Source organism: Niabella aurantiaca DSM 17617, assembly GCF_000374125.1.
GTDB classification, from domain to species: Bacteria; Bacteroidota; Bacteroidia; order Chitinophagales; family Chitinophagaceae; genus Niabella; species Niabella aurantiaca.
Window position 1 is genome coordinate 57,672 of sequence record NZ_KB893637.1, and the last position, 115,343, is coordinate 173,014.

Here is a 115,343-nt window from a genome sequence, read left to right on the forward strand (position 1 = left end):
ATCTGCAAAAAAGCTGGATACCACACAGCGGAACCCGTAGTCATAAATGGCCCAGGCCGCGTGCTCGCGGCTGCTGCCGCTTCCGAAATTTTTACCGCCTACCAGGATCTTCCCGGAGTAGATGGGGTTGTTTAAAACAAAATCCTGTTTGGGCGTGTCGTCATTATTGTAGCGCCAGTCGCGGAACAGGTTGTCTCCAAAGCCCTTGCGCTCTGTTGCTTTCAGGAAGCGCGCGGGAATGATCTGATCGGTATCCACGTTCTCGATGGGTAAAGGAACCGCTGTGGATGTTAATACTGTGAATTTATCGTATGCCATTTTTTTTGTTTAAAGATTGAAGTTTAAGTTTCAGGCTCCTGTTTTGAGGTATGGTTGTTATCTGATGTCGGGCAAATTCCCGGATTTGTGTTGTAGAGACCTGTGAGGTCTTCAAAACCTCACAGGTCTTTTTGCTGATACAAGCACTGCAGTACAAGTGTGCGACGCAACGCGGATGCCATGGATACTGCTGTCCGGGGCAAAAAATTATGCCGGTACTTCTTCCATCAGCTCCCGGGGATCGGTTACCACACCCGTTACGGCTACCGCAGCAGCTACATACGGACTTGCCAGCAAAGTGCGGGCGCCGGGTCCCTGACGGCCTTCGAAGTTGCGGTTGCTGGTGCTGACGGCATATTTGCCGGCTGGGATTTTATCTTCATTCATCGCCAGGCAGGCAGAGCAACCGGGTTGCCGCAGTTCAAAACCAGCTTCATTTAAAATATCCAGGATGCCTTCTGCTTTGATCTGGTCTTCGACGATATGGGAGCCGGGAACCAGCCAGGCAGTGATATTGTCGGCTTTCTTTTTGCCCTTTACAATAGAAGCAAAGGCGCGAAAGTCTTCGATACGGCCATTGGTACAGCTTCCTAAGAATACATAATCGATCTTTTTGCCCAGCAGGGCTTCACCTTCTGCAAAATCCATATAGGCCAGGGATTTCTTATAAGAGGCTTCGCCATCTTTAACTTCGGAGGCTTTGGGGATCTGGCGAGTAATGCCCGTGCCCAAACCGGGGTTGGTACCGTAAGTGATCTGGGGCTCGATGTCGGCTGCATCAAAATGCAATTCTTTATCAAACACCGCGCCGTCATCGGTCTTCAGCGTTTTCCAGTAGGCCAGGGCAGTATCCCAGTCGGTCCCTTTGGGCGCTTTGTCCTTCCCGTATATATAGTCAAACGTGGTTTGGTCCGGAGCGATCATACCACCGCGCGCGCCCATTTCAATACTCATATTACAAACGGTCATCCGGCCTTCCATACTCATGTTCTCAAAAACATCACCGGCATATTCCGCAAAGTAACCGGTGGCGCCGCTGGCAGTGATCTGCGAGATCATATACAGGGCTACATCTTTTGGCAGCACGCCTTTGCCCAGCTTCCCATTAATGGTGATGCGCATTTTTTTGGGTTTGGGCTGCATAATGCACTGGGAGGATAATACCATTTCCACTTCAGAGGTTCCGATTCCGAATGCAATACAGCCAAAGGCTCCATGGGTGGAAGTATGCGAATCGCCGCAAACGATGGTCATGCCCGGCTGGGTAATGCCGTTTTCCGGTCCTACAACGTGCACGATCCCGTTCTTGGGACTTCCCAGTGCCCAAAGGGAGATGCCCCATTTAGTGGCATTGCTGGAGAGCGCCGCCAGCTGGTTGGCTGATAAGGGATCTTTAACGGGCTGATCCTGGTTCATGGTGGGGGTATTGTGATCTGCCGTGGCGAATGTACGCTGGGGATAGATCACGGGAATCCCTCTTTGTTCCAGACCGAGGAAGGCAACCGGGCTGGTTACCTCATGAATAAAATGCCGATCGATAAACAATACATCCGGGCCATCTTCAATATGGCGTACCACGTGGGCGTCCCACACCTTATCAAACAAAGTAGTCGCGTTGCTCATTATAAAACTTGAATGGTTATTAAAATATGTCTCATTGAGTGCCTGTAAAATTAGACAAATTTTTAATGGAATGGCGCGTGCAACGGGGCTATTTAAGAACCGGCATTCCCTTGTTTGAATTTTTGGAAAATGTAAAACGGTGCACGGGTTTTAGTGCAGGATGCTGCGTTCCGGCCGCCTTTTAATGAATTGTAAATTATTGCACATTATTCTAAATCAATCATTTGTGTAATATTTTATCGATCGCCGTGTTTTTTCGGATGGAAGAATGCGGTTGCTGCCTGCGATGTTTGGGGGGCGTATTCCGGAAAAAAATAATCAGCTCCACGGGCGCGAAGGGCGGGTTTGAGGAGCGAAAAGAATTGTATTCAGAACAATTGAAGCCGGGCCCTTATAAGGATTTTCGCATCTGGTAATCGTTCATGAAGAATCCTCCGCCGATGTCAATATCCTCTGTTTTTATAACCTCATATCCCTGGCGTTTGTAGAAATCAACGGCTTTATTCTGCCGGTTTACGTTCAAAAGAAGGTACTGGGCGCCCCGATTTTTTGCGATCGCCTCCATGTGCTGTAACTGGAATTTGCCCAACCCTTTTCCGTGCATTTTCTGCGACAGGTAAATTTTATGCAGCTTCCACGAGTCCTGCTCTTTCTGCTCAATTGCGGTATAGCCCATATCGGCTCCGGCATGATTGAGGATATAATATTCCACACCCCGCTGCATTTCCATTTCCAGGACAGCAGGGGCATACATCAGCTGCAGCATATAGCCGGTTTGTTCCGGGGTCAGGATCTGCTCAAAGGCTTTTGGCCAGATGTCCAGCGCCAGCTGATGGATGATGGCGATTTCCTCTGTTGTGGCTTTTCTTATGGAGGTTTTTTCCGGCAGTATCATGGAGCAAAGATAGGGTGGAAGGCGTATTGATGAATGCCTGCCGGGAAGCTTATGGGGCCCATTACAAATCAAAGGCGCTTTTTAAGCATGAAGGCGTGAAGGGGCATTGAGGCGCTGTTTTCTTGTTTGAAGTTCCTTAATGATTTGTTGCAAAGTAATGGTGCTCCCATCAGAAGCGATAGCCTGCAGAAAGGGTAAGCACCCGGTTCCTGAATTCTTCCTTGGTCATTTTTTTGTTTTCGGCAGGGGCAATGTTTTTTAGCCCTGCCTGCCCGGTGAGTTTCAGGAATACCGACTTGGAAATGATCAGGCCCGCCAGCAGGTTGATGCCCAGATCGGTTCTCCTGCCATAATTGAATTTCTGATCATCGGGGTCTTGCCGGCTTATATCGGTATATTCTATGGTACCGGTATCCCAACCCCATGCGCTGCGGTAGGTCATTGTCCACCTGCCGCCCAGGCCATAGGCAAAGTAGGCCCCGGCTCCTAAAAAAAAGCGTTCGGTATTGCCCGGGATCCGGTACAGGATATTCAGGGGTATTTCACCATACCAGGGATTGACAACCAGTACGCCCTGGCCCTGATCATCTTCATAGTCCTGGCGGAAGCCCTTGGTCGAGAACAGAAGGCCGGTCTGCAGGTGCAGGGATTTCCGGTGCAGCATGACGGGTACCGAGGTAAGCAGGCCCAGCTGATAGCCGGGGTTGAATGCGTTGTCAATAGAGGTTCCGTTCCTTGATTCTTTCCAGGAGACCCTGGATAAATTGAACCCTGCGGTTACGCTAACCCTTGTTTGCGCCTGTGTGGCCGGTACCGAAAGAAAAAGCGTGCAGCAGATCAGGATGCGGAGGGGTGTGTCCTTCTTCATAAGCGGAACAGTTTTTATGAAATAGTTGCATTTTACCCTGTTAAGATAGGCCGTTTCAGGGGTTCCCCGTCCGTAGCGGATGAAAAGTTTGGTTAAAATTAAAAAACCGCCCCCGGAGGGGCGGCCCATGTTTCATAAGTTCGGAACTAATTGTTTTTTAGAATTTATATCCAACGGAAATTCCAAATCCTGAGTTTTTAATTTTTTCATCCGGTTTCTCGCCATCATTTTTGGGTGCGATGTTCAGGAGACCCAGTTGGCCGTTCAGCTGGAACGATAATTTGTTGGCAAATTCATAACCAAAGAGCAGGTTAGCACCGGCATCGAAAGGTTTACCATAGATGGCTTTGTCATTGGAACCATCCGTGCGGTCATTTTTGAACTCAAGGTCGCCTTCTGTGCTTCCTGTGTAGGAACCGGCGCTTCCGTCTATTTTCCATTTACCGCCTAAGCCGTAAGCTACATAGGGGCCTGCACCCAGCAACAATTTTCCTGTTCCCAGTTCCGGCTTATAAAGGAAGTTAATGGGAACCTCCACATAATAAGGGGTTGTTTTGCTGGAAACATTAGCGACGCCGTAATAGTCATCATCGGTTTTAAAGCCTTTGGTGCTGAACAATGCACCCGGCTGCACATAGAACTCATCGGCTACAGGAATATCAAAAGTTACCCCGGCGTGCCAGCCCGGATTCAGCTTTGTGTCTGTTTTGTCACCGTTTGCATCTTCAATGGTGGCGTTCGAAAAGTTGGCGCCTGCCCGGATGCCGATCTCTACCTGGGACATTGCTGCGCCCGATATGCTGACCGCTGCCGCAACCATAAATGCTTTTAATAACTGATTTTTCTTTTTCATAAAATTATAGGTTTGATGATCGATTTTATTAAGGCCTGACTATCCTTTGTTGGCTTCCTGCGCTGCATCTGCCTTCATTTTTTCATTGGCAGAGATCACAAATTCCACGCGGCGGTTCTGTGCCCGGCCGTCAGGAGTATCGTTTGAATATTTGGGAACACTGAATCCATATCCCTTTGTGCTCATCCGTTCCAGCGCTATATTATGCGAACCAAGATAGTTGGCTACGCTGGAAGCTCTTCTTTCTGATAAGGCCTGGTTGTATTTGGCCGTGCCGGTATTGTCGGTATGCCCCTGTATTTCCAGGTCGGTATCCGGGTATTTGTTCAGGATCGTGATCAGGTCGTTCAGGGTGTTCTGGGCTGCTCCGGAGAGGGATGACTGGTCGAAACCAAACAGGACAGCGCTGTTGAACTCTACGGTAATCCCTTCACCCACGCGCTCTACCTTGGCACCGGGTACCTGTTGCTTGATCTCCTCTGCCTGCTTATCCATTTTTTTACCGATGATGGCACCGGTTACCCCGCCTACGGTTGCGCCAATAATGGCACCCAGCCCGGCATTACCCGCGGCCTTTCCGATTACAGCCCCCATAGCAGCACCGCCTCCGGTTCCAATGATGGCCCCTTTTTGAGTCCGGTTCATGGAATCGCAACCTGCAAGGGTTAAACCGGTTAATGCGATTCCCAGTGATAGATTTCTCAGTTGTTTCATGTTTTTTCTTTTGATATTCTTTGCTTTGCCAAATAATATGCCAAATTGTAATTTGAAAATTTGGCAGTCGGAAATAAGACCCGTTTATATCAGAAAGGGTTGCCTTAAAGTTGGCAACCCCTTGATTTTAACATTTTTATTGATCCCGATTAATTCTCAGATGGGGCTGCTTCCGGGCTGGCTTCAACAGCGGCTGCCGGTACATCCGTCTTGGTGCCGGTATAAGTGCTGCCCTTGATCACCGGTTTTTTTGTCGTTGTCTTTTTCGGTTTTGAAGCCGTATCGTCGACCATTCCGGCATCTGTCAGGGCAGTGGAATCTGCTGCAACATTCATTTCGGGGAATGCTGCTGTAGGCTCTTCTTCATTGTACTTATTGCCGATATTTACATAAATGGCATTGGCCTCTTTATCAAAGATCAGGGTGCCTTCTTTAATGGAACGGCCGCTGATCACTTTGCTTTTGCTTTTTGTTGCGGCGTCGTCTGTGGTTACTTCCGCAGCTGCATCCATCGCATCATCATTGGCCAGGGTTTTTTGTGCGGGGATCTTGTAAGTAGCGGGCGCATCTTTGATCAGCGCTTTAAACTTACCTTGCGGTAAACCGCTTACCCAAACGATGCCTTTATTTTCTTCGTCCCTGGTGATGGTCAGATGAGACGCTGTGCCCTCTTTATCAGTTACATCGAAGGAACCGAGCACCGGGAAAATTTCGTTCTCCGTCAGTGAATCCGGCATCGGTAGCAATTCCTTGGGTTGGGGTTTATAATTCCTGGGAACCTCCGGAGTGCTTGTTTGAGCGAAGGTTACTATTGTAATGGCAGTTGCCAGTATGAATGTAAGAAACGACCTTTTTTTCATAAATACATTTTATTTAAGAATTGATTCAAATTACCCTACGTACTGAAATTATTATGCCAAACCGGTTGTTTGCCTGGAAAAATGTATATTTTAATTTTTGGTTATGAGTTTCCGGGTAACCCCTGATAGCTGACCCGGAGCGGCAGCTTGTTACGGCCTGGTCCCGGAGTGCCTGAAATTCAGCATTTCAGGTTGTGCAGTACCGTATTGTGGGGGAGCAGGAAGCGCTCATCTTCCGGAAACAGGCGCTTTTTTTATACCGACGCCCGTTTTCTACATTGCCCCGAGGTAACCGGTACATATGGTCCGGCGAAGGGTGGAAAACAGGATTTATGGCTGGCCTGGTGATTTGGCGCATTCAGAAGAAAAATTTATGTAGGTTTGTGCCTGTTTTTTTCGATCATCCCAAAATTTATGATACAAGTTGAAAGCTGAAAGCGAAGTGATTGAGGTGTCCGGTGCCCGGGTGCACAATCTGAAGAACATCGATATTTCCATTCCGAAGAACGAACTGGTGGTGATTACCGGGATCAGTGGCAGCGGAAAATCATCCCTGGCGTTTGATACCATTTATTCAGAAGGTCAGCGCCGTTACATGGAAACCTTCGGGGCCTATGCCCGCCAGTTTATCGGCGATATGGAGCGCCCGGATGTGGATAAGATCACAGGACTTTCTCCTGTGATCTCTATTGAACAGAAGACCACCAATAAAAATCCCCGCTCAACGGTTGGAACGATCACCGAAGTGTATGATTTTTTCCGGTTGCTGTTTGCACGGGTGGGCGAAGCCTATTCTTATAACACCGGCAAAAAAATGGTGAAGTGGAGCGAGGAGGAGATCGTGGAAAATATTTTTGACCGGTTCCGGAATCAGAAGATCCACCTCCTGGCCCCTGTAGTGCGGGGACGTAAAGGTCATTACCGGGAACTGTTTGAAGACGTGCGAAAGAAAGGATTTTTAAAAGTGCGGGTGGATGGCGAGATCAGGGACCTTGTTCCCAAGATGCAGGTAGACCGTTATAAGATCCATGATATAGAGATTGTAGTGGACCGGTTAGAGGTAAATCCTGCTTCAAAGGCCCGGCTGAGCCAGAGTGTGCAGGCAACACTCAAATTGGGAAAGGAGCTGATATTTCTGCTTGTGGAGGAATCGGACCAACCGGTACAATACAGCAAACAGCTGATGTGCGAAGACACCGGTATCAGTTATGAGGAGCCTTCGCCCAATTCGTTTTCGTTCAACTCGCCCTATGGTGCCTGCCCTTATTGCAAAGGGATCGGAACCGCCTATGCGATCGATATGGAGTCCGTAGTGCCGGATCGTAATCGGAGCATCAGCGAAGGAGGCATTGCACCCCTGGGTGAAGAGCGCAATGCCAGCGTATTTCAGCAGGTGGTTTCTTTTGCCAAAAAACATAAGATCAGTCTGAGCAAACCGGTTGGCGAGCTGCCGGAAGGACAGTTGGAGTTGTTGTTGTACGGAGATGGGGCAGCTAACCGGGAACTGGACCTGGATGGTGCAGACGACTCGGTCCCCGATATTTATACCGGCAGCTACGAAGGCATCATTCCCATGCTGAAGCGCTGGTTCTTTTCTACCCAGACTTCCGAATGGCTGCGTGAATGGGTGGAACAATTCATGATGCTGAAGTCCTGTCCTTCCTGTAACGGCGCCCGCCTGAAAAAGGAGAGCCTGTGGTTTCGGGTGGATGAGCGGAATATAGCGGAGCTGAGTAATTTAAACCTTGACAAACTGGGCAACTGGCTGAAGGGGATCGAATCCCGTTTGTCGAAGAAACAAAATGCCATTGCCAAAGATATTTTAAAGGAGATCCGGGAGCGGCTGCAGTTCCTGCTAGATGTAGGTCTGACCTACCTGACGCTTTACCGTCCGTCCCGGACGCTGAGCGGCGGTGAATCACAGCGGATCCGGCTGGCTACACAGATCGGCTCACAATTGCAGGGGATCACGTATATCCTGGATGAACCTTCTATCGGGCTGCACCAGCGCGACAATCACCGGCTGATCACTTCCCTGCAGCACCTGCGTGATATCGGCAACAGCGTGCTGGTGGTGGAGCATGATAAAGACATTATGCTGGCTGCGGATTACCTGATCGATATCGGGCCCAAGGCCGGGTATCACGGAGGGCGCGTAGTGGCCAAGGGTTCACCTGAAGAGATCCTGAAGCTGGACACGATTACTGCCGGTTATCTGAACGGACATCTGAAGATAGAGACGCCTGCAGAGCGCCGGTCCGGTAACGGAAAAACACTGGAGCTGAAAGGCGCCACCGGTAATAACCTGAAGAATGTGAGCGTAAAATTTCCGTTGGGCAAACTGATTGTGGTAACGGGAGTCAGCGGCAGCGGGAAATCGACCCTCATCAATGAGACCCTGTATCCCATTTTATCACAGCACGCGTATCATTCCAAGAAGGCGCCGATGGCGTATAAATCGGTAAAGGGATTGGAGCATGTTGATAAGGTAGTGGAGATCGACCAGTCGCCCATTGGCCGTACGCCACGGAGCAACCCGGCTACTTACTGCGGATTTTTTACAGATATCCGCACGCTCTTTGCAGCGGTTCCGGAGGCAAAGATCCGGGGGTATAATGCCGGGCGTTTTTCCTTTAATGTAAAAACAGGCCGTTGTGATGTGTGTGAAGGCGGCGGCATGCGGGTCATTGAGATGAACTTTCTGCCGGATGTATATGTGCCTTGTGAAAAATGTAATGGCAAGCGCTATAACCGGGAAACACTGGAGATCCGGTACAAAGGAAAATCGATCTCCGATGTACTGGATATGACGGTAGACGATGCCGTGGAGTTTTTTCAGGCCGTACCTTCTATATACCGGAAGATAAAGACCCTGCAGGATGTAGGGCTGGGTTATATTACGCTTGGACAAAGTGCGGTAACGCTGAGCGGGGGTGAAGCCCAACGGGTAAAACTGAGTACGGAGCTTTCCAAAAAAGATACCGGCAAAACCTTTTATATCCTGGATGAACCAACCACCGGTTTGCATTTTGAAGACATCAAGCACCTGTTGCAGGTATTGAACAAGCTGGTGGAGAAAGGAAATACCGTATTGGTGATTGAGCACAATATGGATGTGATCAAAGTGGCCGATCATGTCATTGACCTGGGCCCTGAAGGAGGTGATGGGGGCGGGCGTATCCTTTTTGAAGGAACGCCGGAGGCGTTGGTGAAGTGTAAGGAAAGTTATACGGGCTTTTATCTGAAGGGGGAATTGTGAGGCTATTGGCTACAAAGTGAGGTTGCAAAAAACATTAGTGCCCTTCCGGAGACAGGGTGACCGGAAGCGACTTTTAGCACTGCTAAATGGTCTTCATCGTCGCCCTGTCTCCTTGAGGCTGTGTTGTAGGAGACATTCTAATTCAATTCCACTGCTACGTTCCAGTTGGCTTGTTTTGAAAGATACACGATCAGTTCATTGTTCATTTCAAAACCTTTTCCGCGGGTTAACAGGTCCACTGTGATGTCTTCCGTTGCATCTTTTATAGACAACTTAAGTGTGCTGGGCCCCTTATGTGCTTTGAGGTTGGAATGAATGAACTCAACGGTTTCTTTGGTGACTTCCTCTACCGGTAATTCTATCTTCAGATTTTTGGTCTGGTTCTTCATCACGCTTTCCGCAAGGCAAATAGAAGTGATCTTGAAATCAAAATCGCCGTTGAACCGCTGCTTGAAGTAACCGGTCAGATATACGGTGGCTCCCAGCTGCAGCATGGGCGAATATTTCATATAATCTTCCGAGAACAAAACCATGTCCAGCTTGCCGCTGTAATCCTCAATGATAAAGCTTCCGAATTTGTTCCCCGTTCTGGAGATCCGGTGTTGCGCATCGGATACCAGCCCCATGATCTTGAAACTGGCTGCCGAGCTTATCTTTTCTTTATCCTGTGTCTTATATTCGTTTAGGTAGGAGATCTTTGTGATGCCATAGTGTTCCATTTCAAACCGGTAATCATCCAACGGGTGCCCGCTGATGAAGATCCCCGTTACCTGTTTTTCATGATCGAGTTGCACCACCAGCGGCCATGGGGCACATTCAGGGATCTTTGGTACCTGTACCTCCATTACTTCTGCAAGGTCACCAAACAGGGTATTGGTGCTGGTTTGAGCCTGAGCCTGACAGACCTGTCCATATTTTATGATTTTTTCAAGGCCATTGGTAAGATCACCCGGCGGTATATGAAAATACTGCGCGCGATACAGGTCTGCAAAACAATCGAATGCGCCTGCATACGCCAGGCTTTCCAGCGTTTTTTTGTTCACCGTCCGTTGGTTTACCCGTTTGATCATATCGAAGATCGAGGCATAAGCGCCATTTTCATCCCGTTCCTGGATCAGGCTTTCCACGGCCGCTTCCCCTACGCCTTTCAATCCACCCAGCCCAAAGCGGATCTCTCCTTTTTTATTTACGGCAAATCCCTTTTGCGATTCATTGATATCCGGTCCCAGTACAGGCAGGCCCATGCGTTTACATTCTTCCATGAAGAACGTGATCTTTTCAAGGGAACCGGCGTTGTTCAATACCCCGGCCATATACTCGCTGGGGTAGTGGGCCTTCAGGTAGGCCGTCTGGTAGGCCACAAAAGCGTAACAGGTCGCATGCGATTTGTTAAACGCGTACTGCGCAAATGCTTCCCAGTCGGTCCAGATCTTGTCGAGTTTGTCCGCAGGATGCCCTTTTTGCGTGGCACCTTCGACAAACTGCTTTTTCATTTTATCCAGTACCGCTTTTTGTTTTTTACCCATGGCCTTCCGCAGTACGTCGGCATCCCCCTTGCTAAAGCCGGCCAGCTTCTGGCTCAGCAGCATCACCTGCTCCTGGTATACGGTGATCCCGTAGGTGTCTTTAAGGTCGTCTTCCATTTCCGGAAGATCAAACACTACCTCCTGGCGGCCATGCTTCCGTTCGATATAATCAGGGATATAAGCCAGCGGGCCCGGGCGGTACAGAGCGTTCATCGCAATAAGGTCGTCGAAACGGTCGGGCTTCAGCTCCCGCAGGTATTTTTGCATGCCCGCACTTTCAAACTGGAACGTGGCATTGGTTTCGCCTTTCTGATAAAGTTCATAGGTCTTTTCATCATCGAGCGGAATATCGTCTATTACAATATCAAGATTGTGGTTTTGTTTGATCAGTTTCAGCGCGTCTTTAATAATGGTGAGGGTCTTTAAACCCAGGAAGTCCATTTTAATAACCCCTGCTTCTTCAATCACGCTGCCCTCGATCTGGGTAACCCACAGGTCGGAGTCCTTAGCGGTACTTACAGGCAGCAGTTCCGTCAGGTCTTTGGGTGCAATGATGATGCCTGCAGCGTGGATGCCAGTATTGCGCACAGAGCCTTCAAGGATTTCGGCCTCGTGGAGTACCTTGCTTTGAAGATCGTCGCCATTGTAAACATCACGGATCCTTTTTACGTTTTCAATGTCATCGGCACCCAGTCCTTCTTTTTCGATCAGTGATTTTTCCCCGGCTTTTGGCTGTAGTGGTGCATGCAATACCCGTTTCAGTGAGATGCCTGGTTTTTCCGGCACCAGCTTGGCCAGGGCATTGGAGTCGGGAAGGGGAAGGTCCATTACCCGCGCCACGTCTTTAATGCTCATTTTGGCGGCCATGGTACCGTACGTAATGATCTGCGCCACCTGGTTTTTGCCGTATTTCTGTACCACGTAGTCGATCACCCGCTGACGGCCTTCATCGTCAAAATCGGTATCGATATCCGGCATTGATTTGCGGTCGGGGTTCAGGAAACGCTCAAACAGAAGGTTGTACTTAATGGGGTCAATATTGGTGATACCGATGCAATAGGCCACTACAGAGCCCGCTGCGGATCCCCGCCCCGGGCCTATGAATACGCCACTGTCGCGCCCGGCTTTGATAAAATCGCTCACGATCAGGAAGTACCCGGCAAAGCCCATGGTCTTGATGGTGAACAATTCAAAATCAATGCGTTCTTTGGTGCTGTCCGGCATCACGCCATAGCGTATTTGTGCGCCCTCGTAGGTCAGGTGCCGGAGATATTCCCACTGGTTCAGCGAGTCGGCCGAAACCAGCCCCTTGTCTGTTTTTTCATCCTCGGTATGCCGCTTAAAATCTTCGGGGATGGGAAAGTTGGGCAGGAGGATGCTGCGTTTCAGATCCAGTAATTCAATTTTATCAACTATGGCGTTGGTATTGTCAATGGCTTCGGGAAGATCAGCGAACAGTTTGCTCATTTCTTCCGTATTCTTAAAATAGAACTGGTCATTGGCAAAGGCAAAACGCATGTTCTTCATGTTTACATCATCGTCGGCAAAATCACCCCGGAAAGCAGGGGTGGATTGCTTTTCGCCGGTATTGATGCAAAGCAGGATATCATGGGCGTTGAAATCGTCCTGTTCCACATAATGCGAATCGTTGCTGGCAATGATGGGCACCTTGTATTTAACGGCAAAGCGGATCAATACTTCGTTCACCTTATCCTGGTCGCCGATGCCGTGGCGTTGCAGCTCTACATAAAAGTCTTCTCCAAAAAGATCCAGCCACCACTTGAATTCCTGCTCGGCCTCTGCTTCCCCTTTGCGCAGGATGGCCTGTGGTACTGATGCTCCCAGGCAGCAGGTGGTGGCGATCAATCCCTCATGATACTGCAGGACCAGTTCTTTATCAATACGGGGGTATTTGCCATACAGCCCTTCTATGAACCCCAGGGAAGTGAGCTTGGTAAGATTGCGGTAACCCTGTTCATTTTTAGCCAGCAGGATCTGGTGGTAGCGTTTATCCTTCTTTTCTTTGGTAAAGGTTTTTTCGTGACGGTTCTCCACGAGGTAAAATTCGCAGCCTACTACCGGCTTTACCTTCGGTTTCCCGTTTTCGTCCAGATGCTTATAAGCTTCTGCCACAAACTGGAAAGCACCATACATATTTCCGTGATCGCTGATGGCCAGGGCCGGCATTCCGTCGGCGATGGCTTTTTTGTACAGGGAGCCGATGGGAGCGGCCCCATCCAGCAATGAATATTGTGTATGGACGTGTAAATGCGAGAATTTCATGTGTACTTCTTTAATATGGGGCCTGTATCTTACAGCAGGGATTGCTGAAAAAACAGCTTTTAGTGCTGTTTGACACGAGGCCTGTTCGAACTGCTAAAATGGGACAAAAACGGTAAAGAACGGGTATATTTTTATGCACATTCTCTAAAAGGCAACAATCAACTGCCTGTTACTGTTTTGTGCACACGAACGATTGTGATTGCTTCTTGATTACTATAAGGCTCGATTTTATTTGTATTGATATTCAATATAATATGTATTTTATTCAAAAAAAAGTCTCCCCCGGGCAATAAATGCTCTTGATCTGCGTTATGATAAATTGGAAATGGAAATTCCAGCATGGTCATTTTTTAGGCGTTGCTATTGGTAAATAAATTTAAAAGAAATCGTTTTGAGATATATATTGACGGGATTTAGCTTGATGGTGCTGATGGCCAGTTGCTCAACCGCTTCTAAATTTTTTACCTCGTCCAATAAGAAAACTACAAATACAAAGCTGCAACCCACTCAAGAGCCCACCCTCGCCAATGCTTATATGGAGCAGGTGACCATTTCCCCTGGCAATTCCAAATCGGATACGAGGATGCGGCGTATAGAAAAGAATATAGCTTCCAGCGGGGTAAAGGATGTAAAAGCCCTGCATGCTGCGATCATTGTTCCCCGGTCGGCTCCGGCAACAGAACTTCAAAGAAAATACGCGGTCATATTAAATGTGCTGCCCAATTCGATCAGTAATAATGACCTGCTGGAAACGATGGATGATTGGTACGGTACCCGCTATCAATATGGCGGAACCACCAAATACGGCATCGACTGCAGCGCTTTTACCCGTGAAATGTATCGCGGGGCTTACGGGATAGAGCTTCCCCGGACCGCCCGCGAACAATATAGCCGTGTGCGTAAGATCTCCAGTACCGAACTGAGGGAGGGTGATCTGGTTTTCTTTAATACAACGGGCGGTGTTTCGCATGTTGGGATGTACCTGGGTAATAACAAATTTGTGCACGCTTCTACCAGTAAGGGCGTTACCATCAGCGATCTGTATGAGAGCTATTATATTTCACGTTTTATAGGCGCAGGGCGTATAGAAGCTACGTCTGAAGAGTACCTGGCGCATAATAACGAAGGATCTTCCGGGGTGAGTAATTAATGATTTTTTTATTAGTAAGGAAAGCGCTTCTTTATGGAGCGCTTTTTTTGCGTTACAACCTGTGGAAGATCTGCCGGCAGGCTGTTTGAGGTTTGAGGTTTTGGGTTTGAAGGTTAACGTTTGTTGTTTGTGGGTTGGGTCCCGGTTTTATGCCTGGTGCTGGATTTTCTTTCGAAAGTCCACAATCCTTATTAGATGCCGTTTATCTAAGGGCATTTAATAAACCTTGCGGCTGCTTTTCTGTTTTTCCACTTTTCCAGTCAATGAAAAGTGGAGCAAAAATCTTTTCCGCCGAAAGGCGAATCCTGCAGGACCAGAAAAATCTGCACTTCAGGCTTTGTTCCGCTTGAGGCGGAACGCCATTCCGTTTGATTTTTCTTTTCGCTGTCCGGCGGAAGCCTTCTAAGCAGGGCCTCTTTTAGCATGTGAACCGCCTTTTTATAAACAGGTCCTGCCCCCGATCATTTTGTTTGAAAGCGGGTGGTTTATGATTAGGAATACTTTGGGGTTTGGGTTCCGGTCTTATGTCTGGTGTTGGATTCCCTTTCGAAAGTCCGGACCCTCATTTTCAAATTTTCAAATCAGACATTTGACACGCATTCCCGAATCTAAAAGCAGACATTTTTTTCGACTACTGCTTTCCGCTCTTCCGGTCTCTCTTCAATCGCTTTACAAGTGATGCAAGTACCGGTTTCAGGTCGGGGGTCAGGTTCAGGAAATACACACTGCCTGTGAACAACGCTACAATAAAGATACTGCGGGCAAATAAGCCTGAAAAGCCATGCAGGTTGTGAAAAAGCAGCCAGCTGATCCCATACGTTCCGGCGGCCAGGATCAGCGTATAGATGGAGTTTCTTGTAAAGGGGAATAAACGGAATTTTTTCCACAGGAACAGGATCCGCACAGCATTGTAAATAACAACGGAGATCAGGTTGGCCAGAGCCGGTCCGTTGATGTCCATTTTTTTGGCCAGGTAGTAATTAAGCGGCAGCATGAGCAGCAACAGCACAATACCGCTGGTAAGTTCAAATTTCCAGTACTTGGATGTACCAATGATGGGCGCATTTACGCCGGTTCCAAGATCAACTATTTTTGTAGCTCCCAGTAAAAGGAATACATCGAGCCCGTCTAAAAGCTCGCCCATCAGACCCAGGGTCCGGATCGCTTCGCTGAAATTGGCCAGTACCAATATGAATAGCAGGCAGGCGAAAATGAGCATGTTTATGGATGACCGCTGGTAGATATTTTGGATCTGCCCGATATTTTTGTCTTTCCATGCTTGTGAAATATAGGGGGTAGCGGAGGCCTGAACACCGCGTTGGGGGGCCTGTATAAGGCTGGTGAGGTATTGGGCAAAGGTGTAGATGGCCAGACCGGTTAGCCCTTTTTTGGAAACGGAGGAGATCACAAAGGAATCAAATACCATCGAAAGGTTTAAGATCAGTGACCCGGGATATACAAATAGCAGGAACCGGAGGATATTTTTGGAGAACTTCTTTGAAACACTACTGAGCCGGAAGGTGATAAAGATCTTTTTCTTTATCATTAAATAGATCAGCAGTGTGCATGCTATGATGAGATAACTGAAGGAATAGATCTTTATAAAAAGGTCAAAGTTGGAAATGATCCTGAAGATAAACAAACAGATCAATACCGTGGTGATCAGCCGGAACTGGACCTCTTTCATAAAATTTGTGACCACGGATTTTTTAAGGTTCCAGGCATAGGCTTCGAGCACGGTGTAGATCGTTAATCCGAATCCAAAGGGAAACATCCAATAATAGTACTGAACGGCCAACGGTGATTCTGCAGAGTATTTTCTTTCAAACAGCCATTTGAAAGCGATCCCGATAATGAGAACAACCACAGATCCGATCATGGAGGTTACCAGGGATATGGTCAGCATATCATTTTTCCGCACCGGCAAACGATCATTGTAATAAGGATAGAACTTGTAAATATAAGAGGGCATTCCCATGCAGGCGATGGACATCATGAATGTGGCCACGGGCACGAAGAAGCCACTCGTGAGCCCATATTCGGTAGTTGTGAAATAGCCCTCCTTTGTAAAAAAGAAATTGTTCAGGGCACCAACAAGAAATCCGAAATAAATAACGACTGATGAAACAAGACTATGCTTCCTGATTTGTGCGCTCATTGAAATGGATTAAGAAGCTTTTTCTACTTTGATATAGAAATTGGGGCTTACATCAAGTGCATTGTTTTTTAAAATACCCAGCGGGGCCTCCTGATACCTTTCTTTAGGTGCCAGCCACTGTCCGTTTGCCAGCTGAACGGGCATATTGAATCCCGGTACACAGTTGGTCCATTTATAACGTACTTTATTTCCGCTGACGGTGTAGGTCAGCACCGGAACCATGGTCGTGCGCAGGTATTGGTCAAATACTTTTTGAAGCGGCTTTCCGGTCTGGCGGATGATGTATGCTTCTATTTGCCGGCCGGTTACGGTCTGGTGGTAGAAGTCCCTGTTAAGTCCCCGGAGCAGGTTCCGGAATTTGTTGTCGTCGTTGATGATCTGGCGGATGGTATGGATCATGCTGGCTCCTTTATCGTACATGTCACTGCTTCCTTCCTTGTTCACCCCATAGATGCCGATAATGGGCTGGTCGTTCCGGATGATCCTTCGCTGACCGATCACATATTCGTTGGCTGCCTTTAAGCCGTGCCGGCATTGCACGAACAGGGTTTCGGAATAGGTAGTAAAGGCTTCATGCACCCACATATCGGCAATATCTTTGGTGGTAATGTTATTGGCAAACCATTCGTGACCGCTTTCGTGTACAATGATAAAATCCCAGTCGTCGCCCCAGCCGGTTCCGGACCGGTCCTTGCCCAGGTAGCCGTTCAGGTATTGATTGCCGTACGCTACGCCGCTCTGATGCTCCATGCCCAGGTGGGGCGCATCTACCAGTTTATAGCTGTCTTCATAAAAAGGATAGGGTCCCATCCAGTGCTCAAAGCAATGGATCATGGGCTTTACGATGGTAAAATGTTCTTTTGCCTTTTCCAGGTTATAGTCCAGCACCCAGTAGCCGATATCCAGTTTTCCTTTTTCTCCCTGCAGGGTATCGCTGAAATTTACGTAATGGCCAATATAGGGTGTTATCAGGTAGGTATTGATAGGCTGTGTTACGGTCCACTTCCAACCGGTAGTGCCATTCCGGTTTTTGGTTTTGGCCGTCAGCCGCCCGTTGCTGACTGCCGTCAGGCTGTCCGGTACAATGATGGTAATGGTCATGCCGTTGTCCGGCTCATCGGCCTGGTGGTCTTTACAGGGCAGCCAGGAGCTGGCGCCGATTCCCTGTGTTGCCGTGCTGACCCAGTTCCGGCCCTGTGCATCTTTTGTAAAGATCCATCCGCCGTCCCAAGGTGGTGTTTTGGCAACGATGGGATTTCCCCTGAAATAGATACGGAGCGTTTTCGGTTTTTTATTGATCGCAAAGCCGGTAGTATTAAGCCAGAAAACATTTCCTTCCCGCTGGAAGGAGATCGATTTATGGGTATCCAGGTCTTCCACGCGCTCTATTTGCATCGGTTCCTGCAGGTCTATTTGCAGGGGATCTTTTGAGTCCTTTAGGATTGCATAGGTAATGTCATTGTAGCCGCTGATGGCTTTGTTTGCAATGTCTACCTGCAGCCGGATATCATATCTGAGCACGTTCCACCAGCTTCTTCCTGCGCCATAGCTGCCCCGGAGGCTGTCCTGGCGGGTAAGCTTTTCCTGGTGATTCAGCAGCTGTGCCTGCAAACAACCCGTTGTGAGCAGCATCAGGCAGCTTGTTTTCATAATATTTCTCAAAAAAATCATTACCGAAGGGGTTTGAATTGTAAATTTAAACGTTCAAGATGAAAACGACACGACTATATCACTACAGGGGCCTTCTGATACTTTTTTTTTGTGTTTCTTTTGCAGGCTGTGCAAACAATAAAGGGAGGAGCCTGAAGATATTCCGGTATAATGAATATGCAGGCATCGCTTCGCTGGATCCGGCATTTGCCAAAAACCAATCAACCATGTGGCCGGCGCACCAGCTTTTCAATACCCTGGTAGAGATCGATGACAGCCTTAACATCAAACCATCGCTGGCAACGCACTGGGAAATTTCCGATGATAAGCAGACCTACACTTTTTACCTGCGGAACGATGTCTTTTTTCATGATGATCCGGTTTTTCCCAACGCCCGCGGGCGGAAGATGACGGCTGCGGATGTGGTCTTTAGCCTGAACCGGATCATTGATCCCCGGGTAGCCAGCCCCGGCGCCTGGATCTTTAATGAGAAAGTTGATTCCCGGGAACCGTTTACCGCGCTCAGCGATACAGTTTTCCGGTTGAAGCTACAGCGACCTTATCAACCCATCCTGGGGATCCTCTCCATGCAGTACTGCTCTGTGGTGGCCCGGGAAGCCGTACAGAAATTTGGCGTGGATTTCCGGAGTCATCCGGTTGGCACCGGACCTTTTCAGTTCGTGGCCTGGGAAGAAGGGCAGGGGCTGGTGTTTAAAAAGAACCCCCATTACTTTGAGCGCGACAGCGCCGGGAACCGGCTGCCTTATATCGATGGCATTAAAGTAAGCTTTAAAGACAGCCGCGCTACCGAGTTCTTATTACTGCGACAGGGGAATTTAGATTTTATCAACGAACTGGATCCCAGCTTTAAGGACGAGGTGCTTACCAAAAGAGGTACGCTCAAAAAGGAATGGGAAGGAAAACTCCTGCTGAAAACGGAGCCTTACCTGAATATTGAGTACCTGGGGATCCTGATGGACACCGCAAATGAGATCGTGCGTCATTCGCCTCTGCGGCTGAAAAAAGTACGGCAGGCGATTAATTACGGGTTTGACCGGAGAAAGATGATCCTCTATCTGCGTAATTCGCTTGGTACTCCGGCAGAATCCGGTTTTGTGCCGAAGGGATTGCCTTCTTTTAATGATTCGCTTGTAAAAGGATATCACTATGATCCGGCAAAAGCGCTTGCCCTGTTGGGCGAAGCCGGTTTCCCCAATGGGAAGGGACTGCCCGTGATCAAATTGCTTACGATCTCCATTTATGCAGATTTTGCCAACTTTATCGCAAAGCAACTGGAGGAGACGGGAATGAAAATACAGGTGGAAGTAGTGCAGAAAGCATTGCTGTTTGAAATGACCGCCAATTCAAGGGCCGCCTTTTTCCGGGGTGGCTGGATCGCCGATTACCCCGATGCTGAAAATTACCTGTCTGTTTTTTATTCAAAAAACCCGGCTCCCCCCAATTATACACGTTACCGGAACAAGGAGTTTGATGCCATTTTCGAAGCGGCGATCAGGGAAACCAATGATTCGTTGCGCTATGTTTTATACCGGAAGGCAGACCAGGTAGCTATCAATGACGCCCCGGTGGTACCGCTTTGGTATGACAAAGTGATCCAGCTGGTGCAGCCCAATATTAAAGGGTATCAGCCCAATGCTTTGAACCTGCTCGAATTGAGAAGGGTACGGATCGAATAGGATCACAGACCTCGATGCTCATCACGGGCGATCATATATGCGTCAGGATGATTTTACGATTAAAAAGCTGCGGCGTTGATCCTTTTGGAAAAGACTCCGAACAGACCATAAAAGTGCCCGCCCGCCTGCCCGAATGAATGCATTCAGGCGGGGATGATCTTTCGGACGGGCAACGCCCGGTCGTCGGAGCTTCGTTCTTCTTGCTGCCTGCGTGATAGCTATCGGCTCAAATCCTGATTTCCGCATAAAAAAAGCGGCTACTTATAAAAGTAACCGCCCTCATTAAATGTAAATAAAATAAAGCTAGGCTACGGCTTTCTTCACCAGGTCTGCTGCTTCACTTAACAAGATAGCTGATTGTACTTTCAGTCCGCTCTCGTCAATAAGTTTTTTTGCTTCCTCCGCGTTGGTGCCCTGCAGGCGCACAATGATGGGGATATTGATATTGCCCATATTCTTATATGCATCAATAACGCCGGCGGCTACACGGTCGCAGCGAACGATGCCACCAAAGATATTGATCAGGATGGCTTTTACCGCCGGATCTTTCATGATGATCTTAAAGCCGGCTTCAACGGTTTGTGCATTGGCCGTACCTCCCACGTCGAGGAAGTTGGCGGGTTCGCCACCACTTAATTTGATCATGTCCATGGTTGCCATGGCCAATCCGGCACCATTGACCATACAGCCCACGTTGCCATCTAATTTTACAAAGTTCAGGTTGTATTTACCGGCCTCCACTTCTGTAGGATCCTCTTCGGTAACATCTCTCAGTGATGCCAGATCTGCATGGCGCATCATGGCGTTATCATCGAGGTTCATTTTACAGTCGACGGCAATGATCTTGTCGTCAGCAGCCTTGAACAGGGGGTTGATCTCCAGCATGCTGCAATCCAGTCCCACATAAGCGTCGTACAGGCTGGTGACAAACTTTACACAGTTCTTGAAAGCCGTACCCGTCAATCCCAGGTTAAAAGCGATCTTGCGGGCCTGGAACCCCAGTAGACGGCCGGAAGGGTGCACCCATTCCTTAAAGATCTTTTCAGGTGTTTCATGGGCTACGTCTTCAATGCTCATTCCCCCCTCCGTGCTGTACATGATCACGTTCTGGCCGTTGCTCCGGTCCAGCAGGATGGAAAGATAAAACTCCTGTCTTTCGGAAGGGCCATCATAGTACATATCCTGGGCGACAAAAATTTTGTTCACTACTTTTCCCGCAGGGCCTGTCTGAATGGTTACCAGTGTTCCGCCGAGGATGCCCTTGGCGTATTCTTCCACTTCTTCAAGCGATTTTGCTACTTTGACCCCGTTGATTCCGGTTTCTTTAATGGCGCCCTTTCCGCGCCCGCCGGCATGGATCTGTGCTTTAATAACTGCAAACTTACTGCCGGTGTCGGTTTTGATCTTCCGGTAAGCTTCTTCGGCTTCCTGCACGGAACTGCAGGCATAACCCTCCTGTACCGGAACATTGTATTTTTTTAATAATTCCTTGGCCTGGTATTCATGAAGATTCATCTGTAATGATTTTAGAACTTTGGCACGAAGATAAGGATTCAGAGGAAACTTTCGGATGGAGTTTCTTTTTCTGTGCCCGTGCATCTCACGGTATATTTTCTGCAGGAAGTCCCTGTATATATCATTTGTGAACTCCGGTTAACGGTTGTGAAACAAAAGGCAAACACCACCGGTTGCAACCTCCCGTAAGATATCGTTGTCTTTCGTAAAATCGTATCTTTAAAAAAACATCTTGAGAAAAATGAAAAATAACACACCCGGGCTGCTGCTGATGCTGGCCCTGCTGCTGGCAACTGCTACCGTTACGCAGGCGCAATCCGTTTCCGCAGATTCCATTAAGATCCTGAAACTGCACAAAGAGATCCTGAAACAAACAACAGAACTGAACAAGCAAAAGCTGAACCTTGCCGAGTACCAGAACAAGCTGGTGAAGCTTCAGAATGACCTGGAAAAGGCCAACAGGGATGCTGCAAAATCGGCTGCTGAAAGCAAAGATTATTCCCAAAAGATGGCAAAGAACCCGGGCGATCAAAAACTGGCGCGGAGGGCGAAGAAAGCAGCAAAAAGTGCTGCTTCCAGTAATAATAAGTCTGAAAAGCTCACCACAAGCCTGGCCGGCATGCAACGGAACATTTCAAAGACAGGCGATAAAATTGCGGGACTTGAGAAAAAGATCGCCGCTTTGCGGAGCAAGGGCTGAGACCGGTGAAGGGCTGTCTGGTCCGGAGCTGCAAACCAGCTAAGGTTTTGAATGTTAAGAGTTTTAAAAGAAACAGCGGATTCTTTTACCGGAAGCGTGTATAGCTGTTAGTTTCATTATATTTGCTCCCACTTAATTCAGAGATCTATGTCAGAATCCATCGTGGAGCAGGTCCGGGAAACCGTTGCTTTTTTACAGGCGCAATATCCGGTGGCCCCGGAGGTTGGTATTGTACTGGGCAGCGGGCTGGGCAATTTTGCTGCGGCGATTACTGTTGAAAAAGAAGTGTCTTATACGGCGATTCCCAATTTCCCGGTATCCACTGTAAAGGGGCATTCCGGTAAATTGATCTTTGGAGAGCTGGCGGGCAAAAAGGTGGTGGCGATGGCCGGCCGGTTTCATTTTTACGAAGGGTACACGCCGCAGGATGTTGTTTTTCCCATACGGGTACTGAAACTGCTCGGAATACGGCAGCTGCTGCTGAGCAATGCCGCCGGCGGAGTGAACCCCGATTTCTCCGTAGGTGATATCATGATCATCAATGACCACATCAGTTTTGGTACGCCCAACCCGCTTGTTGGAAAGAATATAGACGCGTGGGGCACCCGTTTTCCGGATATGAGCGAGCCTTATAAAAAGGGCCTCATTGCAAGGGCTAAGGATATTTGCCGGGAGGCCGGTATTCAGGTGCAGGAAGGTGTTTATTATGCGGTAACCGGCCCTACCTTTGAAACACGGGCCGAGTATAAGATGATCCATATACTGGGGGCAGATGCGGTAGGAATGAGCACTGTGCAGGAAACCATCGTGGCCAACCACATGGGGCTGGATGTTTTTGCGGTGAGCATTATTACGGACCTGGGCATTCGCGAAGAGGAGAATGTGATCACCCATGAGGAGGTGCTCGAAGCAGCCAGGGCGGCAGAACCGAAACTGGCGCATTTATTTACGGAAATGGTAGCCCGCGCATAAATTCAATAGATGAAGTTTTATTTTGTTTTATTTCTTGTTATGACGGGGATCTGCGCACAGGCACAGGATCCATTGGGAGGGGTTGGTAACCGGTTCCGGGGTATTAAAAATGCCGGCTCCGGTAACGACAGCCTGGCCAGGAGAAATAAATTTGAAGATTCCATCACCATTTCTTACCGGTACCTGGATACATTGCGGAATTATAAGATGGATTCTTCGATCAATGATTTTACGCGGTATTATCCCATGCCGGCAGAATACAATTACCTGGGTAATTTTGGAAATGCGGCCCAATCCTATGTTTTTGCACCGAACATGAAGGCCGGTTGGGATCCGGGGTTTCATGCATTTGATATTTATAAATACACGGTCGAAAAAGCACGGTTCTTTACGGCGACCCGCCCCTACTCCGAGCTGAACTACATGCTGGGTACCCGCTCCGAACAGTTTATTGAACTGATGCATACGCAAAACTTCCGGCCCAACTGGAACACGCATTTTGCTTACCGGTTGCTGAATTCGCCCGGACTGTTCCAGAACCAGAAATCGGCCCATAACAGTTATTATCTTACCAATTGGGTGCAATCCAAAGACAAACGGTATAACAACTACATCATTATTGCTGCCAATAAATTACAGAATACAGAGAACGGAGGGGTCACCAACAGCTCTTATATCGATAGTGTGGACTATGCCAGGAGGGACTATATCCCCGTGCGCCTGGGAGGTGGCACCCGTTATTCTGCCGACTTCTTTAATACCAATATCGCTACCGGGAACAGATATGCCGACTTCAACGCGCTCATGCGTCAGCAATTTGATCTTGGACGTAAAGATTCACTGGTAACAGACAGTACGGTGATACCGCTGTTTTTTCCCAGGATCCGCCTGGAGCATACCATCCGGTACAGCAAATACACGTTTATGTTTACGGATGCGGCTCCGGACGCGCCCTATTACCAGGATCACTATGATTACCCGCTGACGGAAAGCAGCTCTTCAACATTTTCGAAACGGGATGACTGGAAGGAGATGGTCAATGATTTCTCTATTTATACCTTTCCGGATGCTAAGAACACCCAGCAGTTTATCAAGTTGGGCGCAGGTATCCAGAACCTGTCGGGTGTGTTTGACACCCTGCAGCGGGAAAGTGTGCTGGAGCTGATCGGCGGGCGCCAGAAGGAAAGCTTTTACAACATCTTTGGCCATGGAGAATACCGCAACCGCACAAAGAACCAGAAATGGGACATGATGGCCAACGGAAAGATATATTTTGCGGGAATGAATGCGGGGGATTATGAACTGGGTGCCAGCGTGCAGAGCCTGCTTGGAAAAAAGATCGGGAGCCTGTTGCTGGGCGCGCAAAATGTAAACCGGACGCCTTCATTTGTAATGCAAAATCCCATCAGCAGTTTTCATTTGATGCAGGGGAGTCCGGATCTTAAAAAAGAAAATATCAGCCACCTGTATGCAACGATCTACCAGCCGCTGCTGAAGCTGGGTCTTTCCGGTCATTACTACCTGATGACCAATTATTCGTATTACACCGATTTTTATAAGATCAACCAGTACAATTCCTTGTTTAACGTGTTGCAGATCGGGGTGAACAAAGTGTTTGAGGCCGGAAAAACCAAACAGTGGAAATGGCGCACCGAGGTTTATTTTCAGCAGGTGGTAGGCGGTGCCCCTCTGCATATTCCCACCATTTATACACGGAACCGCCTGGGCTATGAAGGAAAACTGGGTTTTCCGAAGCTCAACATCGCCATGGGCCTGGAGGCAAAATACCGTACAAATTACAAAGGCGACGGATATTCACCGATCCTGGGCCAGTTCTTTTACCAGGATGACCAGACCGTACAGTACAAACTGCCTACGATTGCAGCCTACCTCAATTTCCGGATCAATTCCTTTAAAGCCTTTGTACGGGCGGAGAACCTCAACACATTCCGTAATCTTGACGGCAGCTGGGGCTTTACCAACAATAATTTTGCCGCAACGGATTATCCATACCCGGGATTGCTGATCCGCCTGGGCGTTTTCTGGGGTTTTGTAAATTAACAGGGGAGGGGTGAACAATCTTCCATACAACCTGTTCTTCAAAAACGGAGTCTTTCCGATACTATTGATCAGGTCAAATACATTATGAATATGAAAATACTTGGAGCAATCCTTTTAGGAACGGTGATGGTGTTTGCCGCTTCCGGCGCAAATGCCCAGACAAAAAATGAAAAAATTCCTGTTTCGGGCAATTGCGGAATGTGTAAAAAGAACATCGAAAAAGCCGCAAAAACAGCGGGAGCCAAAGAAGCGGTCTGGGATATCCCCACAAAAATGCTTGCGGTGACCTACAATGCAAAAAAGACCAACAGCCATAAAATCCAGCAGGCCGTAGCCGGTGCGGGCTATGATACCCGGGAGATCCGGGGAAGCGACAAAGCCTATGAAAAATTGCATGCCTGTTGTCAGTATGAGCGTACAAAAGCCGATACGGCTGTAAAACAGCTATAAAGGAAGAAGCAATTCCCGCAATGAAATGGATGATCACAGGGATGCTGCTTTTGTTATCAATGGCCGGCACCATTGCGCAAGCCATTGTGACGCCCATTCCTGCCGTTCCGTTCACCCTGCCGGACAAGAACGGGATCCCTGTTTCGTTGGCCGGTTACAAAGGAAAGACCGTACTGGTACATTTTTGGGCTTCCTGGTGTGTACCCTGCAGGGTCGAGAACCGGCGGCTGGCCAAGCGGTACCACCGGTTCCGGGAGCTGCCTTTCGAGGTCCTGGGCATTTCTGTAGATACCGATGAAGAAAGATGGAGAAATGCCATTTCAAACGACAAAATGACCTGGCCTCAGTTGATCGACGATGCCAATCTCAAAAAAAGTGTGGCCTACCGGTGGAATGCAAGCGCCCTGCCGGCTTCCTTCCTTGTTGATCCGCGGGGCGCCATCATTGCGATACATGCGGCGGCACTTCCCATAAATGACCCTGAGGGATTCAGGATCCTGTTAAAGAAGCTGGCTGCAGCCAAGTAAACGGCCCGGTTTAAATTTTTTCCCGATTTCGTAAATGCAGCAACTTCCGGTCCGATAAATTTGCGGCCTATGCAGCGGGGAAAATTCAGGAAATTCTTTAACGACATCCACCTCTGGCTTGGACTGGCCAGCGGGATCGTGCTTTTTTTGGTATGTCTTTCAGGAACCATTTACACCTTCCGTACCGAGATCGAGGAACGGGTAAATAAAGAAGTGTATTTTGTTGATTACCAGGACGGCCTGCTGGCACAGCCGCTGGGTTCGCTGGTGGCAATGGTGGAGAAAGCGCAGAAAAGCCCGGTTATGGGGGTTACCATTCCTGTAGCTCCGCAAAAGGCCTGGTCATTTTCCGTAAAGACAAAAGGAAAGGGAAAAGGACGTGGCAAGACCGTGCTCGTAAACCCGTATAAAGGGACCATCACCGGCGATACAGAAACCGGGAGCAGCCGTTTTTTTATGACCATGATGAAACTGCATCGCTGGCTGTTAATGGAACAATCGACCGGAAGGGTGGTCGTTGGCATAGCCACCATCATCTTTACCCTGCTTTTACTTTCGGGGATCATTCTTTGGTTGCCCCGCAGGCTCCGGTACTGGAAGCAGGGATTTGTGATCCTGTTTTCGGGAAAATGGAAACGCATCAATCATGACCTGCACAATGTGCTGGGTTTTTATTCCTTTATCTTTTTGCTGATCATGGCGCTCACCGGTTTGTGCTGGTCGTTCGACTGGTATAAAAAAGGTGCTTCAAAAGTGCTGGGAGCGGAAGTCTTTGGCGCAAAAAGAGAAAAACCTGTGAAGTCTGTATCCGCCGGAACGGTGATGCTGCGGGCAGACGAAGTGCTGGAGATCGGTAACAATCAGCTGCCTTATACCGGAACGACGCGTTTGAGTTTTCCGGCGGACAGCACCGGTGCTTTCAGCTTTTCCAAGAATGATGCAGCTGCCTGGAACAGTGCTGCCACCGACCGGATCATGATTGACGCTTATGATGGTGCCGTTTTGAAAAAGGAGCTCTATGCTTCGAAAACTGCGGGACAAAAAATAGCAGCCAGCATCCGCCCCATTCATACAGGAGAGATCTACGGTTTGTTCTCAAAGATCCTTTATTTTATTTGCTGTCTCATTGCTACCAGCCTGCCTGTTACAGGTACCCTTATCTGGCTGAACAAGCTGAAAAAGAAAAAGCCGAAAAACAAAAGTATAAAGCTGCCAGTAAAAGTACAACCCGTTGCTGCTACCGTTTGAGTTAGCTGTCGGAATTTGATAATTTGAAAATGTGGGAATGTGAAAGTGTGGGAATAATGGTCCCAAATGTGGAACTTTAAACCTGAAACCAAAGAAAGGGCATCGAACAGGAACTGCCGTTAAACCCTTCTCCCGGCAACGTTTCCGTAATTAATGGCCCCCATCGTTCCGGATGGGTTGTTTGCCATCATTAATTTCTTATCTTCATCCCTGAAAAGGATTTATAAAAAAGGGGTAGGGATGAACATGGAACCGATCAATTTAAAAAAACTGGCGTCTCTTTTACATCTTTCTATAAGCACTGTTTCAAAAGCATTACGCGACAGCCACGAGATCAGTGCCGATACAAAGAAGCGGGTAATGGATCTGGCGCGGGAACTGAATTATGAGCCCAATCCCTATGCCGGCAGCCTGCGGAAGTTCAAGAGCAAGACCATTGCAGTGGTGGTTCCGGATATCATCAATAACTTTTTCATTTTTGCCATCAAAGGAATACAGGAAACCGCACATGCAAAGGGGTATCATGTACTGATCTATATTACCAACGAAAACCCCGAATACGAAAAAGATGTGGTGCGGCACATGACCAATGGCCGTGTAGATGGCGTGGTGATCTCCCTTACAAGCCCGATTGATGATACGGAACACCTGATGCACCTACAGGAAAAAGGAGTGCCCGTGGTATTTTTTGACCGTGTAGCGGAAGGGTTCGACAGCACGATCATTACTACGAATAATTATGAAAGCGCTTATAATGGCACCCGCTATCTGATCGAGCAGGGGTGCAGGCGGATCGCCCATTGCCAGGTATCGGATAAGATATCCATAGGCATCGACCGGCTCAACGGGTATAAAAAGGCATTGGAAGATGCAGGGATCGAAGTGCGCCCGGAGTGGATCCTGACCAGCAAAAAAGATTCCGCTCATGATGCCACACTGATCGAAAACGCTCTTTTACAAAAAAACGCACCCGACGGCCTGTTTACATCCGTAGAAACGCACGCGCTGATCACCTATGATATTTGCAGAAAGCATAAGATCGACATGCCGGGGAAACTGAAGCTGCTGAGCTTTAGCAATATGCCCACTGCCCATCTATTGAAACCGTCATTGTCTACCATTACCCAACCGGCTTTTGAAATAGGCCAGGCAGCTGTGCAGCAACTGATCCTGGCGCTGGAAAAACCGGCCCGTTACATCCCCGAAAAGGTCAATATGGACTCCGTACTTATTGAGCGGGAATCCACCGGAAAATGATCAATCGGTAAAAAGTACCATAAATACCTGTTTTTGGTCTGTATTGTGGGCCGATGGTTTTGTACCTTTGCGGCACTCAATATTCATGATGCAGAAAGAAAAAATACCTGTTTATTCGATCCGGAGCCTGGTTCAGGAGCCGCAGCAGCAGATCGACTTTCAGGTAGAGCATCTTTCTGCTTATCTGGAGAAACATTATGAGCATTTGCACCGGCCACACCGGCATTCATTTTATCATATGGTACTTTTTACTTCGGGTAAAGGCAGCCATACCATCGATTTTCACCGGTTTGAGGTAAAATCCTTCCAGGTGTATTGCATGATCCCGGGCCAGGTGCACAGCTGGCATTTTCAATCTGCTGTGGATGGCTATGTGGTCAATTTTCCCGATCATTTCTTCAGGGATTTCCTGTTCGATCCGTATTTCCTGGAGCGGTTCTCTTTTTTCAGCGGGGTGAGCACCGAAAGCGTTTTTCAACTGCCGCCCCCGCTGCGCGGGAAAATACCGGCGCTTTTTGAAGAGCTCATCAGCTGCACATCGGCACCGGCCGCATCGCCGGATCTGGGCCGGATATTATTACTGCAGATCTTTTTACTGATCGGCGGCGAAATAACAGACCAGCCGGCCAAAAGCTTTCCGGAGCAAAAAAAGGTTGTTTTACACAACTTGCGCCGGTTAATTGATATGCATTACAGGTCTGTGCGGCTGCCCAAAGAGTATGCGGATCTGTTGTACATTACTCCCAATCATCTGAACGCGCTTTGTAAGGATCTGCTGGGACAAACGGCAGGGGAACTGATCCGGAACCGGGTGCTGCTGGAGGCAAAGCGTTTGTTGATCAATGCAGACCGGACCGTTGCGGAAATTGCTTATGAGCTTAATTTCCAGGACAATTCTTATTTTAACCGCTTTTTTAAGAAATATGAAGGGATCACACCCGATGAATTCAGGAAACAATTTTTAAAGTAATTCTAAATATGGAATCTGTAGATACTATTGAAGCCGCAACCGGCAAGGAAAAAGACAGCGTACCCAGTTATTTAAATGTAGTGGCTTGCAAATGCCCCAGGTGCAGGAGGCACAATATGTTTGAAGTAAAGAATCCCTACCATCTAAAGACCACGATGCGTATGTACCGGGAGTGCCCGGTTTGCAAGCAGCCGTTTGAACTGGAGACCGGTTTTTATTTTGGTGCCGGTTATGTGAGTTATGGATTGGCGGTAGCCCTGAGCGTTGTTACCCTGGTGATCTGGTGGGCAATTATCGGGCTGAGCATTTATGATGACCGGTGGATTTACTGGCTGATCTTTAATGCGGTCTTTCTTATTGCCCTGCAGCCGGTGCTGATGCGCATGGCGAGAAGCCTGTGGCTATCCTGTTTTGTACGCTATGACCGTAAATGGTATGCCAATGCGCCATCAAGGTTAAAGAAGCAAGGCACCTGACCCCACCCCTGATCGTCCTTTCCAGGTCTCCTGAAAGCTTGAAATATTTTTGTAATTAAAATGGCACGTGCGTACACGCGCCATGGCGAAGGCGGTTATTTTTTTGGCTTTAGATATTTTTCCAAAAATTTCTCCATAGCGCCATAAAAATCATATTGATTGTTCTGGTTATGGAAACCGTGGCCCTCGTCGTTCTTTACCATATATTCCACGTCTATACCACGTTTTTTTAATGCGGCTACCATCTGGTCGCTTTCTGCTTTATTGACCCTTGGATCGTTGGCCCCCTGTGCAATGAACAACGGGGTTTTAATTTTGTCTGCGTGCAGGGCAGGCGACGCCTCTGCAAGCAGCAAGCTGTCTTTTTTAGGATCACCAACCATTTCGTGAAGCTGGTCCAGATAGGGTTTCCAATAGGGCGGAATGGTGTTCATGAATGTAAACAGATTACTTACGCCCACATAATCGACGGCCGCTGCATATAAATCGGGTGTAAATGTAATGCCGGCAAGTGTTGCATAGCCGCCATAACTGCCGCCATAGATCGCGATGCGTTTTTCATCAGCGATGCCTTGTTTTTTCAACCATTCCACGCCATCGGTTATGTCGTCCTGCATTTGTTTTCCCCATTGTTTAAAGCTAGCTTCCCAGAATTTCTTTCCGTAACCGGTGCTTCCCCGGTAATTCATTTGTAAAATGGCGTAGCCCCGGTTAGCTAAAAATTGTGTTTCCGGATTGTAATACCAACCGTCCCTTGCCCAGGGACCGCCGTGCGGATTTACCACAACGGGCAGGTTTTTGGGCGCTAAACCAAGTGGAAGCGTTAAATAACCATGAATTTCTAAACCGTCTCTTGATTTGTAGGTAATGGGTTTTACATGGCTCATTTGTTTTTCTTCGATCCAGGGAAACGGATTGGCGACTTCATTGGTCTCTTTTGTCTGAAAATCGTAGATATAGTATTTAACCGGCGCCCGGTCGTTGCTTGTTGCAACAATGGCCTTGGTCCGGGCATCATTGTAGCTTACAATCTCGGTTTCGTAACCTTCAAATTTTTGATCCAAACCGTTTTGGATCGCTTCCCATTCTTTGTCGAAGAAATGTTCTTCCTGTTTTTCTGCCTCCCAATGAACCGAAGTTAAGGCTTGCTTTTTCCGGTCGTATTTGATGGAGCTTAAATCATAATTATTGTCGGCATACAATTCTTTTACGTCTTTTTTGGTGGCCGGGTCGTATTCGACCAGGGCCACTTTGTCCCGGCCGATATTGCTGAGGGCGTAAATATTTTTATTGTCTTTATCAAAAGACGCCGGTGAAAAAAAATCTTTAAATGAGGTCCTAAGCAGTGGTGTAAAAGGGTCTTTATCCGTATTGCGATAGTTCCAGGTAATATTTACACCGTCTGTTTTTGAGGCAAGGCGAATGACTCCATTGTTATCGGTAACCCAACTATCGTAGTTCTCTTTGTTGTCGTAAAGCAAGGTCAGTGCTCCGGTTTCTATATTCAAAAGGTAGGGGTCGAAGTATTCTTTTACTCTTTTGTTGATTTGTACGATCAGTTCTTTTCCTTTTCCGTTAATGTTGAGCAAGGCATCGATGATGTCGCTTCTCACACCAGGGAAAGGCGTCAATGCTTTTAAATCTGTTCCATCGGCATTTACGGAAAAGAGCTGAAAATTCTCATCACCGCCAATATCCTGCGCATACACGATCTTATCGCCTTTCCAGAAATAATTGAAAATGCTCCGCAAGGTGTCATTGGTAACACGAACGGCGGTGCTGTCGCTTACTTTTTGTACAAAAATGTTGGTCTTTCCCTTGTAATCCGCACGATAGCTGAAATAGTTTCCGTCGGGTGAGATCCGGAATGTGCTTTTTTCTCCGTTTTTGAAAAATGTTTTCACATCAATCAGGGGAGCAGCCGTCTCCTTTGTTTCCTGTTTGCAGGAATGTAACAGTACTGCCAAAGCAACTAGAACTGATAAAATTGAAAATCTGATCATATTTCTGTTTTTAAAGTTGTCTTAAATCGCGTACAACGGCCCGGGGCCCCGGCATTTGTACGGGGTAATGATGTCGTCATCCCGTTTTGTTTCGGCCGGAGTAACGATCTTTAATCGGGTTTATTTTAGCTCTGTCCAGTGATTTTTTGCATCATTAAATGTTGTTGAAATGGTAACCCAATTGTTGTTAATTTCAGTTGTCCGGCAAAGCCTTTTTCTATGTTCCGGAGTCGTCATATGCTGTTTGCAGTCTTGTTTTAAAATTGGGCAGCAGGTATAAATATACGCATAATTTATTGGTGCCATATACAATTATGTATCTGTCTGGCGATAATGTTGTGTGTCAGATAAAGGAATACCGGTGAAACGGTTATCATTTCCAATAGCATAAAGTTTGCCGGTCAATGCGCGCCTTAAGATCAGCAACAGTTGTGAAGAACGCAGTCATGCACAATTACAAATGTCATCTGATAGCAAATTAAGAATGGTGGGTATTGTGTAATGGTTTTTTCCGGAAGCCGCCCGCCCTGTTATGGACAGCCCCGCTTTATTTTTTATGCTCAATTTCGTCAAAGTAATGCATTACTTTCACTTCCGTTTCGCTTTGAAGCTGGACCTTGTTATTGTAAAGGTCTGTTCGCAATTGTCTGTATAATAGGGCCGCGTTCCTTAAACTACTTAATAAGGATCGTTTGTCGTAATCGGGAATGGTGAGTTTGAGCTGGTTAAAGTCGCTGGTGCATAATTCGGTTTCTACCTTTCTTACACCACGGGGCAGTGTCTTGTTTTTAATATGCAGTAAGGGGCCGAGCACCGTCATTCTTAAAAAAGCGGAAAAATCATAGGCCTCCAGATATTCGCCCCGGCCTATTTTCAGCAAGGCATAATGTATCCAGATCCAGAAGCGGTCTTCAATCCATTGATAGTCCGGGTAGGGAAACTTTGCCTGGGAGTTGTTAATGGCACTTTCAAGTTGTCCGTTTTTGTCGAGCAATATCGTTGGTGTTTCAATACGATCATGAAACTCGTCAAGTGTTACAAATTTCAGGTCAACATGCAGGAGCGGGTTGTCGTAGAGGCAAATGAAGACCCTGGGTTCGCCAACATGCTCTCCGGTAAACCCGGACAAAAGATTGCCCAGCTTTTTTGCATAGTGAAGCATGCGGCTTTTGGTGTCGGTGATTTTTTGCCTCGTTACAAGGATCAGATCAAGGTCGGAATATGCATCCAGTTCATTTGTAAGCCAGGACCCGGCAACTGCCAGTCCGATAATATTGTCGTCGGGTTTTAATATTTCTTTTGCGCGGTTTGCAAAAGCGTGCTGTTTCATTTTCCTGTTTGTTGTTTGTCTTTTAAGATGGTGTATATGGATAGGGGCTTGTTGCTGCTTATTTTATTTTAACTGCCCGTGCCATTTTTTTGAACTCCTCCAGGTTGGCCGCCATATTATTTTTTGATGAACCCTGTATTGTAATAACTTTGTCTCCTTTTATTAAAACACAATAATACAAGAGGCTGTAGTTGCCCTGCATGTGTCCATACAGCTCTGTTTGATAGGCGTCGTATCCGTTTATTTTTCCGATAAATGTGTTTTTTCGCCCATGGATGGTTATCCCTTTTTGTTGTATCTTGTTAACCAACATGTCTGTCAAACTTTTTCCAGTCATGGTTTCTTCTTTTGGGTACTGTGAAATCAAAACAACGGGCGCGTCTTTGTCTTCTTCAGTGTTAACGCCACCGGTTGTGTAGACGTAAACATTTGCGGCGTATTGAGAAAATTTGAATTTTGAGGCTTTGTCATCTATGGAGAAGTTTGCTGCTTCAAAGGGGTCGATCTTTTTGTTTTTGTCATAATAAATGGTATTTAACGACTGAATGATGTCGTTGCCCGTTTTTTCATCATTAGCCGGATACGATGTCATGATCATTGTTGTAAAAGTTGTATCACCAAAAACAAGTGATTGTCCTTTAGTCACCGGATCTCCTTGCATTTGAATATATTTTGCAGGGAAATCATTTACGCTGATCGCCTTAAATTCAATGACCTTTGCTCCTTGTCTTTCAAATTCGGCCTGGCTAAACGTGGCCGCATTGGTGTTTATATTTCCACCCACTAAGTCGTAGATATTTATAATTGCGCTTTCTCCTTTCTGAAGCCCTATGAATGTTGAACTCACATTGAAACCGGGTGGGGGTATCATGTAAAGCCTGGTACCCGGAATATTTATGTGCTTATTCGTTTTTGTATTTTTGATATCGGGATCAATTTTGATCGCTGCTGTTTGTCCACAGGCTGTTAGCAAAAGGAGTGCAAGGAAGTAGCGTATTTTATACATAAGGGTTTTGTTTTCGCATCGCTAAAATGTCCGACCCGGACCACTGCCAAATTTACGAAAGAAGTGCATTCGGTATTCAATCTCGGCGAGCCCTCGCGGCGCGCGATGACTTAGGCGATGCCGGGGACCGGTCTTTCAAGTCGCCTAAGTCCCCGGATGCCGGCACAAAACTGTCGACCTTATTTCACAGCCCAAGGGTGCGACGCAAGGATGCCGATAGCAGTACTGCCGATGACTAAGTGAAAATCAATAAGTTAGATCTGTAACGCCGATTAGGCTATTCCTTCGGGATTTCGTACCTTTGCAGTCCGAATTAAAAAACCTTCGGATTTTATTATGTTTCAATTATTTTTTAAACAATTAAACGCTGATGCACAGGAGAATGCGGGCGCTGCCGAACAACCGGTAGAAGAAGCATCTACAGCGACAACCACTGCACCTGTAGCCGAAGCTGAACCTGCCGAGGCACCCGTTGCTGCAGAAGCCCTGCCTGCTGAACAGGAAGGCGCGCACGATGATTTTGACTGGAGCGTAGACAAGCGCAATGTTTCTTCTTACTCCAAGGAGGAAAAAGAAAAGTATGATAAAGTGTATGAAAACACTTTCATACAGCTGAACGATGGTGAGCTGATCAACGGTACCGTTGTTGGGATCACTAACACAGATGTGGTGCTGAACATCGGTTTTAAAAGCGATGGTCTGATCTCCCTGAATGAATTCCGCGATCTGCCCAGCCTGAACGTGGGTGATGAAGTGGAAGTAATGATCGTTGAAAAAGAAGACCGCGATGGTCACCTGAACCTGAGCCGGAAACAAGCCCGCACTACCCGTGCATGGGAGCGCATTGTTGAGGTGGCCAAAACAGGAGAAGTGGTTACCGGACAGGTTACTTCAAAGACCAAAGGTGGTTTGATCGTGGATGTATTTGGTATGGAAACCTTCCTGCCGGGCTCCCAGATCGATGTGAAGCCGGTTACCGACTACGATCAGTTTGTGGGTAAGACCATGGAGTTTAAAGTGGTGAAGATCAACGAAACCATCAAGAACGCCGTAGTCTCGCACAAAGCGCTGATCGAAAGCGATATCGAAGCACAACGTGCAGAGATCATCGGTAAGCTGGAAAAAGGCCAGGTACTGGAAGGTACTGTTAAGAACATCACCGACTTTGGTGCGTTCATGGACCTGGGCGGACTGGATGGTTTACTGTACATCACTGATATTTCATGGGGCCGTATCTCGCATCCGAATGAAGTACTGAAGATCGATCAGAAAGTGAACGTGGTGGTACTGGATTTTGATGATGAGAAAAAACGCATCAGCCTGGGTCTGAAGCAACTGACCCCGCATCCGTGGGATGTATTACCGGAAGGCATTGTGGAAGGCAATACCGTGAAAGGTAAAGTAGTAAATATTGAAGATTACGGTGCATTCCTGGAGATCACTCCGGGCGTGGAAGGTCTGGTACACGTAAGTGAAATTACATGGGCAAACACTCCTGTAAATGCCAAAGACTTCTTCAAGCTGGGCGATGAGCACGAAGCGAAGATCGTAACCCTGGATAAAGATACCCGCAAAATGAGCCTTTCTATCAAACAACTGACAGAAGACCCATGGAGCGATATCGAGATCCGCTTTGCAGAAGGTACCAAACATACCGGTGAAGTGAAGAACATTACGAACTATGGTGTGTTTGTGGAACTGGCACAGGGTATTGGTGGTATGATCCACATCAGCGATCTGAGCTGGCTGAAACGCTTCAACCATCCGGGTGAATATACGAAAGTGGGCGAAAACATCGACGTGGTGATCCTGGGTATTGATAAAGACAACCGCAAGCTGCAGCTGGGACACAAACAGCTGGAGGAAGATCCCTGGAATACCCTTCAGGACACTTTTGCCATCGGCAGTGTGCATGAAGGAACCATTGTACGCAGGGACGATAAAGGTGCTACTGTTCAGCTGCCTTATGGCCTGGAAGGTTTTGCTCCTAACCGTCACCTGAATACACAGGATGGTAAGTCTGTGAACCTGGATGAAACCGCTCCGTTCATGGTGATCGAATTCGATCGGAATGAAAAGCGCATTGTATTGTCTCATACCCGCGTTTGGGAGCAATCTGCATACGAAGAAAGAGAATCTGTGAAGAAAGATGCACGCGCTGAAGCGGAAAAGACCAAAAAAGCAGTGAAGAACATCCAGAGCAAGGTTGAAAAAGCTACCCTGGGTGACCTGAGCGCTTTGGCGGATATCCGGAAGAAACTGGATCAGGAAAATTCTGGTAAATCAGAATAACCGGGTCCGTTCAGATACTGAAAAGCTGTCGCGCGAAAGCCGGCAGCTTTTTTTAATGCCCTTTTATTAACATTGCCTGATAAATCTGTAAGATTTTAACCAAATAAGCAACTTATATAGTCAAAGACAGGATTTTTTAAGGGCATCATAAATAACTGAATGACTACAAATCAGGATCGCATGGGCGCAGAAATTTTAACGGCCATCCATGAGCATCAGAAGATCATCTATAAAATTTGCAACCTGTACAGGGATCGCCGGGAGGATCAGGAAGATTTATTCCAGGAGATCGTTTACCAGCTCTGGAAATCTTATCCTGCATTCAAAGGAGCCTCTAAAATAAGCACATGGATCTACCGGGTTGCCCTTAATACAGCCCTTACCATCTACCGGAAGCCATCGATCGCGATTGATTATTACCGGGAACTGCCCGAAGGGATTCATCCATCCGAAGAAAAGAAGGTCCCGGAGCATACGGAACGGCTGTTTTCGGCCTTACGCACTCTAAACGATTCGGAAAAAGCCATTATCGCGCTCTATCTCGAAGATTTTAATTATAAAGAGATTGCAGCAATAACGGGTTTGAGTGTAACGAATGTGGGCGTGCGTTTAAACAGGATAAAAAATAAATTGAAAGAACTATTAAAATAAGTATCATGGACCTAAATGAATTGAAATCGGGATGGCAAAGAACCGGGGGCTCATATAAAAGCGAAGCAGACCTGCAGCGAATGACCAGGATGATCAATCACCCCTCCGTAAAAAAAATAAGAACCAAGCTGGTTGTTGAAATCATTGTCCTGCTATTTATCTTAGTGATCTACTATGATTGGTTTGATGGAGACAAAAAGCCCTTTTACGCAAACCTGGCGTTGATCGCAGGCTTATTGTTATATATTGCCAATGATGTGATCAGTTTTATTTTCCTATTAAAGCCTGTAAGGAAAGCGAATTTGAAAGACGGTGTTCAGGAGTACCTGATACGCGTAAAACGCCTGTCGGTTTTTTCTGTAATCATCGCCTTCCTGTACAGCATTTCTATCATTACCTTTTTTACATCAACTATAAATTTTACAAAAGAGAAAGGACTCATACTGGCATTTAGCTCGGTGGTCATGTTTCAGCTGATCCTTTTATCCTTTAATGTGTGGAAGAAACGGATCAGGAATTTGAAACGGCAGGTAGCCGACTTTGATATTGATGAAACCGCATCGTTTTGATGACCCGGGAAACCCGGGGAGCCGCTTTGGGAATCGCTGTACAGGCAAAGGGACTGAATGCATATGCGCCCGGCTAATTTTGGCCGTCGGATAGCAGCAGGGCAACGCAGATCTTATTCGTAAACTGTGAAGGTTGTACAGGCCGGTATATGGGCGCGCATGCGAAGGCCCGGATAGCATGACGATACGCTATAGATTGATTTTTGAGCTTCTTTTTATTGCAGGACAGAACCCGGAAATAGTTTAATTTAGTTGCTTTTATAATCAGGAGTGATGCAGCTTACACAGATATTGGACCAGGTACTGCCATTGCCGGAATCGTCGAGGGATAAGATCGTGCAGCGGGTTTATGAAACCAATTTTGCCAAAAATCTTCTGCTGATGAAGGCAGGAAGGGTTGAGCATTGCCTGTATTTTATCAAAAGCGGTATAGTAAGGGCCTATGCCGATAAAGACGACCATGAAATTACATTCTGGTTCGGCAGCGAGGGAGCGACCATCGTGTCGATGAACAGTTATGTAGCCGGCAAACCCGGTTATGAGCACATTGAATTGCTGGAACCCTGTGTGCTGTATGTACTGCGGGCGGAGGAGCTGCAACAGCTATACCGTGAAGACCTGCAGATCGCCAACTGGGGCCGGAAGTTTGCTGAAAAGGAGCTGATCAAAACGGAGGAGCGGCTGATCTCCCGGCAATTTAAAACCGCGGCACAGCGATATAGGGAGTTGATGGCCGATAGCCCCGCGCTGCTACAGCGGGTACCCCTGAGCCATATTGCCTCCTATCTGGGCATTACACAGGTAAGCCTGAGCAGGATCCGGTCGGAGATCCGCTGAACCGGGAGATTATTTATCATTTGTAAAATTATATTTTCGTATTTCAATAGAATTTTGCCGGAAATTAAAAATTATGAACTGGATTATTCTGATCATTGCGGGGTTGTTTGAAGTGGCCTTTACTTCCTGTTTGGGAAAGGCCAAAACGGCCACAGGTGCGGAAGTTTACTGGTGGTACGCAGGCTTCCTGGTTTCGATTACCGTTAGTATGCTGCTGCTGATGAAAGCCATCCAGGGACTGCCCATCGGAACGGCTTATGCCGTGTGGACAGGAATTGGCGCGGTGGGCGCGGCGCTGATGGGGATCCTGATATTTAAAGAGCCGGCCACCTTCTGGCGATTGTTTTTCATTACGACCCTGATCGCTTCTATTGTCGGGTTGAAAGTGGTTTCACCACATTGACGAATAACCGGAGCTGATCCGCCGGGCAGTGGGGGAGCAGGAGAACCGGCTTCTCTGCCATCTGCGTTCAGGTTAAATTATCTATATTCAATATGGAAAAAGAGCAGGCACTGATCAATGTTTACAAAAGGAAAGGGCGCCATTTTCAGCGGCCATTTTCATCACCCTTTTACCAGCTGGTAGTGTTTGAAGGGCAGGGCCGTTTTGAGGTAGACCTGACGGAATATATGTGTTCGGGAAAAACAGTGTTGTGCTTGGCACCCTATCAGCATTTCAAATGGAAGGGCGCCCCTTTAACAACGATGCAGCAGCTGGAGTTCCATGGTGATTTTTACTGTATCGAGTATCATAAAGAAGAAGTGGCCTGCAATGGATTGTTGTTTAATAATATCTACCTGGTGCCGCATGTGCGGCTGGCGCCGGCTGTATTTGACGAAGTAGGCACCGTGTTTTCAAAAATCGAGAAAGAGCAGCGGGTGGGTGCGGTATTTTCGGCGGCGGTGCTTAAGGCATACCTGCAACTGGTTTTGGCTTTGTGCAGTAAGGAGAAAAGGGCATTCCTGGATAAAAGAACTATGCAGATGCCGGTACCTGCGGGCGATCGTGATTTTCAGCAGTTGCTGGAGCAGCATTACCTTACAGAGCGGACACCTGCTTTTTATGCAGCACAGCTTTCCCTGTCGGTTGATGCTTTTAGTAAAAAGATCCGCCGCCGGTTTGGGAAAACACCGTCGCAACTGATCCAGGACCGGGTGATCCTTGAGGCAAAAAAACTGCTGCACCTCACCCGCAGATCTGTTAAGGAAATAGCCGCTCAACTGGAATTTGACGATGTATTTTACTTCAGCCGGTATTTTAAAAAATATACGGGGTGTGCACCCACCTACTTCAGGGAACAAACGGGTATTTCCATTGTGGCAAAATAATCTATAGGAAAGCCGGGTTTGTCCATGTTCCGGGCTGCGCGGATGTTCTATTTTTGAATGGTATAAAAACCATAGGAATATGAACCGGTTCCTTCTTTTTTTGGTCCGAAGCCGTACCTGGTTGGTACATGGGATGCGGATCGCTATATTTATTGTGATGGCCTGGATCGGGGGGCTTAAAGCGCTTTCCTATGAAGCGGATGGCATTGTTCCGTTTGTGGCCAACAGCCCGCTTATGCGCTTTTTTTATAATAAGCCCGCGGAATATAAGGAGCACAAGAATCCCGAAGGTAAAGTGGTGCACAAAAATATTGAATGGCACCGGGCAAATGGGACCTATACTTTCTCCTACGGGCTGGGTGCGGTTATTGTACTCATCGGATTTTTGACCCTCGCCGGGATCTGGTTGCCCCGGACCGGTGTTGCAGGCGGATTGCTCACTTTTGGGATGTCGCTGGTAACGCTCTCATTTCTGATAACGACTCCCGAGGTCTATGTGCCGGCGTTGGGCGGAGACGGGCCAACGCCGCAGCATGGTTTCCCTTATTTGTCCGGAGCCGGGCGGCTGGTGCTCAAAGACATCATCATGATGGCAGGGGGGCTTATTGTTGCGGCGGAGGCGGCAGAACGGGTATTAAAGCGGAAGGGGTCCTGAATGCGGCGGGACTCCTTTTGCCGGAACCTGGGCCAACCCGGGAAACGAAAAATAGGAACTGGATTATCTGATCCATGCGGGATCCTGGTGTTTAAAGAGCCCGCTACCTCCTGGAGATGATCTATGGTATAAAAATAATACCTCAAAATATTCCTGTAAAGCCTACCGCCACGCATTATCGTAGGCCTTGCCCGCTATTGCCATTGGATCCCCGATATCGGTTTGGATAGAATTGGTATGCCATGCTATCTGCACATTGTTGGGGAAGTGCATGATTACGGTAAAAATACCACGCTTTTGGTCATCATACCAGTAGCCGTTTTTCCAGTAATAATCACCCCTTTCGCCGGAAACAAAGCCATCGTACCCCATGAGCAGATCCTTCATCTTTTCCAGCATCAGGCCCGATACATATTTTCCGGCCTCGGCCGTCAGCAGCACCTGCGCCATCTCGGGAGCGTTGATGAACCAGCCTCCTGCACCGGCATCCTTGTAGGTAGTATAAGCCATGATGCCCGGGAGCGAGGGTTTGGAATAATTATAATACATCGTCATCTGGCGGTCGGGAGCGGCTTCGCTGATGGTGCCGTTGGCGTTCCAGGGGCCAATATTGATCTTCTGCCAGTCCGGCAGCCCGGCTACTTTAAAGATCTTTTCGCGTACATAATCACGATGGGCCTGCGATACCGCCTCATCGGCCTGCTCATCGGTCATGTTCGCATAATTTTCCCGGCCGTTTACCACGCATGGAATCAAAACACGGCATAGAAGATAATTGACGTTGTCATATTTCTTCTTGGTAAGATAACCGAAGCCCGTAGTGGGTGTTTTCAGCGTTTTGCGCAGCGAAGCATAGTCGTTGCCGAAGTAGGTAAGACCCGCTTTATGCGTAAGCATGTCCATCACCGTTATCTTCCGGTTTTCTGCGGCAATATCCCATGATGAAGGCAGAAGGTCTGCAAGGTAAGCGTACTCATCAAGATCTTTTGCTTCCAGTGCGCCCAGGAGCGCCAGCGCCGAGATGGTCTTGCTGCAGCTGCCTATGGCCTGGCGGGTGGTGTAGGTGTACTTTATTTTGGTGTTATTCGTACTGAGGCGTGCATAACCGCCCGCGTCATATTGAACAATCTTCCCGTTCTGGGAAATGGCGAAGGACCAGCCGACCGTTTTTTCATTGAGGCTTTCCCGCATATTCTTCGCAAAAAGCGCGGCATCAAACCCTTTGTTCACAATACTACCGGGCTTTTTGCATGCTGTGAAGATCATTGTGACAAGTCCCAGGGCGACCCAGGAGTTTTTTAGGACATTTTTCATTTTTTCTGATTTTTAAAGTTTAGTCCTGTAAAGATGTATTGCCGGAAGAAGATTCAGCCGGTGGAATTAACAAAGAGCGCTTCCGGATTAACGAAACAGAATGTTGATGCCCTATTGCTTCAAATCAGCGTTCGATTGAGACCACATAGGAGCACAGGTATAAACCGTAGCATAAAAGGAGCGTATTGAATATATAGCACCGAGGCATGGCTTCAGGCTGTGTGGAATTTATTTGGAGATCCATATTCTTCACATAAAAGCTGCGTGACAATGACAAGCCACCCCGCTTAACCAGCTTGTCTGTTTTATTAACCCAAACAGCCGTTCCGTTAAAGCCCGTCAGTAACAGCGGTACACCGCTATAATTTGCATCCATTCTTTAACAGGGGATCATCGAAAAACGGTGTTCCCGGATAAATAAAACTATAAAATCCTCAAATGATGATCTTTAAAAAACGACTATTCATAACACTGAGTTTTGTGTTGATTGCTGCAGCCATATCTTGCAAAAAGGATCATGTTACTTCCCATGATGCTCTTGCCAACAGTACCTGGTCCGGAACATTTATTGTTAAGAACAACGGGCCCGATCCGCTTGCCATTAAGTTTAGCGAAAACAAAAATGTAACGTTGTTCTTTGGCGATTTGACTGCACCTGCTGAGCACCAGTGTAAAGGCAGTTATACCCTTGCTAACAATAAGTTGGTATTCAGCGTAACAGATTATTATAATGAAAAGATGTCGTTCACGGGCACCCAGACCAATAATACGATTACCGGCACATGGGGACACGGAGATGCAGATAATGGTGGCGGTTCTTTTAATCTTGCCAAACAATAGAACGGAAGCAACCCCGGATCTTCATATTTCTTATTGGAAGGTTGCCGGAATAGAAAAGAGGCTGCCTTGCTTTAAGACGGCCTCTTTTGGGTATTGGAGTAGTGGGGAGTTGTTAGTGAGATGTTATTAGTGAAAAGTTGCTGGTGAGGAGTTATTAGTGAGGTGTGAGGGTTCACTGTCGATGATGCCGGCAGGAGCAGTCCGATTGTAGCCTGTCTGTTGGCAACATTTCGCCATTCATTAAAAACTCTTCACTAAAAACGGTTCATGATCTATTTCTTCGCGGCTTTCAGGTTAAACCCGATTTCCACATCCTTGCTGATCATCCAGTTCTCCGGGCTGCCATCCGTTTTGTAGCTGATCCCCCACGCGCTCCGGTCGATAGTGAATTTTGCATTTGCATTTACCTCACTGTCTGTAATGATGACCTGCGCCGGGAATGTGATGTTCAGAGTGCTGTCCTTTAAGGTCAGGTTACCACTGATCAGGTTCGTTGCGCCGGGTAACAGGCTTTTTTGCTGTGTGCTGTCGTAAGGAGCCACTTTCGTGATCTCAAATTTTGCAGTCGGGTATTGGGCCACATTAAAAAAGTCAGCGCTTTTCAGGTGTGCTTCCAGATCAGCCGCTTTTTTGTCGGGCTCTGTAACCGATGCAGTGTCTACTTTTAAACCACCCACGTTTATGATAAAGCTGCCGGCCGTAATGGCGCCGTTCTCAACGGAAAGAGAACCGTCGTTTACGCTGATGATGCCAAAGCGCGGGGCAAAGCCACCTTTGTGCGTAGCACGCCAGTCAACTGTGGTGGTAACGGTATCAATGGCATAGGTGTTGCCGGTAGCCGCAGCGGCTTCTTGTTTTCCTTCGGTTTTGGCCTGGTCGCTCGAGGCGCCTCCGCAGGCAGCCAATGCTACAGCCAGGACGAAGATCGGGATTGTTTGTTTCATATTTAGTTATTGTTTTAAGAATTGCGCGCAAAATTAAAAGGATCGGCCGAAAAACGATGTTTAAACAATAAATATGGCAATTCCATAACAATTCATCGTTTGCCGGATAATGATCCGCAAAAAATTATTGATCCTGCGCAAGTTTTTTGTATGTCTCCGCGCTTTCAAAATAAGAAACCTCACCATTGTTGCCCGTGATCACGATGTATGCTGAAGCTTTATTCACCGGCTTCCCCGTGGCGGGATCTGTTGCCTTTCGTACGGAAGCATCTTTCGGGATCCGGTCTTTACACATTTCGCAGCAACCATAATATGTACTGCCGTTAAAAGGGACGGCGATCTGTTGTTTGCCCATATAGGCATCATTGACCATACATACGAGGTTGGCGGGAATGGCATCTCCTTTTTTATAGGGAGCTGTTTCCGGTTGCAATGCTGCTGTTACTGCTGTCCGGGCGGGTGCTGCCGTTGTTTCCTGTTTGGGGGCCGGGCTGCTACAGGCGGTCAAAAAAACAGCGCCGCAAATGATGAAGCTGGCTCTTATAAATTGATTCATTTTTTATTGATTTTTGATTATTTGAATGATGTGGATGGTTGTACCTGATGCTTATTGCAACGACTGCAAGGCGCATAACGGCGATCGTTGTGCTCACAGATTACTCAGACTGTTACAGAAATTGAATGATGTTGATCACTGTATTATCTGTGAGAATCAGAGGAATCTGTGAACAACTATTCTGTATCTGTGTTATCTGATATTAATAAGTAAGCACCAATCCACCCCCGAAGCCGTATCCGGTATTGTAGTTGGCAGATACACTCAGGTTCCTGTTGACGATGTAGCGCAGTCCGCCCATGTATTCCCTGCGGGTGTCCAGGGAGAATGCGCCTCTTAACCGTTTTGAGAGCGGAATGTCTTCCCGGCCCAGCTCCACGCGTACCTGTCCTCTTGTGTCGAGCTGCGTTTGCAGGATCACCAGCCAGGGCAGGGTATAGGCAAACCCGATGTTGTAGCGCAATTTTCCATCGTGTTCGAACTGCTGTCCAAACAGGTCCCGTTCTTCATGGCTGTCTTTCCGGTAGGTCCACTCGACTCCTACAAACGGGCGGAACCACTGCATTTGTCCCAGGAAGCGGCCAAAACTGGCTTCAACTTCATGCCCTCGTTTTGCGGTATAGCCCAGCTTCCATTCTGCATTGAATGCCCAACGGGTGTTGTGATACAGGGCAGCACCAAAGTTACCGTTGGAGGCCACTTCGTTCCCGGCCATCAGGAAGAACATGCGGTCATCGCGGTACAACTTTTTGATCGCTTTCTGCGGATTGATGATATAAGGGTTGGGCGCCTGGTTTTGATACGTGAAGATCCGGCCCATACCTGCCATCATATGATACAGGATGTGACAATGGAAGAACCAGTCGCCTTCTGCATTGGCTTCAAACTCGATCACATCGGTTTCCATCGGCATGATGTCGATCACATTTTTCAGCGGGGCATATTCCCCTTTATCATTCAGCACCCGGAAATCATGACCATGCAGGTGCATGGGATGCCGCATCATAGAAGCGTTGTATAATTTAATGCGAACGATCTCTCCTTTTTTGACCAGGATCTTATCCGTTTCGGAAACCACTTTGTTGTCCAGGCTCCATACATAACGGTTCATATTGCCGGTCAGCGTAAACGTGAGCTCCTTCACCGGAGCATTTTCCGGTAATACCGTTTTATGCGGGGCTTTGAGCATATTATAGTTCAGTGTAACAATGGCCGGCGGCATTGCCGGATCGGCTTGCATGGAATGGTGTCCATGTCCTGTTCTGGCGGCTACAGTACGATCCTTCTTTTGTTCCATAGAGGTATGCCCCTGCATGTTTGAATGCTCTTTTTCTGTGCTGGTCTGCTGCTTTCTTTTTTCCTTCCCCCGGACGGCCGGTCCGCTGATCTCCGGGTACATTACGGTATTCATGTCCATTTGCTGCAGGCTCATATCCATGCCCATATCGTTCATGCTTCCGTTCATGCGCATCATACCGTTCATCATCTTCATGCCTTCAAAGTATTTCAGCCTGTCCAGTGGTTGTGCCAGCTGCTTTTTTCCTTCCCCAATAAAAAGAGATGTGGTGCCGGTACGGTCTTCCGAAGTGGCCAGCAATTCATGGGAGGTGCCCTGCTCCGGAACCGTTAACACGATGTCGATGGTTTCCGATGGCGGCAGGATGAAGCGGTCCACTTCAACGGGTTCCACATCGTTCCCATCATTGGCCACAACCGTTATTTTTCCTCCCGCATAGTGTACCCAGAAGTAGGTAGAGGCGCCGCCGTTGGAGAGCTGCAGGCGCACTTTATCGCCTGCTTTGAACTGGGAAAGCTGGCTTTCATTTTTACCATTGATCAGCATCTTGTTATAATACACATCGCTGACATCCATAGCCAGCATGCGCTTCCATTCGTTGACCAGCTTGGTTTTGAAATGGCCGGCTTTGATGGCTTCTGCATAGCTCTGTACGGCATTTTTTTTGATGGCTGACCAGTCGTTGGCATTGCGCAGCATCCGGTGGATGTTATGCGGCATAATGTCCGTCCACTCGCTTAGGATCACCGGAACAGAGGGCAGGTCATCGATCCCTCTTCGGAACGTGGGATCACCGGCTTTTTTATGAAAGATTATGGAGCCATACATACCGGTCTGCTCCTGGAAGCCATAATGACTGTGGTACCAATGCGTACCGTTCTGAATGATGGGGAACCGGTAAGTATATGTAGTGCCTGGCTCAATAGGCATTTGTGTGAGGTAAGGGACGCCGTCTTCTTTATTGGGCAGGAATACGCCGTGCCAGTGCAGTGCGGTAGGCTCTTTCAGCCGGTTGTGCACGACGATCTCTGCAGTGTCGCCTTCGGTGAATTCCAATGTGGGCATCGGGATCTGCCCGTTCACGGCGATGGCCATTTTGTGTTTGCCGGAGTAGTTCACCATGGTATCCGTTACATACAGATCATAGCGTTTTATGCGTTGCGCATAGCTTTGCCGGATCGCGGTGATGAAGAGAAGAAGAAGGAGTATGGTTTTAAATTGTTTCATTTCTGTTCTGCTTTTTATCAGGTTGCGTTAACCTGTTTTTTATACTTGATCGCTTACCGGCCCTCCGGCCAGGGATGTCTTTTAGCCCGGTGAAATACCGGATCAGCGTGGTCTTTTCGGCTGCTGTCAGATCACGATGCAGGAGGGAGTAGAACCATAAGGGCATCGTTCCGTCTTGCAGCGCATGAATGATGCCCCCGAATTTACTGCGCTGCTTACGTGCTCCATATCGGGCTATTTCATCAAAGTTCAGTTTTTCTTTTCCTTTTTTTATATGTGCTGCCATAATCCTGTTTATGGGCTGTACCCGGGAATACCAGGGGTACCGGGTAGTATTGCTGTGGCAGTCAAAGCACGCAGCGGTCAATAGCTGCCGGAGGGTATCGGGAACAGCGAAGCTGCCGGCAAAACTGCTCCCGGCGGCTACGGCTTTGTTTTCCGGAGCACGGGGGATGAACTGGATCCCCGCAAGGATCAGTAGAACGACCCCTGCTCCTGTACGAAACGGTTTCATTATTTTAATGTTTCGTCGATGGTGCCGCAGTCATTTCCGCCTGTTCCGGTATATGGATTTTTTAGTTCCTGCTGATTACTGAGCCAGGATCCTCCTTTATGGTCATTCAATGCAGGACAAACAAATTTATAGACCGTTGCTCCTGTACCGGCGGTTTTGACCAGGTCATACAGGTCGTTGCTCAATAGCTGGAAATGCTCTCGCTGATGCTTCAGGTTGTCTGCGTTGACGGCAATGTGTTCAGCATTTTCGATTGAAGCTTCTACGATCTCCCGTACAATTTCCTGCTGTGCAGCGGGAAATGCCGACTCCCGGACCGCCTGCAGTTCTTTTTGCAGAGCGGTGGCGGCCTCTGCGATTATTGGGGCGTTTTCAGCAAAAAGAGCGGCTCCCAGTTTAAAATAGGCATTCAATACCGGTGCGGCCGGAAAGGCTTTATTGGAGGCAGTGACCTGCTTATGGGCGCCGGCTGGCCGGGCGGTGACCGCTTCTGCTTTGAGCTGGTCCTTTGTGGCAGGATTACAGGATAGGCATACCATTGTCACCACTCCCCATAAAAGAAAATATTTCATGAGCTTGTTTTTTTCTGAATGAAAGAATGGATGATTATTGCAATGTTTCCTTTGTGGATCCGCAGGTGAGCATTTTTGAACCGTAGTAGGGGTTTTTGATCCCTTGTTCTTTGCTCAGCCAATAGGCACCTCCATGGTACATCGGGCAATGGTTGTAATAAACCTTGTAAGGGGATCCGGATGCTTTTATTAACGGGTACAGCGTTTCCGTAAGGGATGCAAATGCGGCCCGCTGTTTTTCAATACCGGAGGCTCCTTTTAAGGCTGCTGCCTGCTGGTCCAGCTTTTTCATTACGCTCATCCAAACGTTGTGCTCGCGTGCAGAAAGTTCACCCATTTTTACTGACCTGACCAGCCCGGCGAGTTCACCGGCCTTTTGGGCCACGGTCTTTGCATCCGACCGGACCAGTGCCTGCTGAATGGAAAAATAGGATTGATATAAAGACTCCAGTTTTGATACCGTGGCATTGGCAGCCGCATGGTCCCTGTGCTGCTCCATCGGGGCATCACAGGTATCCTTTTGCGGATGCATGGCGGTTATATTTCCTTTGTACCGGCATCCTTCCGGCAAGGCCTGGTAGGCTGTTACCGGGGCATTATAGCTTTCATTGTCAAATCCGGCCAGTGCCACCCGCCGCAGCACAGCGTCTTTTGTTGTGGTATGACTATTGTAAACGAGCGCTGCTTTTTGAGTGGAAGGATCCCAGGTTAATTGTGCCTGTTTCTTTTGTGTGCCTGCTTTTTCAATTTGTGTTTTGCAGGCACGGGAATTGCCCCGGATGGTTACAGTGGCGGTTTTTGCATTGCTGATTTGTGCGCCGGCATAGATGGAACTGGTTATCAGGGTCATAAAGAGGCCCAGAGATATATTTTTTATCGATTGCATGGTTCGTATTGTTAATCAGTGAAAGAATAGTACGCGGAATGATCGCATACGGCAATAAAGGTGCGCCTGAGGCGTCACCGGCGGGACATAAAATGCCCCTGGTAAAACTGATTAACCAACTCGGGGAGGTTGCCAGATCGAATAGGCGTAGGAGGGAAGCTGTGTTCTGTGATGTCCGATGCGATGACCGGCTGCGATTGCCGGAGGGGAAGTGATCCCAAGATGATGGACAGCATGCAGGCTGTATATGGAAACGGGGTGACAACTGTTGTTGGTACAATTGTCATGTGTACAGTGTCCCTTTTGCTGATGTGCATGGTCGCAACAATCAACACGGGTATTTCCCTTATTAAAATGAGCGGTATTGGCTGCCGGTTGCTCCGTTTTTTGATGCATGTCGCAGGCATTGGCTTTTAGCGCAGGTGCCGATGACAAAGCGGCCAGGAATACTATGAGGAGCATGAAACGCATAGATACTACAACACAAAATTAATCTTTATTGTTTCCCGGGCAAAAAAATCCATATCGAAAACAGATTCTAACAGATTAATAACAATTGATACTCCTCTACTTGCCTTTTCTGTAAATGATGCAAAAAAACGGGGAAATTCTGCAACGGCCCTTTGCCGCGACTCCCTTACAAACAGTGCCTTTGTTGCAGTATGGTGGCTGTTTTCACGGGCCGGGAGCGAAGGATATGACGGCCGTTTGGTAATCAGCTCCAAACCTTGTGCAGCGTATTGTGGTTGGGTGAGCAGTAAAGGAAAGATCGATCTCGCTCAATAGCATAGCGAAGAGCAAAGCCGCTGCGTTTGTTCTCCCTTAGCGTCGTTGCGTGAAATAAAACCGCAATGCCGGCCGGCGTAGCGGCACTTCAGTTTGTTAGCGGTGGCTAACCCGGAATGATGTATTTTAGATGGATGGATGAATGGCTCTCAAAAAAGGAACACTATTTTTATAAGGAAATGCGATCGCCTACAGGGCCGTTGCGCCTGATAGCAACGAATACGCACCTGGTAGGGGTGCAGTGGCGGCTGACGGAACATTCTATACAAGGGGAAAATTTTTTGGAGGCGGGGCAGCATGCATTGCTGCTGGAAACAGAGCGGCAACTGGAAGATTATTTCTCTGGAAAGCGCAGGGCCTTTGATGTGCCGGTGGCGCTGGACGGGTCGGAATTTCAAAAAAAGGTTTGGGAACGGCTTCCGGAGATCCCTTTTGGCACCACCATCACTTATGGTGAGATGGCCCGCAGACTGGGCGACATCAAAATGGTGCGTGCGGTAGGAGGCGCCTTGAACAAGAACCCCGTGCCCATCATTGTTCCCTGTCACCGGGTGATCGGGTCGGGCGGCAAGATGGTAGGCTTCGGCGGCGGTATGCAGAATAAGATCTATTTACTGAATCTTGAAAATCCAAAACCACAGCTGGATCTGTGGTGATCCTTCCCTGTTATGATCCGTTCTTTTTCTGAAAAAACCTTCAGGCGCATTTGTAACCAGCTGGGTAAAAGAGATCCGCACCTGGCCGGGGTACTGGATGCATATGGCCACCCGCCTATGTGGACGCGCACCAATAGTTTTGAATCACTGGTGCATATCATACTGGAACAGCAGGTATCCCTGGCATCGGCATTGGCGGCGCTGAAAAAACTGCAGGATTATACAGGGGGGCTGACACCCGAAAGTATACTAAAGCTGCAAGATACCGAAATGCGTGCCTGCTATGTGAGCCGGCAGAAGATGGTCTATATCCGCGGACTGGCGGCTGCGATGGTTAGCGGGGTACTGGATCTCAGGGGGATGCACCAACTGCCCGACGGTATTATCCGCGAAAAGCTGACCTCCTTAAAAGGCATTGGCAACTGGACGGTTGATGTGTACCTGATGTTCGTATTGCAGCGGGCGGATATTTTTCCCGTGGGTGATCTTGCTGCTGTGAACGCGCTCCGGCGGCTAAAAGCATTGCACCGGGAAACCTCCCGCGACGACCTGATTGCGATCGCAGCAAATTGGGCGCCTCACCGTACCGTAGCCACCATGATCCTGTGGCATTATTATTTGTCGGCGAAAGAACGGGGATAATTCCAGGTTCCACGTTCAATGTTCCACTTTAGATCCGTTTTGCTACCCGATGAACTTTCTTTTGTTTAAAGTTCAATGTTAGATCCGTGTTGCCCTTCTTATGGGGCTCGAACAGGTTTTTGGTTCTCCTCGAAGTTTCGGGGTTCGGAAGACGTCTGGGGGTTAGGGTTTCACTGACCACCGGCCGCCCAAAATCACTAAATGGTTACGACTCGTTTGGACGTGATGATATTGGTAAGCAGGTTGATCTTATTCTTATACTCCTGGGTGATCTCCTGGTAGCCGGGTGCTTCAAACAATGCATTGCGCACAATGGGTACACTGAAAGGAACCGGCCAGGCCCTCAATGATTTGGCTACGGCGTCCATGGCATTGATTCCCTGCATGGCCTGTCCGCCATCTGCCCAGCAAACCATCCCGATCAGTTTATCGATTAAATAGGGCCGTTCTTCTTTAGAGCTCAGCTCCAGCCAGTCGAGGCAGTTTTTCATAACACCCGTCATGCTACCGTGATACAGTGGGGTAAGCCAGATATGGGCATCCGCAGTCCTGAAAAGGTTGAGCATTACCTGAACGCCGTTGGGCACTTTTTGCAGGGTATAGTCAAATAAAGGAATGCCGGACTCTACGAGATTGAAAACAGTGGCTTGTGAACCCTGGTCTTCCAGGTGTTGCTTCAGGTATGCAGAAAGCTTTGCGGGAGTAGAACCGGTCCGCTGATCCAGAGATCCGTTTAAAATTAATATGTTCATCGTCTTCTTATAGTTATTAGTTTATATGATCTGTAAATAATCTTTGACGGCCCGGCCATAGCCTGTATATCCCTGCTGCCAAATATAGCGCTTTTTGCGAATGACCGGGGTCTTATAGAACGGTCCCCTGTATAACATTCTGATTCATGGGGACACGCATCAGGCCGGCCGGCTACATGGCTGTTGACTTGTTGCCATTCGGTATCGATGAATGCGCTGCTTTCGTACAAATCAGCACATCCGTGGCAATCAGAACCCAAAAACAGCGCCCTCCTTTTTGAGGTTGACGCTTTCATCCTGAAACACCATCTTCATGATCCGTATAACGGTCGGTTGCCGGTTTCCTCTAAGTGCCGCAAAAATACTAATTTTGTATAATAAAATAAATAATTACTTTGTTTATTATGCATAATCATCTTCCCGACAATGAAAAGGCGTTGGGCATCATAAAGGCAAAGGGGCCGCAAACCTTGCTGGAGCTGGCGGTGCAGATGGAGGTGACGGTGGAGGGGGCCCGGTTCCATCTGCTGAAGCTGGCAAAAGAAGGATTGGTAAATGCCACTACTGAGTCCAAAGGCAGGGGCCGACCGCAGCAGATATGGGCGTTAACCGATCTTGGAAATACCCGCTTTCCTGACCGGCATGCTGAATTGACGGTAAAGCTGATCGAGTCCATAAGAACGACGTTGGGGCAACTGGCCCTGGATAAGATCGTTGCGGCCAATGGAAAGGCGATCCAGGACCGTTATATGAAGGAGCTGGAAGGCGTGCCGGATCTGAAAGGCCGGTTAAAAGGATTGGTCGCGATCCGGACGCGGGAAGGTTATATGGCCGGCATTCAAAAAGAAGAAGGGAACTTTTTGTTGGTGGAAAACCATTGTCCCATTTGTGCGGCGGCAGCCAGTTGCCAGGGGTTCTGCGCCGCCGAATTAAAAATCTTTAAGACCGTACTGGGCAAAACGGTGGAAGTGGAGCGGGTAAATCATATCCTGAAAGGAGCCAGGAGGTGCGCTTATAAGATCACACCCCGGAAATAGAGCGTCGCCGTCGCTCAGGCATGTATAATGTCTGTGTCCACAGGCGTATGGCCCAGCAGCCTGCTCATCGATAGCAGTTGCCCTTTGTGGTGAAATTCATGCGTGATCACATGGGTAAAGATCCGGAACCCGGATGTGGAGCGTTGCCCGCCGTTCAGCGAAAAAATAATGTTGTCATCCATGAGCTGCTGCTGATCTAAAAGCGCGGCTATAAGAGCGTCTGCCTCCCGGTACACATCCCTGATCTCCGGTATATTGCTGAAATCTTCTTTTTTTGCATAAACGGTATGTGTTTTCAGGGCGATGTGGCCTATCCAGTGCTGGTACACGTTGGCAGTGTGTACCAACAGGTCGCGGAGACTGCCTCCGTTGCCAAAAGAAGGGATGGGGCGAATAAGGTCCTCCGGGCTGAGGGCGCTCAGGTAGCGCAGCAATAGCTGTCGGGTTTCTTTTACCCAGTTGTACTGGAGCGTGCAGTGCTGATTCGGCGGGTTCATTTTCGATTTCATAAGATGAACTAATGAAGCGGAGGCGCCTTACGGATCTTCCGGTAATAGCTGCGGGCGATGAAAGAGAGCGGAAGACCGACGACGAGGATGAGTATCGCCGCATTGATGAGCATACCGGGAACAGCGTCCGGAAATTTCCCGATCCTTGATAAAGGAACAACGACGAGGTTCATAACGCTCCAGATAAAAAGACCATAAAAAATACCGGTGGCGATGCGGTTCCGCCTCAGTATTTTTAACCGGGGATACAACCAGAAGAAGAATGCCGTGAAGATGCATGCGATCAGGTAATGCAGCAGCAGCCCCGCTACCTGCATTGCTGCCCCACCAGAAAAAGCGGCCGGCCCCAGTAACCCGCCGGCAATATATTTCAGTATGAACAGCGGATCTTTACCGCTTGCAATCAAATAGTGCAGAAAGGCGGAAAGGATGTCCAGGGTACCTACCAGGAATGTGGCTCTTGCTATAACAGCGCTGTTTTTTTTCATATGCTGTTGATTGCAGGTGATATCAGGTATCGGATCTGTGGTTTCTGTTAGAAAGGATAACCGATACCGATATTAAAGATAAGATTTTTTTTGCGCCATTCCGGATCACTGAAACGGATCTGGTCAATGACCCACCGCTCTCCCGGCGGCAGCCAGGGCTTCCTGAAGGGCATGGCCAGATCGAACCGTACCACAAAGATCGATGCATCTACCCTTAAGCCAACCCCTCCGCCTATTGCGGTCTGGCTCAGTACATTTCCAAAGCGGAACTGGCCCCCCGGCCGGCTGGTATCATTTTTGGCCAGCCAGATATTTCCCGCATCAATGAACACAGCGCCCTGGATGATGCTGAATAGCTTTGCCCTCAGTTCCGTATTCAGCATTAGTTTTACATCGCCTCCCTGGTCGGCAAACAGATCCAGGCTGTCGGCATTGATGTAAAATGTGCCCGGCCCCAGGGAGCGCGAACGGAAGGCCCGGATATCATTGCTTCCTCCGGCAAAGAACTGGCGTACATAGGGCAATACCGAACTGTTGCCATACGGAATGCCGTAACCAAGGTTCAGGCGGTTGGCCCATATCAATCCCGGGCTGATTTTGTAATAGTCCCTGAAATCGGCCTCGAGCCGCACAAACTGGTTGGTGATCGTTTGAAACAGGCGCTTTTTCCCGTCTTCGCCCCTGGGAAGAAAAGCATTGATGAGGTTGCCTGCGGATTCTACCGAGCCCATGAACAGGAAATTGTTGCGCAGTTCATTCTTCATCTGGTTGCTGTACGTATAAGTATAGTTGCTTCCTATAATGAACTGGTTCTCGAAGTTGTTTTTCAGCGTGGGTACTTTTTCCAGCATCCGGTTAAAGCTGTCGGTGGTATTGGCCGTACGGATGTAGCTTACCGAAAGCGGATTCAGCTGGTGCTCGTTGAACTCGTTGCCCTTCCACAAATAGCCGAATTCGCCTTTGCCGGAAAGCAGGGTATAATAATTGGCACGGTTCAGCAGCTGTGATCCGATGGTGATGTGGGTTTTGGGCACATAGGCATTATGGGTCCGGAACCCGGCGACGGGAATCAGGAAACGCGGGAACAGTAACCGGGCTTCGGCTCCCAGCGAGTAGGAGGTAAGGTTTTTCTGCTGCCCGCTGAACTGTTTTTCAAAACCACCGGAAAGGCTGAGGTTGAGCTGCTCTGCCCCGCGGAATGCGTTTTTATTGGTATGCGTCACTTTTACTTCGGATCCGATAAAGTTGTTGGATTTGCTGGTGCCGGTTACCGAGAGGGAAAGCGCGTTCTTTTTTGAGGAGGTAAGCAGGAAGTCCACGTCCATGTTGTTGCTGGAAGCAGTATCGATGGGGTTGAATTCTGCTTTTACAAACCGGAACGTGCCAATATTTACCAAACGGTTCAGGCTTAATGAATGATCCGTACGGTTATAAGGGTCGCCCTTCTGAAAGAAAATGAGGTGCTCAAATAACCGGGGCTTGTATTTGTGGTTGGGATCATAGATGGTAAAATCTTTATACTGCACCGGGTCCGAGGCCCTGGTAAAGGAATCCCGTCTCAGGCTATAGTCCGGATAAATGTTGATGTTGCGGATGAAATAGGGTTGCAATGCGGCCTGCGGCGCATCGTTTTTAATTTTCAGGTCTACGTCCACCTTCTGTGCCCCGATGGTACTGTCGGCCTGGATGAGCAGGTAGTTGGGACTGAAATAAAAGTAGCCTTTTTCCTTTAGCTCTATATCGACCCGTTCCCGTTCGGCTTTAAAAACATCAAGGTCGTAGTAGTCGCCCGGTTTGAGCAGGGTTTTGTTTTGGGCGGCACCGATGAGGCGGGCAACCTGGCTGCTGCTGTCGCGGGGAAAGGTAATGGTATTGAGGGTATAACGGGGACCGGAGTACAACTGGTAGAAGGCTTTGCCCGTTTTTCCTTTGATCGTCGTGTCGCCGGAGCCCGAGGCCTGCAAAAAGCCCTTGCTTGCCAGGTAGCTGGTCAGGATATTTACATTGTTCTGTAATCTTACCTGGTTCATCAGCACCGGTGGTTCTCCCAGTTTATATTTTACCCAGTATTTAAAACCTTTTTGTTTTTTGGGCTCGCTCACGAGATTGTAAAAAAATAATTTATAACGCCAGCCGAGCAGCTTTTTATTGGGTTGCGGGCGCACCAGTTCTTCAAGCGTATTTTGAAAATGTTTCTGATCTTTAACTGCAGGGGTATCCGGGTTCAATTCTACGGTTGCCCCGGTATAAAGTACTTCGCCTGGTTTTAGTTTTTTGGTAGTGGAGCAGGAAACCATCAGTAACAAAAAAGCCAGCAGGAAGATTGAGGATTTGAGATCTGAGATTTGAGATTTGAAAGCTGACAGCTGACGGCTGACGGCTGATGCCGGACGTCCGATAGCTGATAGCTGACGGCTGAAAACTAATATCTGATATCTGCGTTTACTCATCTCCCTTGTTTTGTCGGTTACTGCCTCCAAAATTACCGGTTCCCCGGCGCTGGCCCCGTTTTCTGAAACTGCGGAACACCTCACCGAATTTATTATAATCCACAACGATCATAAAGCCCACGCCGGTTTCGATGATCTGTCCTTCAATGATGCCTTCCGTCTGGTTGCGGCGATAAGCCCTCAGACGGTAACGCCCGTCGCGGGAAAGCATGTATTCGATGTTGACGTTGCTGGCCAATTGTGCGGCATTCTGGTTAGTGTTGGAGCCTTCCAGCGCAAAATTATTGCCCACGGTAACACTGAGGCGGTCGTTCAGCAACCGCTTGGTAAAGGCCACGTTCAGATCGGTCTTTGTCTTTTCCTGGCCGGTAGAATAGTCTTCCTGCGAAGTGAGGTCAAAATTGATGTCTACGCCCTTGATCAGCCCGGCAGCAAGATTGTTCAGCTGCTCGGTAAGCAGTTTGCTTACGCTCTGCCTTGCGAGGGCCCCCGCAGAAGTGCCGCCTGCAAGGCTTTCAAACGGGTTGTCGGAAACGAACCGGTTGAGGGCCAGCAGGGCAAATACCTGTTTGTTCAATTCACTTTCATTGGCGTTTATCTGCTGCAGCCGCGTGTACACAATGCCGTTAAAGGCGTTGCGCTCGCTCTCCCGCATATCGATCTGGAAGCTGATGGTGGGTTTTAAGAGCTCACCGCTCATTTTAAGATATACGTAAAAAGGAAGCTTTTGCCGGTACATGGTGCGGGTGGTGGTGCTCTCGGATTCGAGCTGCGCAGCCACCAGGTCGATGGGCGATGTATTGACCTCGTAAATAGCGGTGATATCGGCATTGGCTTCCGTGGGGGCGCCCGTCCACTGGATGGAGCTTCCCTGCTGGATCTTAAATTCCCGTTTGGCCAACCCGCCAATGGTAAGATTGTAGCCGCCTTCGGTGATCTCATACCGGCCGGTTAATGTGGTACGGCCGCTGGGGTCCATTTGCAGGCTCAGATCGGCCTCTCCTTTTACCCGCAGGGCATCCCCGTTCTGCGGGTCCACCACGATGGTGATCTCGGCTTCTTTGTCGATGGTCACATCCCCTGAAATATCCATCCCGGTTATAGGCGAACGGGTCAGGCTGTCCACGTTAACCGGCTGGCGTCCGTTAAAGGGCGGCGCATCCTTGTCTACAAATTCCACAATGCCTTCCTGGCTGGAGACCAGCGGATCATCATCCGGAATGACAAAATTGAATTTGGTTCCCTTATTGATCCGTGCCTGCATATTTACCTTTGGTTTGTTCAGGTCACCGGTGATCCGTGCATTTAACGTAACCAGCACCGTGCCGTAGAACAGCTCGTTATCGGCTGCCGTGGAATTCATTATCTTGAAGTTGTTGGCTCGGAGGGTCAGATTGAAGCCGGGATTGGAAAAGTCGCGCAAGGTAACCATCCCATCCAGTGTAAGCGGCTGGTTGGCCGAATCCCGTACGGTAAATTTATTAAAGGAGATACCGGATTCTACAAAACGCACGGTTTCATTTTTGAGCTGGTAATATCCGTTGAGCTGTGCAATATTGAATCCCGCATCTTTGAAGGTGAGCGCACCCAGGATCACCGGTTTGCTTACCGGGCCTTTTGCGGTCAGGTTCCCGGTAAGGATGCCTTTTCCATTCCTGATCTGCCCGCCGGTTACACTTTCGATATGCTTCAGGTCGATCTTATCGACCACAATATCCAGATCCAGTGTGCTGGCAGGCTCGGTATAGTAGAAGCCGGTTACGGCGAGGTTGTGCAGGCCGGAGAGGCGGATATCGGCCTGGTAAGCATTGGCCGTCTTGTTGTTTATCTTTATGGATGCATTGCCCAGGGCGTCTTTTTGGTACCGGAGCTGGTTAATGGTGAGGTCTGCTTCAAACTTCGGATTGGTGGCGATATCCGTTACATCTACAACGCCATTGAGCTTTCCACCTACCATTGAAGTGTCCTGGTCTGCATAGCGCGTCAGCGTTTCCAGCATAAAGTTGGTGAACTTTACGTTCACCGGGGCATTGGGCTGGTCCGACAGGCTATTGATGGCCAGCGATTGCCCGTTATTGCTGATCTCAAAGTTGCGTACATACACACCCGCCTTGCCGTATTGGATGAGGTTGTCGGCAGCCACTTTCCAGGGGTCATAGTTGAGGAGGAGCTTTTGCGGGTCCAGTGTGAATTGATAGGTCTGCCCCAGGGATTTGAATTGGCCGCCGATGCGGTACTTATCTTTATTGGTACGGTCTCTTAAAAAAACGTTTACATCCAGCAGGTTATTGAGCGCGGCCCCGCTTACCTCCGCATTGTACAGATTGACAGAGGAGCTTTGAATCTCTTTAATATTCAGCGCATAGTCCAGTTTGGCAGAATCGGTGTTGCCTGCCTTCAGTACAATGTCCTTTACATCAAAGCTGTCGTAGACCACATGTGGGAAATAAGCATTCAAACGGAGGCTGTCGTTCTGCGTATCAATGCTCCCGCTGATGGTGGCCGGCGCAAGCGTGGTCAGCGCAGGTACAAATTTCTGAATGAGCTCCGGATCCGTAATGGCCAGCTGGAACTGCATCTGCTGCGGTGGAATCTTTTTTGTAGGCGCAAATGCGTAATACTTGTTGATCTGGTTGATGAAGGCCTGCCCGATCTGGGTCAGCTGGTATTTGCCATTGAATCGGGCCGTCATGAAATCCGATTGCAGCGACAGCTCATTGTGCTCTTTGGTGGCCACAGCGCTCAGCGTTAAGGTATCGATATTGTAAATGGATTCATTGAAACCGATCTGAACGCTTTTGAGGGTAGCAGATCCGTTCAGCTGATCCGGATCGATGGAGCTGAAGTCCATATCGACCAGTCCGGCAAGCTTTAACGGATCGGAATAAAAATTCAGCTTCTGCAGATCAACATTCTTCAGGTCGGCGGTTCCTTTTATTGCCGGAGCGCTCTTGTTGAGGTCTACCTTTGTATCCAGCGTAAAATGCGCATTACTGTCGTTGCTGATGGCCTGGAGACCGGCAATCTTGCCGGCATAGGTACCTTCCAGTTTGATGTCTTTATAATCATACTTATTGTAGCGGGCATGATAGATGGTACCGTTCAGCTTTGCACGCATCTTTTTAGGATCCAGGCTCTGCCCGCTTACATTGGCCAACAGCGAAACGGTTCCCAGCTGATCCTGTTGTTTTAATAAACGCCCCAGGTTAAATTGGTGCAGCTGTAGCTTGGCACGATAGGTTTCCCGGTTCTTTGGTCCCCCCATGGCTGCCTGCAGGTTTGCGCCACCCATATCCGTTTTTAACCGCAGGGCGGTGGTAAAGTTGGTAAGGCTCCCATTGAATGTGCCGTTAGCGGAAAGATAACCGGGCAGCTCTATGCTTTGCGGCATGGATGTGGCCGGTACCAATGCCAGCAGGTCGCTTTTGGATGTCTGGAGTTTGCGTAGATTGAGGTTAAAGATGGTCTTCTCCATATCGGGCAATCCCCGGATGCCACCTGCAATATCGATGTTGGTATTGTTTAAACCATGGATCTGCAGCTTTTCTATATCAAGATCGTTCAGATAGCCGGTAAAGGCCGCCGAAAGGTTGATCTGCCGGCTCCGGTAGCTGGCTGGCACGGAGGGCATCAGGTAGTAGAGGTCCTGCATCCCGATGCGGGTGTTGCGGAACTGCACGTTCATCTTTACCTTTTCCGGATGTTTGCTCAGGTCCTCCTGCGATGTATAGCTCAGCAAACTGTTGTTGTCGATCTGTGTGTAAGGGGTTTTCAAAATAAATCCATCCACCTTCAATTGCTGATCGTCGTACACGATATTCCCCTTCAGATCATGGAGCACGAAGCCACTGGTGTCTTTCAGTCTTCCACCCAGCACATCTGCTTTGATGCCGGTGCTGTCGATGGAGACGTTGTTGCCGGTAAGCCCTAACTCTTTTATGTTGAGATGATTGAAATCCAGGTGCCCCGGTGTGCGGGCGGCAGCCAGATTATCGTACCGCACACGGTTGTTGGCAATGATCACTTTGCCCAGCAGCAGGCTGAAGGGCGAAGCAGCGGCACTGTCGGCGGCGGTTTCGATGGCTTTTTTATTGGAGGGGGTTGGCCGGTAGGCAAAATCGATCCGGGAATTTTGCAGCAATACATCCGAAGAGCGGTAGCCGCCATTGGTAAGATCCAGTGCCAGGTCTTCCAGGTGAAAGGTATCCAGGTTGGCCTGAGCCCGGGTATCCGATAACCGGTCGTCATAATTAAGCGATACCTGATCCAATGTCAGCTTGCGGAACTCAATAAGCGGCAGGCGGCCGCCTTTTTCTTCAGCGGTACTGTCGATGCCCGAATCGATCCGTTGCTGCAATACGGTAAGCGGTTTGTTCTGGAAATAGTGGAGGCTTGTATGCTGCAGTGCAAGGCTGCTTAATCCATAATGCATCCGGTCCAGGTCAAATGTTTTTACCCGGGCCTCCAGTTTGCCCAGGGTGATGCCGGCATCGTTCCCCGCCACATCATCCTTAAACCGGAGCCGGATATCGTCAAACCGGATCTTGTTCAGCCGGAACTTAAGTGTGGATGTGGTATCCTTTTTTTCTTCTTCGGGTGTTTTTTCTTCATCGGATAGAAGTGAGTCTACGAGGAACTGGTAATTGAATACGGTGTCGGGATGAATGCGGTAAACATTTGCACGTACGGTCTTGAGCTCAATGCTGTTTATCTCCACGCGGTCCGACAGCAGCGCCAGCATATCCAGGTCTACCCCCAGTTTTTCTGCATAGAGCAGTGTGTCTTTTTTTTGATCGGCGACAAATAATTTATTCAGCTCAAGGTCTTTTGGAAAACCGATGCGGATGCGCTCCAGGCTGATCTCCGTGTTGGTCTTCTTTTTCAGGTATTGCACAACTTTATTCTTGATGAAGTTCTGCACAAACGGAAGATTGAGGGAAAGAATAAGCAGGATGACAAGCACCAGAATGCCTGCAAGTATTTTTACAATTAATTTTATGCCTTTTTTTACTGCTTTGTTCAAGTGTTTAACGGTTCGTCATATGAATTAAAGTGGATCTTTCCTGTTTCTGCAAACCTAACAGATTTCTCAGTTTTTGCCTGCTTTTTATAGGGAATTCTCCAAATATTAAACCAAAATCCGCTTTATGCAATTCCCGTTTCATCATATACCGCCGGACGGCCGCTGATGGTTTGGCCTGAAATTCGTGGTGCTTTAAATGAACCGTATGCGGAACTTCTTTAAAAAAGATAATTATGAAAGACTTTCTGATATGCGCAATACTGCTCAGCATCCTGCTTCAGGGCTGCAGCGCTGTGGAGGCGATATTCAAGGCAGGTATGTGGTGGGCCTTTTTTTTGGTAGGGGTGGTGATCCTTGCCGTATTCCTGTTGCTGCGCCGTAAATAATGACCCTGCAGGTGGGCGGTACCGTTGTTTTGTGCGGCAGTGCAAAAGTTACGTATCTTAGCCGTAACCTTGTTATTTATGAAGTTAAAGATCGTTTTTTACCTTTCATGGATGGCGCTTGCCACCTTGTCTGCAAATGCACAGGCCACAGCAACGGCACAAAAAACAAAATGGTTTACTGATGCCCGTTTTGGCATGTTTATTCACTGGGGGTTGTACAGTGCAGCTGAGGGTATGTGGAAGGGGGAACGCCTGCGGTATGGAAATAACTATGCGGAGTGGATCCGCTACCGCAACCGTATTTCGAAGGAGGAATATGGAACGCTGGCGAAGCGGTTCGACTGGAACCGGATCAACCCTGAAGAATGGGTGCTGCTGGCAAAAAAAGCCGGTATGAAATACATCACCATCACCTCCAAACATCACGATGGGGTGGCACTCTGGAACAGTAAGGTAAGTGATTATAATCTTACAAAGCTGAGCGGCACCAACCGCGACGTGATCCGGGAGCTGGCGGTGGCCTGTAAAAAACACGGGATCAAGCTGGGCTTTTATTATTCGCACTGGGTGGATTGGGACCATCCTTACGGATGGGACCATAATAAGGAGCTGACCGGCATTAAGGACGAAGACTATGACCGGTACTGGCAGGAGAAAGTAATTCCACAACTGAGGGAATTATTGACCAATTATGGCGACATTGCCATGTTCTGGTTTGATATGTGGCTGAACTATAAAAAGACCGTGGTAAAGAAAGAACAACTGGACCAGGTGGTCCGGCTGATCCGGGAGCTGCAGCCAAACTGCCTCATTAATTCCAGGATCGGGTTGCCGGCATCGGACCCCGGTGTGGATTTTGAATCAAAGGGCGATAACGAATTCGGTTCCGCCTATACGGAACATCCCTGGGAAACCTCGGGTACCATTGCACATTCCTGGGGATATTATGGACAGGAGAATGAGTGGAAATCGACCAGCCAGCTGCTACAGTCATTGATCGGCAATGTGAGCCTGAACGGCGATTTTACATTGAACATCGGACCCCGCGCAGACGGGTCGGTGCCTTATGAAGGGGTGCGCCGCCTGGAAGATATGGGCAAATGGCTGTCGAAGAACGGTGAGGCCATCTATGGCTGTACCGGATTGGAGCTGCGTGCCGGCCAGCACGACTGGGGACGGATCACCACAAAGCGGGTCCATAAGAAGCAGCTGGTGTACCTGCATGTATATAACTGGCCGCTGGATAAAGTGCTGCGTCTTTCGGGCATTTTGTCCCGGCCGGAAAAAGCGGAGCTGATCACAGACGCGGGCCGGAAGCCGTTGAAATTTGTTCAGCAGGGACCCTTGACGCACATCCATCTGCCCCAACAGGCCGGCGACCGGTTTGTTTCGGTAATTGTGCTCCGGTACCCGGAGCCTGTGGAAGTGGATGGCGAGATGGTGGCGGAAGCAGGCTTTGGCGGCTTTCCGCTCAGCAGCTCCAATGTATGGGAAAATACGGCAGCGTATAAACGGGTAAAATACGACGGGCTCCGTCCGGCGCATTTTATTATTGATAAAGAAGGCGCATTGACCTGGGAAGTGTACATACCCGAGGCCGGCAACTATGCTGCAGACCTCTCTTATCATAACCATTCAAAAGCGCCCATCGGCGTTCAGTTGCTGGTTACCGGGCAGCGCCTGGAGCAGCAGTTGAAACCATCCGGAACCATAGTGGCAGAGCCGCATTCCAGCTATACGGAAGAATTTGCGGATACCCGCCTGGGCCAGCTGCGTTTTTCGGACGCGGGTTTTTACCAGCTTACTTTCAAAGCAGCTGTAAAAGAGGGCGGACCGCTGTTGCTGAACCGGGTCTGGATTCAAAAGGTAGCCCAATAAGGCGGTACTTTATTGTGTTTTCCGGTAATTGCGGATGGCGAGAGCATTGAGGCCAATTGCAAACAATAATTCAAAAACAAGGATCGGTAAAACATCACTGAAGGTGCTCCCCTTCAGGATGATCATGCGGACCGCTTTCATAAAATGGGTAATGGGCAGGAAGGTGGCTATGGTTCTTGCCCAAACCGGCATACTGTCTACGGCTGTGAACAGCCCGCTCATTAAGACAAAGATCATGATAAAAAAGAACGCGATAAACATCGATTGCAATTGGTTATTGCTGATGGTGGATACCAGCAATCCGAAGCCCAGCAACGCCATCAGGTACACCGCAGCAAGCAGGTATAAGAGGAGGATACTGCCCAGTGGGATGATGCCGTAAAAGAGCCGGGCTACCAGCAGCCCGATGGTCAAAACGATCATGCCAACCACCCAGAAGGGGATCAGCTTTCCTAAAATGAACTGCCATTTTTTTATGGGGGTTACGTTGATCTGCTCAATGGTACCGATCTCTTTTTCCCGTACAATGTTCAGGGAAGAAAGAAATCCTCCGACCAGGGTAAGCAGCAATACCAATACACCCGGCACAATATACCAGGTAAACTTTTGATGAGGGTTGAACCAGGCGGAGGAAGCAATATCGATGATTGCCGGGGCCACGGGCTGTCTGTTGCTCATGAGCCGGATGTCCTGGTTAAAGTCCCTGATAACGGCCAGCAGATAGGCCGTGCCGATCCCGGATTTTGTGCCGTTAATGGCGTCGGCAGTAACGTTGAGGGACTGGTTGCCTTCTTTTATAAGATGGCGCTCAAAAGAGGGAGGTATTTCAAGAACGATATCGGCTTTGCCGTTCTCCAGGCTGAACAGGGCCTGCTTGTAGGCCGGGGCTACTGTCACGATCTTAAAATAACCGGATGCACCCAGTTTGGTGATCAGCTTCTGTGTGTAGGCGCTGTGGTCCTGATCAACGATCGCAACGTTGATGTTCTTTACATCCAGGTCCATGGCCAGCGGCAGTATTCCCAGCTGGATGACCGGAAGCAGAAACATCATGACCAGGATGGTCTTGTCCCGGAACATCTGGCGGAACTCTTTCTGCAGTAAAAAACGAAGTGTTCTCATGCTAATCTGATTTTGAACCGTTTTACAGTGATGGTTAATAACAGCGTGGTCATGATGCAGAGCATCAGCATTTCTTTCCAGACGTATGCGATTCCCAGTCCCTTCAGCATTACCGCTTTTACGGCCGCGTAATACCATTTGGCCGGAATGAGGTTGGAGATCCACTGGAAGATTAACGGCATATTCTCCAGGGGAAAAATAAACCCGGTAAAAATGATGGTAGGCAACATCAGGCCCATCATTGAAATGAGTAATGCCACCTGCTGGGAGCTGGTTGCATTGGAGATCAGCAGCCCGAAGGAAAGGCTGGTGATAATGAACAGCAAGGTGATCAAAAACAACAATAAAAGACTTCCGGCTACCGGAACGTTTAAAACATAAACGGCCAGCAGCAGGATGATTGAGAAGTTGGCCAGGGACAGCACCAGGAACGGAACTGCTTTGGCAACCAATACCATTACCGGTTTGAACGGAGATACGAGCAGGACCTCCATGGTACCGGTCTCTTTTTCCCGGACAACGGCTACAGAGGTCAATGCGGTGCAAACGATCATCAATATGAGCGCCAATACGCCTGGTACATAGTTAATGGAACCATTTCCTTCTTCATTGTATAGCATGCGCAGTTCCGGTGTAATGGTAAGGGGGGCGGGAGCCATTGCCTGGTGCTCCCGCTGAAAGTCCTGTACAATGGCACTGATGTACTGCGCAATGGTTTTTGAAATATTGGGTTCTGACCCGTCTGTAAGCACCTGGAGCGTTGCATGCCGCGCTTTGATAAAATCACTGCTGAATCCGGAAGGGAAGACCAGCGCCGCTTTGATATTGCCTTTTTTGAATTCTTTTTCTATTGCGGTGGGGGATAGCTGCTTTTCCTGCACATTGAAAAAGGCTGCCGATCTCAGCTTGGCGGTAAGCTGCTGCGCCAGCGGATCAACAGAACCATTCATGATGACAAGGTCCGCATTTTTGACTTCACTCGTCAGGGCATAGCCAAACAGCAGGATCTGCACCAGGGGCAGCCCGAACAGGATGAGGAGCGTGCGCCTGTCGCGGAAGACATGGTAGAATTCTTTGCGGATAAAAACGAATAGCTGTTTCATTCTTTTGCTGATTAACGATCATTTACGTGCGGCGATCCATAACCGGTCCCTCTGCCTTTAAGAGTCGCTTCGCCGGGCGGTCCTGGCCAGCCTGTAAAATACTTCATCCATATTGTCGCAGGCGAACCGCTGCTTCAGATGGGCGGGCGTATCCAGCGCCTCTATTTTCCCGTCTACCATAATGGTTATCCTGTTGCAGTATTCTGCTTCATCCATGTAATGGGTGGTTACAAAAATGGTAACGCCGGTTCCGGCCGCTTCATAGATCATATCCCAGAACTGGCGGCGGGTTACCGGGTCAACACCCCCGGTAGGCTCGTCCAGGAAAACGATCCGCGGCTGATGGAACATCGCTACGGCAAACGCCAGCTTCTGTTTCCAGCCCAGGGGCAGTGCGCCCACGAGTTTGGAGGCTTCATTTTCCAGGCCGAGCGACCGGATCAGTGCGGGCCCCCTTTCTTTAATGACCTTATCCGCAACCCCATAGATCCCTCCGAAGAAGGTTATATTTTCCAGTGGTGTAAGATCATCGTACAGGGAAAACTTCTGGCTCATGTACCCGATATGTTGTTTGATTTTTTCCTGTTGCCGGTACACATCAAACCCCGCGACGGTAGCATGACCAGAGCTTGGGTAGGAGAGGCCGCACAACATGCGCATGGCTGTGGTCTTTCCGGCACCGTTCGCACCCAGGAAACCGAAGATCTCGCCTGGATTGACATGGAAGCTGATCCGGTCTACGGCCACGAAATCGCCGAATTTCTTGGTGAGTTCCTTGCATTCAATGGCTGCACCTGCTGCGGCAGGCGATGACGGTTTAAGATTGATCTGCGGATCCATATTGCAATGAATTTGTAGTGGTCAGCCGTATAAAGCTGTCTTCGATGGAAGGCGCGATGCGTTGAACGGTTACCTGGTCATGTCCTTTTGCTGTTGCATATTCCCGGATCAATGCCAGGTCATCGCCGGTATGCGGCCCCAACGTTACGTGCAGCAGGTCCCCGAAAGCGTAGCAGCTTTCTGCCTGGGTCCAGGACCTAAGGTCTTTTAACAGGGTATAGATCGATGCGGCTTTGACCGCGTATAGTTTTACAGGAAAGGTATCGGTGATCTGTGAAGGCGTGCCGATATTGAGGAGCTGCCCGTTCTGGATAAGGGCTATGCGATCACAGCGCACCGCTTCCTCCATATACGGCGTGGACACGAGTATGGTAATGCCCTGCCGTTTTAATTGCTGCAGCATTTCCCAGAACTCTCTTCGTGATACTACATCCACGCCGGTGGTGGGCTCATCCAGGAACAACACTGTTGGTCTGTGAACCAGCGCACAGCACAGGGCAAGCTTTTGCTTCATCCCACCGGAAAGCTTTCCGGCCCTGCGATCGCTGAAGGGTTTGATCTGGTCGTAAATGTCTTTTATCAGTTCGTAATGGGCGGCCACGCTTGTTCCGAAAAGCGTGGCAAAGAATGTCAGATTCTCCTCAACGGTCAGATCCTGGTAAAGGGAGAATTTACCGGGCATATACCCAACTGAGCTGCGGATCTGTTTGTAGTCTTTTACCACATCGTATCCGGATACCCGGGCCTGCCCTTTATCGGCCTGCAAGAGGGTGGTGAGGATGCGGAACAATGTTGTTTTTCCTGCGCCATCCGGACCGATCAATCCGAAAAGCTCCCCTTTTTTTACCTCGAACGATACATCCCGCAATGCGTTTACTGCCCCTTTGTTATAGCTTTTGCTTATATGATCTGCTATAATGGGCATATCTGCATGATCTGCTGCGGGGGCACTATTGGGGTTATTTTTTTTCATGGAAGAGCACTTCACCATACATGCCGATTTTTAGATAGCCGTCGTTCCTGACCAGTACTTTTATGGCATAGACCAGGTTGGCCCGCTCATTTTTGGTCTGAATGGTTTTGGGAGTGAATTCGGACTTGTCACTGATCCAGCTGATGGACCCGGTGTAGCTTTTGTAGGATTGATCGCCATTGTCGATACGAACGGTTACCGGCTGTCGTATTTTAAGGGCCGGTAACTGATCGCCGGTTATATAAGCTCTGAGCGTGAGGGTGTCGAGGTTGGCGATCTTATACAGTGGTTTTCCGATGGTGGTCATTTCACCCTGCAGGGCATATTTGGTAAGCACAGTGCCTGCAACCGGGTTCATGATCTGGCCTTTTTCTACCTGTAATTGTGTCTGGGCCTTTGCTTTTTCAAGAGGCGCCCGTTCGCTGAGGATGGTCCTGTTTTTTGTAGCTGCATTTGCGGTGTACAGGCGGATCTGCTGACGGGTGACGGCCATTTGTTTTTTTGCCTGTGTGATCTGTGCCTCCATATCATCCAGTTGTTTTTGCGGTGCGGCGGCGGCGGTAACGAGGTTTTGCAGGCGGTGCCGCTCTTTATCCAGGTTTTGCAAATGTGCTTCCTGCGCCGCCAGCTGGCGTTGTGCTACCTGTATCTCCTGCAGGGGAGATACCACCCGCTGTTGAAGGGAGCTGATCGTTGCCTGGGTCTGCTCCTGCTGAAGTTTTTGCAACGCAACATCGATTTGCCCGACTACCTGGTGGTATTGAAGCACATCGCCTTCCTGGATGCCGAACTGAAGAAGCGTTCCGGTCTGTTCTGCGGATACGATAACCTCATCCGCTTCAAAATTGCCGGCTGCATCAAAATCTTTTTTGTTCCCGTTGCATGCAAGAAGCATTAAAAGAAGTCCGCTGAGAAAATAGAATTTCATATTCGTGCTGTTTAATTTCCGGAAATGGTTTGATAGTTAACCTGTGCGTGCAGCAATTGTACCTGGTGGAGGTTTTTTAACTGTCTTGCCAGGTGCTCTGCGTTTAGCTGGTTAATGTATTCATGTGTGGTGATCACACCATTCTCCAGCTGGGCCTGGGCCGACCGGGTAACCTGGGCTCTTAATGCAATGACTTCGTCGTCCTGTTGCAGCAGCCGGCTATATTTTTCCATTGCATTGGTCTCTTTTGTTAGGGCGGTCTTTGTATTGCGTAAAAATGTTTCCCTGTCCGCTTCCAGCTCGCTGCGGTCGAGCGCCATTATTTTTTTATTGTTCTGATAGGTGTACAAACTGCCCAGCGGAAAGCTGAACCGGATACCTCCCAAGGCAAAAGCGTCAAATGCATTGTTGAGCATATTGAGTGCCGGGCGGCCATAGCCCCCTTGCACGAAAGCCGCGATCCTGGGAGTCCAGCCGGTCGACAGTGCTTTTTCCCGTATGGTAATATTGCTTTTCTGCAGATCAAGGAGCCGGAGCTCGGGGCGGTGAATTTCGGAATCGGTTTTTTGAGGAGTGGGTTGCACCAGGTGTTCCGGTACCGGAATTCCGATCAGCAGGGCCAGTGTTTCCCGGACGGCCTTTTGATCGGATTGGATCTCCGTATTTCCCATAGCTGCGTTTATCAGTGCTGCTTTTAATTCGGCCACACTGCTTTGCGCAACGGTCCCGTTCGTTGCGGCCGCTGTTGCCTTTTCGAGCGAAGATGCGATGCCCGCTTTATAAATTTCCTGTTGCTTCCATTGTGCATCCAGTAACAAAATGGAAAAGAATAATTGCGTTACCTGCTCTTTGACCGCCTGGAAGCTGATCTCAATTTGCTGCAGTTGTGTTGCTTCCTGACTCCTTAAAAGTGCCTTTTGGCTTTTTGCAACGCCGCCGTCGTAGATCGTCTGCGTTACTTCTCCCTGTATGCGGTACTGGTCTTTACTTAGCTCGGGAACGCCTGGCAGCGCTATCGGGATCCGGGTTACATCCGTTTGATAGGTGGCCTGGCCGCTGACGGACAGTTGGGGCAACCAGGACCGGGCCGTATTTTCAATGGAGTACCGGGTGCTTTGGCGGAGCAGGTCCTGTTTTTTAATGTTGGGAAGATTTTTTCTTGCCAGCTGATAACATTCGTCCAGGCTGAGTGACTGTCCGGAACACCAGACGGACAGGAGCAGCAGGACACAGGATGTCAACCGTTTCATATTTTAAGATTTATTGTTTGATTTAATCATTTGATTAATACCGGGACAAAAAAATTATTTCACTTTCAACATCGCTTTCATCCATTTGGGTACCAGCTTCTTCCGTTCTTCCATGAGCGTGTTGAATTGCACCCCGATCTCCGGGGAGAGAACTTCCAGCCCCGGACGCATGGCAAAAGGAAAGATGCAGAGTGCAATGATGTTGATAAACAATTGTTCCGGTGCCACATCCGGGTTTTGCTCCTTTAACTGCCTGGCAAATACGGAATGCAGCACATGGTCCGCACCTTTCAGCATGGCCACAAATTTTTTAGGAGCATTGCGCATGGCATTCAATACAAACAGGGGAAGATCCGGGTTGTCTGCCAGCATGTTGATGTACCGGTCTGCAATGGTATGGATCTTGTCGCTGAGCGAGGAGGCCGGGTCCTGGAGCACGGGAAGCATCAATCCAAAAAAGCTGCTCAGTTTTTCCTGCATCACCAATTCGAATAGTTTCTCTTTACTGCGAAAATAATAATTCAGCAGGGCCAGGTTGATACCGGCGGCTTCTGCAATATCCCTCGTGCGGGTTGCGGCATAGCCTTTTTCCATAAAAACCTTCCGGGCTGCTTCCTTTATCTTTTCCTCGGAGGACAGCGTTTCCTGCTTCTTTTTTGCCATTGCAGCACAAAGTTGGTAAAAAGAAATGATTTAAACAAACTTTTTAATCAAATGATTAATTTTATCGTTAAGGAGTTGTTTGAAAACAGCATTTTGATGCTCCATATAAGCGCCATCCGGCGCGTCGTTGTCGTTAAAGCGCAGCTTTAACGAGGCCATCATTTCATAAGTGCCATTGGCACGGATCATTATGCCCCGGTCCCATGGCTCTCTGTTGCTCTTTTGGACTTGTAAATGGGTTGAAACCTGTTCTTGCCGGATCTTTCGAGGCCATGCCTCTTTTACTAAAATGATCGCTTCCCCCTGTTTTTTACAGACGGCGGCTACAGCGGAACCCTAAGTAGAGGTGATAAAAAGCCGTTACCTTTTTGTGACGATAAAGATTCTCGCGGATCGTTTTTAAGCAGCTTCTAAAACAACCTTTATAGGCCAGGAGGTGTTGGTGGGGGTTATGGACTGTTTCGATGAAGTATCCTGCTGAACCGTGCAATATCCGCCTCCGGAAGCAGGGGCTGCCGGTGCAACAGGTGTGCTACCAACTGGTGCGCGAAATAGGGAGCCAGGGAGCAGCCTTTGGTGCCCATGCCGTTGAGAATGCCGATGTTGGTGTGAACCGGATGGAAACCGGCAAATGGCCGGCGCTCTACGGTAGCGGGGCGTACAGCGGCTTTATGATCGACAGTTCTGAACGGCATTTTCAGCCATTGCTTTAATGTTTGTTCTGCCGATTGCCGGAAACTTTCTGTTGGATTTTCGTTTTCAAAATCCCAGATATAGTTGGTGCCTGCCCAGAAGAACCCGGGCTCGGCCATGGGGGCCAGCAGCATCGACTTTTTATAAAGATGGTCCGGGGGCAGGCCGGGGATCTCGAGGATCAATGCTTCGCCTTTGTTCAATGCAAAAGGCAGCGTTGCAAAATAGGGATTGCCGGCCCCAGCAGCACCGTCGCAAAAAATGAGTGTGCCGGCGGTGACGTCTTTATAACGGATCCGCTGTTCTTCCGCCTTCAGCTCCGGAAAATTCAGCGGCTCTTCCATGAGCTTGTGCTCTTTTTTTAAGAAGGCACGCCATGCCGGCAGCAGCAGCTGCAGGTGCACGATATAGGCAGGCTCAATAACCCCGATGCCAAATTCGTAATTGAAAAAGGAAGGATAGGGGCCTTCATTTTCCAGCAGGGATATATAATCTTCTTTTTGCGCAAGCTTTTTGAGAAAGCTTTCTTTCATGAACGGGTTGGGAAAAAAATCAATGATGGATGTCCGGGTTATGCCGTTCACGCTGAGGAAATTGCCGACGGCATCATATGAAGCTGCCGCAAAGGGAAGGATCAGATCGTCGAGCCATACCTTTACCACCCGCCGCCCGGTAACGGGATTGATGATCCCCGCTGCTACTTTGGACGGAGTATGGGATCTCGGCTCGTCGATAACGATGAAGTCGAGGCCGGCCTGGTAACAGAACCAGGAAAGAAACGTGCCGCTGATGCCCTGGCCTACGATGATGACTTTCTTTATACTACGATCCATTAATCTACGGATTTATAATAAACGGCAAAAGAGCTGAGTAGCTCAGATTCCGTTTTTGTTATTGGAGGTCTTTCTTTAAGAAAGACCCTGAAACCGGCCGGTAATAAATTGTTCGTATCATGAATTTCCGCTGATCTATGCAGAAATATGCGCCTATGACCTGTGCTTCTCAGCCTGGCCGGCGGGAACGGTATTACAGGAAATTTATTTGTATGACCGGTATCTGTTCACAAATATAATTGATAATATTCTTCATCTTTGCGTATGCCCAATCCGTATTTCCGTTTTAAGCAGTTTACGATCTACCAGGACCGCTGCGCGATGAAAGTGACTACCGATGCCTGTCTTTTTGGGGCCTGGGTGGCTCAGCACCTGCCGGCAGCAGCCGAAACCGTGCTGGATGTGGGCGCAGGAACGGGTTTGCTCACGCTGATGATCGCACAGGCCGGGAACCGGTCGATCGACGCCATTGAACTACAGGAAACCGATCATGTGCAGGCGGCGGCGAACATCGCGCAAACGGCCTGGCATGCTTCGATCCGGCTGATACAGGGGGATGTTTTAGCGCATGTTTTTGACAGGAAATATGATGCCATTGTCAGTAACCCGCCCTTCTATGAGCATGATCTGAAGGGCGGGCAACGGAACAGAAATATTGCCCATCACAATGAGGGGCTCCTGCTGTCTGATCTTCTTGATTTCATCCGGGGACAACTGGCAGAAGAAGGAACCTTTTTCCTGTTGCTGCCGGCAAAGAGGCATACGGAACTGATACGGTACCTGGAAACGATGGGATTGCACTGCAACTCCTGCTGTTATGTGCAGCAAACCGAAAAACATGCCCCGTTCCGGATCCTGGTGTCGGGTGCGTTCAGGAAAAGTGCCTGCCGGGAGGAGCGGATCGTGATCCGTGAAAGAAATGAATATACACCTGAATTTAAGGCGTTGTTATCCCCCTACTATCTGCACCTGTGATCAGGGAAGCTGCACTGCCAGTGTCTTCAGATCCGGTAATTGCAGATCGATATCGGGGTGGGGTAATGTTTCAGACGCATTGGTGGTCGTAAGATAAATGGTGCGCATGCCGGCACCCCGGCCAAAACGCATGTCCGAAATGTTATTGCCGACCATTACCGACTTCGTGAGATCGATATCCGGAAAATCTTCAGTCGCCTGTAAAGCCATACCGGGATTGGGCTTACGGAAAAAATCGCGGGAGTCGATCGCTGTAGCATAATAGATCGCGGGTATATGGCCGCCGGTCTTTTTTACCTCATCGTTTAATAACCGGTGGATCCCGTGTAATGCTTTTTCCTCCATCAGTCCCTTACCGATGCCCCGCTGGTTGGTTACGATAATGACGTGCCGGAAATAGTGAGTGAACCGGTGAATGGCTTCCGGAACACCGGGATAGAACCGGAACTCCCCTTCATGAAATACATAGCTGTCCGGCTTTTCCTCGTTGATAACGCCGTCCCGGTCCAGAAACAGGGTCCATTCTTCTGTCAGTTGCGACAGGCTGAACGGAGGGGTTTCAAAATCTTTTTGGGCACGGTTATAGTCTTCAGGAATGCCAATGTCAATAAAATATCCATCTCCTGCGGCGCCATAAAAGCGGCCTGCTTCCACACCGGCTTCCAGGTAATCTTTCTCAAAAGAGAATTTGGCAGGCAGACCTTCTCGCAGCAGTTGTTCTTTATTGATGAGATAAGTACCCGCATTGATAAGCCCGGCCTCATAATATTGTTTTTCTTTAAAACTCCGGATGCACTGGTGGTCATCCAACGTAACCACACCATACCGGCTGAAATGCTGCATGGGCTTCAGCGCCAGGGTACAGGCTGCCCCGGAATCTTTATGAACTTTAATAAGCTGCCGGGCATCAAAAGCAAAGAAGCTATCCCCGTTCACCACAAATACATCGGGGCTCTGTGTTTTTTGCAATGCCAGCTGAATGGCACCTCCCGTACCCAATGGTTCATCTTCAATACAACAATCGTATTGTAGTGTGGGAAAGGCCTTTGCAAGATAATCTTCAATAAACTCGTGTTTGTAGCCCAGGCTGAAGATGATGCGCTGGATACCCTGTCGGCGTAAATAACGGATCACATAATACAGGAAAGGCCGACCCGCAACGGGGGCCATGCATTTGGGCAGATCGGGCACCGCCGCGCGCAGCCGGGTACCCAGCCCGCCGGCCAGCACAATGGCTTCCATTCCGTCTTTCCAGTTGCCTTCAAGGCGCTTTTGAAGCATACGATCTGTTTGGGATTTGAGATTTGGGATTTATACCATCATCATATCAAACGAAAAAAGCCAGGCATCGGCGTGCTTATCCGAAATATTGTTCTTCCACCAGCTGGCAAATGCTGTGTCCTAACAGCATATGGCATTCCTGTATGCGGGGCGTATCGGCCGATGGGATATTGAGGAGGAAATCGGAAGCGGTTTTCAGGATGCCACCGCTGGCGCCCGTAAACCCGACGGTGGTCATGCCTTTTGCTTTTGCCTGCTCAAAAGCCCGTACAATATTTTGAGAGTTGCCCGAAGTGCTCAGCCCGATCAGGACATCGCCCGGTTTGCCGATCCCGTCAATGATGCGGGAGTAGATCACGTCAAAGCTGTAATCGTTAGCCACTGCCGTAAGATAAGATGTATTGCAGTGCAGTGCTTCTGCGGGCAGGGCCCTGCGGTCTTTATAAAACCGGCCGCTGAATTCTGCCGCAAGGTGCTGGGCATCTGCAGCACTTCCTCCGTTACCACAGAAATATACACTGTTGCCATTCCGGAAGGCATCTACAATAGTATTAACCACTCCGGCCACCGTTTGTAACAGTGGTTCGTTTTCCAATACCTGTTTCTTTACATCGATGGAAGCCTGCACCAGAGCTTTGATTTGATTGTTCATAATTAAACTGTCCAGGTTTTTAAACCGTGTTTTACAAATTGATAGTTGCGGTACTGACCGCCAAATTGCTGAAGGCTGGTCCTTACTTTATATTTGGTATTGCCGGGGCAATAAAAGATCATAAAACCGCCACCGCCGGCACCGCTGATCTTACCGCCGGAGGCACCATTCTTTTTAGCTGTTTCATAAATGGTATCGATGAGCTCGTTATTGATACCGGCGGCCATGCGGCGTTTTTGCTCAAAACCGATGTCAAGGATCCGGCCGATCTCGTCCAGCTGTCCTTTCAGTAGGGCTTCTTTCATCATCTGGGCCTGTTGTTTGAGGTGGTGCATGGCCTCGATGGACCCGCTTTTTTTTGCGGTAACATTTTTGCTTTGTTCAATGATGATCTTGGCAGATTCCCTGCTGGTGGAGGTGTAATATAACAACAGGTTGTTTTCCAGCTCGTCGATGTACCGCTGGCGGATCCGCAGAGGGTTTACAATAACCTTGTCGTTGTTGTAAAACTCCATGTAGTTCACGCCTCCGAAAGTGGCCGCATACTGATCCTGGCGGCCACCTGCCAGCTGCAGGTCACTGCGCTCAATCTCATAGGCATAGTGTGCAATATCGTATTCGCCCAGGGGTAATTGCAGCATTTCCACAAAGGCGCCCACTATGGCCACTACCAGGGTGGATGAAGTGCCCAGGCCGGAGCCTGCCGGCGCGTCTACATAAGTGCTCAGCCGGAAACCCCCGTTATTAAAAGGATAATCCTTCTGGATCCGGTTGTACACGCCTTTTAACAGGTCGAGATGCCCGTTTAGCGGCAGGTTTTCCGACCAGTCGAAGCAGGCTTGCTCATCCCGGTCCAACGCCTCCAGACAAATTTTACCATCGCTGGTCCGCTCGATGGTGGCATTGGCATTTAAAGAAATGGTGGTGTTGAGAATGGCGCCGCCAAATTCATCGCAATATGGGCTTACATCGGTGCCTCCGCCCGCCAGCCCGATCCTTAAAGGTGCTTTACTTCTGTGAATCATTCATTATCCGTTTATGGAACCAGGTCAATGATGGCATTGACAAGATTGGTCCAGCTATATTTTTCCTTTTCACTGCGAAGATGTGGAATAAAATGGGTTTCTCCTAATCTGAAGAATTCAAGAATGGCGCCCGCAATGGACGCCGCTTCCGGCTCTGCTACCAGCCCGCTTTTCATATGAGGGACCAGGGCCGGCAGCCCGCCTACATTGGTTACCACCATGGGTTTTTCAAAATAATAAGCCAGCGGTGTAACTCCGCTTTGCGTGGCATTGCGGTAGGGCTGTACCAGCAGGTCGGCGGCACATAAATAATATTTTACTTCGCTGTCCGGAATGAAACCGGTCCTCAGGATCAGCAGATCCCGGATATCCAGCCTGTCGATCAGGGCCTGATAGGCGGCCTCGTCTTCGTAGAATTCTCCCGCGATCAATAATTTGAGATCTGAGATTTCTGATGTCTGGTCGCTGCCCGCTGACGGCTGCCTGCTGATGGCTGATATCGCTTCCAGCAGCAGGTCCAGCCCCTTGTATTTCCGGATGAACCCAAAGAATAAAAGGATCTTCCCGTTGGGAGGAAGCTTCAAATGCTCCCGGGCCTCTGTTTTGGAAACCGGCGTTCCGAACGTATCATATAAAGGATGCGGAACCAGCAATGCCTTTTTTTGGGTGAACTGCCGCAGATCCTTCAGTACCTTTTCGCTCATGGTAATAAACCCGTCGCAGGCTTTTACAAAATACCTGGTGAACGGAATATCGCCGGGTCTTTTTTCATGGGGGATGATGTTGTCCGCAATGCAAATGATCTTTGTTTTTTTATTTTTCCGGATGCGCCGAAGGATCGTTCCCAGGGCGGGACCCATAAAGGGCAGCCAGTAGCGCACCACCACGATGTCCGGGGCTGCTTTTGCAATGTCACTGCCTACCTGTATCCAGTTGAGCGGATTGATGGCGTTGATGCGGGTATGGATCGTGATCTTTTCCGGAGCGGGATCATCCGTATATTGCGATTTTCCGGGGAAAAGAAAAGAGGGATATTGTAATGAAAAGGACCAGATCGAACAATCGTAGCCGCTATCGGCAAATGCTTTTGCAAGCCGGTGATTGAAGGTGGCCAGGCCGCCCCGCAAAGGATGGGCTGGCCCTATGATGATTACTTTCTGCATAAATACAAGTTCATCGCCTGCCTTACCGGAACGGGCCGGCTAAAAGGTTTCTGTTCAACAGAACCCTGTTCAGCAGGAAATCTGCAACAAAATTAATCCAATCCTGTTTTGGCCTCAATTAAATAGCTGTTGCGTCCCGGAGCATTCCGCGAAATCAGTTCTCCGATAAAACCCGCCATGAAAAGCTGTACGCCAATGACGACAGCGGTTAAAGAAATATAGAAACCGGGGCGGTTGGAGATGGAGAAGTCGGGACTGACGATCTTTGCGACGACCAGGTACAATGCGGAAAAAAAGCCGATCATAAAAAAGAGCATTCCCCATATGCCGAAGAAATGCATGGGGCGTTTTGAGAATTTTCCCACAAAAGTGATGGACAGCAGGTCCAGGAACCCATTGATGAAACGGTCCCATCCGAACTTGCTCACGCCATATTTGCGTTTACGATGCTCCACCACTTTTTCTCCGATCTTTTTAAAACCGGCCCATCTGGCCAGTACCGGTATATAACGGTGCATTTCCCCATAGACCTCAATGCTCTTTACCACTTTTTTATTATAGGATTTCAGACCGCAATTAAAGTCGTTCAGGTTTATTTTAGAAACTTTCCGGGTAACGGCGTTGAAGAATTTTGAAGGAATATTTTTGGTAAGCGTATTGTCGTACCGCACCTTTTTCCATCCGCTCACCAGGTCGTACCGGTCTTCTGCGATCATGCGGTACAATTCCGGAATTTCATCCGGACTGTCCTGCAGGTCCGCGTCCATGGTAATGATCACATTGCCCTGTGTTACGCGGAACGCCTCATTCAGCGCGGCGGATTTGCCATAGTTGCGCTGGAATTTGATGCCTTTTATATAGGGGTTTTTTTCGCGGAGATCACCGATCACCCGCCAGGAGTCGTCCGTACTGCCATCGTCTACAAAAACGATCTCATAACTGAAATGGTTTTCCTGCATTACCCGGTCGATCCACATGGCCAGTTCAGGTAGCGATTCTTCTTCGTTTAACAGAGGTATGACTACAGAGATATCCATTTTTAGTTTTTCTTTGACAAAGATAAGATTCCGGCTACCACGGTAGTTACAACAACGCCTGTTAGAAGATAGCCGAAAACGGACCCGGACACTTTGATGGGGATATAATATTTGAGCGTATTTTTTGCCTGCTCTTCAATTTCGGCGGGAGTGCGGTCCTGGGGATTTTTTAAAAGATATGCTTTTGTTTCTGCGATGTTCTTGTTTATGATCTCCGGGTTGGCTTTCCAGAAAATAAAAGTGTATACCGACATGATCAGTGCAACGACCACGAAACACCGGAATCCCTGGTTGAACAGTGTACCAAACCGGGCGCCGCTCCATTTGGCCGCGGCATAAACCGCCCATACAATGCCTGCTCCAAAGATCAGGAATCCGATATATTGCAGGGGCGAATTGAGGGGTACATCTTTCCAGAACATCAGGATTCCTGCGCATACCATCAGCAGCCCCGTTATCAATCCTTTCTTTGTTGCGTTGATTACCATGCTAAATTGAAAGATTTGTTTGGTTATTATGAATAATGCCCAATGGTTTGCCGGTGAGCGGCTTGCCGGAGAACGCGGAGTTCTTGCTTCGCGAGAGGATCGCACCGACAGAAAGCTCCCATTGCTGCTGCGGGCTGAAAACCGTAAGCGATGCCGTGTTGCCTTCTTCAATAGAAGGTACCGGCAGTCCCAGGATCTCCCGGGGATTGATGGAGAGCAGCTCCACCCAACGCTCCTGCGGCACTTCCGGCAATACAGTATTCAGCACTGCGTAGGCGGTTTGCAAACCGATCATGCCGTTTTGGGCATATTCAAATTCCACCATTTTATGATCGGTATCGCAGGGGATATGATGTGTGGCGATACAATCGATGGATCCGTCCAGGATGCCCTTCTGCAGCGCCTTCCGGTCGCCGGTGGTGCGCAGGGGCGGGTTCAGCTTCAGGTTGGTGTCGTAGGTCTGCAGGTCTTCTTCCGTAAAAAATAGATGGGCCGGAGTTACCGAAACGGTCACATCCGTTTTTTTCTGGCGGGCTTCTTTTACCAGCTTTAATGAGGCAGCGGTGGTAATGCCGGTCAGGTGCAGGCGGGAGTCTGCATACGCTGCAAGCTTCAGGTCCCTTGTGATCAGCAGCTCCTCCGCGATGGCCGGTTTTGCCTGCAGGCCGAGCTGCGTGGACGTAATGCCTTCATTCATCAGCCCGTGGGGCTGTATGTCTTTGTTATCCGGCAGCTGGATCAGCACCCCGTTGAAAGGCTTGATGTACTGGAGCGCCTTTACCATGATATCGGATGACTGGATGGCGTTTTTTCCATCGGTAAAGGCGATGGCACCGGATTGCCGCATATCATAGATCTCCGCCAGTTCTTTGCCCTCTGCATTCCGGGTAACCGCTCCCAGGGGATGAATGCTTACGGGCAATTGTGCGGCTTTTGCGCGGATGTACTCTACGGATGATTTCTGATCGATCGCCGGTTTGGTATTGGGCACAATACAAACATCGGTAAAGCCTCCTGCCGCCGCTGCCCGGGCACCGCTGGCCAGTGTTTCCCGGTACTCAAACCCGGGGTCTGCAAAGTCGGCAAACATATCCGTCCAGCCCGGGCTCACATGCAGCCCTTTGGCATCCAGTACCTTGGCGCCTTTTTGAGCGAGGCTTTTACCAATGGACTGAATGATTCCGTTTACAATAAGGATATCTGCCGTGCGACCATTAAAAGAAGAGGTGGGGTCGATGATCTTGGATTGCTTAATGAGAATTTTCATTAAGGTGCGAAGATAAGGTCAATTTCTGATTTTTAAAGGAATATGAGGATATGTTAGGTGGTTCCGGTATAAAAGTGGGGTCATGCCGGTAAAAACCAGTGAAAACAGGAAATGTAAAAATGTTCTGCGCTTCTTTTGACGGAGAAAGCGAAAATATATTATATTTGCAGCCCTTCCGGTAACCCCATATATAATGGAGGTAAAACAGTTCGGGACGTAGCGCAGCCCGGTAGCGCACTTGCATGGGGTGCAAGGGGTCGCTAGTTCGAATCTAGTCGTCCCGACAAATAAAAAGGCTCAGCAGCGATGCTGGGCTTTTTTTTGTTGCCTTTTTTCTACCAAGTGGTACCCTTTCACGGATCAAGTGAAAACTTCAAATTTGGGTATCAAATGGGTATCAAAAACCAGAAAGGAACTGTAAGTATTGAAAATTACAGGTCCAGAATCCGGCTAAGGCGGAGGCATAAAAGCTGTCTTCTTTTGATGACTTGTTTTTGATCGCTATCATCAGCTTTTTCCATTCAGGCCGGTTGAAGTTTTCGGCTGAGAAATCTTCACGATAGATACCCTTGACTTCAATATCGTTATACTCACAATATTTCAATAGCCGATCTTCTTGCTCTGGTAAGGAATATCCTTTTCTCTTTTGCTCATCCGTGCTGCTTACACACAAGAGCCGCGTTTCCCGACAATTTACTGCCGCCGCAAAATCGTACCTACAAGATGGTCTGACAGGGCTGGCGTTGGCCAAAGGCCTGTCCGTAATGATTACAGAAGTATTGACTAAACCTGGATGAAGTATCCGATCACTGATACGAAATGCCGGTTTTGTATGGTGTCCGGATTTTTAATTATTCCGTGAAATGGACACGGCGTCATTTTTTAAAAATAAAAAAATTAGAATAAATCACAATTCTATATTATATTTACCCTGGCCAATTTGAACCAGCAATAACAAAAATTTAGTCAAACATCTGTTTAAAATAATGGGAAGACAAATGCGTAAGTAACCCTCTAATCTGCATAGTTTTCCAAAATGTTTTACAGACACCGTTCAATTAGTAGCTGTATTCAACATGAATACGCGTGTAGTCGTTTCGGATTTTTAAACGACCATTTTTCAAGAGCCCGTTTCTTGATAGGTACGTATTCATGTAAATACGTTCGTTAAGGATTAAGACCAAAATACTATTCAAATGGATAATCATTTCGATGTTATCGTTATCGGCGGTGGCCCGATGGGGCTTGCCTGTGCCTATGAAATCGGCAAGAGAAAGGCATCCGTCCTGGTACTTGAACGGTTTCAATGCCTTAATCAGAAAGGCAGTTCCGCCGGCGTTTCCCGGCAATACCGCATCCCTTATCCCGATACCTATATGGTAAAAATGGCTTTGGATGCCCAACCCTATTGGGATGCCCTTCAGCTACGTACCAGGACACCATTGATGGACAAAGTAGGCACTTTGTGGTTCGGAGATCCAACGGTTGATTCTACAGAAGGCAATATTGGAGCGGCAGAAAAAGCGCTTCAGCAGCTAAACGTAAAATATGATAGCCTGACGGTCGAAAATATTGAAGACGATTTCCATTTTAAAAACTTACCCAAAAATTACACAGGATTATTTCAGGCAGATGGGGCAAGCATCAATCTGGCAGCGACTTTGCAGTCGCTTTTTGATCTGAACAACAAAAATCCTGATGTTCATCTAAAGGAAAATGCCCGGGTAATAAAAATCGAACGGAAGGATGGGATTTTTTATGTCAGCACATCCGAAAAAGTTTTCACGACACCAAAGCTGGTAATTACACCCGGTCCTTACATTAATGAAGTGCTTAAATTACAGGAGTTCCATGTGGCGGTTACTTATTGGGAGATGTCTTCTGCTTATTTTAGAAGAAAGGACCCCAACATCCAATATCCTACCTGGTTTGTTTTCCAGAATGCTATCGAAGCAAATGGCAACCAGTTTTACGGATTCCCAGGTGTGGATTGGGATTTCCCTGGATATATAAGGGTTGCACCCGATTTTGTGATCCAGCCGTTGGATAATCCGGAGAATGCCACCCATAAACCCGATCCTCAGGCTTTGGGATATACCGCCCAATGGGTAAAAGATCATATGACGGGTTTGGATATCGTTCCCGAGCATACATCCACCTGCCTCATTGCCTTATCGAAAATCAAAACAAAGGAATTGTTGCTGGATTTTGCACCGGACTATATTCCCGGCCATGAAGATATCGTTATCTATGGTACGGGGTGGGCAGCTAAATTCATCCCCTTCCTGGGAAAATTACTTGCCGATATGGCTCTGGACGGTAAAACCGATTATGATATTGCTCCCTTCCAGTTAGGTTTGAAATATTTCACCTCATTAAAACGATGAACCTTTTTCCGTTTATCCAACCCATTACTTTATCCAGCAATAAAAAATCATTATGTTATGAAATCAGCAAAGATAAAAGACCTTCCATTGAAGACCGGTCAACCAGATATCCGTTCTGTTGAGGTAGCCATTATCGGCGCCGGTGTCTCCGGTTTATACAGCGCATATCGCCTTACCAATGATGCCCATCATCCTGTTGCGGCAGACCAGGTGCAGCTATTTGAAATGGGTGACCGCATTGGTGGCAGATTGGAATCGGTGCAGTTGCCAGGCATGAGCATTACCGGCGAATTGGGCGGGATGCGCTACATGACCTCACAGGAGATCGTGACTTCCCTCATTGAAAATGTATTCAAAGATGAATTGGAGCATGTTGATTTCCCCATGGGTAACGATGCTGACCTCTTTGGGTATTTCAGGAAGCAGCGCCTGCACATGGGGGATTGGGTAGCGGCACAGAATAATGGAGAAAAACTGCAAACAAGATATTACTTAAATGATGATGATATCGGCTATAGCGCCGATCAGCTATTCAATAAGATCATCTATGAAGTATTGGCCGCTGATCCTTGGTTTATGAAGGTATACGGCAGTTTGATTTCAAACCCATCTCCCTATCAGTATAACTTTAAGATCACGAGGGAAGAGTGGAACGATATCAAGCCAAAACTGACTTATAACTTCGATGGCCCTTACAAAGGAATGAAGGTTAACGAAATAGGATTTTGGAACCTGATCAAAGACCGGGTTTCAGAAGAAGGATATACTTTTTTATCTGTGGCGGGCGGCTATTATTCCAATACCATCAACTGGAATGCCGCAGAGGCTTTTCCTTACATGGTAGGCGATTTTTCAAATGCCGGATCGACCTATAAAACGATCAACGGTGGTTATGACCTGATTGCTTATGCATTGGCAAACGCCTACCTCCAAAAAAATGGTGCGAATATCTGGATGGGAAATCGCCTGGAAACTTTTACAAGACAAAAATCGGGTCTATATAAATACACCCTTGTATTTTTTAACGAGCAATCGCAGTCAAAATGGATTTTAGAAACGAATAAAATCGTTTTGGCCATGCCTCGCAGATCACTCGAACTTCTGGATCAAAACAATTTCTTTTTTAACCAGGATACCCAAAAAGTTTTACAAAGGAATATCGCTTCCGTAATAAAAGAACCTTCCCTGAAGATCCTCATGGGATTTGAAAACCCCTGGTGGAAAGAAGATTTTGGGATCGAGGCCGGGCATTCCATCACTGACCTGCCCATGCGCCAATGCTATTATTTTGGAACCGACCCCAACAACGATCATTCTTTATTCCTGAGCAGTTATAACGATATGAACACGATCACCTTTTGGCAGACATTGGCCAGCTCGCGCAGATCGTATGGAGCGAAAAGAAAATTATTCCAATTCCGGCCTGCAAAGCTGCTTTCCTCAGAGCAACCCGATGCTGCATTCCTGCTCAGATTACAATCCAACCAGGCGACGCAAGTGATGGTGGATGAAGCCATGAACCAGATCAGGGAATTACATGGCCGGGATACCATACCCGATCCTTATGTGACCTGGTTCAAAGACTGGACCCTCGATCCCTATGGCGGCGGCTACCATGCATGGAAGGCCAATTACAATATCCAGGAAGTAATGCAATACATGCGTAACCCCGACAAAGCGGAGTCCATTTATATCTGCGGCGAAGCCTACTCCGACCAGCAAGGCTGGGTGGAAGGTGCATTCTGCGTTGCTGAAAATATGCTGGAAGATTTTTTTGATCTGAAGCGCCCCGATTGGATTCCATCCGACTATTACCTGGGTTGGTAATCAGATAAAACAAAAAAATGCTAAAGCAAATGACCAATGAATCTTTTGTGTCGTACGAGGTGAGGCTGCATCCCCAGCGCCTGGAAATGTCGGTGAAAATGCACATAACCGGAGATGTAGCTAAAGGCAAAAATGGGGGACTGTTGCTGGAATTACCAACCTGGGTCCCGGGTGATTACAGTTTTGAATCTTACGGCCGTGATATCTTTTCGATCACCGCCCACGATGCCCGGGGAAGTGCATTGCCCATTGAAAGAAAAGAGCTTAATGGTTATCTCATCAGGGTTACGGACGGACCGGTCTTAGTGGAATACCAGGCTGCCTGTTATGAGCCCGACCTGGGAGACGCCATGGGGATCGTAGATACCGGTTATACTGTTCTGATGGGGACCCGTTATCTTTTTTGCGTTGATTTTGTGGGTGCCTGTTCGGTGGATTATGCGGAAATACCGGATGGCTGGCGAATACATCATCCTTCCGGGGCGACAAGAGCCGGCAATACTAACAAATGGACCTATCCCAGCTTTGAAATCCTTTTGGATACGCCTGTTTGCTTTGGTGGTTTTAGGTTGCTTCAAAGAATAATAAAAGATACAATATTTTATTTTGTCTTTGTAGATAAAGGCCTGGGCTTTGATGAAAAAGTAAATGAATTTGTAGACAAAGTGAGTTTGACCGCTGAAAAGATCCATGATGTATTTGGATTATTTCCTTTTTCGGACTACACCTTCATATTGTCGCTGAATCCACAGGCAGATTGGGGGCTGGAACACTTAACCAGCAACATGAGCGGCATCGGCCCGGAAGTGTTTGTCGACGACGGTTTATTTGCAACCGGAATACGTGTTTGCGCCCATGAGCTGTTCCATGCCTGGAATGTACGAAGACTAAGGCCTGCGCCATTCGGTCAATTAAAACACCAGCTATGCTGCGGCAGCTTTACCGAAGGTTTGTGGATGGCCGAGGGTTTTACCCGTTATTATGAATTTCTGATAAGCGCCAGAGCTAAAGTCTATTCGCCGGATCAATTTTTCAGCGCCATCGCAGGATATTTCCAGCATTTGACGCAGCAACCGGCTTACTCCCGCGTATCGGTTACAGATGCTTCATTGGCGACTTATATGAATCATAGCAAATATCCGGGACGAGTCAATAATAGCATCGATTACTACGACAAAGGCATGCTGATCGCATTTGGATTGGATGCAAGATTACGGTCGGCTGATAAGCAAGCCAAATATGCCAGTCTTGACGACAGCTTTAAGGCATTTTATCTCCAATACTTTGGTGACGGCACCGCTATTCCCAACGACTATGTTGGTTATACGACAAAAGAAGTGATTCAGTTCTATGAAGAAGTGCAACCTGGGTTGGGAAGCATATTGGCTGCGCAATTGATGGAACCCGGAAATATAGATACGGATAGCCAACTGGAAGCGATAGGCTTTGAAGTAAAATGGCTGGATACCCGTTATCTCGGATTATTTTTTCTGAATGACGGAGCCCCAACCATTTACGGCGTGGCCGACGATAGTCCGGCCGGCAAGGCAGGTATTGCACCTAACGATGTCATTCAGGCCATCAATGGTTTTGCCTTTTCTCAGAAAGGATTGGAATGGGCAGGAAGTCAAACAGCTTCGGTTCACCTGGAGGTGCTGAGGGGCCATAGAAAACTAACTTTTCAGTTAACGCCAGCTGCATTCAGGAAAATGGATTACCTCCTTTGGAAAGGAACAGACGTCCAGGCGGAAAAAATAAACCGGTGGCTGGATACAGAAGATTTTAAACCTGCTGTTGGCCAAAGATTTGATTTGGATTTCTACGATAATTTTCATGGCATAGAAAAAATGGTATAATAAAATTCATAAACGATAAACGGATAGGGTAATGAGGGTTCGCCCTTTCAGCTATCCTGCCGGTTAATTAAAAAAAACAAAAATGCTTAAGCGAAAAAAAGAAGGCTATAAAGCGGGTGCTTCGTCCCTCCTCAAAAGTTCAGGTGCAGATCAAGGTACCCTGGCGCAAATCATGTCGGGATATTCGAAGCTGCTGATCGATGATCCGGTCAGGCCATTTAAGGAAGAAAACCTCGAGCAGATCGGCAACGATGTGGATTACGGTATTTTACAGGCATTGGATGGCACATGGGTAAGCTATAATGCCAACTATAACAAAAGTGTTAACAAGCCTTCATTGGCCAGTGGAATACATACCACCATCATGCCCTCACCGGGTACCAATTCAGGAACGATCCCTGGTAAGTTCAGTTTTGACTGTGAAGAATATATCGAGAAATTGACATTTTCGCTGGTACCCGGCGGTGTACGTAACCGTGGCGGGGCAAGTGAATTATTTTGCGGAGCGGTTAAGTATGAGCAAACGATCAAAAGTGTAAATAAAGCGGCCGAACAGGGGCCTTTAAAATACACACCCATCCACGAAGAAAATGGGATGTACTTGTGGCTTAGTGATGTGTACAATCATGCCGCTACCGAAGAATCGATCAAAAGAGATCGCGGCATTCACGCTTTTTCCGAGGAAGACTTTAAGCTGTACGGTTACAAAGGGGAATATAGAAATGAACCCCTGGTTCAGGTATCGACAGATGAAAATAATAAGAAGTATATTCTTTTAAGTGAATTGGCAGCAGGACAGGAATACTTTGAGATCATCCCGGCCCAGGAGCTAAAACCAGGCGCAGGCGTCGATGGCCCCTACTTTATTCCTGACTACTCTATTTCAAGGAGTGGTGTGATCCCACATGGCAGCACCGTTACTTTATTGGGAGATATCCAACCCAACGGCGATAGTTATCTGATCAATGGTGCGCCTCAATTTCCTTACGGTGATGCTGCCTGGCAAACCGACCACCTTGCTATTTCAAGAACAATGGGTGGGGCAGGTGCCAGTCCGTCAAATCCCATCAATCTTGACCAGCCTGCACCAGCATGGGTACAGGACACGCTCACCGATGAGAATGACCCCGGCTCTAACAAAATCTATACGCAAAGAATACTTGCCGATGAACTTTATCCTTATTCCGTAAGACCCGATCTGAGACTTAGGGATACCTTAAGTGGACAACAGGTAAGCAATTACGTATTTGTTCAGCTGTCATCCAAAATGAAAACCGGCGCACAGGGCGGTATTTTAAATGTTCCTTTTGTGAATCGTTTTGTTCCTACCGTTGAAGTGGACATGAGCATGTGGATCGAGACAGTGATTGAAGACGGGAAAGAAATTCTTCAGCTGCAATACGAACAAATCGTATTTTTTGAATTTGATTTCGGAAATGACGGTGGCACCACCAGCTGGCCGCATATACAGGTCAATACTCTTCGCAAGATAGCCGATATTCCAGCGGATCAGCGACGTGTAATAGAAGAGCAATTTCCGGAGTAAAAAATAGGTTGCCGCTTAAAAGGCGCGTAACTTAGAGCGACAGCTTTTCGAATAAAATCGTAACAAATAAAACGTGGGTTTTGAAAATGACATTACTTGCAATTTATACATGATATCAAATCCTGCCAACTTCCTTAAATTTCGTAGAAATAAGTTCGATATTTATATGGAAGGGCAACGAATAAAAGGCTCAGTAGCAATGCTGGGCTTTTTTGTGTGATGCCTGCGGCAAATGCAGGACCCATGCTTCAGGACTTAAGGGACCTGCCCGCGCGATCCTTTTTTCCTGTGGATTCGCGGATGATGAGGCTGCTGGGAATGGTTACATTTTTGCCTTCCGGGGTTCCTTTCCCGCTCTTTTTTGTTTTGATCTTTTCAATTAAGGTTTGTGCGGCCGTTTCGCCCATCAGCAGGCCGGGATAGTCGATGGTTGACAGTTTCGGGCTGATCAGACTGCCGAGGATATCATTGTTAAAGCCGATCACCCCCATATCTCCGGGAATACGGATGCCGCTCTGTTGCAGGGCATCCATACAAACAGCAGCGGCAAAATCGTTGGTGACAAAAAAGGCATCCGGTTTTTGCGCCAGAAGTTTGTTCATTGCTTCTAAAGTATCTTCCCGGTTCAGGCTGCAGCTTTCCACCAGCTCCGGGCTGAACCGGATATTCCGGTCTGCCAGCGCCTTTTTATACCCTCTGAGCCGCTCTTCATAAACGTTGCGCTGTAAGCTGGCCGTGATGTGCGCAATGCGCCGGTATCCCTGGTCCAGCAAATGGGCCGTGGCCTGGTAACCGGCTTTAAAGTTGTCGATGACGATTTTGCTGCAGGGCATCTTCTTAACGACCCGGTCAAAAAAGACAACGGGAATGCCTTGTTCAAAAAATGGGTTGAAATGATCGGTGGCCGAGGTGTTCATGGCCAGTGATACGATCAGCCCGTCCACTCTTTTGTTAAAAAGATTCCGGGTATTGGCGATCTCCCGCCCGCCGTCTTCGCCCGAGTGCGCGATCAGGATATCGTATTTTTCCCTGGTGGTGATCTTTTCAATACCGGCAAGCACGGAAGTGGCGAAATAGCTGTTGACCTCGTGGAGCAGCACACCAATGGTACGCGACTGCTGCTTGCGCAGGTTGCGGGCAATGAGGTTTTGCCGGTAGCCCATTTTTTCCGCCATGGCCCGGATCTTTTCCCGGGTATGGGGTTTTACCAGCGGGCTGTTGTCCAGTGCCCGGCTGATGGTGGCCGTGGAAAGATTGAGCGCGCGCGCAAGGTCATAAATGGTTACCTGTTTCTCCATAAGGGCAAATGTACCTTTTTTTGATCCATTTTATATCAAAAATGAAATCGATTACATTTAAAAATATGTATATTGCATTGCTTTCCCGGAAAGGGGGGCGCTCAAAAAGTTTTGATCCATGATTGCTGAAAGAAAAAGAACGTTTTTACTGGGTATTGATGTAGGTACCTCTGCGGTAAAAGTAGCCCTGGTAGAGGTCGCGACAGGGGCCGTAGTGGCCACGGCATCCTATCCGGAGACCGAAGAGCGGGGAATAAAATCGGTTGAGCCGGGATGGGCGGAGCAGGATCCGGAGCAGTGGTGGGCGGATGTGCAGACGGCCGTTCACGGGTTGCGTGAGCAGTCGGCCTGTGACCTGCACGCTGTTGAGGCGATCGGCATTACCTACCAGATGCACGGGCTGGTGATCACTGACAGGGAACAGCACCTGCTGCGGGATGCCATCATCTGGTGCGACAGCCGGGCGGTTCCGGAAGGGGCCCGGGCATTGCAGGCTATCGGAAAGGAAAAATGCCTGCACCATTTGCTGAATTACCCGGGCAATTTTACAGCGGCTAAGCTGGCCTGGGTGCGGCGGCAGGAGCCCGCAGTATATGCCCGGATCGATAAGGCGATGTTACCGGGCGACTATATAGCCCTGCGGTTAAGCGGTGAGGTCACCAGCACGGTTTCGATGCTGTCGGAAGGGGTTTTCTGGGACTTCAGGGCGCACCGGCTCTCACAGGAGATCCTTGACTTTTTTGAGTTTGATGACCGTTTTTTTGCGGAAACCCGGCCCGTTTTTGCCACACATGGCAACCTGGCGGCAACAGTGGCCGAAGCCCTGCAGCTGACACCGGGGATCCCTATTACCTATAAAGCAGGCGACCAGCTGAACAATGCGCTTTCATTAAATGTGTTGCAGCCGGGAGAGATCGCCGCAACCGCCGGTACCAGCGGTGTCATCTATGCCGTGACCGATCAGCTGGTCTATGACCCGCTTTCGAGGATCAACAGTTTTGCGCATGTGAATCATGATCCGGAACAAACACGCATCGGGCTGTTGCTATGCATCAATGGTGCCGGCATCAGCAACCGCTGGATCCGCGACTGCACCGGAGCGCAGCATTCTTATGTCCAGATGAATGAAATGGCGGCAACCGTACCCGCCGGCGCAGACGGGCTGCTCTATTTCCCTTTTGGCAACGGTGCGGAACGTATGCTGGAAAACGGCATCATCCATGCCGGTTTTTGGGAAATCGACCTGAACCGGCATCGTACGGCGCATTTATACCGTGCGGTGCAGGAGGGTATTGCTTTTGCCTTTCGCTATGGACTGGACATCATGCGGGCGAACGGCCTCCGGGCAAAAGTGGTCAAGGCGGGAAAAGCCAATCTGTTTTTAAGCAGGGTATTTGCCGAAGTATTTGTAAACGTGACCGGGCTTACGCTGGAGCTGTATCATACCGATGCCAGTGTGGGCGCGGCGATAGGGGCCGGTATCGGGCTCGGGATCTATACAGAAGCAAATGCATTCGAAAATCTCCGCCAGGCAGCGGTCATTACCCCCGATGCCGTGCAACACGGGCATTATGAAACCATTTACCAGGATTGGCTTAAAAAGCTGGATCAACAGATTCTTCAAAATAAATAATAAAAATAATAAGCATTATGCAGGTACTTACAGGAGCGACCGAATATTTTAAGGGGATCGGACAAATAAAATTCGAGGGACAGGGATCCGACAACCCGCTGGCTTTTCGCTGGTATGATGAAACCCGGGTGGTGGCAGGCAAACCCTTAAAGGAATGGCTGCGTTTTGCCTGTTCCTACTGGCACTCTTTTAATGGCAACGGAACGGACCCCTTTGGCGGGCCCACCCATTTCTTTACGTGGGATCAGAAGACGGATACACTGGAAAGAGCAAAGGATAAAATGGACGCGGCTTTTGAATTCTTTACTAAAATGTCCATTCCATTTTATTGTTTCCATGATGTGGACCTGGTTGACCATGATAATGACGTGGCAGAAAATGAACGGCGGCTGGATGCCATTACCAGCTATGCCCTGGAAAAACAGCAGGCAAGCGGGGTGCAGTTATTATGGGGAACAGCCAACCTGTTCTCGCATATACGGTATATGAATGGTGCGGCCACCAATCCTGATTTCAGAGCGGTGACCCATGCGGGGGCCCAGGTAAAGGCGGCATTGGATGCTACTATAAAGCTGGGGGGTGAAAACTACGTATTCTGGGGCGGCCGGGAAGGCTATATGAGCCTGCTGAACACCAACATGAAAAAAGAGCAGGAGCACCTGGCGCGTTTTTTACATATGGCAAAGGACTATGCGCGGCGCCAGGGATTTAAGGGTACTTTTTTTATTGAGCCCAAGCCCTGCGAACCTACCAAGCACCAATATGATTACGATGTGGCCACCGTCATCAGTTTTTTACGCCAGTACGGCCTTTTGGAAGATTTTAAATTAAACATCGAGGTAAATCATGCTACCCTGGCCGGGCACACATTCCAGCACGAGCTGCAGGTAGCTGCAGATGCCGGGCTTTTGGGCTCTATGGATGCCAACCGGGGTGATTATCAGAACGGATGGGATACCGACCAGTTCCCCAGTAATCTCAATGAACTGACGGAGGCCATGCTGGTTATCCTGGAAGCCGGGGGACTCAGTTGCGGCGGTATCAATTTTGACGCAAAAATACGGCGGAACTCAACGGATGCGGCAGATCTCTTTTATGCGCATATCGGCGGCATGGACGCCTTTGCGCGGGCACTGATCATTGCCGACAACATCCTGCAGCAATCAGATTACCTGAAGCTGCGCAAAGAGCGGTATGCATCCTTTGAGAGCGGAACGGGTAAAGACTTTGAAGAAGGAAAGCTGCGCCTTGAGGATCTTCGTGACCTTGCCCGGCAGGGCGGGGAGCCGGAGGTGATCAGCGGCCGGCAGGAGTATTATGAAAATATTGTGAACCGTTATATTTAAGGCCGGGCGTTATAGGAGCAGGGTAACGATTCCTGCAAATAGTTCCGGGGTGCGGTATTCATATGGCATCCCGGAATTTATTTAGAAGGATGAACCCCGTTTTACAGATGGCGGCCCTAAGCAGATGCGATAAAAAGCAGGTGCCTTTTAATGGCTATACGGATTCTCACGGATCGTTTTTAAGCAACTTCATGGTGTTGAGAAGATTTCGTAACTTGTAATATAAAATTTGTAATTAGAACTTTTAATTACAAATAACTTATTACAAACGTTCTTTAAATAAAGTTGTTTAAACTTTTAATTTTTGCAGGAATCTGGTGATAAAAGCAAGCTAATGCAATCCCGTCCATGTGGAGATTTTCTTCTAGGGCTTTGTAGGCATCCGGCCAGGCATTGGCGTGTTCGATTTTTGTCCTTCTTTTATAAAGTTTATCATCAAAGTATTTGTATTCAATCATTTCTTTTCTGCAGCGCCGTTTGTTGGGCTTTACATTCAGCTCTATCTCATTTTCGTCACATAGCCGCTTTGATTTCAGCTTCTATGCATATTGTCGTTCAATAGACCCTGAAACACCCGTCCGACCGCTTGGGCGAAAGCTCAGGGTGACATCGCGTTTATGGGAGTGCGACAATCTGAAATTCACCCCTTGATCATTATAAAATTTTCGGTTCCTCCAAAAATCCTATCTTCGTCATTCAAAAATCTACATTGATGAAAATCATTGCTACCCCGGTTGTTGTACTGCTCCACTAAGTACCATCCGACGATTCCGTTGTAACTACTGGTCAGTGGCATCCCGTCGTTGCGGGATGGTATTCTATTTTCATTCAAATCAATCAAAAATTTATGTCTTTTGATCATAAAGATACCGGTAAGGTATCGGGTGCGCTTCTGTTTTTGAAACAGGCGTTCAGGGGAGAAGAAACGGATTACACCGCTATCAGTATTCGCAGGGCCGTGTTGATGCTGGCCATACCCATGATGCTGGAAATGAGCATGGAGTCCGTATTTGCGTTGGTAGACCTGTATTTTGTGGGGCACCTGGAAAAGAGCAGTTTTGCTATACAAACAGTGGGCCTTACGGAGTCTGTACTGACAGTGATGTATTCGGTGGCCATAGGAATGAGCATGGCTGCAACGGCGGTTGTTGCCCGCCGGATCGGCGAAAAGAACCCCGAGGCGGCAGCGCACAGCGGTGCGCAGGCGATATTGGTTGCTACGGTTGTAACCGTTCTGTTAAGCATGGCCGGCGTTGTTTATGCAAAGGAGATCCTGCTGCTGATGGGCGCATCGGAATCGGCTGCGGAGCATGGTAAAGACTTTACGGCCATCATGATGGGCAGCAGCATTTCCATTATGCTGCTGTTCCTGATCAACGGCATCTTCCGGGGAGCGGGTAACGCGGCGATTGCCATGAAAAGCCTTTGGGTGGCCAATAGCTGCAACATTGTACTCTGCCCGCTCCTGATCAATGGGTGGGGGTTGGTACCGGCGTTCGGGTTAACGGGGGCCGCAATGGCCACAGCCATCGGCAGGACCACCGGGGTGTTGTACCAGTTGTATCATCTTTTGGGCAACAAAGGGAAATTCAGGATCAGGATGCCTCATTTTCATGTGGATCTTCCGCTGATCCGTTCGCTGGTGAAGATCGCCGTGCCGGGAATTTTTCAGTTTGTGATCGCCTCCTGCAGCTGGATCGTGCTGGCAAGGCTGGTGGCAGTAACCAGCGGTGATGAAGGTTCTGCGGGGTACCAGACGGCATTGCGGCTGATGATGTTCTTCATGCTTCCCGCCTGGGGACTGAGCAATGCTGCTTCTACGCTGGTGGGGCAAAATCTGGGAGCAAACGCTGCAAAGAGAGCCGAGGCTTCGGTGATGACCACCGTAAAATACAATGTATTGTTCATGCTCCTGGTCAGTGCGGTCTTCTTTTTACTGGCGCACTGGCTGGTATCTTTTTTTACTACTGAAGAGCATGTGCAATCCATTGCCCGTACGGCGATGTACATTATGGCCTGCGGGTTTGTGTTCTATGGCGTGGGTATGGTCATGATCAATGCCTTCAACGGGTCGGGCGATACATGGACGCCCACCTGGGTGAATTTTTTTGGTTTCTGGTTGTTCCAGATCCCCCTGGCATACCTGCTGGCTGTTTATTTCGGGTTCAATGAGCGCGGCGTGTTCATTGCGATCCCGGTATCGGAAGCGGCCATCACCGTTGTTTCATTTATCCTGTTTAAACGCGGCCGCTGGAAGCTCCGGAAGGTATAAAAATGGTATTGTTTTTTTACTGCACAGGAATGGGGCCGACTAAAAAGCCGCTTGCCGGACAAAAAAATACTTTTTGGTCAGCCCCATGATCAATAAAACCGGGATTTGTTTTTTAACAAGCGGCGTTACTCTTTCTTCAATGAGAGCGTCTGCTCGGAGATCTTTCCGTTGTCGTCTTCCGTCCAGGTGCCGTCGATCTTATTCTTGCTGTCCGACAGCGTGCCTTTGGCGGTGGCCTTAATGCTGTTAACCTGGAAACCGGCTTCAAAATTATTGGAAGTCAGTTTCCAGCTGCCGTTTAGTTGCACGGCTTGTGACGATACGATAACGGTTCCGTTTTCAAGGATTTCGAACCGGACAGGAGTGGGTTCGCCTTTGCCGATAACGGTTCCCTTCCAGGTGCCTACTACGGGGGCCGGCGGAGGTGGCGTATCGTCTTTGTCCTTCCGGCAGGAGCTGGTAAGGACAAGCGAAATAAAAATGCCTGCGATCGCAAAAATGTGTGTCAACGTTTTCATGAGATTTTTTTTATTTGAATGATTGTTTTTACGGGGGCAAAGGTGCCGGGATTTTGGCCGGTGGAAAAGCGGCAATTAATGAAACAATTGTTTGGTTTAACGAAAGAGCGTCTTTGGATATTGCGGGGTAGAATAATCGAGGGTCAGAACGATCAACGGCCCCTGAAGAGCAATTCTGCCTGCCATGCCTGTGAATAAGACCGGCATCTTTTTTATTAATTCAGAAAACCATTCTGTTAAGTGGTGCAATGGGGGTTGCCGGCTGCCGGGTAATTTACATCCATTCAATAACGAAGGTGTGAACGGCCGCGGCTGTTTGTACCGGTAAAAAAAAATACATCATGCAAACGATTGGAATCATTGGCGCGGGAATCAGCGGACTGGCTGCCGCCAAATCATTTAAAGAACGGGGCTATAAGATAACCGTACTGGAAAAAGCAGCGGCGATCGGCGGCGTGTGGGACCGGAACCGGTTTTATGTAAATGTTACCACGCAGACAACAAAAAACGAGTATGCATATTCTGATTTTCCCATGCCGGAACATTTTCATGAATGGCCTACCGGAGACCAGATGAACCAATACCTGCTGGATTATGCTGCGCATTTTGATCTTCTTGCTTCGATCCGTTGCAATACCACCGTACTGGATATGCAGTATGAAGCGGATGCCTGGCAGGTTGCGGCATTGGATAACTGCACGGGCAGTAACCTGTCTTATGTTTTTGACTTTGTGGTGGTATGTACCGGAACCTTTCATGAAAAATACATCCCGTCGTTTCCGGGTATGGAGGCCTACCGTGCTGCCGGCGGTGAGATTCTGCATACTTCAGAAGTTACCGATCAAAAACTGCTGCGGGATAAAGAGGTGGCGGTAGTAGGTTTTGCCAAGTCTGCTACGGATATAGCAACGCAGGCTGCCGATATCAGCACTTCCTGCACCCTGCTCTACCGCAAAGCCCAGTGGAAGGTGCCCCGCTTTTTTGGGAATAAGATCAATTTAAAATACCTCTTGTTTTCCCGTTTTTCGGAAGCCTTTTTTGTGCCGTATCATAAAACGGGATTTCAAAAGGTCCTGCACAGTGTGGGAAAACCGCTGGTGTGGGCCCAATGGAGAGCTGTTGAGTTGCTTTTAAAGAAGCAATTTCGCTTAAAGCAATGCGGCATGGTGCCCGGGCACCGGATCGAGGACCAGATCAGTTGCAGCCTGGGAATTGCCCCGGAGGGATTTTATGAAAAAGTGCGTTCAAAAAAGATCAACGCCGTTCATACGGAAATAGAAAGTTTTACAACCGATGGAGTGGTTTTAAAGAACGGGGCCCGGATCCGGCCGGACCTGGTGGTAATGGGCACCGGGTTTCGCCAAAGCCTGCCTTTCTTAAGCGGGCACTACCTGCAGCGCATCTGCAATGAGCAGGGACAGTTCCGCTTATATCGTAACATCATCAATCCCAAACTTCCCGCCCTGGGATTTGTGGGCTTTAACTCAAGCCTCTTTTCTACATTGACCTCGGAAATCGCCGCCAACTGGCTGGCAGAATATGTAAGCGGAAATCTGTCCCTGCCGGTGCCCGGCGAGATGGTTAAAGAGCGGATGCTGATCGACCGGTGGAAAAAACGGACGCGCCCGATCTCCTCGGAGTTCAGCGGGCTGTGCATTGCCCCGTTTAATTTTCAGCACCTGGATGCGTTGATGAAAGATATGGGTCTGAAAACGGCGGCAGGCAGGAACCCGGTGTACAATTTTTTTAAACCGATCAACCCCCGGGATTATCACCAGCTGCTGAAACGTTTCCGGACCCGTAAGGGTACCGGAACAGAAACCGGGCAGCCGGTCACAGGCGGTGCTCCGGCGCTTTCGGGGAACTGACGGACGGCGGCGGTTGTGCTACGCATGTACAGCGCCCTGGTAAAGCCTCCGGTACCGGGGCCTGTACTTTTTACGGCCGCAGTCTTAAACCAGCCGCTGTGCCATCAGCTGCAGAAAATCGTCCTTTTTCTTTGGTGAGATTGCGATCATGGAAGCATCGCTCATTACCGCGTATCCTCCGTCTGTTTTGATCATTTTCCGCACTTCCTTTAGGTGGATCATATGCGAGTTGTGCACCCTGAAAAAGCCATGATCGCTGAGCAGCAGCTCGTATTCTTTCAGGTTTTTGCTTACCATGATCTTGTTCTGGTTCTTCAGAAAAAATGTGGTGTAAGGCCCGTTGGCCTCCAGGCGGATGATCTGGGACAGCAGTACATACTCAATACCATCGGAAGTAGAGAGACTGATCGAAAAGTTTTCACCGCCCGGCTGGCTGAGGTTCTTCATCAGCAGGTCGATGCGGTTTTCCTGTTGCCGCCGGATCGATTGAATGGCTTTGTCCACGGCCTGCTGCAGCTCTTCCAGGTCAATGGGTTTCAGGATATAGTCGATGGCACTGAACTTGATGGCTTTTATGGCATAGTGGTCATAGGCCGTGGTGAAAATGACCTGGAAATTCCGGTGCTTCACCTGCTGAAGCACATCGAAGCCGGTGCCCGGCTGCATTTCAATATCCATAAAAACGATATCCGGTCGTTGCTCATTGATCAGCCGGATGGCTTCCGGTACGGTGGCGGCCATGCCGGCTACCTGGATGTCGGGACAGAATTCGGTTGCCAGGTCCTTTAAAAGATCCCGGTTCCGGGCTTCGTCTTCAACAATGAATGCTTTGTATTTCATTTTAGATAGGTTTTGATCGTTATTTATGTTTCGAGGTCGAGCGCTTCCGGATGCTCAAAAAGCGGTTGTGGTATTTCGATGCGGGTGGTGAGGATATGATCGCCCTCTTCCCGGATCAGCAATATTTTCCGTTTTTGCTGTTTGTTGAACAGCCGGATGCGTTTTGCCAGGGTATCTTCTGTGTCCATACCGCTATAGCCGGTTTGCCCGTGGGCACTGGTGCGTGGTGCCCCTTGCCCTTTGCCGGTTACGGTAACTGTCAGCTGGTTACCGGCAAACCGGAAAAACACGCTGATCTTTCCCTTCTTATAACGGTTGATGACACCGTTATACAATACTTTTTCTACCAGTCCGTGTGTAAGGAGGGGCAACACCTGCAGGGATGCGGCGGGCTCCTCCACGATTATTTCGTATTCCAGCTGATCCGGGAACCGGGTCTGTTCCAGCCACAGGTATTCCTTTAAAAGTGCTGCTTCATCCTTTACGGTGATCAGCACCTCATCGCCAAAGCGGATCAGCTTTCTCAGAAAGCTGGAAAACCGGTTGATGTACTGCAACGAAACCTTCCGGTCATCAGCGACGATAAAATACTGGATGGAGTTCAGGGAGTTGAACAGGAAGTGTGGGTTCATCCGGGTTTGCAGCACCTTGAGCTTCAGCATGTGATTCATGTTCTCTATCTGCGCATTCTGGGCGCTGATGAGCTGGTTACGCTGTTTCAGCGCGCGGTTCATCCGCTGTTTTGTCCGGAACCTTCCATACAGCAGGGCAGCAAAAATGATGAGGCAGGCCAGCAACAGCAGCGTCATATTGCGAAGGGATTGCTGTTTTTGCAGCTCCACTGCTGAATGAGTAAGCCGCTGGGTCACAATTTCGCGTTCCTTGGTCAGCAGATCGATATCGGCTGCGCTGCCGGAATCGTCCTGCGGTACGGAAACCTCAAGGATGATATGCGCTACCTCGGGTCCCAGGTATTTCCGGATAAGGGAGTTGACAAAGAACTTGCATTCGGCGGAGTTGAAATATTCATCCACCGGCATCCCCCAATCGCTGTTTTTGGGGTAAATGGCTGCAAAGCCTTCGCGGTGGATATCGAAGAGCCGCTGGCGTTTTATTTTATAGCCTTTTTGCAGCGCCACTACATAAATGCTGACCGGCACATAGGCAAAGGATGCCTTGTTTTCTGATACCTGGCCCAGGATCGCATAGTCGTCTTTGGTATTATAAGATATCGGCAGGGAGGGGTAGTAGGCCTGGCGGATCTTTTTCAGGTCCGTTTCCATGGTAGTGCCGGGTTGGGTATACCCGTGCATGGCGGTGATCCGGTTCCTGAACTCGCCGGTTGTGGTGAACGTGGGCACCTGATTATTGGTAACGAGGATGTTCAGATCCGGCATATAGGGCGGGGAGAAGCGCACCTCTTTTTTTCGCTCTTCGGTGATGGAATAATAGGAAACGGCAAAAAGCCCGGGCCGGCGGGCGTCCCGGACCTGCGGATAGATCTGCGCAAAATCCTCGATCTCCTGCCAGCGGATCTTCAGATCGACCTGGTAGTGGTTTTTGAGAAATGTTTTGAACCCTTCCATCAGTTCATACTCGACCCCGATTAGCTTGCCACGGGCATCGGGATATATAAAGGGTTCGATCCGGTCCCACAGAACAGTGATGGTGCCCGACTTGCGGGCAAGGGTCGTATGCCAGGAGTCTGCCCCTTCCCGTTGCGCTTTTGCGGGACCGCCCATGCACAGAAACAGCAGTAAACAGAGTGCCAGTTGTTTTATAAAGGGCATAGTTTTCCCGTTATTTATGTAAAGATGGACTAAATACGACAAATCCTGCTTTTGACTTAACGGATGGGGCATTTAACTTAACGGATTTGACCCCCGGTTTTTGATCTTTTTCGGATGAATGCCTACTTTTATGCCCATGAAAATACATGGGGTCCGCCTTTTTATTTTTATACAATTGCTTTGCAGCCCTGCTATACTGTTAACTGCACAGCCACTTGCTTTCCGGCACCTGAATACGGCCAACGGGTTGCTGAGCGACCAGGGAATACAGCTATGTGAAGACCGGATGGGGCGTCTGTGGATCGCAACGGATGAAGGCGTTAATGTTTTTGACGGCTATGCGGTGGCAGCCTATACCCGTGATAATAAAAGCGGGATCCGTAACAACCGTATCAATGCCATTTTATGCGACCGCTCCGGAATCATCTGGATCGCCACTCCGGCCGGCCTGCAATATAAAAACGAGAACAGCAACCGTTTTTCTGTAATTGATAATCCTTCCAGTTTCCCGCTTGAAAAGACCATGCTGATCCGGGAGGCGCGTACAGGCATACTGGCATTTACAAAAGACAGTTGTTTCCTGGTAGGGCATGATAAGCGGGTGCGGCCGCTGAACGGCATTTCATCGATGATCGGTGCCCGGGCCAACATGCTTACCGCAAGTCATGTTGAAGGAGATATCTGGTTGCTGGGGATCCGGGCAAAAACACTGGTGGTGGATATTTCGCGGCAGACATTGATCCGGGAGCTGCCCTACCACAATGCCTGGAGTCTCTGCCGGGTAAAAGGAAGCGAATGGCTGGCCTGCAGCCTGGCAAGGGACAGTGTGGTGCTGATGAACATCCGTACCGGCAGCATGGAGCTGGTGAATGACTGGAAGACGGTCGACGGAAAAAAGCTGGTTGGATATGGAAGTGAGATCGAAAAGATCGATGATGAGCACTATGCCATGGTAACGCGGTACCACGGCCTTTACATACTCAACACCCGGACACGGTCTGTACAGCAGTACTGTAATGATCCCGGGGATGCCACATCCATTCACAGCAGCTTTTTGCGCCGGGTACTGGTTACCCGCGGCCACACGCTGGTGGTTCATGGAAATGGTATTTCCTTCACTACATTGAGTGAACCGGCCTTTAGCGCGGTACGAAACTTTACCAATGAAAAGGGCGCCAAATACCAGAACGTAGTCAACTGCTTCTACCAGGATCCATCGGGCCAGCTATGGATCGGCACTAACAGCTACCTGATCAAATGGAACCGCAACCATGGCCCCAGCAGCTTCTATTCCTATTACAGCAAAGGAGAAGGCCCCCTGGATGTGCGCACGATCCGGGCAGTATTGCCCGACGCCAAAAACCGGCTGTGGATCGGCGCATTTGGCGATGGGTTTGGAAGGCTGCGTGCCGATGGTGGGTTTGATAAGATCCCAACGCGGATCCGGCCCGGGGATAACAGCCTGGTGAGCAGCGAATTTCACCGCGTCGTGGCAGACCGGAACGGGAACTTCCTCGTAGCCACCGGTGCCCGGTTCTACCTGTTCAATCCGCTTACGAACCAATTGGAAACCTTTCGCACGCATCCCCAGCTGAATAAGATCATCAGGGGATACACGACGCATTTTTTTGCGGACCGCGATGATAACTGGTGGTTTGCCCAGAGCCGCGGCCTGAGCTTTTATGATAAAAAGAAGGACCGCGTTTATACCTTGTCGTTTCCGGGAACGCAAAAAGACAATAATATATTTGCCGTTGAACAGGATCTGGACGGCAATATCTATGCCTGCGGATATTACGGCGTGTACATCATTGATCCCCGTACGCTGCAGATAAAGGCGAGGCTGGATAAAAGCGATGGGTTGGAAACCTCTTATGTGGCCGGTCTTTTGCGCGATCTTGAAGGAGATATCTGGATCATCGGCAACCGGGGGCTGGCGCGGTACCATCCCGGTACGGGCACCATTACATCGTTTGATGAAAAAGATGGCCTGCTGCAAAGCAATCACCGCATTTCTGCTTATTACCGGGCGCCGGACGGGGAGCTGTTCATTGGCACACAAACCGGCTTTAACCATTTTTATCCCTCAAAACTCCAGATCCGGTCCTACCCGCTCCAGGTCTTTATAACCGATGTTTATGCTGCAGATACCGTTTTAAACGTGCTGGACGGCAAGCCGCTGCGGTTCTCCCACCGGGGCAACAACCTGGTCTTTCGCTATCTGACGGTGGATTATAAACACGCAGGATCTGTAATGTACCGGTATAAGCTGACCGGGTTTGACACCGGGTATATTTATGCCTACCGCGAGCGCCAGGCCCGTTATACGAACCTGCCCTCCGGCGACTACCGTTTTGAGGCCGAGGCGTCGGTGAACGGTAAAGATTGGTATAAGGCCGCCCGCCCGCTGGTATTTACGATTGACCGTGCGTTCTGGAACACCTGGTGGTTCCGTATTTCACTGTTGCTGGTGCTGGGTATGCTGGCCTACCTGTTTTATAAATGGAGGATCGGCCAGGTGAAAAAAGAAGCCCGGCTGCGCAGCGATTTTGAGATACGGCTCAATGAGCTGGAGCATAAAGCGCTGCGTACACAGATGAACCCTCATTTTATTTTTAACTCACTGAATACGATCAACTCTTTTATCAATTGCAACGACCGCATCCTGGCCAATCAATACATCAGTAAATTCTCAAGACTGGTGCGGTTAACACTCGATAACTCGCGGGCAAAGAAGATCCCGCTCCGGGATGAGCTGGAGGTGATCAAGATCTACATCGAACTTGAGCAGGTGCGGTTTGACCAGCGGTTTGCTTATTCCCTTACCACGGATGGAGTAGATCCGGATCTGGTAGAGATCCCCTCGATGATCATTCAGCCATTTGTTGAAAATGCTATCCTGCACGGACTGTTACCGGCAAACCACCAGGGCATGCTGACGGTTTCCGTTACCCGGAACGCAACGGTGCTTCTGATCGTTATCGAGGACAATGGGGTAGGCCGGCAGGCTGCTAAAAAGAGCAGCGAGCAACAACAGGTGGCCCGTAAATCGCACGGACTGGACATTACGTTAAAGAGAATTGAATCGTTTAACAAGGGTTATGATGTTTTTGAACCGGTGCGCATCATCGACCTTGAGGACCCGGAAGGGATCCCTGCCGGCACCCGGGTGGTCATCTCGCTGGCGATAACGGAAGCATTTTAGGGCCGTTCACCTTTTTTCCAAAACACCGCATATATTGCCACAGCCGGGATGACGGATTGTATGGCGAGGCCTTTTCATCCGGGGGAGTTGTACCGGCAACCGGTGAAATACATTCAGCACATCCTGCCGGGTAAAAAAAAATAAAAAAAAATTTGTCCAATTAAAAGAATGATTTTACCTTAGTTTTTGAATACGTATTCATTCAAGATAATTCATATATTTTGGTAACTAAGGCAAATCGGGGAAATCGGAATGCAACATCGGAAGATGTAGCACAGCTGGCAGGCGTTTCGCAGGCCACGGTATCCCGGGTTTTTGCCGGAGGGGCCAATGTATCTGAAAAGAAACGTAAAAAGATCCTGGATGCAGCAGCGGCGCTTGAATACAAGCCCAATGCGCAGGCCAGGAGCCTTATCACCCGTAAGACGATGATGGTGGGCATTATTATGCGCAATATACGGGACCCATTTTACTCGGCGGTACTGGAAATTTTTCATACCCGTTTATCACCCCTGGGTTATCAGCTGATCTTTAACAATTCCGAAAATGAGATCATCGAGGAATGGGAGATCGCCAAACTGCTTGAATACAATGTGGAGGGTATTATTGTAACGGATGCCCTGCTTTCTGAGGGCGCAACCCGTAAACTGAAACGCAGCGGCATTGTTTCCATATTGTTTAACCGCTATGCTGAGGGACTGAATTGCAGCGCGGTATACTGTGATAACTATCTTGCGGCCCAGCAGATCGCGACCTACCTGGTGGAGATGGGGCACCGGACGTTTGCCTTTATATCCGGTCCCCGGAATACATCCACTACGGTCGACCGTCTGAAAGGCTTCCGGGAAGTATTGTTGGAGCGGAAGATAAAAGATCTTACGATCATTCCCGGGACCTATACCTATGAAAGCGGGTTTCAAGCTGCCCAGGAGCTGTTAACACGCAACAAGAAGATCGATTGCATCTTTTGTGGCAGTGATATCATCGCGCTGGGGGTTATGGATGCTGCGCGCCTGGTGGGGTTCCGCATCCCGGAGGACCTGTCCGTAGTAGGGTTTGACAATATCCGGATGCTGGGGTGGACGCCTTATCCGTTAACGACCTGGGAGCAGCCCCTGGAGGATATGGTAACCAGTACGGTGGATTTATTATTGAAAGAAATCAACGAAAAGAATGCGGTGCCCCGGATCATTGCCATGAAGGGGCATCTTGTGATCCGCAATACAGTAAGGAAAAAGAAATAATTTTTTTCTGATATTTTGAATACGTATTCATTTTGTCGGAAGGCAGTCGTTGACCGGTTCGGGACGATGCAGGGCTTTTACTGCCCGGTAGGAGACGGCTGCTGAAACAACCATAAGAACAAAAATTGCCACAGATATGAAAAGAATAACGATCGCACTATCGTGCTGCATCCCGGCCGCAAAAAAGATCCCGGCCACAGATGCGTTTTTACGGATGATCTCAAAATACTGCTGGATCATCTTTTTGCTGGGCCTTATGCTCAACAACAACCAGGCTGCTGCCCGCCATTCGCCGGTGAAGGGATTATGGCCCTCCGCTGCCGTTCAGGACACCCTTCCATATGTGCTCAACGGCCTGGTACAGGATGAAAACAAAAATCCGCTGCCCAATGCCTCCGTACAGATCAGGGGCACGGTAAGAACAGCGCAGACAAACCTGGATGGTAAGTTTATTATTGAAGCGCGGAGCGGCGATTCACTGGTGGTTTCTTCCGTGGGCTACCTCCGGCAAATATTGGTGCTGCAGGGAACCCCAACATTGGTGGTCCAGCTGCTGCCCGATCTTGAAGGACAAAAACTGAACGAAGTACAGGTGGTCGGCTATGGATCGCAGAAGAAGACAACGATGGTCGGCGCTGTTTCAACGGTCAGTGTAGCAGAGCTGCAAAAATATTCTACTCCCCAGCTTACCAATGCCATTGGCGGAAAGCTGGCAGGCGTACTCACCCGGCAAACCTCGGGTGAGCCGGGTTACGACGCTGCCAAGATCTATATACGCGGACTGGTTTCTCAAAACGGGGTAAACAAGCCACTGATCATTGTGGACGGCGTAGAGCGGGAACTGAATGATTACTGGACGAACATGAACATCCAGGATATCGAGAGCTTTTCAGTACTGAAGGATGCATCTGCAACGGCCGTGTACGGGAACAGGGGCGCCAATGGTGTGATCCTGATCGTAACAAAAAAAGGGGTTGTTGGTAAAACGCGGGTGATCTTCCGGACAGAAACAGCGATAGCAACTCCACAACGGATCGAAGACAATATCAATGCCTATGAATATGCATCACTGGTAAATGAGTCCCGGCGCAACATCGGGGAGGCTCCGAAATATTCGGATACCGAGCTGCAGAAGTTTAAAGACCATTCTGATCCGTACCTCTATCCGGATGTGGACTGGTACCGTACCATTTTCCGGAAAAATACCATGCAGACGATCAATAACCTGGGCATTACCGGGGGCACGGAGGTCGCGCGTTATTATGTGAACCTGGGCTATACCCTGCAGCAGGGGATGTATGTAGAAGATCCTAAAATGGAATATAAGACCAATGCCATGCTACACCAGTATAATTTCCGTTCCCGGGTGGATGTGAAGCTCAACAAACGGCTGAATATAGACCTGGGGCTGGCCGGTATCTCAAAGGCCGCTAACTTCCCCGGCAGGGCGCGGTCTACCATTTTTGATGTACTCAAACTTACGAACCCGCTGATGTATCCGGTGAAAAACCCGGATGGATCCAATCCCGGCGCCAGCGGCGACTCCAGGATTAATCCCTACACCCTGGTTACACAAACCGGTTATACCAAACAGTTTTATACCACTATTACCAGCAACCTCAATGTGCGTTGGGATATGGGCGGCGTGGTACCCGGGTTGTCATTAAACGGGCTGGCCGCTTTTGATGTGGTAGACATTACACAGAACGTGCGTACAAAAGACCCGGCTACTTTTTATTACAAGAAGGATCCGGGCACCGGTGCGGAAACGTATACTCCCATTGTTACGGAGACCGCACTGGGCCTGTATAACCTCAATGAAAACTACCGTACCGTGTACCAGGAGCTGCGGCTGGATTATGTACGCAGTTTTGGTAAACATAACATAACCGCATTGCTTGCTGCAAACAGAAGACAGTATAACAACGTAAATGCGGGCAATTCGATTGACAATATCGCGGAAAGAAGACAGGGGCTGATCGGAAGGATCACGTATAACTATGATACCCGTTACCTGCTGGAAGTGAATGCCGGTTATACCGGGTCGGAACAATTTCCAAAGGGCGAGCGTTATGGCCTCTTTCCCTCCATCGGTCCGGGCTGGGTGGTATCGAACGAGCCGTTCTGGAACTCCGGGTTGATCAGCCTCTTAAAATTCAGAGGGTCCTATGGGCTGGTCGGTAATGACCGTATTGGTGGCGAACGTTTTTTGTTCCAGACCCGCTTCGACAAAAATGCGCCCGGTTATGTTTTCGGACAGGATCAGAACATCAATCCCGGCGGTAAACGGGAGAACTTTATCGGGAATCCCGATGTGACCTGGGAGCATGCCTATAAATCAAACGTGGGGTTGGATCTTGAAATGCTTGAGCATATGTTCACGCTCACCGTAGACCTGTTTCATGAGCGGCGCGAAGACCAGCTGCTGAGAAGGCGGATCATTCCGATATATGCCGGGTACCCCGATTTTATTATCCCTTATGGAAATGTAGGCATCGTAGAAAATAGAGGGGTCGACGGTAGTTTTCAGTTCCGTAATACTACAAAAGGCGGCCTGTACTACTCCGTTAATGGTAACCTCACGTTTGCAAAGAACAAGATTATCGAGAATGATTATCCCAAGCCGCAGTACCCCTGGCAGGACCTGCGCGGCTACCCGATCGGGGCCAACCTGGGTTATATCGCCGAAGGTTTTTTTAAGGATGAAACCGAGATCGCCAACAGCCCGGACCAGACCTATTTTCAGTCCGTCATCCGGCCCGGTGATGTAAAATATAAAGACATTAACGGGGATAACAAGATCACCAATGCCGATCAGACCGTGATCGGGAAATACGGATCGGAACCGCAGATGATGTATGGCCTGGGGATCGTGCTTTCCTATAAGGGATTTGATGCTTCCGTTTTCTTTACCGGGGTAGCCCATCGCGATTTCTTCTTTACGCAGCAATGGACCGCGATGCCCTTTGCCTCCGGTGAAAGCATGTACAATGTTATGCAGATGGTATATGACCAGCGCTGGATACCGGGTGCCGATAACAGCAATGCAAAATTCCCCGCTGTAAGATCGCTGAGTAAAAACAATAATGCAGGCTCTACCATATACCTGCGCAGCGGCGATTACTTAAGGATCAAGAATGCAGAGATCGGATACAACCTTCCCGATGCCATGATGAAGCGGTGGCGGTTGAATGGCGCGCGGATCTTTGTACAGGGTACCAACCTGGCAACCTGGGATCATATAAAGGCCATTGATCCGGAATCCGACTTTGGCACCGGCAGTTATCCCATCAGCCGCAATTTCAATTTTGGCCTGGAAGTTAGATTTTAACTCAAAAAAAAATGATCATGAAAAAGTTGATACAAATTACCGTAGTGGTAGTCACGTTTATACTCATATCCGGCTGTAAGAAAGGGTTCCTGGATAAAACACCGGATGGCGACCTGACGCTGGAGCAGATCTTTACCAACTCAGGATTTACCGAGCAATTCCTGACGAATATTTATTCGCAGTTGCCACAGGAACTCCGTATGGTGGACAACCCGGGGTCCGGTTTGCCCAATAACCCGTTTAACGGAGCTTCCGATGATATGGAAATGAGCTACTCCGGCAATTTTGCCACTGAAATGAACCTGGGAAACTGGAATCCCGTAACGTATACACTGGATTTTTGGTCCAACAGTTACTACGCTATCCGGAAAGCCAACCTGTTCCTGGAGAATATAGATAAGCTGGTGCCCAGCGATCTGGCCCCGGTATCAAAGATCAACCGGTGGAAAGGAGAAGCGATCTTTTTGAGGGCCTTTTATCACTTTCTGCTTATAAGGGTTTATGGGCCCGTACCCATTATTGACCGGACCTATAACCTGAATGAAGATTTTTCAAAGGTGCCGAGACAGCCCATAGACCAGTGCGTAAATTTTATTGTGGCCGAATGTGATAAAGCGGCGGCCCTGCTGGAGCCCAAAGTAAGTTCGCCCAGCGATTACGGCCGTCCTTCCAAAGCAGCGGCATTAGCATTAAAAGCCCGTACGCTGCTGTACATGGCCAGTCCGCTGTGGAACGGAAACCCTGATTATGCCGGTTTCAGAGACAATGCGGGTATCAGGCTGTTCCCTGATTTTGATGGCGGGCGCTGGCAGGCAGCTGCAGATGCGGCAAAAAATTGTATTGATGAAGCTGCGGCAGCGGGCTATACCCTGTACCGCTCCGGCAATAACAATCCTGTAAAAAATTACCAGGAGCTTTTTTATACCAATTTCAATAGCGAAGTGTTTTTTACCGGGAATGATCCGGACTACCAGAACATTGATGCCTACAGTGAGCCGAGGGGGATGACCGGGGCAAACTGGCCATTGCAATCGCCTACGCAGGACCTGGTTGATGACTATGAAATGGCCAACGGAACCCGGCCCATCACCGGCTACAATGCGGATATGACGCCTATCATCAATCCCTTGTCCGGTTACACCGAAAACGGCCAGGCCAACACGGAAACGGATTATTATTATGCCGGTACGCGTACCATGTATGTGAACCGTGAGCCGCGCTTTTATGCTACCATCAATTTTACAGGTGCCAAATATAAGACGGGGAGTCCCCAGAACCGTAAAACGCCCCTGCAGTTCTGGAAGCTGGGGCTGGATGGCCGCACAAACGTAAGTACCGATTTTTACAGTAAAACAGGATATCTGCTCAAAAAACTAACACACCCGGCCTTTGTAATGTCGCCAAAGTCGGACCCCAAGCGTACCTGGATCTTTTTCCGGTTGGGTGAGCAATACCTGAACTACGCGGAAGCATTAAATGAGGCACAGGGACCGCTTGCCGATGTATACAAATATGTGAACCTGATCCGCGACCGTTCGGGATTGCCGGGCCTTGCAGCCGGTCTTTCAAAAGATGCGATGCGGGAAGCCATCCGCCATGAACGGCGTATAGAACTGGCGTTTGAGACCCACCGTTACTTTGATTGTCATCGCTGGAAGATCGCAGAGGTTACGGATAACAAGAATATTTACGGGCTTGATGTGAACGGGGTTATTAAAGAAGCTACGGCAAACGATCCTGCCATACCGTATACGATCACCAGCGATGCATTTTATAAGCGTACGCTTATCGAAAAAAGGATCTTTGATAAGAAGCATTATCTCTGGCCGATACAGCAACGCGATATCGATAAGAATCCCAACCTGGTACAGAACCCTTTTTGGTAATCAATATACATATTTTATGGGCAGGCATTATGAAGATTTTGGAACGATCGGGAAGGTATTGTTTACGGCCGTTTTGTTATGGCTGTTATGCGGCAGCGGGCCGGTCCGTGCGCAACCATTATATGAGTTGCCGGCGGCCGGCACCGAAACCCGCTGGATCAGTTTTGAGAACATTCGTGGCGAAAAAGGTGCTGCTGCAAAAGAGAACAAAGGTGCAAAGGGACATTCTTCCGAATGGATCCGTGCGGGTGAGCGCAAGCTGCTGATGGATTATTCCGGTGCCGGTGTCATCCACCGCATCTGGATGACCGTGATCGACAGAAGCCCGGCAGCGCTTCGTTCCATACGCATAGAAATGTATTGGGATCATGCTGCAAAACCAGCGGTGTCGGCACCGCTGGGAGATTTCTTTGGGATAAGCCTTGGCCTGAGAACGGCTTTTCAGAGCGCCGCTTTTGCCGATCCGGAGGGACGTTCTTTTAATTGTTATATCCCGATGCCGTTTAAAAAGCATGCGAAAATTGTTTTTATTAATGAATCAAAAAGCGACCAACTGCTTTTTTATGATATCAATTTCTCCGTGCTGAAGCGACCCCCGCAGCAAGCCGGTTATTTTCATGCCTACTGGAGTACGAATAAAGTTTCCGCGCTGGGAACGGACTTCGCCATACTCCCGGAGATAAAAGGAAAGGGGCGTTTTCTGGGTACCAATATCGGCATTGTGACCGACAAAGTATATAGAAGTACCTGGTTTGGAGAAGGTGAAGTGAAAATATACCTGGATGGAGATCAGCAGTATCCCACCCTGGCAGGAACGGGTACGGAAGATTATATTGGCTCCGCATGGAACCTGGGACCCTTCTCCAATTTATATCAGGGCGCGCCGATAGTGGATAAGGCAAAGGGGCGTTTCTCTTTCTATCGCTATCACATCCCTGATCCGGTTTTCTTCAGTACGAGCTGTAAGGTCACCATCCAGCAGATGGGCGGTGGGGGAAGGGATTCCATACGGGCTATTATCAAAGCGGGCGGGCAGGCCCGGCCGGTCTCGGTAATGACACAGCAGGGGTTGATCCCGTTATTAGACAGTACCGGATATCCCGATCTGTTTGATGACCGGTTCTCCAAAGACGAATGGGTGAATTTTTATCGTGTAGATAATTATTCTGCCACGGCGTATTTCTACCTGGACCGGCCCGGAAATGATTTGCCCCCTATAGCTGGGCTGGATGAGCGTTTGAAAGGATTGTAACGTAACTTGACTGATCATTATTAAAAACAGCGATTTGTTATTATGGTTTGGGATCATCTTGATATCTGGATTGTTATAGGCTACCTGCTGCTGATGCTGGGGATCGGCTTCTGGCACCGCCGTTTTGCCAATAAGAGTATGGACAATTTTTTCCTGGGGGGCAGGAAGATCCCCGGATGGCTCAATGGGGTATCCTACACCGCGGCGCTGGTAAGCCCGGATGCTGCAACCGGTTATGGAGGGCTGGCAGTAGCTACCGGTGGTTTTATCTGCTGGTGGTACTTAAGCCGTTTTGGTCTGGCCCTCTTTTTGGGCGGGGTGTTGTTTGCCTTTTTCTGGCGGCGGCTTAACCTGTTTACATCACTCGAATTCTATGACCTGAGGTTTCCGAAAGGAGCGGCTGCTGTAATGCGGTTGTGGATCGCCCTGCGCACCTCGCTGATCGCAATGCCCGCCTGGACCGGCATTACGCTGCTGGCGGCCTATAAAATAATGGGCCCTGCTTTTGATCTTACCAGATTTGAAACGCTTTGCCTGGTGGTGCCTGTTTCGTTGCTGTTCGTTTTTTCATCGGGCTACAAGGGCGTGGTGATCTCCAACTTTATACAGATGCTGATCTTTTTTGCGGGAACGCTGTTGTTGTTATTCCTTACACTGCAGCATTTTGGCGGCGCTGCGGCCATGGTGCAGGCCATCGAACATGCATTCGGTCCGCAGAGTAAAGAGATCCTCGGAAGTATTCCGCCGGAGAAGCAGGAGGTGTTTCCGCTTGCGGCGGCCTTTGGATGGCTGATCGGGCAAAGCATCGGCTATGGCGGCGATGCGGCGCCGATGGGTGGTGCCATGGAAGGACAACGCATTCTTTCAACACGTACACCGTCGGAAGCGCTGACGATGTATGTGGTGGCTGCTGTTTCTATGTTTGTATTGCTGTTGCTGGTAACGCTGCCGAGCATCAGCGCGGCTGTACTATGGCCTGAGCTGCGGCAACCGGGAGCAGACCGGGAGCTGGTCTATGGCCGGCTGATGAAAATGCTCTTGCCTCCTGGCGCCATGGGATTGATGGTTGCAGCCATGCTGGCGGCAACGATGTCTACAGTAGGCGATAACCTGAATTTTGGAAGCCAGATCATGGTGAGCGATATCTACCGCCGCTGGTTTGTGCCCGGGCGTTCTGAAAAACATTACCTGTTCATTGGCAAGATTTCCATGCTGGTCATACTCGCCATTTCCATTGCGGTTGTTTATAATGTGCTCATCATTACGGATGTGGCCATTTTTATGTTGTCGCTAAGTGCTGCCGAATTGCCCGCCAACTGGGCACAATGGTGGTGGTGGCGGTTTAATGGTCCTGCAAGAATTGCGGCCTCATTTGGTGGCGCGGCCATATTCTGTATGGTGGTGCTGGGGCCGCGGTTGCTTATTTATCTTGGTGTGGAGGGCGCAGACCGGCTGGTGATCGCCTGGTACTGGCAAACCCTGCTGGTAATGGGGCTAACCACGCTGCTCTGGATCATTGTGGCCCTGCTCACCAAACCCGATCCGCAGCCATTGTTACAGGATTTTTATAACCGCGCACGGCCACTGGGGTTTTGGAAACCTTTTAGCAATACCCGTCAGCCCGGAACCGGACAACCGCTACGGCCTGTTTTGAAAGGGATCGTTATCGCCGTTATTGGAACAGTATCTGTTTCACTGCTGATCCTGGGGCTGACCCATGCCTGGTTTGCGCGATACGGCACCAGTGTGGTCACTCTGCTGACGGCGGTATTGCTTTTTATCGTTTTCCGGAAGATGGCATCCCGATACCTGGAAGAACTGGAAACCGCTACCGGCGACAGGGCATTGACAGAAGAGCAGCCGACGATCGCTGCCAGAAACACCGGAAAATATGATTGAATTTATAAAACACATATACAAAAGTTATGAGAGCAAAACAAGTGGTACGAACAAAAGAAGAGCATGTGCTGTACCTGGGCGACTGGGTATTTCATGTGGGGCCGACATTTATTGAAACACCGTTTGGTACAGAGACAAAAGATGCGGATCTGCATTTTTACGGAGAACGGCTTACCGAAGCGCTCGAACAGCAGGCCGACGTAACGCCTTTGTCCAACTGGGAATTGTACCGGCTGGAGCCGGGAAAACTGGAAGCGTACCTGCAGGGATCGGAAGCACTCATCATCAGTGACGTGGAAGCCAAATGTTTTCACCTGTACCCGAGCTTTTTTGACCGGGCACGCCGGGAAAAAAAGATCGTAACCTTCCCCGACCGCATAGCCGTAATTAAAGAATGGATCCAAAGTGGTGGAGGCCTGATGATGCTGGGCGGATGGCTGTCATTCAGTGGTGTGCAAAGCCGCTCAGGATGGGGACGCAGTGTATTGCAGGAAGCGCTGCCGGTGAATTGCCTGCTGATCGAAGACCTGGTAGAATCGTCTGCCGGCTTTACGGCCGAGGTAGTAAAGCCTGATCATCCCATTGCAAAAGGACTGGCATGGGACAGCTTCCCGCCGATCTTCGGCTATAATGAGGTTACCGTTAAGAACGAAGCAGATGTGATCGTACGCGTAAAAGAGACCGGTCACCCGCTGGTAGTGGCAGGTGAATATGGTCAGGGCCGTGTGTTCACCTATATGTCGGACCCTGCGCCGCATTGGGGTATCAATTTTGAGTTGTGGGAAAGCTACAACGATTTCTGGCTGCAGGCCTACAACTGGATAAAAAAAGAACTATGAGTCAGTCTGAACTATGTGCGGGAGCCGCAGTAACCGATATTACACCACCGCTGGAAGTAGGATTGCTCACATCATCCGTAAAGGCGGAATATGCGCCCTTTGAATCGATACGTACACCATTGAAAGCACGGACGCTGGTGATAGCGTCCGGAAAAGAAAAAGTGGCGGTGGTGTCGCTGGACCTGTTGTCCCTTACCGATACTTCCGTAGGAGGATGGGGGGCGTTTAAAGAAGGTATGGCAGGCATAGTGCCGGCAGCAAATATTATTATTTGCTGCACACATACGCACAGCGCCCCCGAATCGGCGGGTCTTACAGCGCTGTACCAGGAGCCGGTCTACAAGCGCTGGATGCAAAAAATACAGCAGGATATCCGGGATGCGATCAGTACGGCGGCGGAGCGGCTTCAGCCTTGCCGTGTATCCGTTGCAACAGCAGTACTGGAGGGCTACTCGCTGCAACGGCGGATAAAACAGCCGGAAGGAATGGTGATCTCTGATTCGCTGCAGCCGGTTTCGGAAGCATTAATGCAAGGCGAACCGGTGGACCGGCGGGTGAAGTCCATCCGGCTGATAGGGAACGGCCGGCAATCCATTGCAACAGTAGTACAGGCGGTCTGTCACCCGGTGCACGAGATGTGCATTCCCCGCGTGTCGGCTGATTTTCCGGGTGAACTGTGTACGGCATTGGAGCAATCCGGCAAAAACGGCACCGCATTGTTTCTGAATGGTGCTGCCGGCAATATCAATCCGCCTACGGTATCCATGGGCGCCACTTATGCAAAAGCACATGGTGCGGCAATGGCGGCGCTGGTCGATGCAGGAAGGTCTTTGCCGCTGGCAGATGCTGCATGTTCTTTTCGTAGTCTTGTATTGCCGCTGATGGTACGTGAAGGGTCAGGCATCACAAATCCCGGAGATGCGGTAGCGCGGATCAGCCTGCTGCATTTTAATTCACTGGTCATCCTGTTCCTGCCCGGCGAGATCTTTGTAGAAACAGCCTTGGAGATCGAACGCCGCTCGCCCTTTGAATATACGGTGATAGCGGGCTTCTCCGAGAATAATATCGGATACGTACCTACGCCGGCTGCATTTGTAGAAGGCGGCTATGAGACCGGCCCGGGAAAATGGTCCTTTCTTGAAAAAGGCGCCAGCGATCGTATAAAGGAGGCCGCCGTGGACCTGCTGCAACAACAGTTTGATACAATGAATGCACACCTGATTAAATCTTAAAATATGTTTTGGCGAATTAAAATAACCGGAACCCTTCTTGCATTGTGTATGACCATTGCCACACAGGCCCAGTTATTCAAAAAGACCATTTCCTTTTATGGGAGTGACAAAAATGATCTGTACCTGCTGCTCAAAGAACAGGGTTATAATATAAAACGGTACAGCAATCCAGAATCGGCCATCCGTTCAGCACCAGCAGGAACCGGCGTGTTTATAACGGCGGACCACTATCCGGAAATGGACGGAAAGAACCGGATCAGCGAGGCCTTGCTGCGCACTGCCGCTTCCCGCGAACTTCGGTTGTATGTGGAATATCCTTCGGCATATCCCGGACTGGATCTTCCCGGTAAGCCTCTCGAAACCCATTTGGAGCGGGGTGTGGTAACCACCGGTCTGTTTGGCGCCGGGTTGCCGCGACTGGCATTGCTGGGTATTCATAACTGTTACGTATTGCCGGTTGATGCGGCGGACCCCCTGCTGGTTCTGGCCAAAGTAGTGGGCGTGGATAAAGCAGAGCTGGGCCTCGACAGTACGAAAACCTATCCTTTATTATTCCGGAAGAATGGGGTGCTGATCAGCACTACGGCACTGAGCAATTTCAGGACCGGTCGCTATGGTCCGGAACAACCGGTTAAAACGGTACTGTCCTATATCATTGCGCAGCTCACCGGCAACCGGACCCCGGTCACCGGCAAATGGCCGCAAGATGTAAGACCGATGTTTGGACGGGCCGAACCGCTGCCGGAAAATGCCCGGCGTAACAGCATACAAAAAGGAGTGGAGTGGTTCGCCAACGGCCGGTTCTATGTGCATCCCAGCTGGAAGGCCGACTGGATGAAATACGGTGGTGTGGATGGATTAAAGCCCGTGGGGCCACCGGTATCACAGGATAAACCCAATGGGGATGGATCGTTGGGCATCATTGAAGGGCATACTTCCACGATCTATTACGACGGAAGCCAGCAATACCGTTACTGGATGCGTGCCGATGTACAGGGAGAAGCAAGTATGGCGTTGGCGGCTGCCGGCCAGTTACTGAACAATGCGGATTATAAAACAAGAGCCATTAATATTATCAATTTTCTTTTTAAGACCTCCAACCTGCGGGCGGGTCCAAAGAATGATCCGGGCAGTCCGGCATTCGGGCTGATCGGCTGGGCAACTACCAATGCCGGCACCTTCTACGGGGATGATAATGCCCGTGCTATACTCGGGGCACTGGGTGCAGCGGGCTATCTGAAAACAGACCGGTGGGATAAGGAGCTGGCAGAAGCCATTATGGCCAATTTCAGAACGACCGGCAAACAGGGGTTCCGGGGCGAGCGGCTAGAGGAAAATGATATCATAAAAAATGGATGGCCCTACTATTACAACCGTGATCTGGAGCATCCCTCTCCACATTTTGAATCCTGGATGTGGGCGCTTTACCTGTGGCTATATGATAAAACACATTATGCGCCGCTGCTGGAGCGGACAAAGGAAGCCATAGCGATCACCATGAAAGATTATCCGGATAAATGGA

The 115,343-nt window shown here is 49.0% G+C and carries 92 protein-coding genes and 1 tRNA gene (2 of these 93 cut by a window edge); 44 read left to right on the forward strand and 49 right to left on the reverse strand.

Annotation, left to right across the window (positions count from 1 at the left end; all coding sequences use genetic code 11):
* The 7 genes from leuD to B160_RS0113950 form a co-directional block, all read right to left on the reverse strand.
* On the reverse strand, positions 1-318 hold the 5' portion of the coding sequence (leuD, locus tag B160_RS0113910; protein WP_018628534.1) for a 3-isopropylmalate dehydratase small subunit. 279 nt of this gene lie to the left of the window's left edge; 318 of the gene's 597 nt are visible here — the first part of the coding sequence; it begins with the start codon at positions 316-318; the stop codon falls past the left edge of the window.
* 207 nt (positions 319-525) lie between these two features.
* Positions 526-1,941, reverse strand: coding sequence for a 3-isopropylmalate dehydratase large subunit (gene leuC, locus B160_RS0113915; RefSeq protein ID WP_026309760.1), 1,416 nt, complete (start codon positions 1,939-1,941; stop codon positions 526-528).
* 391 nt (positions 1,942-2,332) lie between these two features.
* Positions 2,333-2,836 (reverse strand): GNAT family N-acetyltransferase, encoded by a 504-nt coding sequence (locus B160_RS0113925; RefSeq protein WP_018628537.1) that lies wholly within the window; start codon positions 2,834-2,836, stop codon positions 2,333-2,335.
* Positions 2,837-3,005: 169 nt separating this feature from the next.
* On the reverse strand, positions 3,006-3,704 hold the full coding sequence (locus tag B160_RS30680) for a porin family protein (RefSeq protein ID WP_169540066.1): 699 nt from the start codon (positions 3,702-3,704) through the stop codon (positions 3,006-3,008).
* Positions 3,705-3,861: 157 nt separating this feature from the next.
* Complete coding sequence (locus tag B160_RS0113940; RefSeq protein WP_018628539.1) at positions 3,862-4,557, reverse strand: porin family protein; 696 nt, start codon at positions 4,555-4,557, stop codon at positions 3,862-3,864.
* Between the two features lie 39 nt (positions 4,558-4,596).
* Positions 4,597-5,271, reverse strand: a complete 675-nt coding sequence (locus tag B160_RS0113945) for a YiaD family glycine zipper/OmpA-like lipoprotein (protein ID WP_018628540.1) — start codon at positions 5,269-5,271, stop codon at positions 4,597-4,599.
* A gap of 149 nt (positions 5,272-5,420) precedes the next feature.
* Positions 5,421-6,131 carry a hypothetical protein gene (locus B160_RS0113950; RefSeq protein WP_018628541.1) on the reverse strand — a complete coding sequence of 237 codons (711 nt, stop codon included), beginning with the start codon at positions 6,129-6,131 and terminating at the stop codon, positions 5,421-5,423.
* 424 nt (positions 6,132-6,555) lie between these two features.
* Here B160_RS0113950 and uvrA point away from each other — a divergent pair, with 424 nt between their 5' ends.
* A complete protein-coding gene (gene uvrA / locus B160_RS0113960; protein ID WP_018628543.1) occupies positions 6,556-9,390 on the forward strand; it encodes an excinuclease ABC subunit UvrA in 2,835 nt (944 codons plus the stop codon).
* Positions 9,391-9,527: 137 nt separating this feature from the next.
* Here uvrA and dnaE read toward each other — a convergent pair whose 3' ends face one another.
* Positions 9,528-13,199 (reverse strand): DNA polymerase III subunit alpha, encoded by a 3,672-nt coding sequence (dnaE, locus tag B160_RS0113965; protein WP_018628544.1) that lies wholly within the window; start codon positions 13,197-13,199, stop codon positions 9,528-9,530.
* 158 nt (positions 13,200-13,357) lie between these two features.
* Positions 13,358-13,546 (reverse strand): hypothetical protein, encoded by a 189-nt coding sequence (locus tag B160_RS0113970; RefSeq protein ID WP_018628545.1) that lies wholly within the window; start codon positions 13,544-13,546, stop codon positions 13,358-13,360.
* 44 nt (positions 13,547-13,590) lie between these two features.
* Between B160_RS0113970 and B160_RS29140 the strand changes: the two genes are divergently transcribed.
* Positions 13,591-14,349, forward strand: coding sequence for a C40 family peptidase (locus B160_RS29140; RefSeq protein ID WP_157558059.1), 759 nt, complete (start codon positions 13,591-13,593; stop codon positions 14,347-14,349).
* Positions 14,350-14,980: 631 nt separating this feature from the next.
* Here B160_RS29140 and B160_RS0113985 read toward each other — a convergent pair.
* Together B160_RS0113985 and B160_RS0113990 are read right to left on the reverse strand one after the other, a co-directional pair.
* The gene (locus tag B160_RS0113985) at positions 14,981-16,507 is read right to left on the reverse strand and encodes a lipopolysaccharide biosynthesis protein (protein ID WP_018628548.1); all 1,527 of its coding nucleotides are present in this window, start codon (positions 16,505-16,507) and stop codon (positions 14,981-14,983) included.
* Positions 16,508-16,516: 9 nt separating this feature from the next.
* A complete protein-coding gene (locus tag B160_RS0113990; protein WP_245562212.1) occupies positions 16,517-18,157 on the reverse strand; it encodes a M1 family metallopeptidase in 1,641 nt (546 codons plus the stop codon).
* Between the two features lie 59 nt (positions 18,158-18,216).
* Between B160_RS0113990 and B160_RS0113995 the strand changes: the two genes are divergently transcribed.
* Positions 18,217-19,854, forward strand: a complete 1,638-nt coding sequence (locus B160_RS0113995) for an ABC transporter substrate-binding protein (protein WP_018628550.1) — start codon at positions 18,217-18,219, stop codon at positions 19,852-19,854.
* A 303-nt stretch (positions 19,855-20,157) separates the two neighbouring features.
* On the opposite strand, the gene sucC is transcribed toward B160_RS0113995, so the two are convergent.
* Positions 20,158-21,369, reverse strand: a complete 1,212-nt coding sequence (sucC, locus tag B160_RS0114000; RefSeq protein ID WP_018628551.1) for an ADP-forming succinate--CoA ligase subunit beta — start codon at positions 21,367-21,369, stop codon at positions 20,158-20,160.
* A 241-nt stretch (positions 21,370-21,610) separates the two neighbouring features.
* Here sucC and B160_RS0114005 point away from each other — a divergent pair, with 241 nt between their 5' ends.
* The 9 genes from B160_RS0114005 (at position 21,611) to B160_RS0114045 (ending at position 30,030) form a co-directional block, all read left to right on the forward strand.
* Positions 21,611-22,069 carry a hypothetical protein gene (locus B160_RS0114005; protein ID WP_018628552.1) on the forward strand — a complete coding sequence of 153 codons (459 nt, stop codon included), beginning with the start codon at positions 21,611-21,613 and terminating at the stop codon, positions 22,067-22,069.
* 147 nt (positions 22,070-22,216) lie between these two features.
* The gene (locus tag B160_RS0114010; RefSeq protein WP_018628553.1) at positions 22,217-23,041 is read left to right on the forward strand and encodes a purine-nucleoside phosphorylase; all 825 of its coding nucleotides are present in this window, start codon (positions 22,217-22,219) and stop codon (positions 23,039-23,041) included.
* Between the two features lie 9 nt (positions 23,042-23,050).
* The gene (locus B160_RS0114015; RefSeq protein ID WP_018628554.1) at positions 23,051-25,102 is read left to right on the forward strand and encodes a putative porin; all 2,052 of its coding nucleotides are present in this window, start codon (positions 23,051-23,053) and stop codon (positions 25,100-25,102) included.
* 90 nt (positions 25,103-25,192) lie between these two features.
* The gene (locus tag B160_RS0114020) at positions 25,193-25,552 is read left to right on the forward strand and encodes a heavy-metal-associated domain-containing protein (RefSeq protein WP_157558060.1); all 360 of its coding nucleotides are present in this window, start codon (positions 25,193-25,195) and stop codon (positions 25,550-25,552) included.
* 20 nt (positions 25,553-25,572) lie between these two features.
* Positions 25,573-26,079 (forward strand): peroxiredoxin family protein, encoded by a 507-nt coding sequence (locus B160_RS29145; protein ID WP_018628556.1) that lies wholly within the window; start codon positions 25,573-25,575, stop codon positions 26,077-26,079.
* 69 nt (positions 26,080-26,148) lie between these two features.
* Positions 26,149-27,327 (forward strand): PepSY-associated TM helix domain-containing protein, encoded by a 1,179-nt coding sequence (locus B160_RS29150; protein WP_018628557.1) that lies wholly within the window; start codon positions 26,149-26,151, stop codon positions 27,325-27,327.
* A gap of 240 nt (positions 27,328-27,567) precedes the next feature.
* Positions 27,568-28,584: a LacI family DNA-binding transcriptional regulator gene (locus tag B160_RS0114035; RefSeq protein WP_245562214.1), complete on the forward strand. Its 1,017-nt coding sequence runs from the start codon at positions 27,568-27,570 to the stop codon at positions 28,582-28,584.
* Positions 28,585-28,669: 85 nt separating this feature from the next.
* Complete coding sequence (locus B160_RS0114040) at positions 28,670-29,554, forward strand: AraC family transcriptional regulator (protein ID WP_245562216.1); 885 nt, start codon at positions 28,670-28,672, stop codon at positions 29,552-29,554.
* A gap of 8 nt (positions 29,555-29,562) precedes the next feature.
* Positions 29,563-30,030 (forward strand): hypothetical protein, encoded by a 468-nt coding sequence (locus B160_RS0114045; protein ID WP_018628560.1) that lies wholly within the window; start codon positions 29,563-29,565, stop codon positions 30,028-30,030.
* 95 nt (positions 30,031-30,125) lie between these two features.
* On the opposite strand, the gene B160_RS0114050 is transcribed toward B160_RS0114045, so the two are convergent.
* The 3 genes from B160_RS0114050 to B160_RS0114060 all read right to left on the reverse strand — a co-directional run bounded on the left by B160_RS0114050 (position 30,126) and on the right by B160_RS0114060 (position 34,369).
* Positions 30,126-31,997: a S9 family peptidase gene (locus B160_RS0114050; RefSeq protein WP_211218079.1), complete on the reverse strand. Its 1,872-nt coding sequence runs from the start codon at positions 31,995-31,997 to the stop codon at positions 30,126-30,128.
* Between the two features lie 583 nt (positions 31,998-32,580).
* A complete protein-coding gene (locus B160_RS0114055; protein WP_018628562.1) occupies positions 32,581-33,363 on the reverse strand; it encodes a hypothetical protein in 783 nt (260 codons plus the stop codon).
* A 58-nt stretch (positions 33,364-33,421) separates the two neighbouring features.
* On the reverse strand, positions 33,422-34,369 hold the full coding sequence (locus tag B160_RS0114060) for a hypothetical protein (protein ID WP_018628563.1): 948 nt from the start codon (positions 34,367-34,369) through the stop codon (positions 33,422-33,424).
* Positions 34,370-34,705: 336 nt separating this feature from the next.
* On the opposite strand from B160_RS0114060, the gene rpsA reads away from it, so the two are divergent.
* The 7 genes from rpsA to B160_RS0114100 all read left to right on the forward strand — a co-directional run bounded on the left by rpsA (position 34,706) and on the right by B160_RS0114100 (position 40,702).
* Positions 34,706-36,661 (forward strand): 30S ribosomal protein S1, encoded by a 1,956-nt coding sequence (gene rpsA, locus B160_RS0114065; RefSeq protein ID WP_018628564.1) that lies wholly within the window; start codon positions 34,706-34,708, stop codon positions 36,659-36,661.
* A gap of 159 nt (positions 36,662-36,820) precedes the next feature.
* Complete coding sequence (locus B160_RS0114070; RefSeq protein WP_245562218.1) at positions 36,821-37,312, forward strand: RNA polymerase sigma factor; 492 nt, start codon at positions 36,821-36,823, stop codon at positions 37,310-37,312.
* Positions 37,313-37,317: 5 nt separating this feature from the next.
* Entirely contained in the window at positions 37,318-37,881 is a 564-nt protein-coding gene (locus B160_RS0114075) for a hypothetical protein (protein WP_018628566.1), read from the forward strand.
* Between the two features lie 273 nt (positions 37,882-38,154).
* A complete protein-coding gene (locus B160_RS0114085) occupies positions 38,155-38,718 on the forward strand; it encodes a Crp/Fnr family transcriptional regulator (RefSeq protein ID WP_018628567.1) in 564 nt (187 codons plus the stop codon).
* A 73-nt stretch (positions 38,719-38,791) separates the two neighbouring features.
* Positions 38,792-39,121 (forward strand): DMT family transporter, encoded by a 330-nt coding sequence (locus B160_RS0114090; protein ID WP_018628568.1) that lies wholly within the window; start codon positions 38,792-38,794, stop codon positions 39,119-39,121.
* A 92-nt stretch (positions 39,122-39,213) separates the two neighbouring features.
* Complete coding sequence (locus B160_RS0114095; RefSeq protein WP_018628569.1) at positions 39,214-40,047, forward strand: helix-turn-helix domain-containing protein; 834 nt, start codon at positions 39,214-39,216, stop codon at positions 40,045-40,047.
* A gap of 79 nt (positions 40,048-40,126) precedes the next feature.
* A complete protein-coding gene (locus B160_RS0114100; RefSeq protein ID WP_018628570.1) occupies positions 40,127-40,702 on the forward strand; it encodes a DUF417 family protein in 576 nt (191 codons plus the stop codon).
* A gap of 162 nt (positions 40,703-40,864) precedes the next feature.
* Here B160_RS0114100 and B160_RS0114105 read toward each other — a convergent pair whose 3' ends face one another.
* The gene (locus tag B160_RS0114105; protein ID WP_018628571.1) at positions 40,865-42,016 is read right to left on the reverse strand and encodes a serine hydrolase; all 1,152 of its coding nucleotides are present in this window, start codon (positions 42,014-42,016) and stop codon (positions 40,865-40,867) included.
* Between the two features lie 438 nt (positions 42,017-42,454).
* Between B160_RS0114105 and B160_RS0114115 the strand changes: the two genes are divergently transcribed.
* On the forward strand, positions 42,455-42,856 hold the full coding sequence (locus B160_RS0114115; RefSeq protein WP_018628573.1) for a hypothetical protein: 402 nt from the start codon (positions 42,455-42,457) through the stop codon (positions 42,854-42,856).
* Positions 42,857-43,128: 272 nt separating this feature from the next.
* Here the strand turns inward: B160_RS0114115 and B160_RS0114120 are convergent, their stop codons facing one another.
* The 7 genes from B160_RS0114120 to B160_RS31685 form a co-directional block, all read right to left on the reverse strand.
* Positions 43,129-43,800, reverse strand: coding sequence for a YceI family protein (locus B160_RS0114120; protein ID WP_018628574.1), 672 nt, complete (start codon positions 43,798-43,800; stop codon positions 43,129-43,131).
* Between the two features lie 124 nt (positions 43,801-43,924).
* Positions 43,925-44,356, reverse strand: a complete 432-nt coding sequence (locus B160_RS0114125; RefSeq protein ID WP_018628575.1) for a hypothetical protein — start codon at positions 44,354-44,356, stop codon at positions 43,925-43,927.
* A 202-nt stretch (positions 44,357-44,558) separates the two neighbouring features.
* Positions 44,559-46,880 (reverse strand): multicopper oxidase domain-containing protein, encoded by a 2,322-nt coding sequence (locus tag B160_RS0114130; protein WP_018628576.1) that lies wholly within the window; start codon positions 46,878-46,880, stop codon positions 44,559-44,561.
* The gene (locus tag B160_RS29160; protein WP_018628577.1) at positions 46,867-47,394 is read right to left on the reverse strand and encodes a heme-binding domain-containing protein; all 528 of its coding nucleotides are present in this window, start codon (positions 47,392-47,394) and stop codon (positions 46,867-46,869) included. The genes B160_RS0114130 and B160_RS29160 overlap by 14 nt, the downstream gene beginning before the upstream one ends.
* The gene (locus B160_RS0114140; RefSeq protein WP_018628578.1) at positions 47,394-47,966 is read right to left on the reverse strand and encodes a DUF3347 domain-containing protein; all 573 of its coding nucleotides are present in this window, start codon (positions 47,964-47,966) and stop codon (positions 47,394-47,396) included. Before B160_RS0114140 ends, B160_RS29160 begins: the two co-directional genes overlap by 1 nt.
* 34 nt (positions 47,967-48,000) lie before the next feature.
* Positions 48,001-48,852 (reverse strand): DUF3347 domain-containing protein, encoded by an 852-nt coding sequence (locus B160_RS0114145; protein ID WP_026309766.1) that lies wholly within the window; start codon positions 48,850-48,852, stop codon positions 48,001-48,003.
* A 111-nt stretch (positions 48,853-48,963) separates the two neighbouring features.
* Positions 48,964-49,314, reverse strand: a complete 351-nt coding sequence (locus tag B160_RS31685; RefSeq protein WP_157558061.1) for a hypothetical protein — start codon at positions 49,312-49,314, stop codon at positions 48,964-48,966.
* A 440-nt stretch (positions 49,315-49,754) separates the two neighbouring features.
* Here B160_RS31685 and B160_RS0114155 point away from each other — a divergent pair, with 440 nt between their 5' ends.
* Complete coding sequence (locus tag B160_RS0114155; protein ID WP_245562220.1) at positions 49,755-50,294, forward strand: methylated-DNA--[protein]-cysteine S-methyltransferase; 540 nt, start codon at positions 49,755-49,757, stop codon at positions 50,292-50,294.
* 12 nt (positions 50,295-50,306) lie between these two features.
* Complete coding sequence (locus B160_RS0114160) at positions 50,307-50,936, forward strand: DNA-3-methyladenine glycosylase family protein (RefSeq protein WP_018628582.1); 630 nt, start codon at positions 50,307-50,309, stop codon at positions 50,934-50,936.
* A gap of 197 nt (positions 50,937-51,133) precedes the next feature.
* Here the strand turns inward: B160_RS0114160 and B160_RS0114165 are convergent, their stop codons facing one another.
* Positions 51,134-51,688 (reverse strand): NADPH-dependent FMN reductase, encoded by a 555-nt coding sequence (locus tag B160_RS0114165; RefSeq protein WP_018628583.1) that lies wholly within the window; start codon positions 51,686-51,688, stop codon positions 51,134-51,136.
* A 404-nt stretch (positions 51,689-52,092) separates the two neighbouring features.
* On the opposite strand from B160_RS0114165, the gene B160_RS0114170 reads away from it, so the two are divergent.
* Positions 52,093-52,725: a helix-turn-helix transcriptional regulator gene (locus B160_RS0114170; protein WP_018628584.1), complete on the forward strand. Its 633-nt coding sequence runs from the start codon at positions 52,093-52,095 to the stop codon at positions 52,723-52,725.
* A gap of 14 nt (positions 52,726-52,739) precedes the next feature.
* On the opposite strand, the gene B160_RS0114175 is transcribed toward B160_RS0114170, so the two are convergent.
* From B160_RS0114175 to B160_RS0114190, 4 genes are all read right to left on the reverse strand, one after another.
* Positions 52,740-53,234 carry a DinB family protein gene (locus B160_RS0114175; protein ID WP_051107176.1) on the reverse strand — a complete coding sequence of 165 codons (495 nt, stop codon included), beginning with the start codon at positions 53,232-53,234 and terminating at the stop codon, positions 52,740-52,742.
* A gap of 8 nt (positions 53,235-53,242) precedes the next feature.
* Complete coding sequence (locus B160_RS0114180) at positions 53,243-53,722, reverse strand: hypothetical protein (protein ID WP_018628586.1); 480 nt, start codon at positions 53,720-53,722, stop codon at positions 53,243-53,245.
* A gap of 47 nt (positions 53,723-53,769) precedes the next feature.
* Complete coding sequence (tamL, locus tag B160_RS0114185) at positions 53,770-56,028, reverse strand: translocation and assembly module lipoprotein TamL (RefSeq protein WP_483814909.1); 2,259 nt, start codon at positions 56,026-56,028, stop codon at positions 53,770-53,772.
* Positions 56,029-56,164: 136 nt separating this feature from the next.
* On the reverse strand, positions 56,165-61,195 hold the full coding sequence (locus B160_RS0114190; RefSeq protein WP_018628588.1) for a translocation/assembly module TamB domain-containing protein: 5,031 nt from the start codon (positions 61,193-61,195) through the stop codon (positions 56,165-56,167).
* Positions 61,196-61,428: 233 nt separating this feature from the next.
* Here B160_RS0114190 and B160_RS31980 point away from each other — a divergent pair, with 233 nt between their 5' ends.
* Together B160_RS31980 and B160_RS0114200 are read left to right on the forward strand one after the other, a co-directional pair.
* Positions 61,429-61,581 carry a hypothetical protein gene (locus tag B160_RS31980; protein WP_018628589.1) on the forward strand — a complete coding sequence of 51 codons (153 nt, stop codon included), beginning with the start codon at positions 61,429-61,431 and terminating at the stop codon, positions 61,579-61,581.
* A 78-nt stretch (positions 61,582-61,659) separates the two neighbouring features.
* Positions 61,660-63,459: an alpha-L-fucosidase gene (locus B160_RS0114200; RefSeq protein ID WP_018628590.1), complete on the forward strand. Its 1,800-nt coding sequence runs from the start codon at positions 61,660-61,662 to the stop codon at positions 63,457-63,459.
* A 9-nt stretch (positions 63,460-63,468) separates the two neighbouring features.
* On the opposite strand, the gene B160_RS0114205 is transcribed toward B160_RS0114200, so the two are convergent.
* The 8 genes from B160_RS0114205 to B160_RS0114240 all read right to left on the reverse strand — a co-directional run bounded on the left by B160_RS0114205 (position 63,469) and on the right by B160_RS0114240 (position 71,864).
* Positions 63,469-64,581 carry an ABC transporter permease gene (locus tag B160_RS0114205; protein WP_018628591.1) on the reverse strand — a complete coding sequence of 371 codons (1,113 nt, stop codon included), beginning with the start codon at positions 64,579-64,581 and terminating at the stop codon, positions 63,469-63,471.
* Positions 64,578-65,684, reverse strand: a complete 1,107-nt coding sequence (locus tag B160_RS0114210; protein ID WP_018628592.1) for an ABC transporter permease — start codon at positions 65,682-65,684, stop codon at positions 64,578-64,580. Before B160_RS0114210 ends, B160_RS0114205 begins: the two co-directional genes overlap by 4 nt.
* Before the next feature lie 57 nt (positions 65,685-65,741).
* Positions 65,742-66,524 (reverse strand): ABC transporter ATP-binding protein, encoded by a 783-nt coding sequence (locus B160_RS29165; RefSeq protein WP_018628593.1) that lies wholly within the window; start codon positions 66,522-66,524, stop codon positions 65,742-65,744.
* Positions 66,502-67,515 (reverse strand): ABC transporter ATP-binding protein, encoded by a 1,014-nt coding sequence (locus B160_RS29170; RefSeq protein WP_245562221.1) that lies wholly within the window; start codon positions 67,513-67,515, stop codon positions 66,502-66,504. The genes B160_RS29165 and B160_RS29170 overlap by 23 nt, the downstream gene beginning before the upstream one ends.
* The gene (locus B160_RS0114220; RefSeq protein ID WP_018628595.1) at positions 67,484-68,425 is read right to left on the reverse strand and encodes an HlyD family secretion protein; all 942 of its coding nucleotides are present in this window, start codon (positions 68,423-68,425) and stop codon (positions 67,484-67,486) included. The genes B160_RS29170 and B160_RS0114220 overlap by 32 nt, the downstream gene beginning before the upstream one ends.
* Positions 68,426-68,436: 11 nt before the next feature.
* Positions 68,437-69,675 (reverse strand): TolC family protein, encoded by a 1,239-nt coding sequence (locus B160_RS0114225; RefSeq protein WP_018628596.1) that lies wholly within the window; start codon positions 69,673-69,675, stop codon positions 68,437-68,439.
* 54 nt (positions 69,676-69,729) lie between these two features.
* Positions 69,730-70,338, reverse strand: coding sequence for a TetR/AcrR family transcriptional regulator (locus B160_RS0114230; RefSeq protein ID WP_018628597.1), 609 nt, complete (start codon positions 70,336-70,338; stop codon positions 69,730-69,732).
* Positions 70,339-70,787: 449 nt separating this feature from the next.
* Positions 70,788-71,864, reverse strand: a complete 1,077-nt coding sequence (locus tag B160_RS0114240) for an NAD(P)/FAD-dependent oxidoreductase (RefSeq protein WP_018628599.1) — start codon at positions 71,862-71,864, stop codon at positions 70,788-70,790.
* Positions 71,865-72,128: 264 nt separating this feature from the next.
* Here B160_RS0114240 and B160_RS29175 point away from each other — a divergent pair, with 264 nt between their 5' ends.
* Complete coding sequence (locus B160_RS29175) at positions 72,129-72,839, forward strand: tRNA1(Val) (adenine(37)-N6)-methyltransferase (protein WP_018628600.1); 711 nt, start codon at positions 72,129-72,131, stop codon at positions 72,837-72,839.
* Here the strand turns inward: B160_RS29175 and B160_RS31145 are convergent, their stop codons facing one another.
* The 7 genes from B160_RS31145 to B160_RS0114280 all read right to left on the reverse strand — a co-directional run bounded on the left by B160_RS31145 (position 72,840) and on the right by B160_RS0114280 (position 79,752).
* Positions 72,840-74,120 (reverse strand): HAD-IIIA family hydrolase, encoded by a 1,281-nt coding sequence (locus tag B160_RS31145; protein WP_018628601.1) that lies wholly within the window; start codon positions 74,118-74,120, stop codon positions 72,840-72,842. It lies immediately after the preceding gene.
* Positions 74,121-74,196: 76 nt separating this feature from the next.
* Positions 74,197-74,772, reverse strand: a complete 576-nt coding sequence (locus B160_RS0114255) for a D-sedoheptulose-7-phosphate isomerase (protein ID WP_018628602.1) — start codon at positions 74,770-74,772, stop codon at positions 74,197-74,199.
* A 2-nt stretch (positions 74,773-74,774) separates the two neighbouring features.
* Positions 74,775-75,797 carry a GHMP family kinase ATP-binding protein gene (locus B160_RS0114260; protein ID WP_018628603.1) on the reverse strand — a complete coding sequence of 341 codons (1,023 nt, stop codon included), beginning with the start codon at positions 75,795-75,797 and terminating at the stop codon, positions 74,775-74,777.
* An 11-nt stretch (positions 75,798-75,808) separates the two neighbouring features.
* A complete protein-coding gene (locus tag B160_RS0114265) occupies positions 75,809-76,960 on the reverse strand; it encodes a glycosyltransferase (RefSeq protein WP_026309770.1) in 1,152 nt (383 codons plus the stop codon).
* Positions 76,961-77,052: 92 nt separating this feature from the next.
* The gene (locus tag B160_RS0114270) at positions 77,053-77,997 is read right to left on the reverse strand and encodes a glycosyltransferase family 2 protein (protein ID WP_018628606.1); all 945 of its coding nucleotides are present in this window, start codon (positions 77,995-77,997) and stop codon (positions 77,053-77,055) included.
* Positions 77,998-77,999: 2 nt separating this feature from the next.
* On the reverse strand, positions 78,000-78,485 hold the full coding sequence (locus B160_RS0114275; protein WP_018628607.1) for a DUF4199 family protein: 486 nt from the start codon (positions 78,483-78,485) through the stop codon (positions 78,000-78,002).
* Between the two features lies 1 nt (position 78,486).
* Positions 78,487-79,752, reverse strand: a complete 1,266-nt coding sequence (locus B160_RS0114280; protein ID WP_018628608.1) for a dihydroorotase — start codon at positions 79,750-79,752, stop codon at positions 78,487-78,489.
* A gap of 210 nt (positions 79,753-79,962) precedes the next feature.
* Here B160_RS0114280 and B160_RS0114290 point away from each other — a divergent pair.
* Positions 79,963-80,036, forward strand: a tRNA-Pro gene (locus B160_RS0114290).
* A gap of 113 nt (positions 80,037-80,149) precedes the next feature.
* Here B160_RS0114290 and B160_RS32265 read toward each other — a convergent pair.
* On the reverse strand, positions 80,150-80,503 hold the full coding sequence (locus B160_RS32265) for a recombinase family protein (protein WP_083927708.1): 354 nt from the start codon (positions 80,501-80,503) through the stop codon (positions 80,150-80,152).
* Positions 80,504-80,948: 445 nt separating this feature from the next.
* Between B160_RS32265 and B160_RS0114300 the strand changes: the two genes are divergently transcribed.
* The 4 genes from B160_RS0114300 (at position 80,949) to B160_RS0114315 (ending at position 87,368) form a co-directional block, all read left to right on the forward strand.
* Positions 80,949-82,139: an FAD-dependent oxidoreductase gene (locus B160_RS0114300; RefSeq protein WP_018628610.1), complete on the forward strand. Its 1,191-nt coding sequence runs from the start codon at positions 80,949-80,951 to the stop codon at positions 82,137-82,139.
* Positions 82,140-82,196: 57 nt separating this feature from the next.
* Entirely contained in the window at positions 82,197-83,966 is a 1,770-nt protein-coding gene (locus tag B160_RS0114305; RefSeq protein WP_018628611.1) for a flavin monoamine oxidase family protein, read from the forward strand.
* 17 nt (positions 83,967-83,983) lie between these two features.
* A complete protein-coding gene (locus tag B160_RS0114310; RefSeq protein ID WP_083927709.1) occupies positions 83,984-85,822 on the forward strand; it encodes a M61 family metallopeptidase in 1,839 nt (612 codons plus the stop codon).
* 82 nt (positions 85,823-85,904) lie between these two features.
* On the forward strand, positions 85,905-87,368 hold the full coding sequence (locus B160_RS0114315; protein ID WP_018628613.1) for a peroxidase, FMP-type: 1,464 nt from the start codon (positions 85,905-85,907) through the stop codon (positions 87,366-87,368).
* 248 nt (positions 87,369-87,616) lie between these two features.
* Here the strand turns inward: B160_RS0114315 and B160_RS0114320 are convergent, their stop codons facing one another.
* Complete coding sequence (locus B160_RS0114320) at positions 87,617-88,666, reverse strand: LacI family DNA-binding transcriptional regulator (RefSeq protein ID WP_018628614.1); 1,050 nt, start codon at positions 88,664-88,666, stop codon at positions 87,617-87,619.
* Positions 88,667-88,784: 118 nt separating this feature from the next.
* On the opposite strand from B160_RS0114320, the gene B160_RS0114330 reads away from it, so the two are divergent.
* From B160_RS0114330 to B160_RS0114350, 3 genes are all read left to right on the forward strand, one after another.
* Positions 88,785-90,299: a xylulokinase gene (locus B160_RS0114330; RefSeq protein WP_018628616.1), complete on the forward strand. Its 1,515-nt coding sequence runs from the start codon at positions 88,785-88,787 to the stop codon at positions 90,297-90,299.
* A gap of 17 nt (positions 90,300-90,316) precedes the next feature.
* On the forward strand, positions 90,317-91,645 hold the full coding sequence (gene xylA, locus B160_RS0114335) for a xylose isomerase (protein ID WP_018628617.1): 1,329 nt from the start codon (positions 90,317-90,319) through the stop codon (positions 91,643-91,645).
* An 847-nt stretch (positions 91,646-92,492) separates the two neighbouring features.
* Entirely contained in the window at positions 92,493-93,917 is a 1,425-nt protein-coding gene (locus tag B160_RS0114350) for an MATE family efflux transporter (RefSeq protein WP_018628621.1), read from the forward strand.
* 39 nt (positions 93,918-93,956) lie between these two features.
* Here B160_RS0114350 and B160_RS32560 read toward each other — a convergent pair whose 3' ends face one another.
* The gene (locus tag B160_RS32560) at positions 93,957-94,103 is read right to left on the reverse strand and encodes a hypothetical protein (protein ID WP_425411197.1); all 147 of its coding nucleotides are present in this window, start codon (positions 94,101-94,103) and stop codon (positions 93,957-93,959) included.
* Entirely contained in the window at positions 94,043-94,435 is a 393-nt protein-coding gene (locus tag B160_RS0114355) for a hypothetical protein (protein WP_018628622.1), read from the reverse strand. Before B160_RS0114355 ends, B160_RS32560 begins: the two co-directional genes overlap by 61 nt.
* Positions 94,436-94,776: 341 nt before the next feature.
* On the opposite strand from B160_RS0114355, the gene B160_RS29195 reads away from it, so the two are divergent.
* On the forward strand, positions 94,777-96,303 hold the full coding sequence (locus B160_RS29195) for a flavin-containing monooxygenase (RefSeq protein WP_018628624.1): 1,527 nt from the start codon (positions 94,777-94,779) through the stop codon (positions 96,301-96,303).
* A gap of 84 nt (positions 96,304-96,387) precedes the next feature.
* Here the strand turns inward: B160_RS29195 and B160_RS0114370 are convergent, their stop codons facing one another.
* Both B160_RS0114370 and B160_RS0114375 read right to left on the reverse strand, forming a co-directional pair.
* Positions 96,388-97,143 carry a LytR/AlgR family response regulator transcription factor gene (locus B160_RS0114370; protein WP_018628625.1) on the reverse strand — a complete coding sequence of 252 codons (756 nt, stop codon included), beginning with the start codon at positions 97,141-97,143 and terminating at the stop codon, positions 96,388-96,390.
* Positions 97,144-97,166: 23 nt separating this feature from the next.
* A complete protein-coding gene (locus B160_RS0114375) occupies positions 97,167-98,933 on the reverse strand; it encodes a histidine kinase (protein WP_018628626.1) in 1,767 nt (588 codons plus the stop codon).
* A 130-nt stretch (positions 98,934-99,063) separates the two neighbouring features.
* Between B160_RS0114375 and B160_RS0114380 the strand changes: the two genes are divergently transcribed.
* The 9 genes from B160_RS0114380 to B160_RS0114420 form a co-directional block, all read left to right on the forward strand.
* Positions 99,064-102,138, forward strand: coding sequence for a sensor histidine kinase (locus tag B160_RS0114380; RefSeq protein ID WP_018628627.1), 3,075 nt, complete (start codon positions 99,064-99,066; stop codon positions 102,136-102,138).
* 221 nt (positions 102,139-102,359) lie between these two features.
* Positions 102,360-103,382, forward strand: a complete 1,023-nt coding sequence (locus B160_RS0114385) for a LacI family DNA-binding transcriptional regulator (protein WP_018628628.1) — start codon at positions 102,360-102,362, stop codon at positions 103,380-103,382.
* A gap of 136 nt (positions 103,383-103,518) precedes the next feature.
* Positions 103,519-106,713, forward strand: coding sequence for a SusC/RagA family TonB-linked outer membrane protein (locus B160_RS0114390; protein ID WP_083927712.1), 3,195 nt, complete (start codon positions 103,519-103,521; stop codon positions 106,711-106,713).
* A gap of 17 nt (positions 106,714-106,730) precedes the next feature.
* Positions 106,731-108,599 carry a RagB/SusD family nutrient uptake outer membrane protein gene (locus B160_RS0114395; protein WP_040679961.1) on the forward strand — a complete coding sequence of 623 codons (1,869 nt, stop codon included), beginning with the start codon at positions 106,731-106,733 and terminating at the stop codon, positions 108,597-108,599.
* Between the two features lie 16 nt (positions 108,600-108,615).
* Complete coding sequence (locus B160_RS0114400; protein ID WP_018628632.1) at positions 108,616-109,851, forward strand: glycoside hydrolase family 172 protein; 1,236 nt, start codon at positions 108,616-108,618, stop codon at positions 109,849-109,851.
* 42 nt (positions 109,852-109,893) lie between these two features.
* The gene (locus tag B160_RS0114405; RefSeq protein ID WP_018628633.1) at positions 109,894-111,750 is read left to right on the forward strand and encodes a sodium:solute symporter family transporter; all 1,857 of its coding nucleotides are present in this window, start codon (positions 109,894-109,896) and stop codon (positions 111,748-111,750) included.
* Positions 111,751-111,776: 26 nt separating this feature from the next.
* Positions 111,777-112,589 carry a glutamine amidotransferase gene (locus B160_RS0114410; protein WP_018628634.1) on the forward strand — a complete coding sequence of 271 codons (813 nt, stop codon included), beginning with the start codon at positions 111,777-111,779 and terminating at the stop codon, positions 112,587-112,589.
* Positions 112,586-113,821, forward strand: a complete 1,236-nt coding sequence (locus tag B160_RS0114415) for a hypothetical protein (protein WP_018628635.1) — start codon at positions 112,586-112,588, stop codon at positions 113,819-113,821. Before B160_RS0114410 ends, B160_RS0114415 begins: the two co-directional genes overlap by 4 nt.
* Before the next feature lie 3 nt (positions 113,822-113,824).
* Positions 113,825-115,343: the 5' portion of a hypothetical protein gene (locus B160_RS0114420; RefSeq protein ID WP_040679897.1), read on the forward strand. Its footprint extends 632 nt past the window's final position; only the first 1,519 of its 2,151 coding nucleotides appear in the window; its start codon is at positions 113,825-113,827; its stop codon lies beyond the right edge, outside the window.

Bases quoted from the DNA above. Each gene is read 5' to 3' on its own strand.
- leuC (WP_026309760.1), bottom strand. From the start codon at position 1,941: ATGAGCAACGCGACTACTTTGTTTGATAAGGTGTGGGACGCCCACGTG.
- B160_RS0113925 (WP_018628537.1), bottom strand. From the start codon at position 2,836: ATGATACTGCCGGAAAAAACCTCCATAAGAAAAGCCACAACAGAGGAA.
- B160_RS30680 (WP_169540066.1), bottom strand. From the start codon at position 3,704: ATGAAGAAGGACACACCCCTCCGCATCCTGATCTGCTGCACGCTTTTT.
- B160_RS0113940 (WP_018628539.1), bottom strand. From the start codon at position 4,557: ATGAAAAAGAAAAATCAGTTATTAAAAGCATTTATGGTTGCGGCAGCG.
- B160_RS0113945 (WP_018628540.1), bottom strand. From the start codon at position 5,271: ATGAAACAACTGAGAAATCTATCACTGGGAATCGCATTAACCGGTTTA.
- B160_RS0113950 (WP_018628541.1), bottom strand. From the start codon at position 6,131: ATGAAAAAAAGGTCGTTTCTTACATTCATACTGGCAACTGCCATTACA.
- dnaE (WP_018628544.1), bottom strand. From the start codon at position 13,199: ATGAAATTCTCGCATTTACACGTCCATACACAATATTCATTGCTGGAT.
- B160_RS0113970 (WP_018628545.1), bottom strand. From the start codon at position 13,546: ATGACCATGCTGGAATTTCCATTTCCAATTTATCATAACGCAGATCAA.
- B160_RS0113985 (WP_018628548.1), bottom strand. From the start codon at position 16,507: ATGAGCGCACAAATCAGGAAGCATAGTCTTGTTTCATCAGTCGTTATT.
- B160_RS0113990 (WP_245562212.1), bottom strand. From the start codon at position 18,157: ATGAAAACAAGCTGCCTGATGCTGCTCACAACGGGTTGTTTGCAGGCA.
- B160_RS0113995 (WP_018628550.1), top strand. From the start codon at position 18,217: ATGAAAACGACACGACTATATCACTACAGGGGCCTTCTGATACTTTTT.
- sucC (WP_018628551.1), bottom strand. From the start codon at position 21,369: ATGAATCTTCATGAATACCAGGCCAAGGAATTATTAAAAAAATACAAT.
- B160_RS0114005 (WP_018628552.1), top strand. From the start codon at position 21,611: ATGAAAAATAACACACCCGGGCTGCTGCTGATGCTGGCCCTGCTGCTG.
- B160_RS0114010 (WP_018628553.1), top strand. From the start codon at position 22,217: ATGTCAGAATCCATCGTGGAGCAGGTCCGGGAAACCGTTGCTTTTTTA.
- B160_RS0114015 (WP_018628554.1), top strand. From the start codon at position 23,051: ATGAAGTTTTATTTTGTTTTATTTCTTGTTATGACGGGGATCTGCGCA.
- B160_RS0114020 (WP_157558060.1), top strand. From the start codon at position 25,193: ATGAAAATACTTGGAGCAATCCTTTTAGGAACGGTGATGGTGTTTGCC.
- B160_RS29145 (WP_018628556.1), top strand. From the start codon at position 25,573: ATGAAATGGATGATCACAGGGATGCTGCTTTTGTTATCAATGGCCGGC.
- B160_RS29150 (WP_018628557.1), top strand. From the start codon at position 26,149: ATGCAGCGGGGAAAATTCAGGAAATTCTTTAACGACATCCACCTCTGG.
- B160_RS0114035 (WP_245562214.1), top strand. From the start codon at position 27,568: ATGAACATGGAACCGATCAATTTAAAAAAACTGGCGTCTCTTTTACAT.
- B160_RS0114040 (WP_245562216.1), top strand. From the start codon at position 28,670: ATGATGCAGAAAGAAAAAATACCTGTTTATTCGATCCGGAGCCTGGTT.
- B160_RS0114045 (WP_018628560.1), top strand. From the start codon at position 29,563: ATGGAATCTGTAGATACTATTGAAGCCGCAACCGGCAAGGAAAAAGAC.
- B160_RS0114055 (WP_018628562.1), bottom strand. From the start codon at position 33,363: ATGAAACAGCACGCTTTTGCAAACCGCGCAAAAGAAATATTAAAACCC.
- B160_RS0114060 (WP_018628563.1), bottom strand. From the start codon at position 34,369: ATGTATAAAATACGCTACTTCCTTGCACTCCTTTTGCTAACAGCCTGT.
- rpsA (WP_018628564.1), top strand. From the start codon at position 34,706: ATGTTTCAATTATTTTTTAAACAATTAAACGCTGATGCACAGGAGAAT.
- B160_RS0114070 (WP_245562218.1), top strand. From the start codon at position 36,821: ATGACTACAAATCAGGATCGCATGGGCGCAGAAATTTTAACGGCCATC.
- B160_RS0114075 (WP_018628566.1), top strand. From the start codon at position 37,318: ATGGACCTAAATGAATTGAAATCGGGATGGCAAAGAACCGGGGGCTCA.
- B160_RS0114085 (WP_018628567.1), top strand. From the start codon at position 38,155: ATGCAGCTTACACAGATATTGGACCAGGTACTGCCATTGCCGGAATCG.
- B160_RS0114090 (WP_018628568.1), top strand. From the start codon at position 38,792: ATGAACTGGATTATTCTGATCATTGCGGGGTTGTTTGAAGTGGCCTTT.
- B160_RS0114095 (WP_018628569.1), top strand. From the start codon at position 39,214: ATGGAAAAAGAGCAGGCACTGATCAATGTTTACAAAAGGAAAGGGCGC.
- B160_RS0114100 (WP_018628570.1), top strand. From the start codon at position 40,127: ATGAACCGGTTCCTTCTTTTTTTGGTCCGAAGCCGTACCTGGTTGGTA.
- B160_RS0114105 (WP_018628571.1), bottom strand. From the start codon at position 42,016: ATGAAAAATGTCCTAAAAAACTCCTGGGTCGCCCTGGGACTTGTCACA.
- B160_RS0114115 (WP_018628573.1), top strand. From the start codon at position 42,455: ATGATGATCTTTAAAAAACGACTATTCATAACACTGAGTTTTGTGTTG.
- B160_RS0114120 (WP_018628574.1), bottom strand. From the start codon at position 43,800: ATGAAACAAACAATCCCGATCTTCGTCCTGGCTGTAGCATTGGCTGCC.
- B160_RS0114125 (WP_018628575.1), bottom strand. From the start codon at position 44,356: ATGAATCAATTTATAAGAGCCAGCTTCATCATTTGCGGCGCTGTTTTT.
- B160_RS0114130 (WP_018628576.1), bottom strand. From the start codon at position 46,880: ATGAAACAATTTAAAACCATACTCCTTCTTCTTCTCTTCATCACCGCG.
- B160_RS29160 (WP_018628577.1), bottom strand. From the start codon at position 47,394: ATGAAACCGTTTCGTACAGGAGCAGGGGTCGTTCTACTGATCCTTGCG.
- B160_RS0114140 (WP_018628578.1), bottom strand. From the start codon at position 47,966: ATGAAATATTTTCTTTTATGGGGAGTGGTGACAATGGTATGCCTATCC.
- B160_RS0114145 (WP_026309766.1), bottom strand. From the start codon at position 48,852: ATGCAATCGATAAAAAATATATCTCTGGGCCTCTTTATGACCCTGATA.
- B160_RS31685 (WP_157558061.1), bottom strand. From the start codon at position 49,314: ATGCTCCTCATAGTATTCCTGGCCGCTTTGTCATCGGCACCTGCGCTA.
- B160_RS0114155 (WP_245562220.1), top strand. From the start codon at position 49,755: ATGATGTATTTTAGATGGATGGATGAATGGCTCTCAAAAAAGGAACAC.
- B160_RS0114160 (WP_018628582.1), top strand. From the start codon at position 50,307: ATGATCCGTTCTTTTTCTGAAAAAACCTTCAGGCGCATTTGTAACCAG.
- B160_RS0114165 (WP_018628583.1), bottom strand. From the start codon at position 51,688: ATGAACATATTAATTTTAAACGGATCTCTGGATCAGCGGACCGGTTCT.
- B160_RS0114170 (WP_018628584.1), top strand. From the start codon at position 52,093: ATGCATAATCATCTTCCCGACAATGAAAAGGCGTTGGGCATCATAAAG.
- B160_RS0114175 (WP_051107176.1), bottom strand. From the start codon at position 53,234: ATGAAATCGAAAATGAACCCGCCGAATCAGCACTGCACGCTCCAGTAC.
- B160_RS0114180 (WP_018628586.1), bottom strand. From the start codon at position 53,722: ATGAAAAAAAACAGCGCTGTTATAGCAAGAGCCACATTCCTGGTAGGT.
- B160_RS31980 (WP_018628589.1), top strand. From the start codon at position 61,429: ATGAAAGACTTTCTGATATGCGCAATACTGCTCAGCATCCTGCTTCAG.
- B160_RS0114200 (WP_018628590.1), top strand. From the start codon at position 61,660: ATGAAGTTAAAGATCGTTTTTTACCTTTCATGGATGGCGCTTGCCACC.
- B160_RS0114205 (WP_018628591.1), bottom strand. From the start codon at position 64,581: ATGAGAACACTTCGTTTTTTACTGCAGAAAGAGTTCCGCCAGATGTTC.
- B160_RS0114210 (WP_018628592.1), bottom strand. From the start codon at position 65,684: ATGAAACAGCTATTCGTTTTTATCCGCAAAGAATTCTACCATGTCTTC.
- B160_RS29165 (WP_018628593.1), bottom strand. From the start codon at position 66,524: ATGGATCCGCAGATCAATCTTAAACCGTCATCGCCTGCCGCAGCAGGT.
- B160_RS29170 (WP_245562221.1), bottom strand. From the start codon at position 67,515: ATGGTGAAGTGCTCTTCCATGAAAAAAAATAACCCCAATAGTGCCCCC.
- B160_RS0114220 (WP_018628595.1), bottom strand. From the start codon at position 68,425: ATGAAATTCTATTTTCTCAGCGGACTTCTTTTAATGCTTCTTGCATGC.
- B160_RS0114225 (WP_018628596.1), bottom strand. From the start codon at position 69,675: ATGAAACGGTTGACATCCTGTGTCCTGCTGCTCCTGTCCGTCTGGTGT.
- B160_RS0114230 (WP_018628597.1), bottom strand. From the start codon at position 70,338: ATGGCAAAAAAGAAGCAGGAAACGCTGTCCTCCGAGGAAAAGATAAAG.
- B160_RS0114240 (WP_018628599.1), bottom strand. From the start codon at position 71,864: ATGGATCGTAGTATAAAGAAAGTCATCATCGTAGGCCAGGGCATCAGC.
- B160_RS29175 (WP_018628600.1), top strand. From the start codon at position 72,129: ATGCCCAATCCGTATTTCCGTTTTAAGCAGTTTACGATCTACCAGGAC.
- B160_RS31145 (WP_018628601.1), bottom strand. From the start codon at position 74,120: ATGCTTCAAAAGCGCCTTGAAGGCAACTGGAAAGACGGAATGGAAGCC.
- B160_RS0114255 (WP_018628602.1), bottom strand. From the start codon at position 74,772: ATGAACAATCAAATCAAAGCTCTGGTGCAGGCTTCCATCGATGTAAAG.
- B160_RS0114260 (WP_018628603.1), bottom strand. From the start codon at position 75,797: ATGATTCACAGAAGTAAAGCACCTTTAAGGATCGGGCTGGCGGGCGGA.
- B160_RS0114265 (WP_026309770.1), bottom strand. From the start codon at position 76,960: ATGCAGAAAGTAATCATCATAGGGCCAGCCCATCCTTTGCGGGGCGGC.
- B160_RS0114270 (WP_018628606.1), bottom strand. From the start codon at position 77,997: ATGGATATCTCTGTAGTCATACCTCTGTTAAACGAAGAAGAATCGCTA.
- B160_RS0114275 (WP_018628607.1), bottom strand. From the start codon at position 78,485: ATGGTAATCAACGCAACAAAGAAAGGATTGATAACGGGGCTGCTGATG.
- B160_RS0114280 (WP_018628608.1), bottom strand. From the start codon at position 79,752: ATGAAAATTCTCATTAAGCAATCCAAGATCATCGACCCCACCTCTTCT.
- B160_RS0114300 (WP_018628610.1), top strand. From the start codon at position 80,949: ATGGATAATCATTTCGATGTTATCGTTATCGGCGGTGGCCCGATGGGG.
- B160_RS0114305 (WP_018628611.1), top strand. From the start codon at position 82,197: ATGAAATCAGCAAAGATAAAAGACCTTCCATTGAAGACCGGTCAACCA.
- B160_RS0114310 (WP_083927709.1), top strand. From the start codon at position 83,984: ATGCTAAAGCAAATGACCAATGAATCTTTTGTGTCGTACGAGGTGAGG.
- B160_RS0114315 (WP_018628613.1), top strand. From the start codon at position 85,905: ATGCTTAAGCGAAAAAAAGAAGGCTATAAAGCGGGTGCTTCGTCCCTC.
- B160_RS0114320 (WP_018628614.1), bottom strand. From the start codon at position 88,666: ATGGAGAAACAGGTAACCATTTATGACCTTGCGCGCGCGCTCAATCTT.
- B160_RS0114330 (WP_018628616.1), top strand. From the start codon at position 88,785: ATGATTGCTGAAAGAAAAAGAACGTTTTTACTGGGTATTGATGTAGGT.
- xylA (WP_018628617.1), top strand. From the start codon at position 90,317: ATGCAGGTACTTACAGGAGCGACCGAATATTTTAAGGGGATCGGACAA.
- B160_RS0114350 (WP_018628621.1), top strand. From the start codon at position 92,493: ATGTCTTTTGATCATAAAGATACCGGTAAGGTATCGGGTGCGCTTCTG.
- B160_RS0114355 (WP_018628622.1), bottom strand. From the start codon at position 94,435: ATGAAAACGTTGACACACATTTTTGCGATCGCAGGCATTTTTATTTCG.
- B160_RS29195 (WP_018628624.1), top strand. From the start codon at position 94,777: ATGCAAACGATTGGAATCATTGGCGCGGGAATCAGCGGACTGGCTGCC.
- B160_RS0114370 (WP_018628625.1), bottom strand. From the start codon at position 97,143: ATGAAATACAAAGCATTCATTGTTGAAGACGAAGCCCGGAACCGGGAT.
- B160_RS0114375 (WP_018628626.1), bottom strand. From the start codon at position 98,933: ATGCCCTTTATAAAACAACTGGCACTCTGTTTACTGCTGTTTCTGTGC.
- B160_RS0114380 (WP_018628627.1), top strand. From the start codon at position 99,064: ATGCCCATGAAAATACATGGGGTCCGCCTTTTTATTTTTATACAATTG.
- B160_RS0114390 (WP_083927712.1), top strand. From the start codon at position 103,519: ATGAAAAGAATAACGATCGCACTATCGTGCTGCATCCCGGCCGCAAAA.
- B160_RS0114395 (WP_040679961.1), top strand. From the start codon at position 106,731: ATGAAAAAGTTGATACAAATTACCGTAGTGGTAGTCACGTTTATACTC.
- B160_RS0114400 (WP_018628632.1), top strand. From the start codon at position 108,616: ATGGGCAGGCATTATGAAGATTTTGGAACGATCGGGAAGGTATTGTTT.
- B160_RS0114405 (WP_018628633.1), top strand. From the start codon at position 109,894: ATGGTTTGGGATCATCTTGATATCTGGATTGTTATAGGCTACCTGCTG.
- B160_RS0114410 (WP_018628634.1), top strand. From the start codon at position 111,777: ATGAGAGCAAAACAAGTGGTACGAACAAAAGAAGAGCATGTGCTGTAC.
- B160_RS0114415 (WP_018628635.1), top strand. From the start codon at position 112,586: ATGAGTCAGTCTGAACTATGTGCGGGAGCCGCAGTAACCGATATTACA.